Origin of the sequence: Vibrio comitans, from assembly GCA_024346835.1 — a bacterium.
Classification (GTDB): domain Bacteria; phylum Pseudomonadota; class Gammaproteobacteria; order Enterobacterales; family Vibrionaceae; genus Vibrio; species Vibrio comitans.
In genome coordinates this window covers 1-115,343 of the sequence record AP024866.1, presented here as the reverse complement: position 1 = coordinate 115,343, position 115,343 = coordinate 1, and the positions used below count along the sequence as shown (strand labels likewise).

Genomic DNA, 115,343 nt, shown 5'->3' with positions numbered 1-115,343 from the left:
TACGATGATGTAAGGGATACCAACCTGACGGCCAAGTAGGATGTGCTCACGAGTTTGTGGCATAGGACCATCAGTTGCAGCAACAACTAGGATACCACCGTCCATTTGCGCAGCACCAGTGATCATGTTTTTAACATAATCGGCGTGTCCTGGGCAGTCTACGTGTGCGTAGTGACGAGCTGGAGTATCGTACTCAACGTGAGAAGTTGCGATTGTGATACCGCGCTCACGCTCTTCTGGAGCGTTATCGATAGATGCGAAGTCTTTAGCTTCACCACCGTACACTTTTGAAAGAGTAGTACAGATAGCTGCAGTTAGAGTTGTTTTACCGTGGTCAACGTGGCCGATAGTACCAACGTTTACGTGCGGTTTCGTACGTTCAAATTTTTCTTTAGACACGAGCGTGTTCCTCTAGGTACGGTTTATAAAGTGGCTTTGTAGACCACGCAACCAAATAAATTGGATGTAAAGTATATATCAAAAGGAAATAATTGCTTGAGAGCTGGTGCTGATAGGCGGATTTGAACCGCCGACCTCACCCTTACCAAGGGTGCGCTCTACCAACTGAGCTATATCAGCACACGATAGGTTGGAGCGGGCAGCGGGAATCGAACCCGCATCATCAGCTTGGAAGGCTGAGGTAATAGCCATTATACGATGCCCGCAACACGTAACTCTTCGAGCTATTTCCTTAAGAAATTGGTGGTGGGAGATGGATTCGAACCATCGAAGGCAGTGCCGTCAGATTTACAGTCTGATCCCTTTGGCCACTCGGGAACCCCACCAAATTTTGCTTTCATAAAGAAAGTGGTGCCGACTACCGGAATCGAACTGGTGACCTACTGATTACAAGTCAGTTGCTCTACCTACTGAGCTAAGTCGGCACATAAGTGGAGCGCATTCTATGGGATGATTTCGAACCTTGCAATAAGAAAATGCAAAAAATCATCAGTTTTTGCGTTTACATTGAGCTACGGCTAATTTTTCAGCAGATCCAAGGGAAATCACCACAGCTTTGCCGTCGTACAATTGAAATATTTATCTCTTCATGTATGTTGAGTCGACGCAGAAAAGGAAGGCTCAAATCAATGAATCCACACATAAATTTCAACCGACACCAATGGGCAGAGCTGAGAGCCTCTGTACCTATGGTTTTATCTGATTCGGACATTGTAGAGCTGCGCGGTATCAATGAAAAATTAGATACTCGGGAAGTAGAAGAAATATACCTTCCCCTTTCTCGTCTTCTTAACCTGCATGCTGGCTCCCAGCAGCGTCGTCAGCGAGTTTTAGACACCTTCTTGAACAAAGAGGACGGCCATAGTCCGTTCATTGTAGGAATCGCCGGTAGCGTCGCTGTAGGTAAAAGTACAACAGCTCGTGTAATGCAAGCACTGCTCTCTCGCTGGGGAGATCACCCTAAAGTGGCGCTGATTACTACCGATGGCTTTCTATACCCCAACGAAGTACTGGAAGAAAAAGGGATAATGCACCGCAAGGGTTTCCCTGAGTCTTACGACATTCAAAAACTCGTTGATTTCGTATCAGATGTTAAAGCTGGTAAAGAAAGAGTAGAAGCTCCTATCTATTCTCACCTCACCTACAACATCACCGATGAAGTTGAGGTTGTTGATAGACCGGATATTTTAATCTTAGAAGGGCTAAACGTACTTCAATCAGGTATGGATTATCCAGAACAACCGCATCGCGTATTTGTTTCTGATTTCCTTGATTTTTCCATTTATGTGGATGCCGATAGCGCCTTGATTCAGCAGTGGTATGTAGAGCGATTTTTGAAGTTTCGTTCTGGGGCATTCAAAAAACCCAACTCATATTTTGGGCATTACACCAAACTGAGCGAAGAACAGGCCATCAATAAGGCCTGCTCTATTTGGGCAGATATTAATGGTAAAAACCTAGTCTCCAACATACTGCCAACTAGAGTTAGAGCGAACCTTATCCTAAGAAAAGGGGTTGACCATAAAGTTGATCAGATTCTACTAAGAAGCTGATCTAACAGATATTTCTCCACCAATAAATGATTCTACCTGATTGCCAGTATCGAGCAGCAAAGCGCCCTGTTGATCGATACCTTTGCATATACCGGTAACCTCTCGATTTCCCATAATCAGTTTAATCGGCTGTTCTAAGAAATTATCGTATTGGTTCCATTGTGTTAAGAATGGCTTCAATCCTTGTTGTTCATAGATATCAATCGCATCATGCAATTTCTTTGTCATTGCAATCACAATCTCATTTCGAGAGATACCTTGATCACCTGCAATCTCTTTTAGGCTAGTCCAAGGCTGACCAATGCCTTGTACATGCTCAGGCATTGATACATTAAGTCCGATACCTATCACTAGGTTAGCGGCATCACCCGCTTGCCCTGATAACTCAACCAATATGCCTGCGAGTTTCTTATTATCGAAGTACACATCGTTTGGCCACTTAAGCTTGAGTCCTTGTATACCGAGCTCTTCAAGCGCATCGACCAGCGCTAGACCGATAACTAAGCTAATCCCCATGGCAGCAGGAAGACCTGCCTCAAGTCGCCAGTACATTGAGTAATAAATATTAGAACCAAAAGGAGATACCCACTCACGCCCACGGCGCCCGCGCCCTTGAGTTTGATACTCCGCCACGCAGACACTGCCAGATTGAAGCTCTTTTTGTCCCAACATATGCTGGTTTGTCGAATCAATAACAGGAATGACTTCTATCGGTAGTCCCAGTTTTTCAACCAATAACTGCTTATCCAATAGATCTAGAGGTTGTTCGAGTCTATATCCCTTACCCTTGACACTATAGATATCAATACCAAGCTCTTGAATAGTTTTAATATGCCTAGCGATTGCCGCTCTAGAGACACCAAAGTGCTCACCAAGTTGCTCTCCTGAGCAAAACTCACCTTTGCTAAGGTACTGAATAATATTAAGTTTAAAGCTAAAGTCTTTCATTGGCTTTACCTTCAAAAATAGCATCTAGATTAGTTTCATGAGTGCGCCCCATAAAGCGAACTTCATGCTCTAGGGCAATTTGATATTTCTGCCATACCGTTTGTTTCACATGCCAAGCCACAGACAATACATCTAAAGCCGTTGCATCATTGAAATTGACGATAACCAAAGCCTGCCGATCGTGAACCCGTGCACCACCATGGGAGTACCCCTTAAGGTTTGCATTATCAATAAGCCAACCTGCAGCAACCTTAATATCATCGCCCGCTGGATAACCAACTATGCTGGGATAGTGTAGTTTTAGTTCATCAAATTGAGAACTAGAGATAACTGGGTTTTTGAAGAAGCTTCCTGCGTTGCCCATGACCCTTGGATCAGGCAATTTTGATTGGCGGACCTGACAAACAGCATCAAAGATTTTTTTCGCGGTTGGTTCACCTTCAATTAACTGCTGCAGCGCACCATAGCCCGTTTTTGGGCTCCAGTTTTTTGGTAGCTTAAAGCCAACCCTTGTAATCAGTGCCTTACCAGATAGTTGTTGTTTAAATATCGAGTCTCGATAGCCAAACTGGCACTGCTCCGCAGTCAGTCGTTTTACAGTGAATGACTGCAAATCTAGGTACTCTACAAAGTCACATACGTCTTTCAGTTCTATGCCATAAGCCCCTATATTTTGAATAGGTGCCGTCCCCGCACAGCCAGGAATCAAAGCAAGGTTTTCCAAACCTGGCATATCATTTTCGACGGTCCACTGAACTAGCGCTGGCCAATCTTCACCAGCCGCAACCTCAAGAAAATAGAAGCTCTCATCTTCAGTGACTTGCTTACCCTTCAGTCTATTTAAAACTGCTACCCCAGCAAAGTGATCGGTAAACAGCATGTTACTTCCCGTGCCTAAAGGAAGCTTAGGCAGGTCTTCCCACTCCGGATTACTATAGATCTCAATTAGATCTTCTACTGAACTCGCCTCTACAAGAAAGTCACAGTCTGTTTTAATCGAAAATGTATGGTGGCGAGAGAGTTCTGCTTGAGGGGTAATATGCATCATAGAATTAATTGTTCCATTCCCTTGTCGGGATTCCAAAGGGTAGTATTTGCAACTTTCCCTTATAATACTGGAACAAGCTCAATTCCGCAGTTAATAAATGAACAGTCTGATTATCAAAGATCTGGAGCCGTTGCGTTTGCCGCTCCTCAAGAAGTTATACAAATCCCACTACCCTTCTACAAAGATAAAGGCAGGTGAGAAGATCATAGTGGCCGAGGAAAACTCTAAGATTGTGGGGGTTGTACGATATCGAGAAGTGGACAAGTGGCAGTTGCTTACAGGTATGCTCGTTATTCCTGAAATGCGTAATCAAGGTATTGCCTCACAGCTTCTGCGCTTCAGCCAGCGCGATATTCTGCATGACAAGGTTTTCTGCTTTGCCTATGAACATCTAGAACAACTGTACAGCGCTCACGGATTTACAACTATTCCAGTTGAAGACCTCCCTTCTACATTGGCCAAGCTATATTTGCGCTACACTCAGACGGGAAAGCCACTAATTATCATGCAATATCACAGATAACTAATTTCAAGATAATTGTTTACCAATTCATCTAGGCACTAAAGCTGCAAATTTGGTAAAATAACAGGCTAAATCAGCCCTTTACAGGACTTAATATTCATAATGGTTTTAGCTAAGAATGTCATCGATGGACTAAAAGCAGTTCCCGTTGATCCAAAAGACTTTAGAACACTTTATTCGGCTAAAGAGTTCAAAGCACAGCTATTAGAGCTTATCAAAACAGCCAAGAAGCGTATCTACATTGCCGCCCTGTATCTTGAGGACGACGAAGCAGGACGAGAGGTCTTTGGTGAGATCTACAAGGCAAAACAAGCTAATCCAGGATTAGATGTTCAGATTTGTGTAGATTGGCATAGAGCTCAACGTGGCTTGATAGGTGCAGAGTCATCTGATGGCAATGCAGCTATGTACACAAAGATGGCTGAGTCTCACAAGCATACCGTCCCAGTTTACGGTGTGCCTGTTCGTGGTAAAGAAGTGTTTGGTGTATTACACCTTAAAGGCTTTATCTTTGATGATACGGTTCTTTATAGTGGTGCAAGCATTAACAATATCTATCTACACCACCAAGAAAAATATCGTTTTGATCGATACCATCTGATCAATAGCCCAGCAATTGCCGATGCTATGGCTACCTACATTATGGACGCACTGATTAAGAATCCTGCAGTTAACACACTGACAGAGCAGAATCGTCCAACAACCAAATCTTTAAAAAGTGCAATTCGCCAATTGCGTGCAAGCCTAGCGGTAACCAACTACCGTTTCGAAAGCTCAGATGTCACAGAAGACAAGATAGCAATTACGCCTATTGTTGGTGTTGGTAAACGTAGAAACCTTCTCAACATGGCTATCGTACAATTACTGCGAGATGCCAAAGAAGAAATTACCATTTGTACCCCTTACTTTAACTTCCCTAAAAGTGTTGCAAAGGAGCTTAAGAAAGCTTTGCGACGTGGCGTGAAAGTAACGGTTGTTGTAGGTGACAAAACCGCCAACGACTTTTTCATCGATCCCGAAGAAGAGTTCAAAACAGTGGGTGGATTACCGTATCTGTATGAGATGAATCTGCGCCGTTTCTTGAAGGCAAATGAAGCGAATATCGCTTGCCGCAAGTTAGACATCCTTCTTTGGAAGCATGACGCCAATAGTTATCACTTAAAGGGACTATGGGTAGATAAGCAGAACATGCTGTTAACTGGTAACAACCTAAATCCTAGAGCTTGGAAGTTAGACTTGGAAAACGCCTTGCTTGTTAGAGATCCGCAAGGCTATCTAAAGTCTCAATTTGAACAAGAGTTTGAGAATATTTTCGAGAATACCCAGCGTATCGGAAGTTACAAACATATTGAAAAGATTGAACATTACCCAGAAGCAGTGCAGAAACTATTGCGAAAAATTACGCGCGTACAGGCTGATAGAGTCCTCAAGCAGTTGCTCTAATACTTGGATGGCACATTCGATATATAAAAGGCTCCTATGGAAACATAGGGGCCTTTTTGTTGGCTCTCTACTTCCCACACAGCTTTGCAGAAATAACAGATACCAAAAATACCTCAGTCTTTCGTCGGGGATGCCTAGTCTAAGACCTTTAATATGACAGGGGTGGATTGGGGCTGCATTCCAGGGATTCTATGAGATTTGCCTACAAGCGGGCTAGCGATCTAACTCTCAACCTCTCCTTTGCAGAAACTGAAGATACAAAAAAAGGCCCTAGTCTTTCGACTAAGGCCTTTAATATGGCAGGGGTGGAGAGATTCGAACTCCCAACACGCGGATTTGGAATCCGCTGCTCTGCCAATTGGAGCTACACCCCTAAAATTTTTCAGTTTCTTAAATCTGAAAAAACCTCGCATAAAGCGAGGTCATCAGAATAAGTGGCGGAGTGGACGGGACTCGAACCCGCGACCCCCGGCGTGACAGGCCGGTATTCTAACCAACTGAACTACCACTCCGCACCAATTTGTTATCTAGCTAAAGTCTTACTCGCGTTGCTTTAGTTAGATGTAATTTAAAGCCTGGCGATGTCCTACTCTCACATGGGGAAGCCCCACACTACCATCGGCGCTATTGTGTTTCACTTCTGAGTTCGGCATGGAATCAGGTGGGTCCACAATGCTATGGTCGCCAAGCAAATTTTAAAATTCGGAAAACTGTTATTTAAAAGTCATATACACATTCAAAGTTCTTACTTCGAGTCCACAAAACCCCTTGGGTGTTGTATGGTTAAGCCTCACGGGCAATTAGTACAGGTTAGCTCAATGCCTCGCAGCACTTACACACCCTGCCTATCAACGTTCTAGTCTCGAACAACCCTTTAGGACACTTAAAGTGCCAGGGAAGACTCATCTCAGGGCTCGCTTCCCGCTTAGATGCTTTCAGCGGTTATCGATTCCGAACTTAGCTACCGGGCAATGCCATTGGCATGACAACCCGAACACCAGAGGTTCGTCCACTCCGGTCCTCTCGTACTAGGAGCAGCCCCCTTCAATCTTCCAACGCCCACGGCAGATAGGGACCGAACTGTCTCACGACGTTCTAAACCCAGCTCGCGTACCACTTTAAATGGCGAACAGCCATACCCTTGGGACCGACTTCAGCCCCAGGATGTGATGAGCCGACATCGAGGTGCCAAACACCGCCGTCGATATGAACTCTTGGGCGGTATCAGCCTGTTATCCCCGGAGTACCTTTTATCCGTTGAGCGATGGCCCTTCCATTCAGAACCACCGGATCACTATGACCTGCTTTCGCACCTGCTCGAATTGTCATTCTCGCAGTCAAGCGGGCTTATGCCATTGCACTAACCACACGATGTCCAACCGTGTTTAGCCCACCTTCGTGCTCCTCCGTTACTCTTTGGGAGGAGACCGCCCCAGTCAAACTACCCACCAGGCACTGTCCTCACCCCCGATAAGGGGGCTAAGTTAGAACATCAAACATACAAGGGTGGTATTTCAAGGATGGCTCCAACGATACTGGCGTACCGTCTTCAAAGCCTCCCACCTATCCTACACATGTAGGCTCAATGTTCAGTGCCAAGCTGTAGTAAAGGTTCACGGGGTCTTTCCGTCTAGCCGCGGGTACACTGCATCTTCACAGCGATTTCAATTTCACTGAGTCTCGGGTGGAGACAGCGTGGCCATCATTACGCCATTCGTGCAGGTCGGAACTTACCCGACAAGGAATTTCGCTACCTTAGGACCGTTATAGTTACGGCCGCCGTTTACCGGGGCTTCGATCAAGAGCTTCGACCGAAGTCTAACCCCATCAATTAACCTTCCGGCACCGGGCAGGCGTCACACCGTATACGTCATCTTACGATTTTGCACAGTGCTGTGTTTTTAATAAACAGTTGCAGCCACCTGGTATCTGCGACTCCTAGTAGCTCCATCCGCAAGGGACTTCACCGCCAAGAGCGTACCTTCTCCCGAAGTTACGGTACCATTTTGCCTAGTTCCTTCACCCGAGTTCTCTCAAGCGCCTTGGTATTCTCTACCCGACCACCTGTGTCGGTTTGGGGTACGATTTCTTATAATCTGAAGCTTAGAGGCTTTTCCTGGAAGCATGGCATCAATGACTTCACTGCACGTAGCAGCTCGACATCGTATCTCAGCGTTAAGAAAGTCCGGATTTACCTAAACCTTCCGCCTACATACTTGAACCTGGACAACCATCGCCAGGCCCACCTAGCCTTCTCCGTCCCCCCATCGCAATTATAAGAAGTACGGGAATATTAACCCGTTTCCCATCGACTACGCCTTTCGGCCTCGCCTTAGGGGTCGACTTACCCTGCCCCGATTAACGTTGGACAGGAACCCTTGGTCTTCCGGCGAGGGGGTTTTTCACCCCCTTTATCGTTACTCATGTCAGCATTCGCACTTCTGATACGTCCAGCAGCCCTTACAGACCACCTTCAACCGCTTACAGAACGCTCCCCTACCCCGCATACAAAGTATGCAGCCGCAGCTTCGGTGTATAGCTTAGCCCCGTTACATCTTCCGCGCAGGCCGACTCGACCAGTGAGCTATTACGCTTTCTTTAAATGATGGCTGCTTCTAAGCCAACATCCTGGCTGTCTGAGCCTTCCCACATCGTTTCCCACTTAGCTATACTTTGGGACCTTAGCTGGCGGTCTGGGTTGTTTCCCTCTCCACGACGGACGTTAGCACCCGCCGTGTGTCTCCCGGATAGTACTCAATGGTATTCGGAGTTTGCAAAGGGTTGGTAAGTCGGGATGACCCCCTAGCCTTAACAGTGCTCTACCCCCATTGGTATTCGTCCGAGGCGCTACCTAAATAGCTTTCGGGGAGAACCAGCTATCTCCAGGTTTGATTGGCCTTTCACCCCTAGCCACAAGTCATCCGCTAATTTTTCAACATTAGTCGGTTCGGTCCTCCAGTTGATGTTACTCAACCTTCAACCTGCCCATGGCTAGATCACCTGGTTTCGGGTCTATATCCAGAGACTGAACGCCCAGTTAAGACTCGGTTTCCCTACGGCTCCCCTAAACGGTTAACCTTGCCACTGAATATAAGTCGCTGACCCATTATACAAAAGGTACGCAGTCACGCTTCGAGGCGCTCCTACTGCTTGTACGTACACGGTTTCAGGTTCTATTTCACTCCCCTCACAGGGGTTCTTTTCGCCTTTCCCTCACGGTACTGGTTCACTATCGGTCAGTCAGTAGTATTTAGCCTTGGAGGATGGTCCCCCCATGTTCAAACAGGATATCACGTGTCCCGCCTTACTCGTTTTCACTTAAAATGCGTTGTCGGTTACGGGGCTATCACCCTATACTGCGAGACTTTCCAGACTCTTCACCTGACGCATTAAAAGCTTAAGGGCTAATCCAATTTCGCTCGCCGCTACTTTCGGAATCTCGGTTGATTTCTCTTCCTCCGGGTACTTAGATGTTTCAGTTCCCCGGGTTTGCCTCGTTATGCTATGTATTCACATAACGATACGTGCTTATGCACGTGGGTTTCCCCATTCAGAAATCCCAGACTCAAATGGTTATTACTACCTAATCTGGGCTTATCGCAAGTTATTACGTCTTTCATCGCCTCTGACTGCCAAGGCATCCACCGTGTACGCTTAGTCACTTAACCATACAACCCCAAAGGGTCTTGCTTACGCAATGCAGTTGCTACGCTGCAGTATGACGTTTCCAAGGTGCGTTATCTCTTTATTATGAGCGAGATAACATTCGATTTTGCCGGACTCAAATTTGAATGCATTCTGGCAAGAATACATTCCCAAGAACACTTGAATGTGTGTTGGTACCTAATGATTAAATCATTAGGATTTGAGAACTTTTAAATTTGATAAATAATGAAATCACATTATTTATCGTCAGCTTTCCAAATTGTTAAAGAGCATGATTCTTTGCTAATAAATAGCTTTCGAAACCATTTTTAAGAGTACTTAAGCAAATACGCTTAAAGATGGTGGAGCTATGCGGGATCGAACCGCAGACCTCCTGCGTGCAAGGCAGGCGCTCTCCCAGCTGAGCTATAGCCCCAAAACTTAATGTTTCATCCAATATCTTTTGGGAAAGAAATTGGTGGGTCTGAGTGGACTTGAACCACCGACCTCCCGCTTATCAGGCGAGCGCTCTAACCAGCTGAGCTACAGACCCAACATTAAACTCTTAACTTTTTCAAACCATATCAATCTGTGTGGACACTCATCGTGAGTAATCATCGTATAAGGAGGTGATCCAGCCCCAGGTTCCCCTAGGGCTACCTTGTTACGACTTCACCCCAGTCATGAACCACAAAGTGGTGAGCGTCCTCCCGAAGGTTAAACTACCCACTTCTTTTGCAGCCCACTCCCATGGTGTGACGGGCGGTGTGTACAAGGCCCGGGAACGTATTCACCGTGACATTCTGATTCACGATTACTAGCGATTCCGACTTCATGGAGTCGAGTTGCAGACTCCAATCCGGACTACGACGCACTTTTTGGGATTCGCTCACCATCGCTGGTTGGCTGCCCTCTGTATGCGCCATTGTAGCACGTGTGTAGCCCTACTCGTAAGGGCCATGATGACTTGACGTCGTCCCCACCTTCCTCCGGTTTATCACCGGCAGTCTCCCTGGAGTTCCCACCATTACGTGCTGGCAAACAAGGATAAGGGTTGCGCTCGTTGCGGGACTTAACCCAACATTTCACAACACGAGCTGACGACAGCCATGCAGCACCTGTCTCAGAGTTCCCGAAGGCACCAAGCTATCTCTAGCGAGTTCTCTGGATGTCAAGAGTAGGTAAGGTTCTTCGCGTTGCATCGAATTAAACCACATGCTCCACCGCTTGTGCGGGCCCCCGTCAATTCATTTGAGTTTTAATCTTGCGACCGTACTCCCCAGGCGGTCTACTTAACGCGTTAGCTCCGAAAGCCACGGCTCAAGGCCACAACCTCCAAGTAGACATCGTTTACGGCGTGGACTACCAGGGTATCTAATCCTGTTTGCTCCCCACGCTTTCGCATCTGAGTGTCAGTATCTGTCCAGGGGGCCGCCTTCGCCACTGGTATTCCTTCAGATCTCTACGCATTTCACCGCTACACCTGAAATTCTACCCCCCTCTACAGTACTCTAGCCTGCCAGTTTCAAATGCGGTTCCGAGGTTGAGCCCCGGGCTTTCACATCTGACTTAACAAACCACCTGCATGCGCTTTACGCCCAGTAATTCCGATTAACGCTCGCACCCTCCGTATTACCGCGGCTGCTGGCACGGAGTTAGCCGGTGCTTCTTCTGTCGCTAACGTCAAACGATGAAGCTATTAACTTCAACGCCTTCCTCACGACTGAAAGTACTTTACAACCCGAAGGCCTTCTTCATACACGCGGCATGGCTGCATCAGGCTTGCGCCCATTGTGCAATATTCCCCACTGCTGCCTCCCGTAGGAGTCTGGACCGTGTCTCAGTTCCAGTGTGGCTGATCATCCTCTCAGACCAGCTAGGGATCGTCGCCTTGGTGAGCCATTACCTCACCAACTAGCTAATCCCACCTGGGCATATCCTGAAGCGAGAGGCCCGAAGGTCCCCCTCTTTGGTCCGTAGACGTTATGCGGTATTAGCCATCGTTTCCAATGGTTATCCCCCACATCAGGGCAATTTCCCAGGCATTACTCACCCGTCCGCCGCTCGACGCCCAACAAATCACCCGAAGGGTCAATGTTGTCGTTTCCGCTCGACTTGCATGTGTTAGGCCTGCCGCCAGCGTTCAATCTGAGCCATGATCAAACTCTTCAATTAAAGTTTTTTTGGTCTTGCGACCGGCTCAATGAATACTGACTTCAAAACTGTTCCTTACTCGAAAGTAAGAAGTAATTTTAAAGCTATTATCGTTCCAACAGAACGATAATGAATTGACTGTGCCAATGATTAAAAATCATTGTATTGGTCACTCAGTTCATTGATAAATCTTTTCGATTATCATCAACGAGTGCCCACACAGATTGATAGGTTTAAATTGTTAAAGAGCTTTGCTTTCAGTGCCTTAGCACTTAAGCGAGGTGCGTATAATACGCTCTCTACTTTGAAAGTCAACATAAAACTCTAAGAAATTTCTTAAAATCTTATGGTGACTGAACTCAATTTGAGTTCAATCAAAATTAAAGCCTGGCGATGTCCTACTCTCACATGGGGAAGCCCCACACTACCATCGGCGCTATTATGTTTCACTTCTGAGTTCGGCATGGAATCAGGTGGGTCCACAATGCTATGGTCGCCAAGCAAATTTTAAAATTCGGAAAACTGTTATTTAAAAGTCATATACACATTCAAAGTTCTTACTTCGAGTCCACAAAACCCCTTGGGTGTTGTATGGTTAAGCCTCACGGGCAATTAGTACAGGTTAGCTCAATGCCTCGCAGCACTTACACACCCTGCCTATCAACGTTCTAGTCTCGAACAACCCTTTAGGACACTTAAAGTGCCAGGGAAGACTCATCTCAGGGCTCGCTTCCCGCTTAGATGCTTTCAGCGGTTATCGATTCCGAACTTAGCTACCGGGCAATGCCATTGGCATGACAACCCGAACACCAGAGGTTCGTCCACTCCGGTCCTCTCGTACTAGGAGCAGCCCCCTTCAATCTTCCAACGCCCACGGCAGATAGGGACCGAACTGTCTCACGACGTTCTAAACCCAGCTCGCGTACCACTTTAAATGGCGAACAGCCATACCCTTGGGACCGACTTCAGCCCCAGGATGTGATGAGCCGACATCGAGGTGCCAAACACCGCCGTCGATATGAACTCTTGGGCGGTATCAGCCTGTTATCCCCGGAGTACCTTTTATCCGTTGAGCGATGGCCCTTCCATTCAGAACCACCGGATCACTATGACCTGCTTTCGCACCTGCTCGAATTGTCATTCTCGCAGTCAAGCGGGCTTATGCCATTGCACTAACCACACGATGTCCAACCGTGTTTAGCCCACCTTCGTGCTCCTCCGTTACTCTTTGGGAGGAGACCGCCCCAGTCAAACTACCCACCAGGCACTGTCCTCACCCCCGATAAGGGGGCTAAGTTAGAACATCAAACATACAAGGGTGGTATTTCAAGGATGGCTCCAACGATACTGGCGTACCGTCTTCAAAGCCTCCCACCTATCCTACACATGTAGGCTCAATGTTCAGTGCCAAGCTGTAGTAAAGGTTCACGGGGTCTTTCCGTCTAGCCGCGGGTACACTGCATCTTCACAGCGATTTCAATTTCACTGAGTCTCGGGTGGAGACAGCGTGGCCATCATTACGCCATTCGTGCAGGTCGGAACTTACCCGACAAGGAATTTCGCTACCTTAGGACCGTTATAGTTACGGCCGCCGTTTACCGGGGCTTCGATCAAGAGCTTCGACCGAAGTCTAACCCCATCAATTAACCTTCCGGCACCGGGCAGGCGTCACACCGTATACGTCATCTTACGATTTTGCACAGTGCTGTGTTTTTAATAAACAGTTGCAGCCACCTGGTATCTGCGACTCCTAGTAGCTCCATCCGCAAGGGACTTCACCGCCAAGAGCGTACCTTCTCCCGAAGTTACGGTACCATTTTGCCTAGTTCCTTCACCCGAGTTCTCTCAAGCGCCTTGGTATTCTCTACCCGACCACCTGTGTCGGTTTGGGGTACGATTTCTTATAATCTGAAGCTTAGAGGCTTTTCCTGGAAGCATGGCATCAATGACTTCACTGCACGTAGCAGCTCGACATCGTATCTCAGCGTTAAGAAAGTCCGGATTTACCTAAACCTTCCGCCTACATACTTGAACCTGGACAACCATCGCCAGGCCCACCTAGCCTTCTCCGTCCCCCCATCGCAATTATAAGAAGTACGGGAATATTAACCCGTTTCCCATCGACTACGCCTTTCGGCCTCGCCTTAGGGGTCGACTTACCCTGCCCCGATTAACGTTGGACAGGAACCCTTGGTCTTCCGGCGAGGGGGTTTTTCACCCCCTTTATCGTTACTCATGTCAGCATTCGCACTTCTGATACGTCCAGCAGCCCTTACAGACCACCTTCAACCGCTTACAGAACGCTCCCCTACCCCGCATACAAAGTATGCAGCCGCAGCTTCGGTGTATAGCTTAGCCCCGTTACATCTTCCGCGCAGGCCGACTCGACCAGTGAGCTATTACGCTTTCTTTAAATGATGGCTGCTTCTAAGCCAACATCCTGGCTGTCTGAGCCTTCCCACATCGTTTCCCACTTAGCTATACTTTGGGACCTTAGCTGGCGGTCTGGGTTGTTTCCCTCTCCACGACGGACGTTAGCACCCGCCGTGTGTCTCCCGGATAGTACTCAATGGTATTCGGAGTTTGCAAAGGGTTGGTAAGTCGGGATGACCCCCTAGCCTTAACAGTGCTCTACCCCCATTGGTATTCGTCCGAGGCGCTACCTAAATAGCTTTCGGGGAGAACCAGCTATCTCCAGGTTTGATTGGCCTTTCACCCCTAGCCACAAGTCATCCGCTAATTTTTCAACATTAGTCGGTTCGGTCCTCCAGTTGATGTTACTCAACCTTCAACCTGCCCATGGCTAGATCACCTGGTTTCGGGTCTATATCCAGAGACTGAACGCCCAGTTAAGACTCGGTTTCCCTACGGCTCCCCTAAACGGTTAACCTTGCCACTGAATATAAGTCGCTGACCCATTATACAAAAGGTACGCAGTCACGCTTCGAGGCGCTCCTACTGCTTGTACGTACACGGTTTCAGGTTCTATTTCACTCCCCTCACAGGGGTTCTTTTCGCCTTTCCCTCACGGTACTGGTTCACTATCGGTCAGTCAGTAGTATTTAGCCTTGGAGGATGGTCCCCCCATGTTCAAACAGGATATCACGTGTCCCGCCTTACTCGTTTTCACTTAAAATGCGTTGTCGGTTACGGGGCTATCACCCTATACTGCGAGACTTTCCAGACTCTTCACCTGACGCATTAAAAGCTTAAGGGCTAATCCAATTTCGCTCGCCGCTACTTTCGGAATCTCGGTTGATTTCTCTTCCTCCGGGTACTTAGATGTTTCAGTTCCCCGGGTTTGCCTCGTTATGCTATGTATTCACATAACGATACGTGCTTATGCACGTGGGTTTCCCCATTCAGAAATCCCAGACTCAAATGGTTATTACTACCTAATCTGGGCTTATCGCAAGTTATTACGTCTTTCATCGCCTCTGACTGCCAAGGCATCCACCGTGTACGCTTAGTCACTTAACCATACAACCCCAAAGGGTCTTGCTTACGCAATGCAGTTGCTACGCTGCAGTATGACGTTTCCAAGGTGCGTTATCTCTTTATTATGAGCGAGATAACATTCGATTTTGCCGGACTCAAATTTGAATGCATCCTGGCAAGGATACATTCCCAAGAACACTTGAATGTGTGTTGGTACCTAATCACTCTTTACTTAAAAAGAATCACTAGGATTTGAGAACTTTTAAATTTGATAAATAATGAAATCACATTATTTATCGTCAGCTTTCCAAATTGTTAAAGAGCAAGTTTGTTTCCTATAAAGGAAAAAACCATTTTTAAAGACACTTAATTTTCTTAATAAGAAAATGCGTTTAAAGATGGTATCCCGTAGGGGAGTCGAACCCCTGTTACCGCCGTGAAAGGGCGGTGTCCTAGGCCTCTAGACGAACGGGACATAGGCATCTCTTAACTTTCTAAACCATATCAATCTGTGTGGACACTCATCGTGAGTAATCATCGTATAAGGAGGTGATCCAGCCCCAGGTTCCCCTAGGGCTACCTTGTTACGACTTCACCCCAGTCATGAACCACAAAGTGGTGAGCGTCCTCCCGAAGGTTAAACTACCCACTTCTTTTGCAGCCCACTCCCATGGTGTGACGGGCGGTGTGTACAAGGCCCGGGAACGTATTCACCGTGACATTCTGATTCACGATTACTAGCGATTCCGACTTCATGGAGTCGAGTTGCAGACTCCAATCCGGACTACGACGCACTTTTTGGGATTCGCTCACCATCGCTGGTTGGCTGCCCTCTGTATGCGCCATTGTAGCACGTGTGTAGCCCTACTCGTAAGGGCCATGATGACTTGACGTCGTCCCCACCTTCCTCCGGTTTATCACCGGCAGTCTCCCTGGAGTTCCCACCATTACGTGCTGGCAAACAAGGATAAGGGTTGCGCTCGTTGCGGGACTTAACCCAACATTTCACAACACGAGCTGACGACAGCCATGCAGCACCTGTCTCAGAGTTCCCGAAGGCACCAAGCTATCTCTAGCGAGTTCTCTGGATGTCAAGAGTAGGTAAGGTTCTTCGCGTTGCATCGAATTAAACCACATGCTCCACCGCTTGTGCGGGCCCCCGTCAATTCATTTGAGTTTTAATCTTGCGACCGTACTCCCCAGGCGGTCTACTTAACGCGTTAGCTCCGAAAGCCACGGCTCAAGGCCACAACCTCCAAGTAGACATCGTTTACGGCGTGGACTACCAGGGTATCTAATCCTGTTTGCTCCCCACGCTTTCGCATCTGAGTGTCAGTATCTGTCCAGGGGGCCGCCTTCGCCACTGGTATTCCTTCAGATCTCTACGCATTTCACCGCTACACCTGAAATTCTACCCCCCTCTACAGTACTCTAGCCTGCCAGTTTCAAATGCGGTTCCGAGGTTGAGCCCCGGGCTTTCACATCTGACTTAACAAACCACCTGCATGCGCTTTACGCCCAGTAATTCCGATTAACGCTCGCACCCTCCGTATTACCGCGGCTGCTGGCACGGAGTTAGCCGGTGCTTCTTCTGTCGCTAACGTCAAACGATGAAGCTATTAACTTCAACGCCTTCCTCACGACTGAAAGTACTTTACAACCCGAAGGCCTTCTTCATACACGCGGCATGGCTGCATCAGGCTTGCGCCCATTGTGCAATATTCCCCACTGCTGCCTCCCGTAGGAGTCTGGACCGTGTCTCAGTTCCAGTGTGGCTGATCATCCTCTCAGACCAGCTAGGGATCGTCGCCTTGGTGAGCCATTACCTCACCAACTAGCTAATCCCACCTGGGCATATCCTGAAGCGAGAGGCCCGAAGGTCCCCCTCTTTGGTCCGTAGACGTTATGCGGTATTAGCCATCGTTTCCAATGGTTATCCCCCACATCAGGGCAATTTCCCAGGCATTACTCACCCGTCCGCCGCTCGACGCCCAACAAATCACCCGAAGGGTCAATGTTGTCGTTTCCGCTCGACTTGCATGTGTTAGGCCTGCCGCCAGCGTTCAATCTGAGCCATGATCAAACTCTTCAATTAAAGTTTTTTTGGTCTTGCGACCGGCTCAATGAATACTGACTTCAAAACTACTATGTAATTTTAAAGCTATTATCGTTCCAACAGAACGACAATGAATTGACTGTGCCAATGATTAAAAATCATTGTATTGGTCACTCAGTTCATTGATAAATCTTTTCGATTATCATCAACGAGTGCCCACACAGATTGATAGGTTTAAATTGTTAAAGAGCTTTGCTTTTCGATGATTCCTTTTGTGAGGAGCCTCTCAAAGCGGACGGCCATTCTAGCGATTTGAACCTCAGTGTCAAACACTTTTTGAATTTAATTTTCTAAGAGAAGTTAAACTCAATTTGGTTCGGCTAGTTAGCCTACTGAAACACTGCGAAGCGTTTCCGCTGTTGCCGTGTCAGTGAGGGCGCATTATAGAGAGCTGAGTCACATTGGCAAGGGCTTTTTTAAAGTTTTATTTCAAGCGTTCATAAAACAGACAAAAACGGTTTTTGCGACATATTAGACGTGATCAGAGGATAAAATTGGAAAAATTATTGTGGCGTGCGTAATATCTATGTGTCTGTTTTGTTAATGAATTTCACATCCATCAATTCACCAATATAGTGATAAGCGAATTATGAACTCAAACAAGTCTCTATTGATTGTCATCATCCTTGCAGTAGCTGGTTCAGCACTTGTATCTCTCATGCCTTTACATCCTGCTATTGCTTTCTGTTTAGGCGTAGCCGCAACTGCCCTAATCTTATGGCAGAAACCTGCTCGTACTACTTCAAACTCTAATCCCTCTTATTCTTCTTATTCTTCTTCCTCCGAATCAGCTTCGAGTGATGAGAACACCACCTTATATGTGGGCAACCTTTCCTACAAAGCGAGCGAATCTCATGTAAAGGAGCTATTTGAAGAATACGGCACTGTTTATAGCGTGCGTCTAATGAAAGACAAGCGAACGGGTAAACGTCGTGGTTTTGGTTTTGTTGAAGTAGAGAATGACGATGCTGATGCAATGATTGCATCTCTTAATGAGCATGAGTATATGCAAAGAACGATTAAGGTCCGTGTCGCCAATGAACCTAAGCACCCTACAGCGGCTGAATCTTAATCAGGGAAAAACCTAACTCAGTAAAAGAGGATTGTAGCGCTGATCTGGAATACGGCTCCGCGCTACAAAACACATCGTAGCTCAAATCACCGTTAGAATGAGTTATTGAACTCTCGTTAAGTAAAAACTCTACCCTTCTTGATATCGCATCACCTGAATCCACTAACGTCACATCATTACCTAACACCTGGCAAATTTCGTTTCTTAATAGCGGGAAGTGGGTACATCCTAATACAGCAACATCAATATTGCCTTTCAAAGGCTGTAACACTTGGTCCAATACTGCTAGGTCAACATCGACCCCTCTGAGTTTCTGCTCTGCCATATCCACCAGCTCAGTAGTACCGACCATTTTGACGTCTTTATCCTTAGCAAAGTCTTTTATTAAGTCATGGGTGTACTCTCTCGTCACCGTAGCCGGAGTAGCAATAAGACCAACACCAAGGTTTGCGCGTTGTGAAGCTGGCTTAATAGCGGGAACAACACCCACGATAGGAATAGAGAATTTCTCTCTTAGTCTAGGAAGGACGACTGTACTTGCGGTATTGCACGCGATCACGACTAAAGAAATGCTCTGAGTCTCAATAAAGTGCTGAACATACTGTTCCACTCGATCAACTAACTCATCTTGCGCTAGCTCCCCATAAGGGTATGCCTGATTATCGAATGCATAGGTAACACTCACCCAAGGAAGCCTTGCCTTTATATCTTTAAATACAGAAATGCCACCCACTCCGGAGTCAAACATTAAGATTCTTGTTTCAGGCATTGGCGCTCTTAGTCAGGTTTGGATTATTAATGGGAGGCTACTCTATCAAAATACACGACATAGTTAAGTCATCTAATATTATAACGAAGTAAAAATTACAGCACGGTTTTATGCGCAGACAACTATTATTGAATCAAATATCTAGTGCACACAATCTATACTCCGGAGGCTGATGAGTATAGAATCTGCGCCTCTTGTTTCAAGTCAGGAAAAGTGAATGGCCAACCCAAATGTAAACTCTGAGTCTTATCAGGTGCAGTTAGACGATAAAACCGCACGTCTGCAAGAGATGTTTAGCGAATATACGATGCCATCATTAGAAGTTTTCACTTCTGATGAGCAGCATTACCGAATGCGAGCAGAGTTCCGCGTTTGGCACGAAGGTGAAGACCTGTACTACGTGATGTTTAACCAACAGACACGCGAAAAATACCGTGTTGACCAATTCCCTGTTGCTAGCCGTTTGATCAATGACTTGATGCCACTATTAGTTGAAGCGGTAAAAGAACACGACGTGCTACGTCATAAACTTTTCCAAGTAGACTTCCTTTCTACACTTAGTGGTGAAATTCTAATTTCACTTCTATATCACAAGCAACTTGATGATGAGTGGCAAGAAAGAGCCAAGGCTCTTAAGCAGCGTCTCAATGATGAAGGGTTTAATTTAAATCTGATCGGTAGAGCTAGGAAGATGAAGGTCGTCCTAGATAGAGACTACGTAATTGAAAAGCTAAATGTGTTTGGTAAGACTTACACATATCAGCAAGTTGAGAATAGCTTTACTCAACCTAATGGCCGTGTTGCTGAGAAAATGCTGGAGTGGGCAGTAGACTGCACCAAGGAATCTAAGGGTGACTTGTTAGAGCTTTATTGTGGTAACGGTAATTTCTCACTAGCGTTAGCGCAAAACTTTAATCGTGTATTGGCTACTGAGTTGGCTAAGCCATCTGTAGACTCAGCCCAATACAATATTAAAGCCAACGAAATAGACAATGTTCAGATCATACGCATGTCTGCTGAAGATTTTACTGATGCGATGGAAGGTAAGCGTGAGTTCCGTCGTCTTAAACAGGCTAATGTTGATTTAAGCAGTTACGACTGCAATACCATCTTTGTTGATCCACCTCGTTCAGGTATGGATGAAGGTACCTGTCGCATGGTTCAAGGTTACGAACGTATTTTATACATTTCCTGCAACCCAGACACATTGAAAGATAATTTAGAGATTCTATCCGAAACTCACAACATTACTCGTTATGCCCTGTTTGACCAATTCCCCTATACCCATCATATGGAAATGGGAATAATGCTTGAGCGCAAAGCCTAACCAATAAAAAAGAGCGGATATCCGCTCTTTTTTTTATCTTCCTAGGTAACCTAGCTTTCTTCCTACCCAGAGTAGCAACAGCAAGGTAAAGACGATTGAAAAGAAATTTGAGCCTGCTTCTGGATATTGCGCTTTTAGAAATGCGCCATGTCCAAAGAAACCAATAAAGAAACTACCTAACCCTAGCAACGGGAAGTCCTCATCGACAGGCTTACTTAAATAGTTTTGATAAATCACTTGGACGGCTAGCACCAAGCAGATTAATGGGAAAATTGAAAAGGAATAACCTGGTACTGATAGAGAAGACAGTAAAGCACTGCCACTCATTCCACAAACCAGCGCTAACAAAAGTGACTTTTTATCTGAAGCCAACGCCTCTTTCTTATCTGTCATAGAATCCTCTTAATCATTCTTGTTTTGAAATTGATTCATAGCGTGGGCACCCAAAGAGATCATTCGTACTTGATCAACCAGTCTTTGTCTGTGTGCCGCACGTTGGTTGGGCTCAATATCTAGAAACTCCGCACCAGAGCTAAATACTAAAGTAACAATAGCTTCAGCCTGTAGCGATGCAATCTCTCTAGGCAATTGTTGCGCATTTAAATAGTCCGCTAGTTCAGCACAAAAGAACTGAATTTCTCGGGCTACTGCAGCACGGAACTCTTCCGATGTCCCCGAGCGCTCACGCAATAAGAGTCTAAAGATATCTGGGTTCGTCTCGATAAATTCAACAAACGTTTCTATTGAAGTTTGAATCACACTCCGGTCAGGCTGAATTCTTTCGCGAGCTCTGCGCATCAACTGTCGTAACAACAAACCCGCTTCATCTACCATGACGATACCCAACTGGTCCATATCATCAAAATGTCGATAAAAAGACGTTGGTGCAATACCTGCCTCTCTAGCCACTTCCCGAAGGCTCATACTAGAAAAGCTTCTGCCAGCAGATAACTGTCCAAACGCTGAGTCGATAATCGCTCTTCTGGTTTTTTGTTTTTGCTCTGCCCTAACGCCCATATTCCATTCATACTCTTTTTGACCTGCCCCAATAAAACATAACTGCTTCTCTATTTGCAAACTCTCACTACCCACAAAGTGATCTTTATTGTGAGACTGACCACTTAGCCACCACTAAATGATTTACCAATGTCAACAAAGGTTTAAAATGCCATTAACAAAACAAGGAGGTTTCAGTGAGTTCTTCATCGCATTTTGATGTAATCGTAATTGGTAGTGGCCCCGGAGGCGAAGGGGCAGCTATGGGATTGACCAAGGCTGGCTTCAATGTTGCTATTATTGAGAAAGAAAAAAGTGTCGGAGGCGGGTGTACTCATTGGGGTACTATTCCATCCAAAGCACTAAGGCACGCCGTTAGCCGCTTCATTGAATTCAATAACAACCCTCTCTTTTGTAAAAACAATCGTAGCCTAGATGCCAGTTTTGATGACATCTTAGATCATGCTAAAACCGTTATCGACAAACAAACCACACTAAGGCAAGGGTTCTACGATAGAAATCAATGCACACTGATCTTTGGCGAAGCCAAGTTTTCCGACGCTCATAGTGTGCAAGTCACTGGAGAGGATGGACGAGTTAAGCAATATACTGCTGACCGATTTGTAATTGCGACAGGTTCACGTCCTTATCATCCAACTAATGTAGACTTCAACCACCAGCGTATCTATGACAGTGACTCCATCTTGTCTCTGCATCATCAGCCAAGACACATTATTATTTATGGTGCAGGGGTTATCGGATGTGAATACGCCTCTATATTCCGTGGTCTAGGCGTCAAGACCGACCTTATCAATACTCGCGATCAACTACTCTCCTTCCTAGATAAAGAGATCTCTGATGCTCTTTCTTATCACTTTGGTAGTAATGGTGTAGTCATACGCAACGGTGAGTCATTCGCAGAGATTGAAGGCACGGATGACGGGGTTATCGTCCATCTAGAGTCTGGTAAGAAAATGCGAGCCGATTGCTTGTTGTACGCGAATGGTCGAACAGGTAATACGGATACTCTCAACTTAGATGTTACGGGCTTATCAGCCGATTCACGCGGTCAGTTGAAGATCAATAGTAACTATCAAACCGACGTTGAGCATATCTACGCGGTTGGTGATGTCATTGGGTACCCAAGCCTAGCAAGTGCCGCCTATGACCAAGGCCGCTTTGTGGCGAAGGCGATTGCCGAGGGTGAGGCAACGCAGCGACTGATTGAAGATATTCCTACCGGTATCTATACCATTCCAGAGATCAGTTCTGTCGGTAAAACAGAGCAAGAACTCACCGCCGCAAAAGTGCCGTATGAAGTGGGACGCGCTTCCTTTAAGCATTTGGCACGCGCTCAGATTTCAGGTAAAGACATTGGCAGTTTGAAGATTCTCTTCCACAGAGAAACCAAAGAAATACTGGGTATCCATTGCTTTGGTGAAAGAGCCGCTGAGATTATTCACATCGGCCAAGCCATCATGGAGCAGCCTGGGCCTGCAAATAGCATCGACTATTTTGTGAATACTACCTTCAACTACCCAACTATGGCGGAAGCCTACCGAGTTGCGGCTCTGAATGGTTTAAACCGTTTATTCTAATTGCGATTAAGCATGGGCAGTTTCTAGAAACTGCCCTTTGTTCCACAAGCGAACAAACACCCAAGCCAATGTGGCTCCACGCATAGCCATAAAGCCCAACATAGCAATCCAAAGACTGTGGTTCTCAAGATAAGCAAAGCCAAAATAAAGTGCGAAGAACACTAGCGCTGCAACAAACATGCTATTTCTCATTTCCTTACCGCGTGTTGCGCCAATGAATATGCCATCAAAGAGATAACACCACATCGATACGATAGGCATGATGGCTAGCCATGGTAAGTATTCACGGGCCGTCGCCCTGACACTATCAATATCACTAATCAAGCCAACAATAATATTGCCACCAGCACCAAACAATAAGGCAAACCCACTACAGATGATAAGCCCCCAAAAGAAGGTACCTAGAATTGAAAGGGATAGCTCCTTCTTACTTTTCGCCCCTATGGCTTTTCCTACCATCGCCTCTATGGCATAAGCGAAGCCATCCATTGCATAGGACACCATGAGTACCAAGCTCATCAATACCGCATTCGCTGCCACGATATCGTCGCCAAAATTAGCACCTTGGAAGGTCATAAATGCCAACACAGCTTGCAAGCAAAGGGAGCGCAAAAATATATCTCGGTTCAAACGAACAAAGCGCGACAAGCCAGTGAACAGTTTGTCTATACCCAGGGATAGTATCTGCTTGGAGCTCAAGGATACGGCACTACTCCAAGACTTATGGCAAAAGTAAATGCCCACTAACGCGCCAGTATAGTCAGCAATTACAGATGCGGAAGCCGCACCCGCAACACCATAATCAAGAATCACCACAAATAAGATATCCAATGCAATGTTAGTGACATTGGTGATAATGACCATCCACATTGGGGCTCTTGCGTTTTGGTTTCCTAGTAGCCAACCAAGTAGCACGAAATTGACCATCGCAGCCGGAGCGCTCCAAGCTCTAATTATGAAATATTCATTGGCGTAGAATTGAACTTGCTCACTGGCATCACTGAATCCTAAAGCTAGGTTGATAATCCCTCGGTGTAATACCAAGAAGATCAGCGCAAAGGCCAGCGCCATAAAAATGCCTTGCAGTAGTACAAGGGCTAGCTTTCGAGAATCATCTGCTCCTTTTGCCTGTGCCGATAAACCAGTTGTCGACATACGTAGAAAGCCAAACAGCCAAAACACCATGCTGATCATCGTGCTTCCTAAAGCAACACCACCCAGATACCAAGAATGCTCTAAGTGACCCACTACAGCGGCATCAACTAACCCCAAAAGAGGAACGGTGATATTAGACAAAACCATAGGTATCGCTAAAGCGAGTATTCTCTTATGCAGACTGAGATCCATCAGAGAGCGAATAACGGGGTTTTGCATGACAATCCTTGAGGTATTTTAGGCAAAAAAAAGCAGCGCTCCGATAAAGGGCGCTGCATACAGTGAATCATAATTTTTAGGGTATTGGTATTACATCCAAGTACTATTACGGATGATCCCTACCGCTATCCCTTCGATTGCAAGATGTTGCTGTGTTAGGTCAACCTTGATTGGAGAAAGCTCTTCATTCTCAGGGTGCAGTAAAACTGTAGACCCTTTGCGCTCCAACCTTTTAACGGTTACATCTTCATCGACACGAGCTACGACTACTTGTCCGTCTCTGACATCTTGAGTTTTATGTACAGCCAGAAGGTCGCCATCCATAATGCCTATGTCTTTCATACTTTCGCCATGCACACGAAGCAGAAAGTCAGCTTTAGGCTTAAACATTTGGGGATCGACCTGATAGTGCGATTCTATATGCTCTTGAGCCAAGATCGGCTCACCAGCCGCTACATTACCAATTAATGGCAAGCCATCATCGTTAGCACTGTCTTGCAGAAGTATTCGAATACCGCGCGATGCGCCAGGGATGATCTCTATGACCTGCTTTTTAGCTAGAGCTTTTAGGTGCTCTTCGGCAGCGTTCGCTGAACGAAACCCCAGTTCGCGCGCAATTTCGGCTCTTGTCGGTGGCATGCCAGTATCTTCGATTTTCGCCTTGATAAGATCGAATACCTGCTGCTGTCTTTGGGTTAAGGGTCTCATACATCACCTGTTCTTTTATACAGTTCACTGTGAGTATATACAGCATGGTTAAATAATCAACCAGTTAGCCCTAATAAGCTGAAATTTAAGTTAAAAGAACAAAGCTTCAACCCAAATGTATAGAACTAGGCCCAAAGCAACAAACACAGCAGCTGAACCGATGTCTTTTGCTCTACCGGCCAATTCATGGATCTCAGAACCAATACGATCGACTACAGCTTCAACAGCTGAGTTCATTAGCTCGGCGATCAACACGATGAATAGTGACAATATCATCAACATTCTCTGCGTTTGGCTGACATCAAGAATGCATGCAATAGGAATGAGAAAGAGAGCTAAGAAAACTTCCTGACGAAACGCGGCTTCATGTTTAAAAGCAGCTTTAAGCCCCTGAATAGAATAACCCGTTGCTTTAATAACGCGTTTGAATCCTGTATTACCTTTCATTGATCACCTATTCTTTTTATCTTGCTGTGCTTTTTCATTTATTAACCTAACATTAAAACAATTCTGGTTAAAAGGTTCGACCAGTTCTGCTATTCTTGCGACGCTTATTTTACAACCTAGTCTTGAAGAGTCTTGGACGCCAAATATAAATTGGGACAATCATAAATATGTCTTCTGGTCATACACTGACGCAAACAGCTTTACGCTTTCCTTTGAAAGTATTGGTTAAGGGTAATGTCGTACCCCCTTCCCCTATTAGCGATCTCAACATAGATATAGAGAAACCTATTGTCTATGTGTTGCCGTTCGAATCTAATGTCGACCTTCTTTCTGTTCGTCGTCGAGCTATTCAACTTGGTTTACCTGATCCACTCCAACCTCTTGAAGTTGGAGGCAAAAGCTTTAGGCGCTATGTATTTATCTCTACAGGCAAACGCGACCGAGACAACGATACTCTTGACTCACTAGGATCTCAAAGCCTGTTTACGCAACTTCTCAAATTGCATCGTGAACAGTCAGATCTTGATGTGCAACTTATCCCAACCACCGTGATGTGGGGACGCAAACCAGGAAAAGAGGGGCAAGATAAGCCTTATCTAGAAAACCTCTCTCCTTGGAATAAAATGCAAGCAGTACTCTTTTCTGGACGCGATTGTATGATTCGTTTCAGCCCGCTAGTGTCTATGCGTTACATGGCAGACTCTCGAGGCTCTGATGAAACCATAGCTCAGAAACTGGCGCGCGTAGCTCGCATTCACTTCTCTAGACAAAAATTAGCGGCATCAGGGCCGAGCTTACCAAGTAGAGATGTTCTATTTGAAAGGCTGATTAAATCTGAGGCAATCAACAAGGCCATCGCTGATGAAGCTGCGGCTAAAAATATTAGTGTAGAAAAAGCTGAGCAACACGCCCTGAAGATAATGGACGAAATTGCCGCTAAATTCTCTTACTCACTGATCAAGCAAGGTAACTTTGTCCTGACATGGCTGTGGAACAGGCTCTATCAGGGCATCAATGTCAGCAATGCTTCGACAGTGCGTAAACTGGCGCAAGATGGACACGAGATTGTTTATGTTCCGTGCCACAGAAGCCACATGGATTACTTGCTACTTTCATACATTCTTTATCATGAAGGGATGGTACCTCCGCATATCGCAGCAGGTGTAAACCTGAACTTCTTCCCAGCAGGTCCTATCTTTAGACGTGGCGGCGCTTTCTTCATTCGCCGTAGCTTTAAAGGTAACAAGCTGTACTCCACCATTTTCCGAGAGTACCTAGCTGAGCTGTTTGCCAAGGGATATTCCGTTGAGTACTTCAGTGAGGGCGGTCGCTCTCGCACAGGCCGATTACTGCAAGCCAAAACCGGCATGTTAGCGATGACAGTACAGGCAATGCTCAGAGGGTTAAACCGCCCGGTAACCTTAGTCCCAGTATATATAGGCTATGAGCATGTAATGGAGGTTTCCACCTACGCTAAGGAGCTTCGCGGTAAACGCAAAGAGAAGGAAAATGCAGGACAAGTACTGCGCACGATTAGAAAGCTACGTAACTTTGGCCAAGGCTACGTAAACTTTGGCGAGCCTATCCCATTGAATCAGTATCTTAATGAGAATGTACCTGAATGGCGTGAAAGCATCGGTGCCGCAGAAGGTACTAAGCCAACGTGGATGACTCCAACGGTCAATGCCATCGCTGAAAAGATGATGACTCATATCAATGATGCTGCCGCGGCAAACGCATTGACCTTAACGGCAACGGCTCTATTAGCCTCAAGACAAAGGGCACTAACTAAAGAGAGCTTAATCAATCAGATTAATTGCTACCTGAGTATTCTACGCAATGTGCCATACACCAGCTTCGCCACCATGCCTGATAGCAGTGCCGAAGAGCTAGTGGCACACGCTACCTCACTGGACAAATTTGTAGTCGACTCGGACAGCATGGGAGAGATCATCTCCCTAGATCGCCATCAATCGGTATTGATGACTTACTACCGTAACAACATTATTCATATGCTTGCGCTACCTTCACTACTCGCACAGCTAATCATCCAGTTACCTGACTGCACGATTACGAGATTGAAACGTAATATCGCTGTTTTGTATCCGTTCTTACAAAAAGAACTGTTCCTCTCTTACGACAGTGAGCAATTGGAAGACAAAGTTGAACAAATAGTGCAGGAGTTTCTATCTCAGCAACTGATTGAGGTAGAGGGCGACATGGTTAATCTGAATCAGACCAACATCCATACCCTGCAATTACTGTCACGCACTATCTCCGAGACACTACAGCGCTACAGTATTGCGCTTAATCTATTGGCTGCTCAACCTGAGCTCGCTCAAGCAGAATTGGAGATGAGATGTCAGGATATCGCACAGCGCCTTGGTCGCTTGCACGGTATCAATGCGCCAGAGTTCTTTGATAAGGGCGTATTCGCAGCGTTATTCAGTACCCTAAAAGAGCAAGGTTACTTGAATGCAGAGGGTGAGTGCGATATCGAGCGTACTGAGAAGTTGGCTCAAGGCCTATTAGAAATACTTTCTCCGGAAGTGAAACTCACAATCAAAGAAGGTATCGCTCAAGCGGTATAAAGACTAAAAAAATCCCGGACTATTGAACAGTCCGGGATTTTTTATAAGTAAGTAACGAACAGTCCAATCGTAATGACCATTCCAACATAGTTATTGTTGAGAAACGCTTGAAAACAAAGAGCGCGATCTCTGGATTTTATCAACCACTGTTGGTAAACAAACAGCCCACCAGCCACCAGCACTCCCCAATAGAAAGCCGCACCAAGAGCCGCATTCTCACCAACAATCAAAAGCAAAATGATGGTGATAGCTTGCAAGATCCCTACGATCAATTTATCAAAACGCCCAAATAGTATCGCCGTAGATTTAATGCCTATCTTCAGATCGTCATCTCTATCTACCATGGCGTATTGGGTATCGTAGGCGATAGTCCAAAGCATATTGATAACAAATAGCAACCAAGCCAAAGGCGCTATGTGGCCAGATTCGGCGGCCCATGCCATTGGAATCGCCCAACTAAAGGCCATTCCCAATACCAGTTGAGGTAAGTGAGTAAAGCGCTTCATGAATGGATAAAGTGCTGCTAAAGCGACCCCCACAAACGAAAGCTGAATAGTCAGCGTGTTCATGGTCAGTACCAACGCAAAAGAGATAATACTTAGAACGCCAAATAGGGCCAATGCTTCTTTTGCTGAAACTAGGCCACTAGGGATAGGACGAAACTGGGTACGCTCAACATGCCCATCCAAATCTCTATCCGCAAAATCGTTGATCACACATCCCGCTGAGCGCATCAAAAAAACGCCTAAGCAAAATACAATCAATACGGTCCACTGTGGCCTTCCCTCCGATGCCATTACCAAGGCCCACAATGTTGGCCATAAAAGCAATAGACTACCTATAGGTCGATCCATTCTCATCAACTGGTAGTAGGCTCTCATTTTAGAGACCATTAATCGAATTCCTTGTCTGAATATACTGGGGACTTGGGCAAGAACAACTCTGCAACTAGCATAGGTGCCCCGTTCATCCACAGCCTAGAGCGTCTTGCTAGTAGAGGCTTACCTTCTACCTCAATAACACCAACCTGCAAGCCATCGCGATAGGCGCCTTCGGAACTAAATACCGTTACCCCTAATGGCAACTCTCCTTGATTCTCAAAATCATGAGAATGGGATTGCAGTGAGCTCTGAGGTATTAGCGTGCGGCCATATACCCAATCTTGACGATCTCCTCTAAGAATCACTTCACGTAGCAGGCAAACTTCTTTGTTTAACACTTGGGATTCTTGATCTGAGAGCTTCTCAGGTTGTACTTTGTTGCTCGTAAATAGCTCCACACTCAAATCAGAGCAAGAGAGAGACAATCTGTGAGATAGAGAGTCTTCTTCTAACAACCAGTGCTTTGCATTGTTATCCGGGAACTGAAAGTCGCTAGGGCTTTGCCAATTGATGTTTAGCAAGGCCTGCTGAAATGTCCTTATAGGGCTAGTCATACTTACTTCGTAACTCTTTACCAACCAATGGCAGCTGTATAAATAAAATATTGGAGCAATTGTACCAATCACGGTGCCAATAAGGTAACGCGGATCGTCAATTAAGTGTTGTGAGTTCGGTTTACGCTATCAAGCCAACCCAATAAATACCCAGCAACCAATCCCGCAAGATGCGCAGCATTTGCAATCGCCATGAACGGTTGTACAAAGCCAAGCACTAACCAAATCAACATGAAGGCGAGTATAGGCTTAGGGATATCTAAACCAAACTGCGGAGCTCTTACCGAGAGTACCCATATATATCCAACCAAGGCATACACAACACCGCTTAGGCCGCCAAAGTTTGCACCCTCAATCCAGTACTGCGCACAGCCCGACAAAAGAGCAGAAACCAAGAAGATCTTAGTCAGACGACCTCGTCCCAATCTTTGCTCAATATCTCCACCTAATTGCCACCACCATAGTAAATTAAAGGTGATATGCAAAACGGAGAAGTGCAATACAGCATGGGAAACATAGCGCCAGATCTGCCACTGTTGATCGGCCATTGCCGGAAAGTGCAACAAGGAGAATACCTGCTGCTGCATTCCTAATAAACGCAAACCATAAATCACAACACAGATAAGCATGACCAACAGCGTCATCGGCCCTGCTTTGGCCTTTATCATCTGCAAGAAACTCGGCGTTGAGTAACTAAACTTTTGAGTGCGCGTCTCAGCCATATCCCAAGAAGCCGCTTGGTACTTCTTATCGTTAGGGTTCTTGAGAAACAACTCAAGCTCTTGCTGCACCCGAGGCAACTCAGCGTCATCATGTAGCCAGAGTACAAACTGGCCATCACCTTCTGGCATCTGTGAAACAGTGATCCGTTGTGATGCCATGTAATCAATAAATGCTTGTGCTATTCGTGGATTATTAAGTTGTATAAGGCGAATCATTCATGCGCCTCTATTGGCAGTTGCTGTCGCTGCCAAGCCTCAAATCCCCCATCAACACTAAATACTTGTTCAAAGCCTTGGTTTAACAAATATTGAGCAGCCCCAACACTGCTAATACCGTGGTAGCACAAAACCAGAATAGGGTCTTCAAACTCCACTGAGTTCATGAACTCTGCGATAGTCTGATTGGTCAAGTGGTACGCTCCTACAGGATGAGCCACTGTAAAGGCTTGGATGTCACGAATGTCTACCAATCTCGCTTGTTGGGTGGTCTGCATTTGGTGTGCTTCATTCACACTAATTCGTTGTACTTCTTCCATTATTTATTTGTCCTCAAAAAATCCTATCCAAAGCCTCTGAAAAATTTCATACCCAGCATTGGGATAACAGTGATCAAATAGCCACCAGCTGTGGGTAAATCTGTGGATTACGTTGATAAAGTGTTTTGATTAAAAATGATCCACTATATCTAGTATTGATCCTTAATAATGTGTTGATTCTAAATTATCTATCCCCACTCGATTTATCGATGATAACCCTTGCTTTAACTGAGTTAAAGACATGCTATCGAAATTTATCCCACAGAGTTATCCACAGATTAAGCTTGTCATGAAACACAGAAACCGATCCCAATAAAAAAGGCCAAGATCTCGCGATCTTGGCCTTTAAAATTCTTTGTTTAACTTAGAGATCGCCGACCGCTAATTTAAGCTTTTTCATCGCATTCTTTTCTAGCTGACGAATACGCTCAGCAGAAACACTGTAGGTATCAGCTAGGTCTTGCAACGTTTGCTTCTGATCATCTAACCAACGTGCGCGCACAATGTGCTGGCTACGCTCATCCAAAGTTGCTAGAGCATTTGCTAAGCGAGCATTGGTATGGCTTTCCCAGTTGTCCGCTTCAACATTGTCTGCGATATCAGATTCTTTATCCTCAAGATAAAGAGCAGGCGCTACTGGGTTGAAGTTCGCACTGTCATCGTCATCTGCTGAAAACTCAAAGGTTGCATCTTGGGCAGCTAAGCGAGATTCCATTTCACGAACCTCAGATGGTGACACACCTAGCTCTTTTGCTACCGTTTCAACTTCACCGTTGTTAAACCAACCTAAACGCTTTTTGTTTTTGCGCAGATTGAAAAACAGCTTACGTTGAGCCTTTGTGGTCGCAATCTTAACGATACGCCAGTTACGCAATACGTACTCATGAATTTCAGCTTTGATCCAATGAACAGCAAATGAAACAAGACGAACACCCACTTCAGGGTTAAATCGTTTCACCGCTTTCATTAATCCGATATTACCTTCCTGAACTAAGTCAGCTAGAGGAAGACCATAACCAGAATAACCACGAGCAACATGAACAACAAAACGCAAATGAGACAAAATCAGCTCTTTCGCAGCCTCAATCTCACCTTTGTAATGTAAACGCTCGGCAAGATCTCGCTCTTTCTCTGCGGTCAACATTGGGTAACCGTTTGCAGATCTGATGTAGCTATCTAAGCTATCTTGAGATACTAGTGCCATTGAAAACGTTTTATTAGCCATTCAATCCCTCATTCATCGAACTTTACAACCTATTCGCTATTAAATTAGCTACTGCTAAAAAAACAGCGGACTGGACATTATGCACAGAAATTCATCGAGGGCAACCCCTCGACTGTGAGCTGAGACATACACTCAGCCTCTTCCCACCTACTGAGACAAGTAAATTCTACACAGGTTCAATTTCAGAAAGATGACGGCGTGCTGAGGCTTGAGCTGCAAATAAACCGAGAAAGCTACCAATTAACAATAAGATAATTGATTCATCAAAACTCAAAGGACTCAAAACGAAACTGCTGTCATATAACGATGCGACTGATTGAACCGTACTTCCCAAGAAAAGTGACAACGCTAAAGTAATTAACCACGCAAACAACGAACCCAATAAACCAAACCACATCCCGGTATAAAGGTAAGGGCGAAGAATGAAGCTATTGGTCGCACCAAGAAACTTCATTACTTGAATCTCTTCTTTTCTCGCTAACACATTAAAGCGCATGGTATTGCCAATAATAAGCACCACAGCGACCAACATCATGCAGGCAAGTGCTAGAGCAAGCGCACTACTAAGCGCCTTAATCGCATCAAAGCGTTGTAACCAGTCTTGATCCACTCGCACATCCGTGAAGACCTCAACTGCATTAGCAAGGTCGAGGATATGTTGTTGCGTGGTATCAGAAGCTTGTGCAGGATGGATCACCAATAGTGCCGGTAATGCATAATCATCTAGCAAGCTGATAGCATCATTAAACCCAGAGTGCGAACTAAGGTCCTGCAACCCTTGCTGTGAAGAAATGTATTCGACACTCGCTATCGCATCATCGCCTTCAAGCTGATCCTTAATCAGCATAATGCGCGCTTCTGGTGTACCCTCTTGTAAGTAAGCACTTACCGCAGCAGGCTGACTCACTTGTTCTGCGGCATCTAGAATATTCTTTGCTACAACATAAAGGCTAGATGGCAACGCGAGTACTATCGCGATAACCGCTAAAGTGAACAGGTTCCCCAAAGGCCTTTGAGCGATATCACTTAGTGAACCTTTGGCGACTAGATAGTGAGAGCGAAAGTACCCAATTTTTTGTACTGAACTCTTATTGGCCATAACCTTCTGCCTCGCTCAAAAATCCTTGGTTCAATTCAAAACGGCGATATTGCTTTCGAGTTTCCATCATACCGACATCGTGAGTCGCGATAAGAATAGAAACGCCCGCACGATTAAACTCTTCAAATAACCTAAAGATACGATTGGAGAGCTCTGGATCTAGATTTCCGGTTGGCTCATCAGCAAGCAATAATGTCGGTCTGTTGACTACAGCGCGAGCAATACCTACTCGCTGCTGCTCTCCACCCGACAATTGGGTAGGTAGACAACGTGCCTTATCTAGCAAGCCAGTTTTATCCAAGGCCGCATTTACTCGACGTTTAATCTCGTTCTCTGCGATGGATTCGATGCGCATAGGCAAAGCCACATTATCATAGACACTTCTGTCCATCAGAAGGCGGTGATCTTGAAAGACTATGCCGATATTACGTCTAAGTAGAGGGATCTCTTTATCACCAATACGCGTAATGTCATGGCCATTGAACGCTATCTTACCGTCGGTAGGACGCTCCATAGCGCAAATCAGTTTGAGCAAAGTACTTTTGCCCGCCCCAGAGTGACCACCTAAAAAGGCCAACTCGCCCTTTCTTAGATGAAAGTCCACTTTCTGCAAAGCTTGATGGCCGCCGCGATAAGCCTTGCTAACCTGTTGAAAGTTAATCACTAAATCGTCCTTGCTGTGAGGTACTAATCTTCTCTACTAAACAATGCGTCGATGAACTCCTGAGTCTCAAATGGACGCAAATCATCAATACCCTCACCCACACCGATATAACGAATTGGGATCTTAAACTTGTCGGCAATAGCGAAGATAACACCACCTTTTGCTGTACCATCCAGTTTAGTCAACGTAATCCCAGTTACCGGAGCTACATCGCTGAATAGTTTCGCTTGGCTCATTGCGTTTTGACCAGTACCAGCGTCTAACGTCAACATGATCTCATGTGGAGCGCTGTCATCAATTTTCTTCATTACGCGAACAATCTTACGAAGCTCTTCCATAAGGTTGCTCTTGTTCTGTAGGCGCCCGGCCGTATCTGCAATAACAACATCGTAGCCTCGAGCTTTAGCTGCTTCGATTGCATCATAGATAACAGAAGCACTATCTGCTCCCGTGTGTTGAGCAACAACAGGAACATCATTGCGTTGTCCCCATACTTGAAGTTGCTCTACTGCCGCAGCACGGAAGGTATCACCCGCAGCTAGCATCACTTTTTGTCCTTGAGACTGGAATTGCTTGGCTAGCTTACCAATAGTTGTCGTTTTACCGACACCATTCACACCCACCATTAAAATAACGTATGGTGTTTTTTGCTCATCGATCTGCAACGGCTGCTCTACTTGCGCTAATATCTCGGCAAGTTCCAACTTCAGTAAGTCATATAGCGCTTCACCGTCTTTTAACTGCTGGCGAGAGGCTTTCTCTGTGAGGCTATCGATGATTTTCATGGTTGTTTCCATGCCTACATCAGCAATCAGAAGTTGCTCTTCCAGCTCTTCAAACAAATCATCATCAATCTCTTTGCCCTTAAACAGGCCAAAGAAACCCGCACCAATATTTGCTTTAGTACGAGCAAGACTGCGTTTTAGTCGAGCAAAGAAGCTTTCTGTTGGCTTTTCCTGAACCTCAGGTTGAATAACTTCAGGTGCTTTTTCTTCTGCTTCTAGCTGTTCCGGCTCTTGCTCGCTTTCTTGTTCAACGGGTTGTTCTTCAACAGGCTCTAACTCTACGACTTCGTTCTCAAGCGTTTCGGTCGGCGTAGCTTCCTGCTCAGCAACTTCAGCTTCAGGCTGCTGCTGTTCATTAATGTCCGCTTCTTTTTGTTCTGGTTGTGTTTGTTCCTCTTCACCAAAACCAAGCCAAGACAATAAGCCGCGTTTTTTCTTATCCGTCATCGGAGACTATCCCAGTTACTTTATGATTCGTGCATATATACCGTGCCAATCGGCACGGTACGTTCAATTAGCGATGATTAATCTCGTGTTTACGAGTACAATTTTAAAATAATCAATAGGGTATGATACCACTTATTCGATGGCCAAAAACAGCATGAGAAAACATCAACGCACCTCTTCTTCACAAAATAGCAAGGGTTCAGGCTCAATCCGCATCATCAGTGGCTTGTGGCGCGGACGAAAATTACCTGTTCATGATGCAGAAGGATTACGTCCAACGACAGATCGAGTGAAGGAAACCTTGTTCAATTGGATTGCCAATGACATTCCACATGCACGTTGCCTAGACCTGTTCGCAGGCTCTGGAGGGCTAGGATTTGAAGCGGCTTCAAGACAGGCGGAAGAAGTCACCTTGATAGAGTTAAATAGCCAAGCTTTTCAACAGCTTCAACAAAACGCACAGACCGTTAAAGCGACAAACATCAACGTATTGAATCAAAATTCACTAAACTTCTTGAAACAAGAAGGGCAGCCATACGATATTGTGTTTATCGACCCTCCATTTAGACAAGGTTTACTAGCAGAAAGCATAGAACTGTTGGAAAACAATCACTGGCTCAACGATCAAGCATTGATTTACATTGAGACTGAAAAAGAATTGGAGATGCCTGCCCTGCCAGAAAACTGGCAATTACATCGTGAAAAAGTGGCGGGACAAGTTAGATTTCAACTATTTATAAGAGAGCAGTAATGAAATATCTTTTAATGCTAGCAAAGGCCGCAATCGCCTTTGTGTGGTTTGTATTGATTTTTAATATTTTTCATCCGTTTCCGGGTAAAGCCGCTATCGCACTTTACATCATGACCGCATTCCTACTCATGATGCATGGTCTTCAATCGGCAATATTCCTTGGTGCTTTTGGAGACAAAGTGAAACTTACGTCTTGGGAAAAATGGTCTATCTTAATCTTCGGTATCTTTGCCCTACTCGATATTCGACGTAAATACATGATGGATTAGTCAGAGTTAGACAAACCGAAAAACGCACTTGAAAGTGCGTTTTTTTGTGCTTAAAACCATACACTTCAGATCCAAAAAAGCCCCATTCTTTCGAGTAGAGCTTCGTATGATTGTCGGTGAAGAGGGATTCGATGCGACTGGGCTTTCAGCTCCAGACGCAAAAAAGCCCTACTCTTTCGAGTAGGGCTTCGTATGATGGTCGGTGAAGAGGGATTCGAACCCCCGACCCTCTGGTCCCAAACCAGATGCGCTACCAAGCTGCGCTATTCACCGACTTATGTTTCGTTCTGATTAAATCAAAACAGGGAACCGAGGTTACCTTAATCAATGGGGTGGCTAACGAGATTCGAACTCGCGACCACCGGAATCACAATCCAGGGCTCTACCAACTGAGCTATAGCCACCACTGATCTTTTATTGCCATCGCATATTTGCCATGACCAATTGTAGTGGTCGGTGAAGAGGGATTCGAACCCCCGACCCTCTGGTCCCAAACCAGATGCGCTACCAAGCTGCGCTATTCACCGACAAATTTCATCCCGATTTAAAATCGAAATAGGAAACCGAAGTTACCGAAATAATGGGGTGGCTAACGAGATTCGAACTCGCGACCACCGGAATCACAATCCAGGGCTCTACCAACTGAGCTATAGCCACCACTATTTTTTGCCAATATGCTGTTTCTCAAAACAAGCTTCCGGATGGTACGCCCGAAAGGATTCGAACCTTCGACCTTTGGCTCCGGAGGCCAACGCTCTATCCAGCTGAGCTACGGGCGCATGCCCTATCGGCGGAGTGGAATAATACGGATATCACACTTTGCCGTCTAGTACTTTTTCAGATTTTTTTTGTGTTTGCGCTTTTTTTCTACGAAAACGATCACTTATAGTAGGTTTCGAGATGTGATTTAACCCTCGCCCCAGTAAAGATATGGTTTAATGCAACAATCATAAGATATATAATCACTCAACATTTACAACACCTTAACAGTTAGTTGTTCCATTTTGTGCGAACTGCGTACAAATGTTCATCTGGTTGGCGCTTACTCAGGAATTAAAAGAGAGTTAATGGATATGTCTCGTAAACTTATAACCCTATTTACAGCCGCGCTTGTATTCTCCGGAGCTAGCTTCGCCTCTTCGAGCCAAGAAGATTATGATGCGATTGCTGAGCGAATTAAGCCAGTGGGCGATGTTTATCTTGCTGGAGCAGAACCAGAGCAAGAAGTTGCCTCAGGCCCTCGAGACGGCGCAACTATCTATGGAACATTCTGCGTAGCTTGTCATGGTACAGGTGTGAGCGGTGCTCCTAAAATCAACGATGCGGCAGATTGGAGCGCACGTATTGCTCAAGGTAAAGAAACGATGGCAGATCACGCTATCAACGGCTTCAACGCAATGCCTGCACGTGGTGCTTGTATGGATTGTAGCGATGACGAAATCATTGCCGCTATCGACCATATGATTGCCGACCTTTAAAAGAAAGGCCTGCTGATACAAGCAAAAAAGATGGCCAAGGCCATCTTTTTTAATTTTAAATCAATTACTTTTTGAACATTGCTCTTAGATTTGCAATATGGGCCTGTCCTTTTTCCATACGCTCTTCTTTGGTTTGTTCTTTCTTCTTGGCTTCCCACTCTAAGTCATCGAATGGAAGCTCATCTAAAAATCGGCTTTGGGTTGGCTTGATAAGCTCACCGTATTGACGACGTTCTTTACACACAGTAAAACTCAATTCTTTCTGGGCACGAGTAATGCCGACATACATTAAGCGACGCTCTTCTTCGACGTTATCTTCATCAATGCTGGTTTGGTGTGGCAAGATCCCCTCTTCAGCCCCCATCAGATAGACATAAGGGAACTCGAGTCCTTTTGATGCATGCAAGGTCATCAATTGAACCTGATCGGCCTCAGCATCATCTTCTCCACGCTCCATCATGTCACGCAGGGTTAAGCGTTGAACAACTTCCTTAAGAGTCTTCTCTTCTTTGTCGTAGTTGTCCCCTTCAAGATCGGCCACTATCCAAGAATAAAGATCTGACACATTCTTCATGCGCATTTCGGCTGCTTTAGGGCTAGAAGACGTTTCATACAGCCAGTCTTCGTACTTGATATCACGCACTAGACTGCGAACGGCCTCAACGGTATTGCCACGCTCAGCGTTGTCTCCCACCCTGACGAGCCATTCCGTAAAGCGGCGCAGGCTTTCTAAACCCTTACCAGTGAGGGTCTGCTCTAATCCAAGCTCAAACGATGCCTCGAACAAACTCTTCCCGCGCATGTTGGCATAACTGCCTAATTTCTCGAGGGTGACAGGGCCTATCTCTCTGCGTGGCGTATTCACGATACGCAAAAACGCATTATCGTCATCCGGGTTCACAAGCACTCTTAGGTAGGCCATGACATCTTTGATCTCAGCTCGAGCAAAAAACGAAGTCCCGCCAGAAATACGATAAGGTACTCGGTTCTGCATTAACGACTTTTCAATCAGACGCGATTGATGATTGCCGCGATAGAGAATGGCGTAATCTTTGTAGTGGGTGCGGTTCACAAACTTATGAGCAATTATCTCACCTGTAATTCTCTCGGCTTCATGGTCTTCATTTTTGGCCAAGAGTACTTTGAGCTTTTCTCCATCAGGTATCTCTGAGAAGAGTTTCTTCTCATACACGTGTGGATTGTTTGCAATTAAGATGTTTGCCGAGCGCAGGATGCGACTGGTAGAGCGGTAGTTCTGCTCCAGTTTAATCAGTTTCAAGCTTGGGTAATCTTCACCAAGCAAAACCAAGTTTTGAGGCTTAGCACCACGCCAAGAATAGATAGACTGATCATCATCGCCTACCACAGTCAATCGCCCACGCTCACCAACCAACAGCTTAACAAGCTCATACTGACTGGTGTTGGTATCTTGGTACTCATCTACTAGAAGGTAACGAATACGAGCTCTCCAACGCTCTCGCACTTCCTCGTTTTGCTTTAAAAGCAATACAGGCATCAGAATCAAGTCATCAAAGTCTAAGGCGTTGTAGGCAACCATTTGGCGCTGGTACATCTCGAAACAGTCGGCAAATAACGTATGTTGTTCACCCTGCGCCGAGGCTCTTGCTTGAGCTGGCGTCAGCATGTCGTTCTTCCAGTTTGAAATGGTACTGACTAGCTGACGGAGCAAATCTTTATCACCATCTAACAAGTCTTCCGTAAGCTCTTTGAGCATCGAAAGCTGGTCTTGGTCATCAAAAAGAGAAAAGCCGGCCTTTAGGCCTAGTGCTTTGTATTCTCGGCGAATGATATTTAGACCTAAGGTATGGAAAGTAGAAACCATTAAGCCTTTTGACTCATTCTTGCCCAAAGTCTGCCCAACACGCTCTTTCATCTCTCGTGCTGCTTTGTTGGTAAAAGTCACCGCTGCGATATTGCGAGCCTTATAGCCACATTGCTGAACTAAATAGGCAATCTTGTTAGTAATGACTCGAGTTTTACCTGAGCCTGCACCGGCCAATACCAGGCAAGGCCCTGACACAAATTTTACCGCTTGGTCTTGCTGTGGATTCAGTCTCATAACGCCACCGAGATACAAAAAAGGGCTCTAATCATACTGGTCACCTTGCTCATTTCCAATCGAATTTTCCTTTTCCAGATGCTTACCTATGCTTACAAATGGTTGCATTTCGTTAATCGATCATTAGAATGAATGAACGTTCATTCATTTGGGTGGGGAATGTTATATCTATGGCATCAAAAACCAAGCGCAAAGACATCTTAGAAGCTGCTGTGACTATTTTGGGTCGTGATGGCTTCAACGGCCTTTCGATTCAAAAACTTGCGAAAGAAGCCAAGATGGCGGCAGGCACTGTTTATCTCTACTTCAAAGACAAGGATAGCGTAATCGCAGAGGTTAGACTCTGGCTAACAAAGCAGGTCGCCGACATTATTCAGAAGGATGTGCTCCCTAATCAGTCTCTCTATAAAAGGTACGAAACTATGTGCCACAACGTATGGAGTATTGGGGGATCGCAACTCGGGTTATTACAAACTCGAATGCAATATGAGTCGTTACCTTCGCCTTTAAGCAATGAAATTCGAAACCTAGAGAAAAAACTGTTTGATCGGCTGCTCAATGTCTTTGAAGAGGGCAGACAGTCCGAAGAACTTAAAAATTTACCCGATTCGGTTTTATATAGCCTAAGTCTGGAAAGCTGTGTTGCATTAACTCGCAAACATTTCCAAGGAATAGAACCCATCGACAGCAAAACTTATCAACTGGCCATCCAAGCAAGCTGGGACGCCATTACAACTAAATAACTGGAGAACCGTTCCATGAAAAAGTGGACACTAATCATGCTTATTATTGCTATCGCCCTGTTCGGTAGCGTGATTGGCTTCAATATCTTCAAACAGCAGAAGATAGCGGAATACATGGCGAATCGCCCAGAGCCAGAGTATCCAGTTACCGTAATGACGGCCTCTGCTGAAGAGTGGACGCCAAGCATCGACGCGATTGGATTCATTGAACCACTGCAGGGGGTAACACTGACTGCAGAGGCAAGTGGCATCGTAACCAAGATCAACTTTGTCTCAGGTCAGCAGGTTTCTAAAGGTGCCTCTTTGGTGCAACTGGACTCTGATGTTGAAAAAGCGAATCTACAAAGTGCTCAAGCGCGATTCCCTGCTTCAGAAGCAAAATACAAACGTTACAAAGGCCTGATTAAGAAAGGCGCTATCTCTCAAGCAGACTTCGATGATGCTGAAGCCTCCTACTTGTCGTTGAAAGCCGATATTGCTGGCCTAAAAGCAACGATCGATCGCAGAGACGTGAATGCACCGTTTTCAGGCGTGATTGGTATTCGCGGTGTTAACCTTGGTGAGTACATGCAAGCCGGCAGCCGAATCGCTCGCTTAGAAGACATTAGTGTCATGCGTATGCGTTTTACTGTTTCGCAAAATGATATCTCTCGTATCAACATTGGTCAGGCGATTCGCATCGAAGTTGACTCTTACCCAGGTAGCATTTTTGATGGCACTATTTCTGCGATAGAGCCAGCAATTAACTATCAGAGTGGTTTGCTACAAGTGCAGGCTGAGATCCCAAATACTCAAGGTGAATTGAGATCGGGCATGTTCGCTCGCGCACAAATTGTATTACCAAAACTTCAAGATCAGGTTGTACTGCCTCAAGTAGCCATCACCTATACCCTATACGGCGATAGCGTATTCGTTCTCGATGAAGAAACTCATCGTGTTGCACAGCGTGTCATTAAGACAGGTGAGCGCGACCAAGATAAAGTGCGAATTCTAGATGGTGTTAAGCCTGGTGAAGTGGTTGTGACTTCTGGTCAAGTACGCCTAAGTAATGAGTCTAAAGTGAAGATTGTGGAAAGTGACGCTACTACTCCACCTGCTGAACTTCCGATGCTGTAAGGGATAAATAATGCGATTTACAGACATTTTCATAAAGCGCCCAATACTCGCGGTCTCTATCAGCTTTTTGATAGCCCTGCTAGGTATGCAAGCCATCTTCAAGATGCAGGTGCGTGAATACCCTGAAATGACCAACACTGTGGTTACGGTATCAACCAGTTACTACGGTGCTAGTGCTGATCTGATTCAGGGCTTTATTACTCAGCCACTTGAGCAAGCTATCGCTCAGGCTGACAATATCGACTTTATGACTTCTCAATCAGTGCTTGGTAGCTCTACCATTACTGTCACCATGAAGCTAAACACTGACCCGAATGCCGCGTTAGCGGACATACTCGCTAAAACCAACTCGGTTCGTTCTCAGCTTCCTAAGGAGTCGGAAGATCCTACTGTAACCATGTCGACAGGTTCGACAACCGCGGTTATGTATATAGGTTTCACTAGTGATGAGCTGGCTTCAAGCCAAATCACTGACTACCTTGAACGCGTTATTAACCCTCAGTTATTTACCGTGAATGGCGTATCCAAAATCGACCTTTACGGTGGTATGAAGTACGCACTACGTGTATGGCTAGATCCTGAAAAAATGGCCGGCTTGCAACTCACCGCAACTGACGTAATGGGTGTACTAGATGCTAACAACTTCCAGTCTGCAACGGGTCAGGCAACAGGTGCTTTAGTTCTCTACAATGGTAGTGCCAACACTCAGGTTTCCAACGTCGAAGAGCTAAAAAACCTCGTTGTTAAACAAGACGGTGGTCAAGTGGTTCGCCTTAGCGATATAGCAAAGGTAACCCGTGAGAAGAGTCACGATATCTATCGCGCAAGTGCCAATGGTCAAGAGGCGGTTGTAGCTGCAATCAACGGTGCACCAAGTGCTAACCCAATTAACATCGCTGCTGATGTTCTAGAGCTTTTGCCACAACTCGAAAAAAACCTGCCTACCAATATCAAGATGCAGGTAATGTATGACTCAACAGTTGCGATCAACGAATCAATTCAAGAGGTAGCAAAAACCATTCTTGAAGCGGCTCTAATTGTATTGGTCGTAATCACCTTGTTCTTGGGCTCTTACCGTGCAGTACTGATCCCTATCGTGACCATTCCGCTATCACTTATTGGTGTAGCTATGTTCATGCAAGCTTTAGGGTTCTCTTGGAACTTGATGACCTTGTTGGCAATGGTATTGGCAATCGGCTTGGTAGTGGATGACGCCATCGTGGTACTGGAGAACGTCGACCGGCATATTAAGCTGGGCGAAACCCCGTTTAGGGCCGCGATTATCGGTACTCGAGAGATCGCAGTTCCAGTTATTGCAATGACTCTGACTCTCGGTGCAGTTTACGCTCCAATTGCCTTAATGGGTGGTATAACAGGTTCTTTATTTAAGGAATTTGCTCTCACCTTGGCAGGAGCGGTATTTGTCTCTGGGATTATCGCGTTGACGCTAAGTCCTATGATGTGCGCAACCATCCTTAAGCAGAATGAACAACCGAACCGCTTTGAGCAATTTGTTCATAAGAAACTGGATGCCCTAAGTGAGTCTTATGCTGCTGCACTTGCTTCAGTTATGCAGCACCGAAGCGTAGTCATTGTCTTTGCATTGATTGTATTCGGTAGCTTACCCTTGCTGTTCAAGTTTATTCCAAGTGAATTGGCACCGTCAGAAGATAAGGGTGTGGTTATGATGATGGGTACAGGCCCATCGAATGCGAACCTGGATTACCTGCAGAACACCATGAATGATGTCAATGATATCCTCAACGAGCAGCCAGAAGTCGCCTATGCACAGATCTTTACCGGTGTACCTAACTCAAATCAGGCATTTGGTATCGCGTCTTTGAAACCGTGGAGTCAGCGTGAAGCGAGCCAATCTGAGATCACTAACCGCGTTTCTGGCTTAATCTCAGATGTACCTGGTATGGCAATCACTGCATTCCAGATGCCAGAGCTTCCTGGTGCAGGTTCAGGCCTTCCGATTCAGTTTGTTATCACTACACCAAACAGCTTCGAGAGTTTGTTCCAGATTGCGACCAACACACTTGCTGAAGTAAATGCAAACCCACAGTTTGTCTATTCAGATCTCGACCTGAACTATGATTCAGCGACGATGAAGATCACCATAGATAAAGACAAAGCAGGTGCTTATGGCGTTACCATGCAAGATATTGGTATCACTCTAAGTACTATGATGGCTGATGGTTATGTTAACCGTATCGACTTGTATGGTCGTTCATACGAGGTTATCCCACAGGTAGAGCGTAAGTTCCGAATGAACCCTGAATCAATGAACAACTATTACGTACGTTCATCTACAGGCGACTCTGTACCATTGGGCAGTTTGATATCCATCGATGTTATTCCTCAGCCTAGGTCTTTACCTCACTTTAACCAGTTGAATTCAGCAACTGTGGGTGTGGTTCCAGCTCCTGGTGTTGCTATGGGTGATGCAATCGCATGGTTTGAAGCTACAGCAGCGGAAAAACTACCAAGTGGATACAACCATGACTATATGGGTGAATCTCGTCAATTTGTGACTGAAGGAAGCGCGTTATACACTACCTTCTTGTTAGCAATCGCGATCATCTTCTTGGTACTGGCGATACAATTTGAGTCTCTACGTGATCCACTAGTCATCATGGTATCCGTACCACTGGCGATTAGTGGAGCGTTGATAGCGTTGGCTTGGGGACTATCAACTATGAACATCTACTCACAGGTAGGATTGATTACGCTGGTTGGTCTTATTACCAAACACGGCATCTTGATCTGTGAGGTAGCAAAAGAAGAGCAGTTACATCATCAACGTAATCGTATTGATGCAGTGATGGCGGCAGCTAAGGTACGTCTGAGACCTATCCTAATGACCACTGCAGCAATGATTGCAGGTTTGATACCTCTAATGTACGCAACAGGTGCAGGTGCAGCACAGCGCTTTAGTATAGGTATCGTAATTGTTGCCGGTCTTGCCATTGGTACTGTGTTTACTTTGTTCGTACTGCCAGTTATCTACAGCTTCCTTGCTTCCGAGCACAAGCCATTGCCAGAGTTTGATGAAAACGAAATCGTTGAATCAAACTAATCCAAGGTAATTAACGTAAGAAGGCTCAGAAATGAGCCTTTTTTTATATCAAAAACAAATATCTGTCTCGATATTGTTTGCGACAAGAGACGATGAATTGCTTAGAATATAACAAACGATTTTGGAGAAACGCCCCTATGTTCGACCCTAAAAAACTAGAGCAGATTGCAAAGCAAATTCATGAATCTATGCCTCAGCCAGTGAAAGACCTAGGCACTGACGTTGATCAAAAAGTCCGTCAAGTCATTCAAGCTCAACTAAACAAGCTAGACGTGATCAGTCGTGAAGAGTTTGAGGTTCAAACCCAAGTATTACTTCGCACTCGTCAAAAGCTGAACGAGATGGAAAAGAAGATGGCCGATCTAGAAGAGAAGCTTTCGACTAAAGGCGAATAACCACCTCACGCACAAACAAAAAGGCTTGGTATTTTCATACCAAGCCTTTTTTACGTTAACAGTACCGCCGAACTCATCGGCGGACTTTTAATTAACGATTAACCACCAACAGCAATACGCTTCATGTCAGTCATGTAGCCACGTAGTTCTTCACCTACGTACTCAACTGGGTGGTTACGAATTGCTTCGTTCACTTCGATTAGACGTTGGTTGTCAGCGTAGTTAGATGCTTCGCCTAAGCCTTTACCGATAACGTCTGTTGCTACTGAAGGCATGAACTTCTCACGTAGAAGCGGAGTTGCTACGTTTGCGAATAGGTAGTTACCGTACTCAGCTGTATCAGAGATAACAACGTTCATTTCGTATAGACGCTTACGTGCAACTGTGTTCGCGATTAGCGGAAGCTCGTGCAGTGATTCATAGTAAGCAGATTCATCGATAATGCCTGAAGCTGTCATTGCTTCAAACGCAAGCTCAACACCAGCGCGAACCATAGCGATCATTAGGATACCGTTATCGAAGTACTCTTGCTCAGAGATCTCTACATCAGACTCTGGGTAGTTTTCGAAGTCAGTTTCACCTGTCTCTTCACGCCACTTGAATAGGTTAACATCGTCATTTGACCAGTCAGCCATCATAGTGCGAGAGAATTCGCCTTGGATGATGTCATCCATGTGCTTGTTGTAAAGCGGACGCATAAGATCTTTAAGCTCTTCAGAAAGGTCAAAAGCGCGGATCTTAGCAGGGTTTGATAGACGGTCCATCATGTGAGTGATACCACCGAACTTCAGTGCTTCAGTGATTGTTTCCCAGCCGTACTGAAGAAGCTTACCTGCGTAACCAGCATCGATGCCGTCAGCAATCATCTTCTCGTAACATACGATAGAACCCGCTTGTAGCATGCCACAAAGGATAGTTTGCTCACCCATTAGGTCAGACTTAACCTCAGCAACAAAAGAAGACTCTAGACAACCTGCGCGGTGACCACCTGTACCTGCAGCCCAAGCTTTAGCGATATCCCAACCTTCGCCTTTAGGGTCATTTTCTGGGTGAACAGCGATCAATGTTGGTACGCCGAAACCACGCTTATACTCTTCACGAACTTCAGTACCTGGGCACTTAGGTGCAACCATCACTACTGTAAGGTCTTCACGAATCTGCATGCCTTCTTCAACAACGTTAAAGCCGTGAGAGTAGCCTAGTGCAGCGCCTTCTTTCATTAGAGGCATTACTGTTTCAACAACATTGCTGTGTTGCTTGTCTGGAGTTAGGTTAACAACTAGGTCTGCTTGAGGAATTAGAGTCTCGTAACTACCTACTTCAAAGCCATTCTCTTTTGCGTTTTTGAAAGATTGGCGTTGCTCATCAATAGCAGCTTGGCGTAGTGCATAAGATACATCTAGGCCAGAATCGCGCATGTTCAAGCCTTGGTTTAGGCCTTGAGCACCACAACCTACGATAACCACTTTCTTACCTTTTAGGTAATCAGCTTCTGTAGCAAATTCAGAACGGTCCATAAAACGGCAACGACCCAATTGGTCCAATTGCTCACGTAGGTTTAGCGTGTTGAAATAGTTAGCCATGACGGGCTCTCCTTAAAATTCTTTCCATAGTTCGGCTTTATTTGCCAATTGAGTTCATACTAATTCAGGTTGAAAGTTGCTTAAAGTGATATATTTACAACTAATCATTGCAAATTATGCAACAAGAAGATTACTCAAATGAACATCAAAAGCCTACAGATTTTTCTACATCTTTCTGAAAGTAAGAACTTCAGCAAGACTGCGTCCGCCATGCACATGAGCCCGTCGGCATTGAGCCGTCAAATAAAGCGCTTAGAACAAGAGGCAGAGCAGATTCTATTCATTCGAGACAATAGAAGTGTTGAGCTAACCACCGCAGGCAAAGAGCTACTCCCTGTTGCGCACAATATCGTGAATCAATGGCAAACCTTTACTCTTAACTTTTCTGATCATAAGGATGTATTAAAGGGGGAGATACGACTGTTTTGCTCGGTAACAGCAAGCTATAGCCACCTACCTCGCTTGCTTTCAGAGTTTCGATTACTGCATCCATTGATCGAATATAAACTCAGTACAGGGGACCCTGCACAAGCGATAGAGAAGGTGCTAAATGACGAAGCCGATATCGCTATTTCTGCAGAAAGTGACCAATTGCCCTCTAGGATTGCATTTGAGAACATCAGCGAAATCTCCTTGTCTGTTATAGCTCCTAAGGGAGTTGCCAATATAGAAAGCATGCTCACAGAGCCAGTCAACTGGAACGAAATCCCCTTTATTATTCCATCAGAAGGCACCGCACGTGATCGCTGCAATACCTGGTTTAAACGAAGTAAAATCAAACCCAACATTTATGCGCAAGTTGCGGGGCATGAAGCCATCGTTAGTATGGTGGCGTTAGGTTGTGGTATAGGAATCGCACCGGATGTGGTTATTAATAACAGCCCGGTAAAAGATCACATCCAGAAGCTGGATGTAGAACCTGTAAAACCTTTTAAGCTAGGTGTTTGTTGCAAGCGTTCTCAGCTTAACAATCCCCTAATAAAGGCTCTATGGAGCGTGGCCGAAGCAAATTATATTGCTAGTTAATGCTCCTGTTTAAAAGGCCATTTTGTATTCTAAATAGCCTTCACCATCAAAATCAGTATTGCTGTTTAGTACCTTACTTTTGCTTTCAGAGCCGTTGTAACCAAGACGAATTTGATGGTTCTTATATTGATAACTAATGAAAGTATCAACATAGATGCTTTCATAATCCGATTCACCTAAAGTGTAAAATGGGTCAACACCCAGTGAAAAACCTGACCCGAGCTTAAATCGGTTATAAAACCCAACGGTTCCAGTAGCGATCCACTCGTCATCAATGACCTCTATGGAACCTAAAGTGGCAATGGGGTAAATGGTCCAAACCTCTCCAACCTTTAGAGTTGATACAGCGCCAATGCTTGCAGAAGTGCCAAAATCATTATCCAGCTGTAACGTTGATTCGGCGTAAACGCCGATACCTTGCCATAAGTCCATATGGGCGTAACGTACATTAACCGCATCCATACCTTGCTTAGACTCTACAGCTAGCATGTTCTTACCCCATGCAAACCCTGCAGAGAGGTCAAAGTCACCATTAGTATATAAATGCGCTCCAACACTAGAGTAGACGGCAGTTGGATCCGCCATGTCGACCGGTTTGGATTGATTAGCGTCAGACTGAGCAAAGGTAATAGCAGGGACAAGATATAAGCAAGCTAGCAAAAAACGATTCATAGAGTCTCTCTTAACCAGAAGAGAGGCAAATCTACCCTAACCCTCTCTCTACTCCCAATGAAAGCGGAACATAACTGATATGCAATAGAAGGATTTTTATGTTTATAAACCCCGTCTAATGACGAGGCTTTTGAATTCAAACCTAGCGATGTCCTACTCTGACATGGGCGGTGCGGCGATCCGCAAACATACGCTACTTTTCTAAATCCTAGATACGACAAAGCCCCGTCTAGTGACGAGGCTTTTGAATACTAACCTGGCGATGTCCTACTCTGACATGGGCGGTGCGGCGATCCGCAAACACACACTACTTTTCTAAATCCTAGATACGACAAAGCCCCGTCTAATGACGAGGCTTTTGAATGCCAACCTGGCGATGTCCTACTCAGACATGGGCGGTGCGGCGATCCGCAAACACACGCTACTTTTTTCAGACCTATAAACGAAAACACCCCAGCCGATTGGCTAGGGTGTAAATTAGAACCTGGCGATGTCCTACTCTCACATGGGGAAGCCCCACACTACCATCGGCGCTATTGTGTTTCACTTCTGAGTTCGGCATGGAATCAGGTGGGTCCACAATGCTATGGTCGCCAAGCAAATTTTGTGTGCAATCAGACTGAATATCTAATAGCAAAATATGGTGCTAGTACCCAGAGTCGAACTGGGGACCTCACCCTTACCAAGGGTGCGCTCTACCAACTGAGCCATACCAGCAATTTGTCGTCTAGAAAGACGAAAAAACCCGCTTCAAAAGCGGGTTATTCAAAATTAAAGCCTGGCGATGTCCTACTCTCACATGGGGAAGCCCCACACTACCATCGGCGCTATTGTGTTTCACTTCTGAGTTCGGCATGGAATCAGGTGGGTCCACAATGCTATGGTCGCCAAGCAAATTTTAAAATTCGGAAAACTGTTATTTAAAAGTTCATATACACATTCAAAGTTCTTACTTTGAGTCCACAAAACCCCTTGGGTGTTGTATGGTTAAGCCTCACGGGCAATTAGTACAGGTTAGCTCAATGCCTCGCAGCACTTACACACCCTGCCTATCAACGTTCTAGTCTCGAACAACCCTTTAGGACACTTAAAGTGCCAGGGAAGACTCATCTCAGGGCTCGCTTCCCGCTTAGATGCTTTCAGCGGTTATCGATTCCGAACTTAGCTACCGGGCAATGCCATTGGCATGACAACCCGAACACCAGAGGTTCGTCCACTCCGGTCCTCTCGTACTAGGAGCAGCCCCCTTCAATCTTCCAACGCCCACGGCAGATAGGGACCGAACTGTCTCACGACGTTCTAAACCCAGCTCGCGTACCACTTTAAATGGCGAACAGCCATACCCTTGGGACCGACTTCAGCCCCAGGATGTGATGAGCCGACATCGAGGTGCCAAACACCGCCGTCGATATGAACTCTTGGGCGGTATCAGCCTGTTATCCCCGGAGTACCTTTTATCCGTTGAGCGATGGCCCTTCCATTCAGAACCACCGGATCACTATGACCTGCTTTCGCACCTGCTCGAATTGTCATTCTCGCAGTCAAGCGGGCTTATGCCATTGCACTAACCACACGATGTCCAACCGTGTTTAGCCCACCTTCGTGCTCCTCCGTTACTCTTTGGGAGGAGACCGCCCCAGTCAAACTACCCACCAGGCACTGTCCTCACCCCCGATAAGGGGGCTAAGTTAGAACATCAAACATACAAGGGTGGTATTTCAAGGATGGCTCCAACGATACTGGCGTACCGTCTTCAAAGCCTCCCACCTATCCTACACATGTAGGCTCAATGTTCAGTGCCAAGCTGTAGTAAAGGTTCACGGGGTCTTTCCGTCTAGCCGCGGGTACACTGCATCTTCACAGCGATTTCAATTTCACTGAGTCTCGGGTGGAGACAGCGTGGCCATCATTACGCCATTCGTGCAGGTCGGAACTTACCCGACAAGGAATTTCGCTACCTTAGGACCGTTATAGTTACGGCCGCCGTTTACCGGGGCTTCGATCAAGAGCTTCGACCGAAGTCTAACCCCATCAATTAACCTTCCGGCACCGGGCAGGCGTCACACCGTATACGTCATCTTACGATTTTGCACAGTGCTGTGTTTTTAATAAACAGTTGCAGCCACCTGGTATCTGCGACTCCTAGTAGCTCCATCCGCAAGGGACTTCACCGCCAAGAGCGTACCTTCTCCCGAAGTTACGGTACCATTTTGCCTAGTTCCTTCACCCGAGTTCTCTCAAGCGCCTTGGTATTCTCTACCCGACCACCTGTGTCGGTTTGGGGTACGATTTCTTATAATCTGAAGCTTAGAGGCTTTTCCTGGAAGCATGGCATCAATGACTTCACTGCACGTAGCAGCTCGACATCGTATCTCAGCGTTAAGAAAGTCCGGATTTACCTAAACCTTCCGCCTACATACTTGAACCTGGACAACCATCGCCAGGCCCACCTAGCCTTCTCCGTCCCCCCATCGCAATTATAAGAAGTACGGGAATATTAACCCGTTTCCCATCGACTACGCCTTTCGGCCTCGCCTTAGGGGTCGACTTACCCTGCCCCGATTAACGTTGGACAGGAACCCTTGGTCTTCCGGCGAGGGGGTTTTTCACCCCCTTTATCGTTACTCATGTCAGCATTCGCACTTCTGATACGTCCAGCAGCCCTTACAGACCACCTTCAACCGCTTACAGAACGCTCCCCTACCCCGCATACAAAGTATGCAGCCGCAGCTTCGGTGTATAGCTTAGCCCCGTTACATCTTCCGCGCAGGCCGACTCGACCAGTGAGCTATTACGCTTTCTTTAAATGATGGCTGCTTCTAAGCCAACATCCTGGCTGTCTGAGCCTTCCCACATCGTTTCCCACTTAGCTATACTTTGGGACCTTAGCTGGCGGTCTGGGTTGTTTCCCTCTCCACGACGGACGTTAGCACCCGCCGTGTGTCTCCCGGATAGTACTCAATGGTATTCGGAGTTTGCAAAGGGTTGGTAAGTCGGGATGACCCCCTAGCCTTAACAGTGCTCTACCCCCATTGGTATTCGTCCGAGGCGCTACCTAAATAGCTTTCGGGGAGAACCAGCTATCTCCAGGTTTGATTGGCCTTTCACCCCTAGCCACAAGTCATCCGCTAATTTTTCAACATTAGTCGGTTCGGTCCTCCAGTTGATGTTACTCAACCTTCAACCTGCCCATGGCTAGATCACCTGGTTTCGGGTCTATATCCAGAGACTGAACGCCCAGTTAAGACTCGGTTTCCCTACGGCTCCCCTAAACGGTTAACCTTGCCACTGAATATAAGTCGCTGACCCATTATACAAAAGGTACGCAGTCACGCTTCGAGGCGCTCCTACTGCTTGTACGTACACGGTTTCAGGTTCTATTTCACTCCCCTCACAGGGGTTCTTTTCGCCTTTCCCTCACGGTACTGGTTCACTATCGGTCAGTCAGTAGTATTTAGCCTTGGAGGATGGTCCCCCCATGTTCAAACAGGATATCACGTGTCCCGCCTTACTCGTTTTCACTTAAAATGCGTTGTCGGTTACGGGGCTATCACCCTATACTGCGAGACTTTCCAGACTCTTCACCTGACGCATTAAAAGCTTAAGGGCTAATCCAATTTCGCTCGCCGCTACTTTCGGAATCTCGGTTGATTTCTCTTCCTCCGGGTACTTAGATGTTTCAGTTCCCCGGGTTTGCCTCGTTATGCTATGTATTCACATAACGATACGTGCTTATGCACGTGGGTTTCCCCATTCAGAAATCCCAGACTCAAATGGTTATTACTACCTAATCTGGGCTTATCGCAAGTTATTACGTCTTTCATCGCCTCTGACTGCCAAGGCATCCACCGTGTACGCTTAGTCACTTAACCATACAACCCCAAAGGGTCTTGCTTACGCAATGCAGTTGCTACGCTGCAGTATGACGTTTCCAAGGTGCGTTATCTCTTTATTATGAGCGAGATAACATTCGATTTTGCCGGACTCAAATTTGAATGCATTCTGGCAAGAATACATTCCCAAGAACACTTGAATGTGTGTTGGTACCTAATGATAAATCATTAGGATTTGAGAACTTTTAAATTTGATAAATAATGAAATCACATTATTTATCGTCAGCTTTCCAAATTGTTAAAGAGCAAGTTTCTTACGAAACCATTTTTAAATATTCTCTATTCTTTCTAGAGAAAAGAACAAAAACACTTAAAGATGGTGGAGCTATGCGGGATCGAACCGCAGACCTCCTCGCTGCCAGCGAGGCGCTCTCCCAGCTGAGCTATAGCCCCATCTGGAAGTTTTTCCTGCTCTAACTTTCTAAACCATATCAATCTGTGTGGACACTCATCGTGAGTAATCATCGTATAAGGAGGTGATCCAGCCCCAGGTTCCCCTAGGGCTACCTTGTTACGACTTCACCCCAGTCATGAACCACAAAGTGGTGAGCGTCCTCCCGAAGGTTAAACTACCCACTTCTTTTGCAGCCCACTCCCATGGTGTGACGGGCGGTGTGTACAAGGCCCGGGAACGTATTCACCGTGACATTCTGATTCACGATTACTAGCGATTCCGACTTCATGGAGTCGAGTTGCAGACTCCAATCCGGACTACGACGCACTTTTTGGGATTCGCTCACCATCGCTGGTTGGCTGCCCTCTGTATGCGCCATTGTAGCACGTGTGTAGCCCTACTCGTAAGGGCCATGATGACTTGACGTCGTCCCCACCTTCCTCCGGTTTATCACCGGCAGTCTCCCTGGAGTTCCCACCATTACGTGCTGGCAAACAAGGATAAGGGTTGCGCTCGTTGCGGGACTTAACCCAACATTTCACAACACGAGCTGACGACAGCCATGCAGCACCTGTCTCAGAGTTCCCGAAGGCACCAAGCTATCTCTAGCGAGTTCTCTGGATGTCAAGAGTAGGTAAGGTTCTTCGCGTTGCATCGAATTAAACCACATGCTCCACCGCTTGTGCGGGCCCCCGTCAATTCATTTGAGTTTTAATCTTGCGACCGTACTCCCCAGGCGGTCTACTTAACGCGTTAGCTCCGAAAGCCACGGCTCAAGGCCACAACCTCCAAGTAGACATCGTTTACGGCGTGGACTACCAGGGTATCTAATCCTGTTTGCTCCCCACGCTTTCGCATCTGAGTGTCAGTATCTGTCCAGGGGGCCGCCTTCGCCACTGGTATTCCTTCAGATCTCTACGCATTTCACCGCTACACCTGAAATTCTACCCCCCTCTACAGTACTCTAGCCTGCCAGTTTCAAATGCGGTTCCGAGGTTGAGCCCCGGGCTTTCACATCTGACTTAACAAACCACCTGCATGCGCTTTACGCCCAGTAATTCCGATTAACGCTCGCACCCTCCGTATTACCGCGGCTGCTGGCACGGAGTTAGCCGGTGCTTCTTCTGTCGCTAACGTCAAACGATGAAGCTATTAACTTCAACGCCTTCCTCACGACTGAAAGTACTTTACAACCCGAAGGCCTTCTTCATACACGCGGCATGGCTGCATCAGGCTTGCGCCCATTGTGCAATATTCCCCACTGCTGCCTCCCGTAGGAGTCTGGACCGTGTCTCAGTTCCAGTGTGGCTGATCATCCTCTCAGACCAGCTAGGGATCGTCGCCTTGGTGAGCCATTACCTCACCAACTAGCTAATCCCACCTGGGCATATCCTGAAGCGAGAGGCCCGAAGGTCCCCCTCTTTGGTCCGTAGACGTTATGCGGTATTAGCCATCGTTTCCAATGGTTATCCCCCACATCAGGGCAATTTCCCAGGCATTACTCACCCGTCCGCCGCTCGACGCCCAACAAATCACCCGAAGGGTCAATGTTGTCGTTTCCGCTCGACTTGCATGTGTTAGGCCTGCCGCCAGCGTTCAATCTGAGCCATGATCAAACTCTTCAATTAAAGTTTTTTTGGTCTTGCGACCGGCTCAATGAATACTGACTTCAAAACTACTATGTAATTTTAAAGCTATTATCGTTCCAACAGAACGATAATGAATTGACTGTGCCAATGATTAAAAATCATTGTATTGGTCACTCAGTTCATTGATAAATCTTTTCGATTATCATCAACGAGTGCCCACACAGATTGATAGGTTTAAATTGTTAAAGAGCGTTGCTTTTCGATGATTCCTTTTGTGAGGAGTCTCTCAAAGCGGACGGCCATTCTAGCGATTTGAACCTCAGTGTCAAACACTTTTTGAATTTAATTTTCTAAGAGAAGTTAAACTCAATTTGGTTCGGCTAGTTAGCCTACTGAAACACTGCGAAGCGTTTCCGCTGTTGCCGTGTCAGTGAGGGCGCATTATAGAGATACGCGTCACATTGGCAAGCGTTTTTTATAAGTTTTTTGCACTTTCTTTTTTTGCGTTCAACAAACAAACAACCCGCTTAAAAAGCGGGCTGTTTTATTAGGTTTGGAACGATTTTGCTAGCTTTAGATGAAAGCAAACGCATCAGAATAGATTTGTTCGACCTTAGCTTTCTTATTAAAGATAAATTGTTCTCTTGCACTACCTGCCATCTCAAATCGACCCGCTATATAAACGTCGTATTCAGATAGGTCCGAAAAATCCTGCATCACGGCTTGAAGAACATTACCGGTTTTTCCAGTCCAAACACCTTCATCATCTTCTACTACAGGAATAAAGTGGATATTTGAGTGCTGCTGTTCAATGGCCGTCAATTCATCAAAAGCATATAGCTGAGATTTACTTCTTGCTCCCCAATACAAATATATTGGGTTATTGATATTTTGGCTGATGCAGTGATCAAGAATAGAGCGCACGTAACTGAAGCCAGTTCCACCAGCAATAAGAAGCATAGAACGGTCACTGACTTTAAGCGCTGCATCGCCATGAGGAGCATCGATAACAATGTCACTACCATTGCTTAGCGCTTCATGCATACGATTAACCACTTCAAGAGCATAAGCATTTTCTTCTGCAGCACCAATATGAAGCTCTAGCTCTCCCTCATGTCGACAAGGGCTACTTGCAATTGAAAAAGGACGCTTGTCTTTCTCACCCATTACGACCATCAAGTACTGCCCCGCTTCAAACTCAACTGGAGTTTCAGGGTGCAGCAATACTCGGAATGTATTGCTGGCTAGGGGCTTGATTGATTTTACTTTGCAACGAATGGTCATATCTTCCTCTATATCCTTACTCATCAAAAGTAAGTACTAAATCTGTGTTAGCAAACGCTTGGCAAGCAAAGACCCAGCCTTGGGCTTGCTCTTTCTCTGTTAGCATAGGTTCTAACTGATACGCTACTGTACCAGTCTTTAATCGGCATAAACACATTCCACACGCTCCAACTTGGCACCGATTAGGGAATGCGATGTTCTGAGATAGAGCAGCGTCTAATATGGTTTGCTGTTCCTCTATCTCAAATATTACACCACTGGGTAAAAGTTCTACCTTGTACGTCATAAGATGTTGAGTTGTTCCCAGATCTTATCAATACGAGCAACGAGTTCTTTATCCTTATGGATAGGCCTACCCCATTCCCTCGTCGCCTCGCCTTGCAACTTGTTAGTCGCATCTATACCGAGTTGAGATTGTGGCCCATCGATAAATTTACTATCACGAGCGGGATCCATACGGGTGGTAATAGCCCAAATTACATCATTCCAGTCTCTAACATTGACGTCTTGATCGCAGACAATGACAAACTTCATCTCAGTATAATGAGAAAACTCCGCTAACACGGCATCGATCACTTCTATTCCTTGATGAGCTTGTTGCTTATCTATAGATAGGATAGCCATTCCGCCAAAGCCTGCTTCAGTTGGTAAATAACAATCCTTTATGCATGGAAGTTGCTGTTTTAGTCCGTCAAATAGTTGCTCGGCTTTTTCCTGCTGCAGAGCGGAGAAAGTGCTAGAGACGTCGCCATTAGACATTGCTAACTCTGCTGGCCACTTTATGGTTGCATCTAGTCCCATTTTCGAGCCTAGCCCAGCGACTGGTGAAGCAAAATCAAGAGAGTCTATCGGGGTGTTCTCAATCATCACAATGTCGCGTTTCGGCTGCATGTGCTCTGTCATTGTCGCGATAACTTGGTTCCAATCTCGAGCGTCGACGCTTTCATCACATACCAAAACGTATTTGGTGTACATAAACTGACGTAAGAAAGACCACACTCCCATCATCACGCGCTTAGCATGACCCGGGTACTGCTTTTTCATGGTCACAACCGCCATGCGATAAGAGCACCCCTCTGGAGGCAAATAAAAATCTTCTATCTCTGGAAATTGCTTTTGCAGAATAGGGACAAAGACTTCATTAAGAGCGACACCCAATACCGCAGGTTCATCTGGCGGGCGCCCTGTGTAGGTACTGTGATAGATAGGGTCTTTACGCATTGTAATATGCGTAATGGTAAATACGTTGTGGCTTTCTACTTCATTGTAATAGCCGGTGTGATCACCGTAAGGGCCTTCATCTGCAAATTCAGTAGGGTCGATATAACCTTCTAGCACAATCTCAGCACTGGCTGGAACATCTAGGTCGTTACTGATTGACTTAACCACTTCAGTTTTGCTACCTCTTAACAAACCAGCAAAGGCATATTCAGAGAGCGAATCGGGTACAGGTGTTACCGCACCAAGAATGGTTGCTGGGTCAGCACCAAAAGCCACCGAAACAGGAAATGGCTTTCCTGGATTGGCTTCTGACCAATCACGAAGATCTAGAGCACCGCCTCTATGCGCTAACCAACGCATAATGACTTTATTTTTACTGAGTTTTTGCTGGCGATAGATCCCAAGATTTTGTCGCTTCTGATTGGGTCCACGAGTCACCGTTAATCCCCACGTTAGTAGTGGAGCAACATCCTCAGGCCAACAACTCATTACGGGGATCTTATCTAAATCAACGTCCTCCCCTTGCCAGACGATATCTTGGCAAGGCGCTTTGCGAAGGCGTTTTGCCGGCATATTTAGGACTTGTTTGAATACAGGAAGTTTATCTAAGGCGTCTTTAAAGCCCTTAGGTGGCTCCGGCTCTTTAAGATAAGCCAGCAGTTTGCCTACCTCTCGTAGATCGCTGACTTGTTGACGCCCCATACCAAGAGCGACTCGTTTGGAAGTACCAAATAGATTGGTTAAGACTGGCACATCATAGCCAACTGGGTTCTCAAACAATAATGCAGGGCCACCAGCACGCAATGTTCGGTCGCTGATTTCTGTCATTTCGTAGTCGGGATCGACCGGATGGGAGATGCGCTTTAGTTGTCCTTCTTTTTCCAGAAGGGCAAGGAAGTCTCGCAAGTCTTTGCAGCTCATAACAATCCATTTAGCCTAAAAAGATGGGCGCAGTATAGCAAAAAGCCCATCACCTTCCGCTAACAAATTTAACGATTAAATATTTCTGGGTACTTACTTGCCCACTGGTTAAACCAACTATTGTACCCATAGCCTTGGAGGCTTTCAGTGATCACCTGAGCATCACCCTGATTCCTCATCCTAGAGACCAAAAAATCTTCTGCTGGTTGCGAGGTAGGCGCGTATTTGGCTAGCAGTTGCAAACTACGCTCGCTTAAGGAAGGATTCTGACTTGCCACGATCATTTGCTGTATTGAAAAGTCACTACCCTCTTGCCCTAGCCTTTCTAGCTCTCGGCTTAATGCGCTATCCGCTTTCATCTTCCACATAATATTGTAGAGATCAGGGTTATTGGATGTCGTGGCCATTGCGACCATCAGATCTGAACTTGGGAGCCAAGATAACACGCTATTATCTGTAATCTGACCAACAAGGTATGTTAAGCCTTCATCAGAGATCTTATCTATGTTGTTAATAAGTAGTTTTTCTCTTTGTGAAGTCTGCTCTGGGCTCTCCGTTAGCCACGAGCGTAAATCAAGTTGCTCATTCTCCACACCCACATACAAAGCTATCAATTGGTCATTTAGCTTCCAATCGTCAATAAGACGTTGTGCCATTAACTGATAAGAAAATGCTGGCGAAACAAATCGAAAACCATCCCCTTCTTCCACTATTTTTAGTGAAGGGGTTACCTTGCGTTGGGCATCAACAAAGACGGCTAAATCAGAGGTGTATTGAGGTGCGCTTTCAGAGATAGCCTTAATAGCGAGAAATCTAACAACTTCTTGTTGTGGCTGCTTAATTCGAAGCAGATTGAAATTTGCCTGATCGGATTGTTCGGATAGGGCGAGCGACACTATACGTTGCGCACTCTTCTGGGACTGAGCATCAGATAGCATTTGCTGCTTATCTTCAACACTAAGTTCAATGGCCTGTACTGCAAACGAGCAGCCAAGCATGGCAGTTAACAACGTAGCCAATAGCCTTTTGTGCATACTCTTACTCCCTGTAATCCTGTGTACCAGCTTAGTGGTACCATGCCGTCCTGGCATATAATTATCGTCGTGATTAAAAAAACGCCACCTAATTAGGTGGCGTATCATACGATAAGTTCAGTTAATTACAAATTTCTAAAGAAATCTGTTACTGGCGTCGCATTGCGTCGAAGAACTCATTGTTAGTCTTGGTCATTGCCAATTTATCAATCAGGAACTCCATCGCATCAGTCTCACCCATTGGGTGTACGATCTTACGAAGAATCCACATCTTCTGAAGCTCGTCTGGCTTAGTAAGCAGCTCTTCACGACGAGTACCTGAACGGTTGAAGTCAATCGCAGGGAAGACACGCTTTTCAGCAATCTTACGATTTAGGTGCAGTTCCATGTTACCTGTACCCTTAAACTCTTCGTAGATAACTTCATCCATCTTAGAGCCGGTATCTACCAACGCTGTTGCGATAATAGTTAAGCTACCACCCTCTTCTACGTTACGAGCCGCACCGAAGAAGCGCTTAGGTCTATGCAGTGCATTCGCATCCACACCACCTGTTAGAACCTTGCCTGAAGAAGGGATTACTGTGTTGTAAGCACGCGCTAGACGAGTGATTGAATCGAGAAGGATAACCACGTCTTTCTTGTGTTCAACTAGACGTTTCGCTTTCTCAATTACCATCTCAGCAACTTGTACGTGACGAGACGCAGGCTCATCAAACGTAGAAGCGACAACTTCACCCTGAACTAGGCGTTGCATCTCGGTTACTTCTTCCGGACGCTCATCGATAAGCAATACCATCAACTCACACTCTGGGTGGTTGCGGGCAATACTTTGCGCGATGTTTTGTAGCAACATTGTCTTACCCGCTTTTGGCGGTGCAACGATCAAGCCACGCTGACCTTTACCAATAGGTGAAGCCAAATCTAGGATACGAGCTGTAATATCTTCAGTCGCACCGTTACCCACTTCCATTACCATACGCTCGTTAGCGTGCAGTGGAGTCAGGTTTTCGAACAAAATCTTATTACGTGCGTTGTCAGGCTTATCGTGGTTAACAGTATTAACCTTCAGCAATGCAAAGTAACGCTCACCATCTTTAGGTGGACGAATCTTACCGGCAATGCTGTCACCTGTACGCAGGTTAAAGCGACGAATCTGACTTGGAGATACATAGATGTCATCTGGGCCAGCTAGATATGAACTGTCTGAGCTGCGCAGAAAACCAAATCCGTCTTGTAGAATCTCTAGGACGCCGTCACCAAAGATATCCTCTCCGCTTTTCGCGTGCGCTTTTAGCGTAGAAAATATGATGTCCTGCTTTCTCAATCTAGCAAGATTCTCAAGACCAAGGCTCTCACCAAGTTTCACTAAGTCTGAGACAGGTCTGTTCTTCAACTCTGTTAGATTCATAGTGGTCGATTTTGTGGTGGTCTTTGTATTAGATTTAGTAGTCAAAATAGGATCTGTATGTGTTAGTTAGAGAGATTTGGTCTCAGGATCGACCAAGAAAAGGAAAATTGTATGATTTACGTGCAATAAACTAGCACTAAAAACAAGCCTAGTCTAGCTTCTAGAAAAAACAAAACCGTGCATTAAAAAATACACGGTTAATTTGTTTTTCTCATTTTTAGATATTTGCGTCTAGGAACTCTTTAAGTTGAGTCTTTGAAAGCGCACCTACCTTGGTTGCCGCTACATTGCCGTCTTTAAACAACAGTAATGTTGGGATACCACGAATGCCATATTTTGGTGGCGTTGCTGGGTTGTGATCGATATTCAGCTTACCAATGGTAAGTTTACCAGCGTACTCTTCTGAGATTTCACTCAAAATAGGGGCAATCATTTTACAAGGACCACACCATTCTGCCCAGAAATCTACCAGCACAGGGCCTGCAGCTTTAATTACATCACTTTCAAAACCATCGTCAGAAAGCTGCAAAATCTTATCGCTCATCTTTAGCTCCAAATCAATTTTCTGCTGCCGATTTGATGATTATCAGCAATTAGATTGCCTATTGGAATGGATTTCCTTTCTTAATGCAAGCGTAAGCTGATATTCTATGCTCATGAAAAAGACACACATCACAGAGCAAAAATTCGCCGACTTCGATTTGCACCCTCAGATTATCTCTGGGTTGCAAGCAAAAGGATTTGAGTATTGTACTCCGATTCAAGCGTTAGCGCTGCCAGTACTGCTCACTGGCCAAGACATTGCGGGGCAAGCTCAGACGGGTACTGGTAAAACTTTAGCCTTTCTAACCGCTACTTTTGATTACCTACTAAAAAACCCTGCCGATGAGTCTCGAGCAGTGAACCAGCCGCGCGCCATTATTATGGCACCTACGCGTGAGTTGGCGATTCAGATCCATCGTGATGCTGAAGCTTTGATTGCAAGCACTGGCCTTAAAGCGGCGCTTGCATATGGTGGTGAAAGCTACGACAAGCAGCTAAATGAACTGCAACAAGGTGTTGATATTTTGATCGGCACTACTGGTCGTATCATCGATTTCTTCAAGCAAAAAGCCTTTAACCTTAATCATATCCAAGCCGTTGTTCTCGACGAAGCTGACCGTATGTTTGATCTTGGTTTTATTAAAGACATTCGCTTCTTGTTCCGCCGCATGCCAGAGCCGAAAGATCGTCTTAACATGCTTTTCTCTGCAACCCTTTCTTACCGCGTGCAAGAATTGGCGTTTGAGCACATGAACAATCCTGAGCATGTGGAAGTAGAACCAGAGCGTCGCACCAACGTTCGTATCGAAGAAGAGCTGTTCCACCCTTCAAATGAAGATAAGATCGCTCTACTGATGACGTTGATTGAGCAAGATTGGCCTGAGAAAGCGATCATTTTTGCCAATACAAAATACAAATGTGAGCAAGTCTGGGGCTATCTAGCAGCCGATGAACATCGTGTGGGTCTTTTAACCGGTGACATTCCGCAGAAAAAACGCGAGCGAATTCTAGAGCAGTTTACTACGGGTGAGTTGGACTTCTTAGTTGCGACTGATGTAGCAGCACGTGGTCTACACATTCCACTGGTAACACACGTATTTAACTACGACCTTCCGGATGATGCTGAAGATTATGTTCACCGTATTGGCCGTACAGGGCGTGCTGGTGAAAGCGGCCATTCAATCAGTTTCGCTTGTGAAGAGTATGCAGTTAACCTACCTGCAATCGAAGAATACATCGATCACTCTATTCCAGCATCAGATTATGACCCTGAAGCTTTGATTCAAGAGTTGCCGAAGCCGATTCGCCTTCAGCGCTCACCAAACAATCGTCGTCAAGGTTCTGGCAAACCTCAAGGTCGCAATAACAATCAGCGACGTAACAGCAGACCATCACGACCTCATAACAGAACATCAGGAAACAGCTAATTTAGGTTATGACAGACTCATCTCCTCTTTATGCCGCCATTGACCTTGGCTCGAATAGCTTCCATATGCTTGTTGTTAAGCACGTACATGGAAGCGTCCGTACTATGGCCAAGATTAAGCGCAAGGTTCGCCTAGCTGCCGGGTTAGACAGCAGCAACGCGTTAAGTCAGGAAGCAATGCAAAGAGGATGGGACTGTTTGTCTCTATTTGCTGAGCGCTTGCAAGACATCCCAGAACAAAACATTCGTATTGTGGGCACCGCCACACTTCGTGTCGCAACCAATATTGATGAGTTCTTGAGTAAAGCTAACCAGATTCTAGGTAAAGATATTCAGGTCATATCTGGGGACGAAGAAGCTGCCACTATCTATAAAGGTGTTGCTCACACCTCTGGTGGTAAAGGCAAGCGTCTTGTTGTTGATATTGGTGGCGCCAGTACTGAGCTAATTATTGGTGAAGGTTTTGATGCCAAGGTACTCAACAGCCTACAAATGGGCTGTGTAACTTGGTTAGAGCAACACTTCAACGACAGACAACTCACCGCTGACAATTTCCAACGTGCTATAGAGGCAGCTAAGCAAACCTTGTCTCCTGTTCTGAGTGAATACACAGAGCTTGGCTGGGATTTGTGTGTTGGTGCAAGCGGGACCGTTCAAGCACTGCAAGAGATAATGCTAGCGCAAGGCATGGACGAAGTGATTACTCACTCCAAATTGAAGCGCTTACAGAAGCAAGCCATGCGAGCGGATGCCTTAGAGGAGCTTGAGATTGAAGGTCTCACCCTTGAGCGAGCCCTTGTATTCCCAAGTGGTCTTTCTATCTTATTAGCGATTTTTGAGCTTTTAGATATTGATGAAATGACCCTTGCAGGCGGTGCTCTTCGCGAAGGTATGGTCTATGAAATGATCACCGAGTTGCATCAAGAAGACATTCGTCAGCGAACCTTGGGCAGTGTTCAACAGCGCTTTCAACTCGATCAAGGCTATGCGAAGCAAGTTGCCGCGACAGCGAGCAAACTGGTCAAGCAATGTGGCAATGAATTCCTTCCTGAGTCCGTAGCAACTGAGTTACTACAAGCCGCTGCTCAGTTACATGAGATTGGACTGACTATCGATTTTAAGAAGGCAGGACAGCATAACGCCTACCTATTGCAGCATCTTGATTTACCTGGCTATACACGAGCACAAAAGAATCTGCTCGCTGATGTTACGCTACGCTACAAAGATGCTTTGTCTTCTTTACCTGAACAACAGGCCGTCAGTAAGCAGAGCGCGGAGAACATCTTAAGAATTCTACGCTTGTCAGTAATACTGACTCATAGGCGTAATGTGAATCTGCAGCCCTCAGTCGAGCTGCAAGCGACAGGTAAACAGCTTTGTTTATCCATTGATGCCAACTGGTGTAATGCCAATCCATTGACCGTCGCGGAACTTGAAATTGAAGCCAATCGGCAGTCAGACCAAAACTGGCCTTTGCAAGTCAAGCAGATATAATTTAAGTAGCCCAGTTTATTAAGCTGGGCTTTTTTACATACAAATATTTTGAGAACAAAATCGAAGCAAGGAGAGCTTGAGAGATGAGCATAATATTGGAGTGCATCCGCTGTGTTGGCCGAGGAGAGCGTGGTCGTAAGCCCCTCTCGTTTGATCAAGCCTTTACCGTGATGGATCAATATCTTGATGGCCAGATCGACGATGATCAAATGGCGATGTTGATGATGCTCATCCGAGTTAACAACGAGACAGCAGCAGAGATTGCCGGTTTTACTAAAGCCTTCCACCAGCGACTGCCTAAAATCGAAGTCGATATCGACTGGCCTTGTTATGCAGGAAAGAAAAGCAAAGAAGATATCAATGGCAATCAGCAATCCCTGCCATGGAACCTGATTGCCGCCGCTATCCTTGCTGATGAGGGTTATAAAGTGCTGATCCATGGTCATCTTGACGCTGGTTCAGACCGCGTGCATAGCCAACACTATTTGCAATCACTCGATATCAAAACAGCCAACGATATTGAGCATGCTACCTCGTTGCTACAATCTTCAAACATCGCTTACTTACCACTATCTCACTTCGCCCCTATCGCAGAAAAGATGCTTGATTGGAAGAAACGCTATGGCTTGAGAACACCAATTAATACTGTGGTAAGAGGATTAAACCCGGGTAGTGCAAAGTATGGAGTCAGGGGCAGTTTCCACCCAGGGTTTCAGGAGTTACATGCAGAGATAGAAACCAATATTGGCCATTCAAACTGCTCAATTGCCTCGTTTAAGGGAGTGTCTGGTGAGTCTGAGTACAATCCAAAAGTAAGCCAAACTATTTGGACAAGCGATAGTAAGGGCTTACATTCGCACTACTGGAAGGAGATGTACAATGAACAAATCGTCACGCCAAAGCAGTGCCCTCTTGGCACTATAGAGACCGATAAAGTTCAGATGGCTAATCACGTAGTCGCTTCCATTGCAGTGTTACTCTTTACCAAACTAAAAGATAAGCAATTAGCCGATCAAGAAGCCTATCGCCTATGGACGCAGTTCTGCTCTAAACACTAATACTGAAACGAAAAAGAGCTCCCATTGGGAGCTCTTTTTTTTATGCCTCTGCAGCAATTCTTTGGTCTGATTCGGTAGTCAACTTTCGAATCAAGTAATTCAGCAAGACACCATACATAGGAACAAACAAGCCCAAGCTAATTACAAGTTTAAACACATAGTCGACTAATGCTATCTCTTGCCAGTGCTGTGCCATAAACGCATCAGGGCTGTTATAGAAAGCAATACTAAAGAAAGCCAATGTATCTAATGCATTACCAAATAAAGTGGAGCACGTTGGGGCTATCCACCATTGCTTCATTTGACGCAGACGGTTAAACACATGCACGTCCAAGATCTGTCCTAACAGGTAAGCCATGAACGATGCAATAGCAATTCTAGCCACGAACAGGTTGAACTCTCCAAGAGGTGTAAAGCCTTGAAATTGCCCTTCGAAGAACACGACTGAGAGTAGATAAGACACTACTAGCGAAGGCAGCATTACCAAAAAGATAATTCTACGCGCAAGTGGCGCACCAAAGATACGAACGGTCAGGTCAGTTGCCAAAAAGATAAAGGGAAACGTAAATGCGCCCCATGTGGTGTGAAAACCAAAAACAGTAAACGGCAGTTGAACGAGATAGTTGCTCGAGGCAATGATGATCAGGTGGAATGACGCTAAAAAGAAAAGCGCTTTACGCAGTTGCGATGGATTAAAACGGTTCATATTGTACCTTTTTAGTAGATGGGGGCGAGGGAACCCATTCGAAGCAAGTCGCTTCATCTCAAAATTTAAAGCCCACCAAAATGGCGGGCTCGGAATTATACATAACGATTCAGATTGTGCAATAGATGAACAGCACTATGGTTTCATGTGAAACCTTTCTAACTAAATACCCCTAGCAACTAACCCTGCAAGGTATTTTAGTTCTTCTTCAGACTGACCAGCAGATAGCGCCTCTAACCACATGGACTCACTATAGTGTTCCGCGCGCAACATTAGCTGACAACCTTCAAAATCAATCAACCAAGAGTGAAGATCAGCATCTTGCTGTTTTTCTAATACTGTTGCATCGATAAGGTCGATAAATTGCTGCCCAACGGAGGGAAAATCATCATGGTCAAATGAGGGAGTCACCAAAGACAGGCGGCCTTTTTGTGAATCAAAATGACGAAGAGTAAAGCTAGACACCAGTAATATGCTCCTGAATTAGGTCAAGAAAAGCATCAGCATACTTGTCGAGCTTACGTTGCCCTACTCCGTTTACTGCAAGCATTTCACCATACGAGGTTGGCAGAATATCGGCCATATCAATTAAGGTAGCATCATTAAACACCACATAAGGAGGCAGTCCTTCCTCATCAGCAACGCGCTTACGAAGGTTTCGCAGTTTCGCAAACAACTTCTTATCGTAATGTTTTGTTGGAGTCTTGTCGGATTTGGCCGAAACGGTGAGATCCAGTCTTGGCACAGCAAGCTCCAGTTCCATATCACCACGTAATAGCGGTCTCGCCTCTTCTGTCAGTTGCAAGGTTGAGTTTCGAGCAATGTTTTGTGTCAGCATGCCTTTATGCACCAATTGACGCATAACACTCACCCAGTAGTCATGACTATTATCGCGGCCAATACCATAGGTTGTTAACTTGTCATGACCATTCTCACGAATACGTATGTTCTGCATGCCACGAAGCACCTCTGTCACATACCCCATACCAAAGGATTGATTAACGCGATACACACAAGAAAGCGCCTTTCTCGCCGCCTCAGTGCCATCAAAGGTTTTCGGCGGGTCGATACAGATATCGCAGTTGCCACAGGCTTTTTCTCGATACTCTCCAAAATAATGCAGTAGCACTTGTCGGCGACAGGTTTGGGCTTCAGCAAAGGCGCTCATTGCATTTAGCTTGTGCATCTCTACTTTTTTCTGCTGCTCATCCTCTTTTTCATCAAGCATGCGTCGTAGCCAGTTGATGTCGGATGGGTCATACAGTGTCATCGCCTCAGCGGGCAAACCATCTCGCCCTGCTCGACCGGTTTCCTGATAGTAGGACTCAATGTTCCTAGGAATATCAAAGTGCACAACAAAGCGCACATTCGGCTTATTGATCCCCATACCAAAGGCAACGGTTGCTACAACAATCTGAATATCATCTTTTTGAAATGCTTCTTGTACGTAGCCGCGCTCGTCAGGATCCATTCCAGCATGGTAGCCCATGGCACGAATACCGTTATTACAGAGTTTTTCGGTGACCATTTCGACTTTCTTGCGGCTACCGCAATAAATGATGCCGCATTGGCCTTTCTGAGTCGCGAGGTAGCGAATAACTTGAGCAACCGGCTTTGCCTTTTCCACCAAGGTATAACGAATATTGGGTCTATCAAAGCTACCGAGATAACAAAGAGGGTCATCAAGTTGCAGTCTGCCGTTAATATCAAGTCGTGTCGTATCGTCTGCCGTAGCGGTCAGTGCCATAAACGGTACATGGCTAAATTGCTGCTTCAAATGACCCAAAGACGCATACTCAGGTCTAAAGTCATGCCCCCATTGAGAGATACAGTGCGCTTCATCAATGGCGATTAGGTTTATCTCTAGATGTTGCAAGCGCTCCATGAACTCATGCATTAGCACGCGTTCAGGGGATACATAGACAAGCTTTATCTTGCCTTGATGCATCCTGTTGTATACCGACAACAACTCCTCACGGGTCATGCTTGAGTTAATGCACTCCGCGGCTACACCATTGGCTTTCAATTGATCGACTTGATCTTTCATCAATGAAATCAGTGGCGAGATCACTAAGCCCATTCCTGAAGCCACCAGCATTGGGACTTGGTAACACATGGACTTACCACCACCAGTAGGCATGATAACCAAAGTGTCCTTTCCAGCGAGTGCGGCATCTACCACCTGTTGTTGGCCGTCTCGAAACTCCTGATAGCCAAACACATCCTCCAGCACGCTCTGAGGTGTTACTTGAGTATCGGATTCCTCAATCATAGACAAATGGGTGGGCATGTAAGATGTATTACCTGTGAGTAGTGGTTGATGAATCAGCGCTACATTGTAAAGGGGATGATCTAGGATGGAAACCGCATTTTACTGGCTCTTAGAGTGAGTGCTCTCTATACTCTGCTGTTTTCCGATCAGTATCTCGAGAATCTATGGATAACCTAGCTCAACAGCGCACTCGTCAAGGTGTCATCTTTGCCGTAATGGCATACACCATGTGGGGAATTGCACCTATATATTTCAAGGCGTTATCTGCGGTTCCAGCCAGTGAGATACTGATGCATAGGATCATTTGGTCGTTCTTCTTGCTTGCTGGTTTAATCCATTTTGGGCAAGGGTGGCATTCTTTTAAAGAAATACTAAAAAGTAAAACCAAACTGATATATTTACTCACTTCTTCTCTTCTGATCGGGGTGAACTGGTTAATCTTCATATGGGCAGTTAATAGCAACCATATGTTAGAAGCCAGCCTTGGGTATTACATCAACCCTATCATCAACGTTATGCTTGGGATGATTTTCCTTAGCGAGCGCTTGCGTGCAGTGCAGTGGATTGCTGTGGCATTGGCATTTTGTGGTGTGGCAATTGAATTAATTGCCTTCGGCTCAATTCCTTACATCTCATTTGCCCTCGCTTGCAGCTTTGGCGCCTATGGATTGCTAAGAAAGAAAGTGAACCTTGACGCGCAAACTGGGCTGTTTGTTGAAACCTTATTTCTATTGCCTCTTGCCACCATCTACTGGGCATTCTTCACAAACAGCGATACATCTAACATGTTTACTAACAGCTGGGACCTAAATACGCTACTCATGCTTGCTGGAGCCGTCACTACCGCCCCACTACTCTGTTTTACAGGTGCAGCAACTCGCATCAAGCTATCTACATTAGGTTTTTTCCAATACATAGGTCCAAGCCTGATGTTTATCCTGGCTATCACGGTCTACGGTGAGCACTTTAGTATCAATAAAGCAGTGACATTTTTGTTCATTTGGGCAGCATTGGTTGTATTTAGTTTCGACGGCATCAAAAACGCTAGGAACAATAGAAAGTGAACGAAGTTAACGTGTTGCTGACGCTAGCTAGCGTGCATTTTATTGCTCTAATGAGCCCTGGTCCTGATTTTGCTCTAGTGGTGCAAAATTCAACACGCTACGGCAGACAAACTGGCATCGCCATTGCATTTGGTCTTTCCATTGGCATTTTGATTCATTCAATCCTCAGCCTAACAGGAATCAGCTACCTAGTTCATTCACACCCAACACTGTTTCTTTTGCTTCAGCTGATGGGTGGTAGCTATCTAGCTTATCTAGGATTAACCGGTATTAAATCGATAATCCAAAGCATTCGAAAGTCTTCTCAAGACAAAAAGCCAGGTAAAGACTTTACCCTCAATAGCAAGAAGCAAGCCTTCACACGAGGGCTAACTACTAACCTATTGAACCCAAAAGCCTTAGTATTCTTCGTCAGTTTGATGTCGACATTAGTACCGGCAAGCATGTCTGTAGAAGGCAAAGTCGCAGCGTTAGTTATTCTTTGGAGCTTGTCACTGTTTTGGTTCGCGTTATTGGCTTGGGCCTTGTCGACAAAAAGACTGCAGCTAGTACTGGCTCGCGTTGCCATCTATATAGATGTCATATGCTGTCTGCTGTTTTCTATCTTAGGTACAGCCATTCTTTGGCAAGCGGTCACCCAGCTCCTAACGAACTGATCTCTCAAAACGTTCGTTTTCATTTGAAAAATTATAATTAAATGCCACGCTTTCAGTACTTTACTGCAATAGCGTGGCAACCTAATGACTCTTCGAACACTATCCCTACTCACTTTAGCCTGCATGGTTCCTTCTGTAGTCATCGCCAATCAAGCCAGCGATGCTGTCGCTCCCGAAACACCTACCGGTTGGGAAGCGAAGAAAGCGCAGCAAAGCAAAGAATGGATGGTTACAGCCGCAAACCCTATCGCTAGCCAATATGCTGCCCAAGTACTAAAGGATGGTGGCAATGCAATTGATGCCATGGTGGTGACACAATTGGTGCTAGGACTCGTTGAGCCCCAATCATCGGGAATAGGCGGCGGTGCTTTTCTCGTTTACTGGGATGGGCAGAAAAAAAATCTCACCACTTTCGATGCTCGCGAGACTGCCCCCTTAGCCGTAAAACCAGAACATTTTATTGGCAAAGATGGTCAACCGTTAAAATTCTATGACGCAGTTGTAAGTGGACTTTCGGTAGGGACACCTGGTGCGATAAAGCTATTGTGGGAAATGCACCAAAAGCATGGCAGCGTCAAATGGCCAAGGCTGATTGAACCCGTAATAGCGTTGGCAGAGCAAGGGTTTACCATTAGCCCTCGATTAGCCAGTTTGATTGAAAGGGATAAAGAGCACCTGTCAATTGACGCTAACGCCAAGGCTTACTTCCTCAATCAAGATGGTAGCGCTAAACAAGCAGGCGAAGTACTCATTAATCAGGAATATGCCGACACTCTAAAGCTTTTGGCCACCTATGGTGAAAATGCTTTTTACCAGGGTGATATCGCTAATGATATTGTTGCAGCAGTCGCCAATCATCCCAAGAATACCGGGGTATTGGCAAAGCAAGACCTTGCCAGATATGAAGTCATAGAACGTACCCCTATTTGTGTAGACTACCTACAGTACGACGTTTGCGGAATGGGCCCACCGAGTTCAGGAGGGATCGCCGTCGGTCAAATACTCAAACTTTCTGAGCAGTTCCCGCTGCATGAATGGGGAGCAACCAGCGCTAAAAGCTATAAGGTCATTGGTGACGCCACCCAACTGGCTTTTGCAGATAGAGCGAAATTTTTGGCCGATAGCGACTTTGTGTCTGTCCCTTCTCAAGGGCTCATTAATGAAGACTACCTTAAACAGCGCGCAAAAATGATAAACCTCAAAGCTCCTCTCAAATCAGTCAGTGCTGGGTCTCCTCCATGGGAAGTAGCCCTAAGCTACGCCGATGACCAATCTATAGAACTTCCCTCGACAACCCACTTTAATATTGTTGATGCACAAGGAAACGTGGTCAGCTTAACCAGTAGTGTCGAAAACGTGTTTGGCTCTCGAATCATGGTCAGAGGGTTCTTACTTAACAACCAAATGACGGACTTTTCTTTTAAACATCATCAAGATGGCCAGATCATAGCTAACCACATTGCTCCAGGGAAAAGGCCACGTTCTTCAATGTCACCAACGATTGTACTGAAGAATGGTTCTCCTTATTTATCCGTTGGTTCTCCTGGTGGCAGCTACATCATTGGGTATGTAGCGCAAGCTCTGATCGCTCACTTAACTTGGCAGTTACCATTAGAAGAAGTGGTTCAATTGCCCCATATTTCCAACCGTTTTGGTACGGTTGAATTTGAACAAGACACTAGCGCACAGCAGTATGAGCAAGAATTTAAGCAATGGGGTTATAAAACCAAATTAAAGCCTTTGAATTCAGGCCTGCACATCATCAAGATTGAGCAAGATTTAACCGGCGCAGCGGATCCGAGACGAGAAGGTGTCGCTATTGGAGAAAATCAAACGGTAAGACAATAACGACATTCGCCCGAAATTTGTAAGAGATCTCTCACAAAGATGTGCGCGATCAAAGCTAAAATCTGCCGAAAACAGACCAAAACAAACATAAGTCATTGTTTTTATTGGTATAGGCTTGTGAGTTGTTGTTACGATTAAAATATTTTTGCTGACACCCCATTGAGCAAAAGAGAGAAAAGCATAATATAACAAGGGTCGGAAGGAAGCTGACACGGAAAAGGAAATCACCAAGGATTAGGTGTTCTTCAGGATGAAGATTCGGGTATTCAGGATGAATAGTCGGCATGGAAAGCAAATTGGACATTGAATGGACACAATAGTAACTAGGATGGTTACTACTAAGGAAAGACAATGGACACCTCTGGATGAGGCAAGGACTAAACATCAGGATGATGTAAGGGACACCGCTCAGGGATTAAGTGAAGTGCGCTAACGAGGATTGTTAGCAGACCAGGATAAGGTCATATGGACACCGCTAGGATGGCGAGAAAAGGAATACGCTGAAGGATAACAGCACACTATCATGGATTTGATGCATGGAGCACACTTAGTAGCCGGATTGCTGCGAGTAAGACTATAACCCCGAAGAGCGCAAGCTCTCGGGGTTTTTCTTTATGCGACATATTTTAAAATAACTACCCACCCTAGCTTGTTAAAGCACTGGATAACGACTTTTTCCTGCGCTGTTTCTGATCACTTACTGTGATTGGTATTATTCATATCACCAGCCCCCAACTACAACTAATATACTAAGAAAAGCGCCCTTCCTTCATCCTACTTTAGGAGATAACTTTCTTGCTCAGCATCCTAGTTACTCAATTTGTCGTCCTGTGGGCGGTCATCGATCCTGTTGGCTCTGTGCCTGTCTATCTCTCACAGACTCAACATTTAGCCAAGAAACAGCGCCGATTAGTCGCAATTAAAGCCGTTGCAATTGCAACAGGTGTACTACTGTTCTTTTTACTTGCTGGACAAGTGTTGCTAGAGGCTATGCAGATCCCTCTCCCTGCATTCCAGGCAGCAGGAGGTTTGGTTCTGCTCTTGTTTGCATTAACCATGATCTTTGGGGAAAGTAAGCCTGAACAAGAAAGTAAAATGTCGAAAGAAATCGATCGTTCGCAGCTTGCTGATTTGGCCGTATATCCCTTGGCTATTCCTTCAATTGCCTCTCCTGGCGCTATGATGGCTATCGTGATGCTTACTGATAATCACAGGCATGCCTTTATCGATCAGGCTATGACCGCAGGTGTCATGCTAATAGTGCTGCTCATCACCCTCTTCTTGCTACTTGGGGCGACTCACATTCAGAAGTGGATTGGTAATGTGGGCGCCGCAATCATCAGTCGTGTAATGGGATTAATTTTAGCTGCTGTTGCAGTGAGTAATCTGTTGCAAGGCATAAAAGATTATTACATCGTCTAGAAAGTAAAAAGCCCCAGTTCATAATACTGGGGCTTTATAAAATTACAGTCTCTCGAGTTTAGCGTATTGAGTAATCAGCCACTTTATTCCTTCACCATTAAAGGCAACCTGAACACGACTTTGCGCGCCACTACCTTCAAAGTTAATAATGGTGCCCTCTCCAAACTTTGGATGACTAACTCGCTGTCCTAAACTAAAGCCTGTCTCATTAAAGCTTTCTTTCTTAACCGTTTGGCTGAATCTACCACTGTTGGTTGGTCGGCTCACCTGCGCCTTCATACGTACTTCTTGAACGCACGCTTCCGGCAATTCTTTAATGAAGCGAGATGGCTTGTGGTATTTATCTTGCCCATACAAACGACGCATCTCAGCATAGGTGAGATACAATTTCTGCATCGCTCGAGTCATGCCCACATAAGCGAGTCTACGCTCTTCTTCGAGTCGACCCGCTTCCTCCGATGACATTTGGCTTGGGAACATGCCCTCTTCTACACCCACCATGAATACTAAAGGAAACTCCAGACCCTTAGCACTGTGTAGGGTCATCAGTTGCACCGCATCATCAAATTCATCAGCTTGACCCTCACCTGCCTCAAGAGCTGCATGAGTAAGGAAAGCCGTTAGGTCACTCATCTCGTCAGCCTCTTCAGGCTTTTCAAATTGACGCGTAGCCGTGACGAGTTCTTCAAGGTTTTCTATGCGAGCCTGAGCCTTTTCGCCCTTCTCTTGCTGATACATAGTAAACAAACCGGAGGCCTTGATGACATGGTCAGTTTGCTTATGCATGTCCATTGCAGCGGTATCATCTTCTAGAGCATTAATTAACTCGACAAAGCGCCCTAGAGCACCAGCAGCTCGACCTGCAAAGACCTTTTCTTCTAAAAGCTGATTACTGGTTTGCCATAATGTAGCGCCACGATCTCGGGCAGCAAAGCGAATGGTTTCAAGGGTTTTTTCCCCTAGACCACGAGTCGGTGTGTTAACCACTCTTTCAAATGCTGCGTCATCGTTTCTGTTCGACATTAGGCGTAGATAGCCCAAAGCATCTTTGATTTCCTGACGTTCGAAGAATCGCATTCCACCGTAAATGCGATAAGGCATTCCCGCTTGGATCAGGGCTTCCTCGATCACACGTGACTGGGCGTTATTTCGATACAAGATTGCCGAATCTTTTAGTACACCACCCGTATCTTGCCACTCTTTGATCTTATTGACTGCAAAGCGAGCTTCATCTAACTCATTGTAAGCTGAATACACCGAGATAAGCTCACCATCGCTACCATCGGTCCACAGCTCTTTACCCATGCGCTCAACGTTGTTGGCAATCAGATGGTTAGCAGCCGTAAGTATGTTTTTAGTAGAACGGTAGTTTTGTTCAAGGCGTACGGTTGACGCTTGCTTAAACTCATTAAGAAAGCGCTGAATATTTTCTATCTTAGCGCCACGCCAGCCATAAATAGATTGGTCATCATCGCCTACAATCATGACATTACAATCTGGACTCGCCATCATACGTAACCAAGCATACTGAATGTTGTTGGTATCCTGAAATTCATCCACCAAGATGTGCTTGAAACGAGCCTGATAGTGCTCACGTATATGTTGTTTATCGCGCAGAAGCTCATGGCAACGCAGCAAAATTTCAGCAAAATCGACTAAGCCAGCTCGGTCACACGCTTCTTGGTATACCGAATAGATGCGTAGCCACGTCTTAGTAACTGGATCGTGATAGCTATCGATATGTTGAGGCCTTAACCCCTCATCTTTCTTACCATTAATCCACCAAGCCGCCTGTTTTGCTGGCCATTGCTTTTCATCTAGGTTTTGAGCTTTTATCAAACGTCGAAGCAAGCGCTGCTGATCATCAGAATCAATGATCTGAAAATCCTCTGGCAACTTAGCATCAAGGTAATGAGCGCGAAGGATTCGATGGCAAATTCCGTGGAAAGTACCATTCCACATTCCAGAAGCGGTACCTTGCATCAACTCTTCTATACGACTGCGCATCTCTGCGGCCGCTTTATTGGTAAAGGTTACCGACATAACCGAAAATGGAGATGCTTGCTCTACAGACATCAGCCAAGCGATACGATGAACCAACACTCGGGTTTTGCCACTGCCCGCGCCTGCTAGGATCAATAGGTTGCCTAATGGGGCTGCAACGGCTTCTCGTTGTTTATCATTGAGCCCGTCGAGTAATAATGATGCGTCCATCGTACCTTTCCAATCTATTACTGTTTATTTATACATTAAAGCTCAGTATACAGGGTTACAGGTACAATCTCTAACCTGTGTTTTTGGCGTTTCTTCCAAGAAAAACACAAATTAAAACCTGTTTATTTTCAATGCCATAGCTAACAACTCATAATTCATTGTATTTTTTTGAAAGATTTTCGTGATCCAACCCGTCCTATCTAACAGGCACTCGCAACAAACCGTTAACATTAACCGGCGATTGCTCAGACAACTTAGAATCATATCGAGGATGAAATTATGAAAAAGTCTAATCTTGCAGTTACAGCGGCAGTTACTGGTTTATTAGCTCTAGGTGGCACTATGCTGACCGCAACGCATGCGGTCGCTGCTGAAAAAGAGAAATGCTACGGCGTATCAAAAGCAGGCAAAAATGACTGCGCAACGAAAACCAGTTCATGTGCTGGCACATCAAAAGAAGATCACCAGAAAGACGCCTTTGTCGTGGTACCTAAAGGCCTTTGTGACAAGCTAGCCGGTGGTAGCACATCATCTTCGTAATCTAGCTCGAATTAGATATAAGGTCTGGGGCACACCTATCAATCGTGCCCCTCTTTTTTCACTAATCTTCGGAGACAATGACTATGCACAATATGGGGATTCATAACAGTATTGGAGTGGGTTTACGTCACCCTCATCTTAACTTTTTTGAACATAACCCTGGCCACGTTTCTTGGTTGGAAGTGCATAGTGAGAATTACTTTGAAATCAACTCACCAGCACGACAGCAACTTAGAAGCATTCGCCAGCAACATCAAGTATCTTGTCACGGCGTTGGACTATCTCTAGGTTCAGTGAATGAAATAGACACATCCCACCTACAGTCGTTGGTTCAGTTAGTTGATGAAATCGAGCCATCGCTCGTCTCCGATCACTTAAGTTGGAGTGAGAATGGTGGTGTGCATTTTAACGACTTGCTCCCTCTCCCTTATACAGAAGAAGCACTAGAGGTTTTTGTTCGAAATGTTCTTCAGGTTCAAGATGCTATCAAGCGCCCATTACTCATTGAGAACCCAAGCAGTTATTTGCGCTTCAAGCACTCCACCATTTCAGAGTGGGAGTTTCTAAATGAAGTACAACAGCGTTCTGAATGCCAACTGCTACTCGATCTGAATAACATCTATGTTTCTTCATTAAATCATGGCTTCGATGCCCTTCATTACCTGAATGCCATTAACCAACAAGCGGTTCAAGAGATTCATCTTGCTGGATTCACCGTCAAAGAAATTAAGGGCTCGAAGATATGGATTGATACACACAGTACTAAGGTGTGTGATGAAGTATGGGAACTCTATCGAGTATGGAGTCAATCCAACCCAAACACAGCCACCCTTATAGAGTGGGATATGGATATACCGACCCCAGAAGTATTGTTATCCGAGGCAGAAAAAGCGTCGGTAATTGCCAGGAGATCGATACAGGTTAGGGAGGCCTCATGATCAGCCTGTCTGAATTGCAAAGCAACTTTGCCCGCTCTTTGAACTATCAAGGGGAAGTCTCTGATTGCCACATTCATAGTGACCACTTCACTGATGAGCAGCGCATTCAGATCTATAGAAACAATGTAATACATAGCTTTACCGATGTCCTGAAGGCGATGTATCCCTACACATTGGCTCTAGTGGGGGAAGAATGTTTCGAGCAGATAGCAAGATCTCACGTTCTAAATAACCCATCATCAAGTGGCAACGTGTCCAGTTATGGCCAAGGGTTTGATAAAACGATATCTACATTTCCAAAAGTCATTGAAGCCGCCCCTTATATCAATGAGGTCGCAAGGTTTGAAGCCTTAGGCGATGAACTAAAACTTAACCTACACAACGCAATTGAGAATGCACACCGCCCTCTTTCTGCCTTGAATCAGTTGGACGACCAACAGCAGCAAAAACTACGCTTGGTTTCTAAAACAAGCGCCCGTAGCTTTGAATCAAGTTACTCGATATTTGATCTGATCGAGGCCATCGATAGAAACTCGTTCAGTGATTTACAGCTCAACCAATCTCAATATGGTTATGTTCAAGCAACGCGAAATGGAACACTTCATTTTTATCAACTTGAACACAACGAATATCTGCTACTAAGAGCAATCGAAAACAAACAACCATTATCAGAAATCAACGAGCAGCTACTTCCTTCTATACCGTCATTGGTAGATCGAATGCTGATCGCCGGCTTTGTATAGCTAAGGAGTTGATATGAACAGTACAATCCAATCCAAATACCAAGTTTATGCAGGGCTGGTCGAAAATCTTCAAGGCTTGGCGGTACCTGCCCTTCTTCTTTTCTGTCGACTTTGGGTCGCTTGGGTGTTCTTTAATTCTGGACTGGTGAAGATAGGAACGTGGGACAGTACGCTGTTTTTATTCGAATACGAATATCAGGTACCCATTCTCCCCTGGGAACTAGCAGCTTATGTAGGAACAGCCACTGAGCTTATTATTCCTGTTTTTATAGCGCTAGGCTTATTTACACGACCATTTGCAGCGATATTATTCCTATTTAATATCATGGCCGTAGTGTCTTATCCTGTACTTTGGGAAAAAGGATTTTATGATCATCAACTTTGGGGGTTAATGATTTTAATTAACCTAGTTTGGGGGGCGGGAATACTGTCTGCCGATCATATTTTGGCTAAGCGACTCACACAATAATCACAAACAATAAGCTCCTTAATAGGAGCTTATTTATTCATATATGCTTTTAAGTCTTCGACAGAGATACCGTCTTTTACGAGTTCTTGAGCGAGTAAATCAACCTGCTCGCCTTTTCGAGATTCAATAACTCTTTGAAACTGATAAACGATATCTTTTAGAGTGTGCAATGGTAATTGCTTTGCTGCACTTCTAATTCTTTCTTCACTTTGATTACCAAGCTCGCTCAGTAATTTACCGTACATTACTTTCTCTGGAGATTCTTCCATCTGCTCCATTATACGAGCTAATTCATAAGTCGTTAATGCCATATTATTTCACTTCAATAAGAACTTGTTGTGTTTTGAAGAAATCAAAACTCGCGGTGGGACGAAAATAGTGTCTGTATATAGAATATACTCTTTTTACCGTAACTAGAACAGTTTTCATTTGCGATATGTAACGTCATTTTCCACACTCTGAAATTGCACACAGTACTTAAAAAGAGTAGCTTAATCGCCATGCGCATAAAGGTAGTAACGAAAAGGAGAGATTATGCCAGCTCAGATCAAAAGCCGTGTTGCAGATTTTCGCAACTGGTTAAGTACAAACGGATTAGACGCCTTCATTGTTCCTCACGAAGATGAATTTCTTGGTGAATACATCCCAGAGCACAATGAACGCTTGCATTGGCTGACAGGCTTTACAGGTTCAGCAGGAGCTGCAGTAATCTCTACTAATGATGCGGCTATTTTTGTTGATGGTCGTTATACCGTTCAAGTAACGAAGCAGACTCCTTCTGATGTGTATTCTTACCAACATCTAGTGGAAAACCCACCTATAGCTTGGGTGACTCAAAACTTAGAAAAAGGCAGTAAGGTTGGTATTGACCCTAGAATGCATTCTGGTCGTTGGTTAGCCTCAGCTAAGCAATCTCTTTCTGAAGATTATGAGATCGTGTACATCGATAGCAACCCAATCGATACATTGTGGAGTGATAGACCACAGGCCACACTTTCTACACTACGTTTGATGGAAAAAGATTGGGTTGGTGTTGGTAGTCAAGAAAAGCGTGCTTTGATTGCGGATGAGCTAAAAGCACAAAAAGCAGATAGCGCAGTTCTTACAGCGCTTGATTCAATTTGTTGGTTATTGAATATTCGCGGTAGCGATATCTCTCGTTTACCTGTCGCCCTCTCTCATGCCATTGTTCATAGCAATAGTGAAGTTGAGTTCTTTATCGATTCTGACCGTGTGCCTTCGCAGTTTAGTGAGCATGTTGGGGCTGGTGTTGTGGTCTACTCTCCATCAGAAATTGAAGCTCGCCTCACGGCCCTTAAAGGCCGCAAGGTAATACTTGACCCTGCAACCAGTAACGCTTGGTTTGAGCTAGTGCTTAATCAAGTTGGTGCGGAAGTATTACCAATTGCCGACCCTTGCCTAATTCCAAAAGCGGTTAAGAACAGTGTTGAAGCACAAGGAATGAAGAACAGCCACGTTCGCGATGGTGTCGCGATGATTAAGTTTTTGTCCTGGTTCGATAAGCAAAATGACAAAGGCGAGTACCTCAACGAAGCTCAACTATCAGATAAGCTAGAGAGCTTCAGAAAAGAAGATTCATCATTAGCCGACCTGAGCTTTGATACTATTTCTGCAGCCGCTCACAATGCAGCTATGTGTCATTACAACCACAACAACGAGCCTACCCCAGGTGTTGTGTCTAACAACTCAATGTACTTGGTTGACTCAGGTGGCCAATATCCAGATGGTACGACTGACATTACTCGAACCATCGCAATTGGTAATCCGACACAAGAAATGAAAAAACAGTTCACTCTTGTACTAAAGGGGCATATTGGCTTAGCTCAAGCTCGATTCCCTAAAGGAACAAAAGGACACCAATTAGATATTCTCGCACGCCAACATTTATGGGCGAATGGATTTGATTACGACCATGGCACCGGTCATGGCGTTGGGCATTTCCTTAGTGTGCATGAAGGGCCTCAGCGTATCGCTAAGGTATACAATGATACTGCTTTAGAGGCTGGTATGGTTCTGTCCAATGAACCTGGTTACTATCGCACAGATGAGTTTGGCATTCGTATTGAAAACTTAGAGATTGTTGTTGAGGTTGAAACCAAAGGCGATTTCTCTGTATTAGGTTTCGAGTCTCTGACTCGCTGCCCTATCGATAAGCGCAATATTGACCTGACTCTTCTTTCTTCACACGAAGTTGATTGGCTAAATACATATCATCAGAAAGTATGGAACGACCTTTCCCCGCTGGTAGATGGTGAAGTTAAGCAGTGGCTTCAACAAGCGACTACTGCCCTGTAATATTCTTTAAGGGTAACAAACAAAAAACCAGTGGCATCGTCACTGGTTTTTTAATTTGGTTTCACGTGAAACACCTATCTAGGAATCTATTTAGGAACCTATCTAGAAATCTTTACCCCGAGTAAATCGAAGTCCAGTCTCTCCACACCGGTTCTAGTCCTCTATTTCGAATTGCCAACTCTACTTCTGAAGCTGAGCGTTCATCCGAGATTTCAAACTGCTCTAATTCTTCAGTATCAACAGCATATCCTCCCGGTTGAGTTTTAGATGCGGCTGAAACTGTCGTCACACCGAGTGGAAGAATATTATCTCTAAAGCTTGCTGACTCTCGCGTAGAAAGAGAAATATCAACGTGCTGATTGAAGATACGGTACGCGCAAATAAGCTGTACCATCTGCTTATCATTCAAGATTGATTTGGGTTGCACCCCACCTTCACAAGGTCTTAGTCTAGGCAAAGAAATACTGTAGCGAGACTTCCAGTAGGTTCTTTCTAGATAATCCAAATGAGTGGCAACAAACAGACTATCAACCCGCCAATTATCTAAGCCAATAAGGGCACCGATACCAATCTTATCTATGCCCGCTTTTGCTAATCGATCTGGTGTTTCTAGACGATAGTAAAAATCTGTTTTCGAGCCTTTAAGATGATGTTCAGCATAAGTCGATGGGTTATAGGTTTCTTGATAAACCATGACCGCATCCAAACCCAAGGTCTTCAGCTCAGCATATTGATCTTGCTCCAGAGGCTGTACTTCCATCGCAAGATAATTGAAGTCTTTTTTAATTTCAGGAAGCACCTGTCGGAAATAATCCATTCCAACTTTATTCTGATGCTCGCCCGTCACCAGCAATACACTATCAAACTTCATTTGCTTAAGTGCATCGATTTCCAAACCAATCTCATCGACATTAAGTGTTTTACGCTTGATCTTATTCTTCATGGAAAAACCACAATAAGTGCAATCGTTTGAACAGAGATTCGATAGATATAAAGGAACATACAGCCCTACGGTAGAGCCAAATCGTTGCCTTGTTTTCTGGTAAGAAAGCTGTGCCATAGACTCTAAATACGGCTCTGCTGCAGGCGAGATTAACGCCTTAAAATCCTCAATATCTAGCCTAGGCTTGGTTAGCGCCTTTTCAACATCCATTGCCGTCTTAGACATAATGGATAGGTAGCTCTCACTCCAGTCTGTAGATTTAAATACATCTACAAAACTCATAACTTAGCCTCGTACTGAGAATCTAAGAATGCCGTCATAGGGCTAGAAGCTACCGCATTTAACTGCTGTGTACCTAAGCCCGCTTCGTAAGCCATTCTGCCAGCTTCAACCGCTAACTTAAATGCTCGACTTATCGCAACTGGGTCACCGGCTGTCGCCATTGCAGTGTTAACCAATACCGCATCTGCACCCAGTTCCATGGCTTGTGCTGCATGAGATGGTGCGCCGATACCTGCATCGACAATAACAGGAACGTTAGCTTGCTCAATAATAATCTTAAGGAAATCGATAGAAGCCAATCCTTTATTGGTGCCGATTGGCGCCCCTAGAGGCATAACGGCAGCACAACCTACTTCCTCTAATCGCTTACACAGAACAGGGTCAGCATGACAATAAGGCAACACTATAAAACCATCTTTAACCAATTGCTCTGCAGCCTTTAATGTCTCAATTGGATCTGGCATTAAATACTTTGGATCCGGATGAATTTCCAATTTAAGCCAATTTGTTTGTAGGGCCTCTCTAGCAAGATGAGCTGCAAATATTGCATCCTCTGCATTCTTTGCACCCGAAGTATTTGGTAGTAGATTCACGCCAAGATCCTTCAGAGGCTTCAAGATGTCATCCTGCTGATCAAATACATCGACACGTTTCAATGCCATAGTCACTAACTCGGACTCAGAGGCTTCAATGGATGATGCCATTAATGTGTTATTCGCGTACTTTCCGGTACCCGTAAACAGTCTTGATTTAAATGTCTTATCTGCAATCTTAAGCATTGTTATCCTCCAGCTATCGCGCGGAACACAGAAAGTGTGTCACCCTTTTGTATATGAATAGTGTTCCATTTTGATTTAGGAACCACCTTGTTGTTTACCGCAATAGCACAGCCCTCTGAAGGGATACCTTGCTTATTTAAAACGTCGATAAGTTTAGACTCCATACCAATATTGGTCGGCTTGTCGTTTATGGTTACCATTACTTCATTCATTGTTGTTTCCCTCACTACATACCGCGCAACTTTCATCTTTCTCAATGACAAACTTTTGATGACTCATGTCTCTCCCGCTGAACACAATCAATTCACCGGTGTTTAGTGTTGTTGGCTCTGCAATTGCTCTTATTGCGAGCATAGATTGAAGGCTTCCAATCATATTGACACTCGGCCCCATTACTCCGGCTTCGCTACATTTAGTCGCTTGATTGGATTCGCTAAACGGATATAGACAGTGATAACACGCGCTATTTTGCTGACCATCAAAGTAAGCAACTTGACCATCCCATCCTATTGCCGCACCCGACACTAACGGGGTGTGGCTCGTCGTACAGGCTCGATTAATATCTTGTCTTGTAGGGAAGTTGTCACTACAGTCGATGACGAGATCGGCTAAGCTGATTTCGATCTTCAGCAAATCTAAAGACATACGTCTGTTTACGCTACGTGTACTAATCGATGGATTGAGTTGTTTAATCTGCCCCGCTAGGGCTGCCGCCTTTGCTTGACCAAGGTCCGATTCTCTGTAACTTAGTTGACGATGTAAGTTGCTTAACTCAACACTATCATCATCACAAAGCACTAGTTTACCAATACCTGCGCCGGCAAGTTGCAGCGCTACAGCACTGCCTAAACCACCACACCCAACAATAAGCACCTTAGCGTCGAGCAATAATCGCTGCCCATTCTCACCCAGTTCAGGCAGCATAATCTGACGTTGATAGCGCAAAAACTCCTGATCAGACAGCATGAGTTGCCTCATCGAATTGATGCTTTTTTTTAAATAGCTGTTGGAAATGTGCAACCGCTTCATGCTTATCGTGCGCTTGCGTTACCGCTCTAACCACGGCCACACTCGTTACACCTGACTCGATCACTAATGGTGCGCGCTCTAGATTAATACCGCCAATCGCTACAGAAGGCAGTGTTTCTCCCCTTTGCTCACCGATTGAAGTAATTAGAGCTTGGTATAGGTTGAGCTTTATTAAGCCTTGGGGGGAAGATGGCATATCTTTGGTTGTAGTGGGAAAGATGTGCCCTAATGCTAAATAGGACGGCTTGTACTGCAACGCGTTGATAATTTCATAGTAACCATGTGTTGATATCCCTAAACCCACTTTACTACTTAGTAGGCGGCTATCAGCTAATTCTGCTAGATCCTCCTGACCTAAATGGATGCAAGTAGCATCGTGCTCTAATGCAAGTTCCCAGTAATCGTTAATGACAACATCCACGCCTCTTTCTCTACCAATCTGAATGGCGCGTCTGACATCTTCAGATACTGCATCATTAGACTTATCTTTAATTCTCAGCTGTAGAATGTTTACATCGCTTTGGGAAACTTCATCGACTAGTTCAAGGCTATCTAGTACAGGATACAGCCCAAAGCATCGGGTCGAGTTTCGCGTAGCAACTTGTTGGTGAGTCGCTGTTAGCTGAGGAAAGAATTTAATGTGGCTAGGCCATGTTTCACATGAAACATGCTGGGCGCTTCTGGCAATAAGAGCGGCATCTTCAATAGTGAATTCTAAAGACAAAGCGATAAGAAGCCATGCTACATAGCTATCACTACAGGTTGGATAGTCTTCAGGTTTATATGTCCACTTAAAGGAACTAGCATCACTAAGAGTGATTGAGTCCTGGCCTTTAGTATGAAGAACTACAAGGGAGGCAAGTTGGTGGTTGTCTGAATCGACGATAGTCGCAGAAAACTGTTGTTCATCATTGTTATCAACAACAAGCTTAAATGTTTGATTTGGAGTGGCGACAACGTAGCTATCCCCACCAGAGATCGCAGTAATCACATTGTTAAAGCCCGCCGTAATAGCCTTGCTTACAACAAGTGAAAACGCTTTTTCAAAAGCAGGTGTTATCGTTGGGGATTTTATAAAACTATTTAGCGGGGAATTCATCGCCCTATCCTTCTGTAAAAAACACAGCTTGTCGGATAGTTTGATGGTGCAAGTATCAGGTAAAAACCCAATAGCTTTTCGAAATGACCACCTTGTTTCCTTCGCAGGTATTATCCTGTATCAGGTTCAACGAATTCCGTATTCACGGTCTCAGCATCTTGTGATTAACACTTCAGCACTCCGACAAGCAGTTCTATTATATATAAACTACGAGAAGAACAAAGCAGACATGTTAATTTTTGAACACTAAATGGAATCCAATCATTGCAGCAGAGATACTGAATACAACATTAAGTACAATGTTCAACCCAGCCTTCCAGTAGTCCCCCTGTTGGAACATAAGGACATTATCCATTGAGAAGGTAGAGAAAGTAGTTAAAGCTCCCAAGAAGCCAAGACCGATGATTTGACGCCAAGGATCAACAGCAATCACTTCATTCTCAAAGAGGGCAATAAGCGTCCCCATGATAAATGAACCGACAATATTGACAGTCAAGGTACCATACGGAAAACCACGTCCTAGCAATACGACACACAGTTCAGAAATCAAATATCGCGAACAAGCACCAAAAGCGCCACCAATTGCGATAAATCCAAGGGTTGCAAACTGTCCCATCCCCTACTTCTCCTCAGTAAAATAGATTACATTTCAAAAGTTACACCTGTCACTTATAGGTGCTTTTATGTGATATAGATCGATAGCATAGCAAACATATGCATCAGATATCGTGTAAAAGGTTAGATTGCAGAAAATAGCAGCAAATGACTTGGGTATTTGTATCGGAGGAATTGAAATACAGCAGATACAAAAAAACCGCTGACGAATCAGCGGTTTTTTGTAATGTGGCGGAGAGATAGGGATTTGAACCCTAGAACCGCTATTAACGGTTGCCGGTTTTCAAGACCGGTGCTTTCGACCACTCAGCCATCTCTCCACAAATTGTTACTAGTTAAGGTCTTATAGATTGCCTTATCCAGTTTTTGCTTTCAGATTATTAAATCTGAAAACTTAATTAAAGCCTGGCGATGTCCTACTCTCACATGGGGAAGCCCCACACTACCATCGGCGCTATTATGTTTCACTTCTGAGTTCGGCATGGAATCAGGTGGGTCCACAATGCTATGGTCGCCAAGCAAATTTTAAAATTCGGAAAACTGTTATTTAAAAGTCATATACACATTCAAAGTTCTTTCTTTGAGTCCACAAAACCCCTTGGGTGTTGTATGGTTAAGCCTCACGGGCAATTAGTACAGGTTAGCTCAATGCCTCGCAGCACTTACACACCCTGCCTATCAACGTTCTAGTCTCGAACAACCCTTTAGGACACTTAAAGTGCCAGGGAAGACTCATCTCAGGGCTCGCTTCCCGCTTAGATGCTTTCAGCGGTTATCGATTCCGAACTTAGCTACCGGGCAATGCCATTGGCATGACAACCCGAACACCAGAGGTTCGTCCACTCCGGTCCTCTCGTACTAGGAGCAGCCCCCTTCAATCTTCCAACGCCCACGGCAGATAGGGACCGAACTGTCTCACGACGTTCTAAACCCAGCTCGCGTACCACTTTAAATGGCGAACAGCCATACCCTTGGGACCGACTTCAGCCCCAGGATGTGATGAGCCGACATCGAGGTGCCAAACACCGCCGTCGATATGAACTCTTGGGCGGTATCAGCCTGTTATCCCCGGAGTACCTTTTATCCGTTGAGCGATGGCCCTTCCATTCAGAACCACCGGATCACTATGACCTGCTTTCGCACCTGCTCGAATTGTCATTCTCGCAGTCAAGCGGGCTTATGCCATTGCACTAACCACACGATGTCCAACCGTGTTTAGCCCACCTTCGTGCTCCTCCGTTACTCTTTGGGAGGAGACCGCCCCAGTCAAACTACCCACCAGGCACTGTCCTCACCCCCGATAAGGGGGCTAAGTTAGAACATCAAACATACAAGGGTGGTATTTCAAGGATGGCTCCAACGATACTGGCGTACCGTCTTCAAAGCCTCCCACCTATCCTACACATGTAGGCTCAATGTTCAGTGCCAAGCTGTAGTAAAGGTTCACGGGGTCTTTCCGTCTAGCCGCGGGTACACTGCATCTTCACAGCGATTTCAATTTCACTGAGTCTCGGGTGGAGACAGCGTGGCCATCATTACGCCATTCGTGCAGGTCGGAACTTACCCGACAAGGAATTTCGCTACCTTAGGACCGTTATAGTTACGGCCGCCGTTTACCGGGGCTTCGATCAAGAGCTTCGACCGAAGTCTAACCCCATCAATTAACCTTCCGGCACCGGGCAGGCGTCACACCGTATACGTCATCTTACGATTTTGCACAGTGCTGTGTTTTTAATAAACAGTTGCAGCCACCTGGTATCTGCGACTCCTAGTAGCTCCATCCGCAAGGGACTTCACCGCCAAGAGCGTACCTTCTCCCGAAGTTACGGTACCATTTTGCCTAGTTCCTTCACCCGAGTTCTCTCAAGCGCCTTGGTATTCTCTACCCGACCACCTGTGTCGGTTTGGGGTACGATTTCTTATAATCTGAAGCTTAGAGGCTTTTCCTGGAAGCATGGCATCAATGACTTCACTGCACGTAGCAGCTCGACATCGTATCTCAGCGTTAAGAAAGTCCGGATTTACCTAAACCTTCCGCCTACATACTTGAACCTGGACAACCATCGCCAGGCCCACCTAGCCTTCTCCGTCCCCCCATCGCAATTATAAGAAGTACGGGAATATTAACCCGTTTCCCATCGACTACGCCTTTCGGCCTCGCCTTAGGGGTCGACTTACCCTGCCCCGATTAACGTTGGACAGGAACCCTTGGTCTTCCGGCGAGGGGGTTTTTCACCCCCTTTATCGTTACTCATGTCAGCATTCGCACTTCTGATACGTCCAGCAGCCCTTACAGACCACCTTCAACCGCTTACAGAACGCTCCCCTACCCCGCATACAAAGTATGCAGCCGCAGCTTCGGTGTATAGCTTAGCCCCGTTACATCTTCCGCGCAGGCCGACTCGACCAGTGAGCTATTACGCTTTCTTTAAATGATGGCTGCTTCTAAGCCAACATCCTGGCTGTCTGAGCCTTCCCACATCGTTTCCCACTTAGCTATACTTTGGGACCTTAGCTGGCGGTCTGGGTTGTTTCCCTCTCCACGACGGACGTTAGCACCCGCCGTGTGTCTCCCGGATAGTACTCAATGGTATTCGGAGTTTGCAAAGGGTTGGTAAGTCGGGATGACCCCCTAGCCTTAACAGTGCTCTACCCCCATTGGTATTCGTCCGAGGCGCTACCTAAATAGCTTTCGGGGAGAACCAGCTATCTCCAGGTTTGATTGGCCTTTCACCCCTAGCCACAAGTCATCCGCTAATTTTTCAACATTAGTCGGTTCGGTCCTCCAGTTGATGTTACTCAACCTTCAACCTGCCCATGGCTAGATCACCTGGTTTCGGGTCTATATCCAGAGACTGAACGCCCAGTTAAGACTCGGTTTCCCTACGGCTCCCCTAAACGGTTAACCTTGCCACTGAATATAAGTCGCTGACCCATTATACAAAAGGTACGCAGTCACGCTTCGAGGCGCTCCTACTGCTTGTACGTACACGGTTTCAGGTTCTATTTCACTCCCCTCACAGGGGTTCTTTTCGCCTTTCCCTCACGGTACTGGTTCACTATCGGTCAGTCAGTAGTATTTAGCCTTGGAGGATGGTCCCCCCATGTTCAAACAGGATATCACGTGTCCCGCCTTACTCGTTTTCACTTAAAATGCGTTGTCGGTTACGGGGCTATCACCCTATACTGCGAGACTTTCCAGACTCTTCACCTGACGCATTAAAAGCTTAAGGGCTAATCCAATTTCGCTCGCCGCTACTTTCGGAATCTCGGTTGATTTCTCTTCCTCCGGGTACTTAGATGTTTCAGTTCCCCGGGTTTGCCTCGTTATGCTATGTATTCACATAACGATACGTGCTTATGCACGTGGGTTTCCCCATTCAGAAATCCCAGACTCAAATGGTTATTACTACCTAATCTGGGCTTATCGCAAGTTATTACGTCTTTCATCGCCTCTGACTGCCAAGGCATCCACCGTGTACGCTTAGTCACTTAACCATACAACCCCAAAGGGTCTTGCTTACGCAATGCAGTTGCTACGCTGCAGTATGACGTTTCCAAGGTGCGTTATCTCTTTATTATGAGCGAGATAACATTCGATTTTGCCGGACTCAAATTTGAATGCATTCTGGCAAGGATACATTCCCAAGAACACTTGAATGTGTGTTGGTACCTAATGATAAATCATTAGGATTTGAGAACTTTTAAATTTGATAAATAATGAAATCACATTATTTATCGTCAGCTTTCCAAATTGTTAAAGAGCGAGATTCAAACAAATGAACCATTTTTAAACACACTCGAGAGAGCGCTTAAAGATGGTGGGCGATACCGGGCTCGAACCAGTGACCCCCTCCTTGTAAGGGAGGTGCTCTCCCAACTGAGCTAATCGCCCACATTGTTTGCTGTTTGTGTTCACTTTAAAAGTGAATTCAAACAACTTCCTTTGTGGAAAGGAAATGGTGGGTCGTGCAGGATTCGAACCTGCGACCAATTGATTAAAAGTCAACTGCTCTACCAGCTGAGCTAACGACCCAATGGTATCCCGTAGGGGAGTCGAACCCCTGTTACCGCCGTGAAAGGGCGGTGTCCTAGGCCTCTAGACGAACGGGACACTAAGTTGAAATGTCTTGGGGGACATTTCTAAATCTCTTTACTTTCTAAACCATATCAATCTGTGTGGACACTCATCGTGAGTAATCATCGTATAAGGAGGTGATCCAGCCCCAGGTTCCCCTAGGGCTACCTTGTTACGACTTCACCCCAGTCATGAACCACAAAGTGGTGAGCGTCCTCCCGAAGGTTAAACTACCCACTTCTTTTGCAGCCCACTCCCATGGTGTGACGGGCGGTGTGTACAAGGCCCGGGAACGTATTCACCGTGACATTCTGATTCACGATTACTAGCGATTCCGACTTCATGGAGTCGAGTTGCAGACTCCAATCCGGACTACGACGCACTTTTTGGGATTCGCTCACCATCGCTGGTTGGCTGCCCTCTGTATGCGCCATTGTAGCACGTGTGTAGCCCTACTCGTAAGGGCCATGATGACTTGACGTCGTCCCCACCTTCCTCCGGTTTATCACCGGCAGTCTCCCTGGAGTTCCCACCATTACGTGCTGGCAAACAAGGATAAGGGTTGCGCTCGTTGCGGGACTTAACCCAACATTTCACAACACGAGCTGACGACAGCCATGCAGCACCTGTCTCAGAGTTCCCGAAGGCACCAAGCTATCTCTAGCGAGTTCTCTGGATGTCAAGAGTAGGTAAGGTTCTTCGCGTTGCATCGAATTAAACCACATGCTCCACCGCTTGTGCGGGCCCCCGTCAATTCATTTGAGTTTTAATCTTGCGACCGTACTCCCCAGGCGGTCTACTTAACGCGTTAGCTCCGAAAGCCACGGCTCAAGGCCACAACCTCCAAGTAGACATCGTTTACGGCGTGGACTACCAGGGTATCTAATCCTGTTTGCTCCCCACGCTTTCGCATCTGAGTGTCAGTATCTGTCCAGGGGGCCGCCTTCGCCACTGGTATTCCTTCAGATCTCTACGCATTTCACCGCTACACCTGAAATTCTACCCCCCTCTACAGTACTCTAGCCTGCCAGTTTCAAATGCGGTTCCGAGGTTGAGCCCCGGGCTTTCACATCTGACTTAACAAACCACCTGCATGCGCTTTACGCCCAGTAATTCCGATTAACGCTCGCACCCTCCGTATTACCGCGGCTGCTGGCACGGAGTTAGCCGGTGCTTCTTCTGTCGCTAACGTCAAACGATGAAGCTATTAACTTCAACGCCTTCCTCACGACTGAAAGTACTTTACAACCCGAAGGCCTTCTTCATACACGCGGCATGGCTGCATCAGGCTTGCGCCCATTGTGCAATATTCCCCACTGCTGCCTCCCGTAGGAGTCTGGACCGTGTCTCAGTTCCAGTGTGGCTGATCATCCTCTCAGACCAGCTAGGGATCGTCGCCTTGGTGAGCCATTACCTCACCAACTAGCTAATCCCACCTGGGCATATCCTGAAGCGAGAGGCCCGAAGGTCCCCCTCTTTGGTCCGTAGACGTTATGCGGTATTAGCCATCGTTTCCAATGGTTATCCCCCACATCAGGGCAATTTCCCAGGCATTACTCACCCGTCCGCCGCTCGACGCCCAACAAATCACCCGAAGGGTCAATGTTGTCGTTTCCGCTCGACTTGCATGTGTTAGGCCTGCCGCCAGCGTTCAATCTGAGCCATGATCAAACTCTTCAATTAAAGTTTTTTTGGTCTTGCGACCGGCTCAATGAATACTGACTTCAAAACTGTTCCTTACTCGAAAGTAAGAAGTAATTTTAAAGCTATTATCGTTCCAACAGAACGATAATGAATTGACTGTGCCAATGATTAAAAATCATTGTATTGGTCACTCAGTTCATTGATAAATCTTTTCGATTATCATCAACGAGTGCCCACACAGATTGATAGGTTTAAATTGTTAAAGAGCGTTGCTTTTGAGGCTTACCTCTCAAGCGGACGGCCATTCTAGCGATTTGAATCTCAGTGTCAAACACTTTTTTGAATTTATTTTCGAAGAGAAGTTAAACTCAAATGATTCAGCTACTTAGCCTACTGAAACACTGCGAAGCGTTGTCGCTGTTGCCGTGTCAGTGGGGCGCATTATAGAGAGCTGAGTCACATTGGCAAGCCTTTTTTGACGTTTTTTTTGAATTTATTGTCGTTCGGCTAATTTTGCATCACCAAAGGCCAAAAGTGACTATTTACTGTCCATTTCTGCCACTTTTTTCGTGAATAAAGAGACTTTTTTCCAGTTGGTATATTCAACTTCTTTAGTTGTATCTGTTTCTCCACCCGTCATAGACATAATGAAGCGAATCATAAATTTGTCGAAGAAGTTATAGCGTGGATAACGTAGAGCTCCAGCAAAGACTCCTATTAGCTTGGGCTCCCATGGTGATTTCTTTAGGAAGGTTTTAATGTACGCACTCCCCTCTGGAGTATCTTTACCTTGGTCTTCCTTTCTCGCAGTTAGGTTCACACAGAAGAACGCGGCATTCACCTGTTCTAATTGTACTAAGTGCTTTTGAATGAATTGGTACAGTTTCTTGTTCAAGTGCCCATAACGTATAGAAGCACCAATCACTACACGGTCAAACTTGAGTAAATCCAAGGTATCTATCGAGGCTAGATCAAAAGACTCGCATTCAAACCCTTCTAGTTCACTCTCTATATGAGCGGATATCTTACGAGTCTGTCCATCGCAGGTGGAATACAACAATGCTGCCTTTTTCAATGATTCTTCCTTTAGCTTTTCCAAAATGCAGGAGTAAATAGGATCAATAGTGTGAAGACCTCTAGTCGACCAAACAACATAGAGACAACCAAGACCCATTTCGCAGAGTCACTTATATCACCATAATGCAGTGACACTTCGCCCAGACCAGGGCCTAAGTTATTTAATGTAGATGCGACTGCAGAGAATGCTGTCAGTTCGTCCATGCCTGTTGCAATCAACGCTAACATACAAATGACGAACACCAACGCATATGCAGAGAAGAAGCCCCAGACGGCATCAATGACTCTCGATGAGAGCGCTTTATTACCCAGTTTGATCGTAAATACGGCTCTAGGGTGAACAAGACGCTTTAGTTCACGAAATCCTTGCAACGTTAATAGCAATACTCGTATTACCTTCATACCACCACCCGTTGAACCTGCACACCCGCCTATAAAAGAAGAGAAGAGTAAAAGCACAGGTAAGAACAGTGGCCACTCGGCAAAACCCGTAGTAGTAAATCCGGCTGTCGTAGAGATGGACACACTCTGGAACAAGGCTTGGTCAAACGCTTCATAATAAGTGTCATAACTATGATGGTTGAGTAGCACCAAGAAGCAAATAGCAAACAGAATGACCTGAACACCTATAAAGGCTCTAAATTCAGGATCTCTTAAATAGTATTTAGGATGGACGCCACCGGAGGCAAATGCTGCGAAGTGCAAAGAGTAGTTACATGCAGAGATAAGCAAGAAGACTACGGTGATCATATTCACCGCGTAGCTATCGAAGTAAGCCATACTCGCATCGTGAGTAGAGAACCCCCCAATCGCGATGGTAGAAAAACTATGCCCAACCGCATCAAAGAAAGTCATACCGGCCATCCAAAATGCAATAGCACATGCTACGGTTAAGCTCAGATAGATATACCAAAGCGCCTTAGCCGTTTCCGCAATCCTTGGCGTCATTTTGCTATCTTTTACCGGGCCAGGTATTTCTGCACGGTAAAGCTGCATGCCACCGATGCCCAAAACCGGCAATATAGCCACCGCTAATACAATGATCCCCATACCACCAAACCACTGTAAAAACTGCCGATAAAAAAGCATTGCCTTAGGTAGTTCATCTAACCCAACAATTACGGTGGCACCGGTCGTGGTTAATGCAGAGAAGGATTCAAAGAAAGCATCGGCAACACTTACTGCCGCATTGTCGATAACGAGGAAAGGAAGCGAACCAGCACTGCCGATAACCGTCCAAAACAAAACAACGATAAGGAAGCCATCGCGTGCCTTTAAATCTCGCTTATGATGCCGATTGGGGAACCAGCAGGCAAAGCCACATATCAACAAAATGATAAAGGTCACCACGAAGGGCACACCCGCACCATCTCGGTAAATTAGAGCAACCCCTGCAGGTGCCAACATAGATACGCTAAACAGCGCAAGTAGCAGACCTACTATTCGAATAATGGAACGAAACTGCATACTTGGGTTAGCTCATCCTTGAAACTAAGGCTTTCGCCCCTGTTTTGTTAGTCATGGTTTGGATAAAGTCACTTTCATTAAGGACTTCAATCTCCACAATCAGTTTAGCCTTGATATCGTAAGAGGCTGATATTTCCACTGCCTCGTACTGCGCCATAATAGACTGAGTTAATGATATGAGAGAGTAATCAACCTCTACTATTAACTGCGTTGTGATTTTCTTTTCGATTGTCTCTAGTAGTTTAAGGGCTTGTTGAACCCCTCCACCGTAGGCTTTAACAAGCCCACCAGTCCCTAAGCGAATACCACCATAGTAACGAGTCACTACTGCAGTGAGTTCACCCACTCCTGAACCTGTCAGCTGAGCCAGTATAGGCTTCCCTGCTGTACCAGAAGGCTCACCATCATCACTAAACCCCCACTTCATTGAGTCTTCAGGGCGCCCAGCAACGAATGCCCAGCAATTGTGCCTCGCGTCATTATGTTTCGCCTTTATTTCATCTACAAATGCTTTGGCTTGCTCAATAGACGGAGTGTGAGCCAAGTAGGTAATAAACTGACTCTTCTTGATCTCTTCTTCAAAAATCGTCGATTTTGCGGGTATTAGATAAGGAGAGGCGTTCATTAGATCTATGTTTTATTTAGGTAATCCTGTGAGTTTATCACGAGAACGCATTTCGATTAATAGTGACCGGAACAACACTTGTTAACAACTTGTTGAACAAATGTATTGAATTTTGCTTGTTATATCGTCAAACTTAACTGGTCTTACCACGATCTTTAGCTCGCCTTTAAGGCTGACCCGACTCATGGAGAACACGGATGATCTATCAAGCAGAGACCCTCACGGTCAAACAACATCAAGATGGCATAGCTGAAATATGCTTTAGTGGGGCGAACTCCGTCAACAAACTAGACCTCAAAACACTAGAATCTCTAGATATTGGCATTAAATCACTACAACAACTTCAAGGCCTCAAGGGTGTGATTGTTACGAGTGATAAAGATGCCTTTATCGTTGGTGCTGACATTACAGAGTTTCTTGGACTATTTGCTAAGCCAAAAGAAGAGTTAAGTCAGTGGTTGCAGTTCGCTAATTCCATCTTTAATAACCTTGAAGACTTGCCTGTTCCCACCATTTCAGTCATTAGAGGGCATGCTCTTGGTGGCGGTTGTGAAGCCATTTTAGCTACAGATTTTCGCTTAGCGGATAAGACAGCCAACATTGGGCTACCGGAAACCAAACTAGGCATCATGCCAGGGTTTGGTGGAACGGTTCGACTGCCGCGTCTCATTGGTGCTGACAGCGCAATGGAAATTATTACTGCTGGAAGCTCAAAGCGAGCGGAACAATTACTAAAAATAGGTTTAATAGATGCCATCGTAGACACAGATAAGCTGTTTGATTCTGCTGTTTCACTTATACATGATGCCAACCGTGGTGCCATCGATTGGCAAGATCGTCGCAAACAAAAAACCTCACCATTAAGCCTAGGGAAACTAGAAGCAATGATGAGCTTTACAACAGCTAAAGGACTTGTTGCTCAAAAGGCAGGCCCTCACTATCCCGCACCAATGATGGCCGTTAAAACCATTGAAAGTGCCGCTAGATTTGCTCGTGATGAAGCACTCGATATAGAAAGAGAAAACTTCATTACTCTGACTCAAACAGAGGTCGCGACCTCGCTCGTCGGGTTATTCCTCAATGATCAATATATAAAGGGACTCGCTAAAAAAGCCGCTAAAGCTTCAGATAAACCCACACAGCGAGCAGGAGTGCTTGGCGCCGGCATTATGGGTGGTGGTATTGCCTACCAATCCGCACTCAAAGGCGTTCCTGTATTAATGAAGGACATTGCACAGCCCTCTTTAGATCTAGGCTTGGATGAAGCCTCAAAGTTACTGAATAGCCGTCTACAAAGAGGACGTATTAAACCTGATAAAGTGGCTAAAGTTCTCACCTCTATTACACCAAGCCTTCACTACGCAGGTATTGAGCAATCCGATGTCATCATTGAAGCCGTTGTTGAAAACCCAAAAGTCAAAGCAAGTGTATTGGCTGAGGTCGAACAACACGCAGACAAAGATGCGGTAATTACCTCTAACACCAGCACCATTCCTATTAAACTTCTAGCGAAATCATTGGAACGCCCAGAAAACTTCTGCGGCATGCACTTCTTTAACCCCGTGCATCGAATGCCTCTGGTGGAAATTATTCGTGGTGAGAAAACCTCTGACGAGACCATTAATCGCGTTGTGGCTTATGCCGCCAAAATGGGTAAATCACCCATAGTGGTCAATGATTGCCCTGGATTCTTTGTTAACCGTGTTCTATTCCCATATTTCAATGGATTTAGTCAGTTAGTTAACGATGGTGCTGACTTTCAGCATGTCGATAAAGTGATGGAGCGTCAATTTGGATGGCCAATGGGACCTGCCTATTTGCTAGACGTTGTTGGACTAGATACGGCGCATCATGCCCAGCAAGTTATGGCCAGTGGTTTCCCAGAACGAATGGCTAAGCAAGGTACTGATGCCATTGATGTACTGTTTGAACAAAAACGCTACGGGCAAAAAAATGGGGCAGGCTTCTACGAGTATCAACCGGATAGAAAAGGTAAACCTAAGAAGTACTTCAACCCTGAGGTTAGTGAGTACTTAGCAACTCTAAATGCACCTAATCAGCAATTCAGTGATGAAGAGGTGCTCCATCGTATGATGATTCCAATGATCAACGAGGTTGTACTGTGTCTTGAGGAAAACATTATTGCCTCGCCACAAGAAGCCGATATGGCTCTGGTATATGGCCTAGGATTCCCACCATTCAGGGGAGGCGTATTCCGTTACCTAGACAGCTTAGGAATCAAAAACTATCTAGCGCTATGTGAACAATATCAATCGTTAGGCCCACTGTATAAAGCACCAACTCTGCTTTACTCAATGGCCGACTCTGGCGATAGCTTTTACGCAAACCAACAAGCCACCAGCGTGTAATCAATAAGAGGGATTAGAAAATGAAAAACGTCGTAATTGTTGATTGCATTCGTACACCGATGGGACGCTCTAAGGGCGGTGCCTTTCGCCATGTTCGAGCAGAAGAACTTTCGGCTCACCTGATGAAGGGACTACTAAAAAGAAACCCAGCGGTTAACCCTAGTGAAATAGAAGATATTTATTGGGGCTGTGTGCAACAAACCCTTGAACAAGGCTTCAATATTGCCAGAAACGCCTCTCTACTTGCTGGCCTCCCTATTGAAATTGGAGCGGTGACAGTAAATAGACTATGCGGTTCTTCGATGCAGGCGCTGCATGATGCCAGTCGCTCTATCATGGTGGGCGATGCTGATATTTGCATCATTGGCGGTGTTGAGCACATGGGCCACGTCCCTATGAATCATGGCGTCGACTTCCATGATGGTTTGGGTAAGAGTGTCGCTAAAGCTTCCGGTATGATGGGGCTTACTGCCGAAATGCTGGGTAAGCTGCACGGTATACCAAGACAGCAGCAGGACGAATTTGCGGCTCGCTCGCATGCGAGAGCTCACCAAGCTACCCTCAGCGGTGCATTTAAGTCAGAGATCTATGCCACTGAAGCACACGCTGCAGATGGTTCTCTCATTTCACTCGACTACGATGAGGTAATTCGTCCCGAAACCACCGTAGAGGGACTATCGCAACTGAGGCCTGTTTTTGATCCCGCTAATGGTACGGTAACCGCGGGCTCATCATCAGCTCTGTCGGATGGGGCTTCAGCAATGCTGGTAATGAGTGAAGAAAAAGCTAACGAGCTTGGCCTGACTATTCGAGCCAAGGTTAAATCAATGGCGATTGCTGGCTGCGATCCAGCCACAATGGGATACGGCCCTGTTCCGGCAACTAAGAAAGCTCTAAAGCGTGCAGGGCTAACCATTGCCGATATGGACGTAGTAGAGCTTAACGAAGCCTTTGCGGCACAGGCACTTCCGGTAGCCAAGGACCTTGGACTGCTTGAGGTAATGGACGAAAAGGTTAACCTCAATGGTGGTGCTATTGCCCTTGGACATCCATTAGGCTGTTCTGGTGCTCGAATCTCTACAACATTGATTAATTTAATGGAGAGTAAAGATGCGAAATATGGCTTAGCGACTATGTGTATTGGTTTAGGCCAAGGCATCGCAACCGTATTTGAACGACCATAGCCCCCTTCTAAAGGCGACTCTAGTATTGTCTGGAGTCGCACTACCACTCAGATCATAAATCAACCATAATTAATGCACAAAACGCATATTTATAATGATAACAAATCATTTTTTTTATCCGCCAATCTTCTCTACACTTATCAGCAATTAAGAACGTTAACCCTTTGGAGTTACTAATGTTTAAAGCACTTGTTCTGAACCAAGAAGACAAAAAAACCCTTGCTGCTATCGAGCAAGTTGATGAATCACTATTACCAGAAGGTGATGTGGAAATCGCGGTAGATTACTCATCTCTAAACTACAAAGATGGTCTAGCGATTACAGGTAAGGGCAAAATCATTCGTAACTTCCCTATGGTTCCGGGCATCGATCTAGTCGGTACAGTGACAACTTCTGAAGACGCTCGCTACCAAGCTGGTGACAAAGTAGTACTAACTGGCTGGGGCGTAGGTGAAAACCATTGGGGCGGCATGTCAGAGAAAGCACGCCTTAAAGGTGATTGGCTAGTACCACTGGTAGAGGGTTTATCTGGTCAGCAAGCCATGAGTATTGGTACTGCGGGTTTCACGGCAATGCTTTGTGTACAAGCCATCGTTGATGGTGGCGTAAAACCTGAAGACGGTGAGGTTCTAGTAACAGGTGCTAGTGGTGGTGTAGGTAGCGTAGCTGTAACCCTACTAAACCAACTTGGGTATTCTGTTGCTGCGGTAACAGGCCGTGCTTCTCAAAACGGTGATTTACTCACAAGTCTAGGTGCGTCTCGCATCGTTGAACGCTCTGAATTTGCAGAACCTGCAAAACCACTAGAGCGCCAAGTATGGGCTGCTGCAGTAGATACTGTAGGTAGCAATATGCTGGCAAAAGTATTGGCACAGACTAACTACAACGGTGTAGTGGCAGCATGTGGTTTGGCTGGCGGTTTCGACCTTCCAACATCGGTTATGCCGTTTATCTTACGTAATGTACGCTTGCAAGGCGTTGATTCAGTAATGTGCCCAAGAGAAAAACGCATTCAAGCTTGGGAACGTTTAGTGGAACTGCTTCCTGCATCATACTTCGAGCAAGCAACTAAGCTCATCAACCTTGAAGATGCAATTCAAGCAGCCAATGACATCACCAATGGCCAAATTACGGGTCGCGTTGTGATTAAAGTAAGTTAGATTGCTGGGGGCAGCACTCTATAAGCCAGTGAAGAGATTCGCTGGCTTACTCCAACCCTAAGTCCATAACCCTCTTTTCTATTAACCTTCCACATTCCTTTTTCAGTATTCCTCTTAGCCACTTTTGCGCTGGTGAGGTGTCGCATCTCGAGTGCCAGATAAGAGAATAATCAAAGGGGATAAATTCAAATGGCAACGGCTTGATCACTAAGTCATGTCTTTCTGATACTAGATAAGCTAAATCGGCAGGAACAGTAATCACCAAAGGTAGCCGATCCACAATCGCTAGTGCTGCCTCTAGGTGATAAGCACGCATTATCAAATTCATTGAGCCATGAGGCTTCAAGCTCTCATCAATCAAGGATTTAACACCATCGCTTATTGCTATCATGGCATGCGGCAGGGTCAAAAAATCATTAATCGTCAGAGGCTTATCCACTAAAGGATGGTGCTTTGATAGCAGGCAGGTAACGCCCACTTTACCTAGCACCTCTCTGCGTAATGGTTCTATTTCGGAAACAGGTCGGCAGATCGCCATATCCGCTCTTTCTGCGGTCAATTGATGGTAGATGTTGTCGTGCTGCAGTGGTTGAAAGTCCAAGGATATATTCGGCGCTTCTTCATAGATCTTAGGCAAAGCAAACGGCAGTATGGTTTGCATTGCATAGTCCGTCGTCGCCACTACAAAGCGTTGCGTGCACATTGAGGGGTCAAAGTCCGTAGGAGTAAGCAGATCCCTTATCGCTTCTAGCGGGAACTGAATCTGCTCATTGATTAATAACGCTTTTTCTGTGGCTATGAGGTTTTGTCCATTGCGAGTAAACAATGGATCATTTAACAGCTCTCTTAGTCGCCCTAAAACGCGACTCATCGCCGATTGACTGAGATTGAGCCTAAGGGCTGCTCGACTCACACTTCCCTCTTCTACCAAAACCCGTAAGGCTATAAGTAGATTAAGATCTCTGCGATAAATATCTTCTAGTTCCATGTAACCTCAAACACCAACAAAGCTTATTGTTTATAGTATCAGCTAAGTCAATTCGTGTTTACAAATAACCGGTTTGGGTAGGATACTGAATTTTAGACAAAAAAATCCCGCATCGGAGTGCGGGGAAGCCCAAGAAAAAGGGATAGTGTCGGAATATCTGCTCAACCTGACTGTTATCAAGTTGTTAAATCTAAGTTAAATTAACAATACACCCTGAACTTAAGATTGCCAAGTTGATATTGAATATTTTTTATACTCGAGTATGATCGCGGTCTCATTTTTTGGGAGAGGAAGCTATGTCGTTTAATCCAGAAGTTGCAAATCACATCCTAGAGGCAGAAGGTTTACGCTGCCCAGAGCCCGTTATGATGGTCAGAAAAACCATTCGTAACATGCAAGATGGCGAAGTATTGCTAGTTAAAGCAGATGACCCTTCTACTGTGCGTGATATTCCAAGCTTCTGTCGCTTCATGGATCATCAACTCATAGCGGAAAAAACCGACACAGCCCCATTTCAATACCTGATTAAAAAAGGGCTGGCTTAATCTCGTCTCTCTAGGGCCTGTTGACCTTTTGCGATTAAATTTTGCTCGACCAGAAGCCATTTAATCAAGGCGAGTGTTTTGCCGCCTAGTCATCTAAGCAAAAGACGCTCAACGACGAGTAAATGGCTTCTGGCCGAGCCCTTCGGGTAGCGCTTTGTTGGGTATTTAAACAAATCGTTACAAAAATCAACTCAAAAGGTCAACAGGCCCTAATAAATGGCTGCGCTTACTGCAAGTATTGCAAACAGTGCAGCAGTTACCTTTCTAATCATTGCCAATGGCAAACGCTCTGCCGATAACTTACCAATAATCACAACCGGTACATTCGCAAGTAACATTCCAATCGTCGTACCAAGCACAACCATCATCAACGCATCTGCATATTGCGCCCCTAAAATTGAGGTTGCTATCTGAGTCTTATCTCCAATCTCTGCAACGAAAAAAGCAATAAAGGTGGCAACAAATGGTCCTTTGTTGGATATCGACTCATCCTCATCCAACTTATCTGGGATTAGCACCCATAACGCCATTGCGATGAAGCTTGCAACAACAACCCACTTTAGAATCGACGGACTCAACAAATCAGAGACAAGTACGCCAAGCCAAGCGGCTACCGCATGGTTAGCTATGGTTGCTAGAAAAATGGCAGCAATAATAGGCAAAGGCTTGCGATAACGGCTGGCCAAAAGCAGAGATAAAAGTTGGGTTTTATCACCAATTTCCGCTAAGGCAACGGTGGTGATAGAAATGGCTAATACGCTCAAAGGGTTCTCTCTAGAGGTGGGGGATAACAAACAATAGACAAGTCTCACTCCCCCACCTAGGTTCATGATACTTATCTAAGGTCTTGCTAAACAAGTGTCTCGAACGCCATGATGATTTTGCATCAATTATGTTGACGGACGAACCGGACAATTGATTGCCACGGTAAGCTACTCCCCAAAGATGCGAGGATTTTAGTCATCCACTAGGTGAGAATCAAGCACCAATTACCCCATAAAAAGCAAGATAAGCCACCTTCTTGCTGTTAAAGCCCCTCTCAACGCGGTATTGATGCTTTTTTCGCTACTCCCCATCGCAATTCATGGGTATAATTTGAAGTTATTTCATTTTCAGACAAAAGAATCGCGCGAAACGACTATGCAAAAATACGATATCAAAACCTTCCAGGGAATGATCCTCGCGCTGCAGGATTATTGGGCTCAAAACGGTTGTACTATTGTTCAACCGTTAGATATGGAAGTAGGTGCTGGCACCTCTCACCCAATGACATGTCTGCGTGCACTTGGCCCAGAGCCAATGTCTACGGCATACGTTCAGCCATCTCGTCGTCCAACTGATGGACGCTATGGTGAGAACCCAAACCGCCTGCAGCACTACTATCAATTCCAAGTAGCTTTAAAGCCTTCTCCAGATAATATTCAGGAGTTGTACCTTGGCTCACTTGAAGTACTTGGTATCGATCCATTAGTTCACGATATTCGTTTCGTAGAAGACAACTGGGAAAACCCAACACTGGGTGCTTGGGGTCTTGGCTGGGAAGTTTGGCTAAACGGCATGGAAGTGACTCAGTTTACCTACTTCCAGCAAGTAGGTGGTCTTGAATGTAAGCCTGTTACCGGTGAAATCACTTACGGTATCGAACGTCTAGCGATGTACATTCAAGAAGTAGACTCTGTTTATGACCTAGTATGGAACGTTGCTCCTGATGGCTCTAACGTGACCTACGGTGATATTTTCCACCAAAACGAAGTAGAGCAATCCACTTACAACTTCGAACACGCTGACGTTGATTTCCTATTCACATTCTTCGACCAATGTGAAAAAGAGTGTAAAGAACTCCTAGAGCTAGAGAAGCCATTACCGCTTCCTGCTTATGAGCGTATTCTAAAAGCTGGCCACGCATTCAACATTCTTGATGCGCGTAAAGCTATCTCTGTAACAGAGCGCCAACGCTACATCCTCCGCATCCGCAATCTGACGAAAGCAGTTGCAGAAGCATACTATGCATCGCGTGAAGCACTTGGCTTCCCTATGTGTAAAAAACAAGGTGAGGAGAAGTAATCATGGCAAAAGAATTTCTAATTGAACTGGGTACTGAAGAGCTACCACCAACACAGCTTCGTACTCTTGCTGAAGCATTTTCTGCAAACTTCGAAGCTGAGCTTAAAGACGCAAGTCTGACTCATGAAGGTATTAAATGGTATGCCGCTCCTCGTCGTCTAGCACTTAAGGTTTCAGCTCTAGCTGAAGGCCAAGCTGACAAAGTAGTAGAGAAACGCGGTCCTGCAATCTCTGTTGCATTCGACGCTGAAGGCAATGCAACAAAAGCAGCACAAGGCTGGGCACGCGGCAACGGTATTACCGTTGACCAAGCTGAGCGCCTTAAAACAGACAAAGGTGAATGGCTACTGTTTAAGCAGGAAGTAAAAGGTCAAGCAACAACTGATATCGTTGTTGATCTAGCCGCTAAAGCACTGTCTAACTTACCTATCGCTAAGCCAATGCGTTGGGGCGACAAAACCACTCAGTTTATTCGTCCAGTAAAAACACTGACTATGTTAATGGGTAGCGAGCTTATTCAAGGTGAGATCCTTGGCGTAGCTTCTGACCGCACTATTCGTGGTCACCGCTTTATGGGTGAGCAAGAGTTCACTATCGACTCGGCAGAGCAATACCCTGCGATTCTAGAAGAGCGCGGTAAAGTAATGGCGGATTACGATGCGCGTAAAGCGATCATCCTAGCTGACTCTCAAAAAGCTGCGGCAGCTGTTGGCGGTATTGCTGACCTGGAAGATGACCTGGTAGAAGAAGTGACGTCTCTGGTTGAGTGGCCGGTTGTACTGACTGCGAAATTTGAAGAAGAATTCCTAAAGGTGCCTTCTGAAGCTTTGGTTTACACCATGAAGGGCGACCAAAAGTACTTCCCTGTTTACGATGAAAACAAGAAGCTTCTACCAAACTTCATCTTTGTTTCTAACATCGAGTCAAAAGAACCTCGCCACGTTATCGAAGGCAACGAAAAGGTTGTTCGCCCTCGTCTCGCTGACGCAGAGTTTTTCTTCAACACTGACCGTAAGCGTCCGTTGATCGACCGTCTTCCTGAGCTAGAACAAGCGGTATTCCAAAAGCAACTGGGTACGATCAAAGATAAAACAGACCGTATCACAGCACTAGCAGGATACATTGCTAAGCAAATTGATGCCGATGTTGAGAAAGCAACGCGTGCTGGCCTACTGGCTAAATGTGACCTTATGACCTCTATGGTATTCGAATTTACCGATACCCAAGGCGTAATGGGCATGCACTATGCAACTCATGACGGTGAAGATGAGCAAGTAGCACTGGCTCTTTACGAGCAGTACATGCCTCGCTTTGCGGGTGACGATCTACCTAGCACTGGTATTTCTTCAGCCGTCGCTATGGCTGACAAGCTAGATACTATTGTAGGTATCTTTGGTATTGGTCAAGCACCTAAGGGCTCTGACCCATTTGCACTGCGTCGCGCATCTCTAGGTGTGTTGCGTATCATCGTAGAAAATGGCTACAACCTAGACCTTGTTGACCTTATTCGTGAAGCTAAGATCCAGTTTGGTACCAAGCTAACTAACGACAACGTTGAGCAAGATGTCATCGACTTCATGCTAGGTCGTTTCCGTGCTTGGTATCAAGATGCTGGCTTCAGTATTGATATCATCCAAGCAGTACTGGCTCGTCGCCCAACTAAACCTGCTGATTTCGATCAACGTGTTAAAGCAGTATCTCACTTCCGTGACCTTGAAGCGGCAGAGGCACTAGCGGCAGCGAACAAGCGCGTAGGTAATATCCTAGCGAAATTCGATGGTGAGCTAGCTGAAGAGATCGACCTTGCGCTTCTACAAGAAGATGCAGAGAAAGCTCTAGCAGAAAATGTTGAAGTTATGGCTGAAGCACTAGAGCCTGCGTTTGCAACGGGTAACTACCAACAAGCCCTAAGCAAGCTTGCCGATCTTCGTGAGCCTGTTGATGCTTTCTTCGATAACGTTATGGTTATGGCCGATGACGAAGCATTGAAAAAGAACCGCTTAACGCTACTGAATAAACTGCGTAACCTGTTCTTGCAGATTGCTGATATTTCTCTTCTGCAGAAATAATCCTTTTAAAGCCCAGCTCTCGCTGGGCTTTTTCTTTGCAAATAGTTATTCCAGCTATTGAGTAACCCCCTATCTCTAGGCTAAGGTTTGTCTCTTCCTATACTTTTTAGAAATAGTCAGGGCCTAGCATGTCTTCTTCGAAAACCTATTCAAAATTCGGTGAGAAATTTAACCGTAACTCAGGCATCACTCAATTAATGGGTGATCTCAATGATGGCCTGCGTACGCCTGGCGCCTTGATGCTTGGTGGTGGTAACCCTGCGGCTATTCCTGAAGTATTGGACTATTTCTCAGAAGTAACGGCTCAAATGCTCGCAAATGGAGAACTGGTTTCTGCCATGGCCAACTATGACGGTCCACAAGGCAAAGACACCTTTGTAAAAGGTTTGGCAAAGCTACTCAGAGAGACCTATGGCTGGGAGATTAGTGAAAAAAATATCTCTCTGACCAACGGCAGTCAAAGTGCATTCTTTTATCTCTTTAACCTGCTCGCAGGTAAGCAGCCAGATGGCAGCCATAAGAAAATACTACTGCCACTAGCACCCGAGTATATTGGATATTGTGACTCTGGTATTGAAGACGACATCTTTATCTCTTATAAGCCTGAGATTGAGTTGCTAGACGATAGACAATTTAAGTATCACGTAGATTTCTCACAGCTGAAAATTGATGAATCTGTCGCGGCCATTTGCGCATCTAGACCAACTAACCCAACTGGAAACCTACTGACCGATGAAGAGGTTTACAAGCTCGATGAATTGGCACGTAAGCATAATATTCCTCTGATATTAGACAATGCCTATGGCACCCCATTCCCTAATATCGTATTTGAAGAGGCGACACCATTTTGGAACGACAACACCATATTATGTATGAGTCTCTCCAAGCTAGGTTTACCGGGTCTACGATGCGGTATCGTAATCGCGAATGAGGAAACTACACAAGCCTTAACCAATATCAATGGCATCATTGGATTAGCCCCTGGCAGTATTGGTCCAGCTGTGGCTCAACATATGATTGAGTCAAATGATCTATTGCGATTGAGCGACGACGTCATCAAGCCTTTCTATCAACAAAAATCAATACGAGCGGTATCCCTGCTGCAATCTGCCATTACCGATCCTAGATTTAGGATCCATAAACCCGAAGGAGCAATGTTCCTTTGGCTATGGTTTGATGAATTACCGATTACCACAATGGAACTGTACAAGCGCCTGAAAGCTAGAGGGGTTTTAATTGTTCCAGGTGAGTACTTCTTCTTTGGTCAAGAAGACCTGTGGGATCACTCTCACCAATGCTTGAGAATGAACTACGTACAAAATGATGAGGATATGCAAAAGGGAATCCAAATCATCGCTGAAGAAGTCGAAAAGGCTTATCGCAACTGATAATGAGTTATCGATAATAGATAAACGACGATCACCAAAGAGGGTCATCGTCGTTTATTATAATTAAACCAATATGACATCTGAACGCATACTATAGAGAACAAATAGCACTTCTTCTTGCTCTCTCTGCCCGACACCATTCTTATTCATCGCAGCTAGCGCATCATCCAAAACCGCAACAAACTCAACAGCAGAGATATTCATTCCTTTATGCACGGCAAGCATATCTTTTCCCTTATACAGATTTGGGCCTCCTGTGCCCGTTATAAAGAACTCTGCTACCGATTGCTTTAGGCGCGATAATTCAGAATTGGCAAACCGAGTGCTGATCGCTTTATTGGCAAGATGAAGGTCTACAATATCACTCGATATTTGAGTAATAGAGTCTGAACCGCCCAGTCTCTCATATAATGTCGACATAACTCTGTTCCTTAATTATTTGTTCTTGATTGGCACCATAATGTGAGCGTAAGGGGTATCCTTCCACATAACATAGGGACCGCCATTAAAAGGGTCATCACTGATGCCCTTGAGAAGCTCTTTGGGCACAACAATCATCAAGTGAGGCCCCTCTTTTACCCATACGTCACCATTATCAGGATCGGTTGCAGCTGGGTTGGAATTACTCACATAAGCATCGCCCTGCATCATGTATGAAATACCAATACGATCGGTTTCAAACGGCTGTCCTAGAGCTGCAGCCTTAAGCAACTCTGACCATACCGCATCATTACACATTGGATGCATGTCACCAGGTATAACCGGTACACCAGGAACACAATGCCAGTGTGGGCTTCCCTCTCTCAGGACTTTACCGTCTGTATCAAGGATAGTTGCTTTTGAGCTTAAATCGCTATGCGCAGCACTCTCAGCTTGCTGTATCTTTTTATCCGTAGCGCTGACATTAAAGCTAATCAAATAGCCCCCTAGCAGTAGGCTAACCAGTAATTTACTCATAGGAACTCCTCACATTTCACCGCTCAAAGACATCTATAAAGATAAAGTTTGATAGCAACTATAATTATGAGGATTTAATGAGATTTACATGAAGTAACGTGAATAGGTACACTTATCACCCTCACCTAGGCAAGGACTATGGATATAGCAGTCATCAATGAGACCCGATCCAGAGAACTCAGTTTCTTAGCTCAAAGTATGCAGTGCAACGGCCCTGATGTTATTGGTGTATACGGGATCGCTGGTGTGGGGAAAAGTACCTTACTCAACCAATTCGCGACTCTCTATCCAGATCGCTGCTTTAAGCTCAATTGCCAACAGATAGAACCAACGCCAAGAGCGTTTCTTCAATATCTTCAACAGATAACCAATAGCCATGATGAAAGTCTAAGCGCTATCTCTGCCGCTCTAGATTTAGCGCCCAATCAAAGTTTACCGGTTTTGTTGCTTGACCAATTTGAGTCAATAAATTTGATTGAATCATGGCTTAGACAAGAGTGTATGCCTGCGCTTTTAGACAAAATTAAGATCATTTTTTGTGGTCGACTCGTTCCCGCAAGCCAATGGATAATCAACCCTACGGGCGAGCTTCACTACCTCAGCCTAAAACTAGAGTGTTTATCCTTTAATGAATCAATGCAATTCTTACAGAGTCAGGGGCATTCGACGGGTGTCGCATTGGGAATCAACCAATTTGCTAATGGCCACCCTCTTGCATTGCGATTAGCCAGTAATGCAGTATTAGAGCGCCCACAGCGCCAACTCAGTGAACAGCCTCCTAACAATATCATTCATTCCTTAGTCCGGTTTTTTATTGAAGACGTTAGCGATAAAGAGCTACAGCAAGCCTTACTCGCTTGCTCGATCATCAGACGCATGACGGAGCCATTACTTAAAGCTATGCTGCTTTGTACTGACACCCAAGCCAGAAAGCTGTACGAGGATTTAACCCTCATCGATTTCGTAGAGGTTAATGAAGATGGTTTAAGCTTACATGAGGTGCTCAAAAAGACGTTGAGCTCAGACCTAAAATCTCGCTCACCACAGCAGTTTAGCCTCTTTCGTCATAGGGCAAGCCAACAGATCCGCTCAGAGCTTAAGGTCGCAAGTTTGGGTCAAATGTGGAGATACACTGCCGATATCATCTATCTGGTAGAAAATAACGTTATTCGTAACGCTTTCTTTCCTCCCAACGACCGACGTGAATACAGTATTGAAGCTGCATGCGAGGCGGATAAGTCAAAGGTGATGGATATTGTGACAAAGCACGAGCCCATGCAGGCTTTATCTCTCTATGAACACTGGTGGTGTAAACATATTAATGCTTTCCATTGTGTGAAAAATACACAAGGGCAGATTGTCGGATTCTATTGCTTATTAAAAACCACAGAAATACTTGCCCACCAGCTCAATGATGATCCTATCACCAAGGCTTGGGTTACCCATTTAAATCAGACTGTGACGCAAGACTGCAGTGCAGAACACATCTTTATCCGCCGATGGTTATCTCTAGACAAAGGTGAGTCATTAAGTGGTGTGCAAGCTGCATGTTGGCTTGATATAAAACGAATCTATTTAGAAATGAGGCCACAGCTAAAACGAGTATATCTCACACTCCAAGACCTCCAGCCCTATGCTCCAGCGGCTCTAGAGTTGGGATTTCAAGTCCTTGATATGAAAGTTGAAATTGGTGACAAAACTTATTACTCAGCAATGCTCGATATGGGAGAAGAATCCGTCAACGGTTGGGTCTCTAAACGATTACTGCATGAGCTCAGTAGTCAAGAATCCATCCAGGCATCTCCAGCATGGTTTGACGTTAATGCAAGACAGATCCGCATTAATGACTCTCAAATCAACCTAACACCTTTGGAGTTTGAGACTCTAGCTTTATTAATCTCACACCAGGAAGAAGTCGTCTCACGAAAACTTTTACTTAAAGAAGTATGGGGAATTAAACACGATGGTTCGAGTAATGTCGTGGATACGATAATACGCTCATTAAGAAGAAAGCTGGGCAACCACTCAAAACTCATTCAATCTGTCAGAGGCACCGGCTATCGATTCATTTCTGACACCTAAGCAATAAAAAAGAGCGCCTTAGGCGCTCTTTCACTGCTTTGTTCTGTCGCTAACTTACTCTGCTGAGTCAGCATTGCTCTCAATAAGTTTGCTACCATTGATAGCGATCTTACGAGGCTTCATTGCTTCTGGAATCTCTCTTTGCAGATCGATATGAAGCAAACCATTTTCCATTGTCGCACCAACCACTTTTACGTAGTCAGCCAATTGGAATTTACGCTCAAAATCACGCTCAGCAATACCTTGGTAAATGTACTTTTTACCTTCTTCAGCTTGACGCTCACCACGCACGATTAGCACGTTTTCTTTTTGAGTAATATCCAACTGATCGTCAGCAAAGCCAGCTACTGCCATAGTGATACGGTAGTTGTTTTCATCTTGCTGTTCGATGTTGTATGGAGGGTATCCCGCGGAAGTGTTCTTAGCTGATGATGCTTCCATCATGTTAAACAGACGATCAAAGCCAATAGCGTTGCGGTACAAAGGAGTGAAATCTACAGTTCTCATAATACTATCCTATTCATTAGCAATAGCCTTAACTCAGAGTGGCGAGTTAAGGGTGTTGTTTCCATTCCATCTCGGACATGGGTTCAACAGATTTAAGTTGTGTGCTTTTCTCTGTCCTTCCTCTCTTGAGCGAAGCGAGTTAAGCGGTTCAGAAGACCCATCAGGCATCCTCTTCACAACTAGATATAAGGATGAGCAAAATCTGTTTCAAGGGATTAATTTGAAAAAATTTTAAATTTATCTATTTTTCATAATGTTAGATAAGAAAAAAGCACTACCAAAATGGCAGTGCTTTCTAAATAATTATCCGCGAGCTAATCGTGATTAAACGTCTAGGTTCGCTACTTTCAGGGCATTATCTTCGATGAAGCGACGGCGCGGTTCTACGTGGTCACCCATTAGAGTGGTGAACAACTGGTCTGCACCCACAGCGTCTTCAATAGTCACCTGCATCATACGACGAGTGTCTGGGTCCATGGTTGTTTCCCAAAGCTGATCTGGGTTCATTTCACCTAGACCTTTGTAACGCTGTAGTGAAAGACCACGACGAGACTCTTTAGTTAGCCACTCAAGAACTTCTTGGAAAGTGGTGACTTGTGCAGTACGCTCACCACGCTTCACATAAGCACCTTCCTCAAGAAGACCATCAAGTGCATCGGAAAGTGATGCCAACTTGTCGTACTCTTTTGTCGCAAGTAGTTCTAGGCTAACCACATATTCGTAATGAACACCGTGAGTACGTACTACAACCTTAGGTAGGCATACGTTCAGCTCTGCGTGTTTTTCAACCTCAAGACTGTACTGGCTAGCACCCACTTCTTTAGCATTAAGTTGAGAGACTAAACGCTCACCCCAAGCGGTTACTAGAGCTTCGTCTTGGCACTCTTCGGCTGTCAAACGAGGTACATAAATGAACTCTTCCACCAGCGATTTTGGTAGTTGGCGAGCCATACGCTCAACTAGCTTAGTTGCTTGGTTAAACTGAGTCACAAGAGCCTCTAGAGGCTCACCAGAAAGAGCCGGAGCTTCTGGGTTTACATACAATGCAGCGTTATCCAAAGCCAGTGCCGTTTGGTACTGAGTCATCGCGTCTTCATCTTTAATGTATTGCTCTTGCTTACCCTTCTTCACTTTGTAAAGTGGTGGCTGAGCGATGTAGATGTAGCCACGCTCAATAAGCTCAGGCATTTGACGGTAGAAGAAGGTCAGCAGTAGGGTACGGATGTGTGAACCATCCACATCGGCATCGGTCATGATGATGATGTTGTGGTAGCGCAACTTATCTGGGTTGTACTCGTCACGACCGATACCACAGCCAAGTGCAGTAATCAGTGTCGCCACTTCTTGAGAAGAAAGCATCTTGTCGAAACGTGCCTTCTCAACGTTTAGAATCTTACCTTTAAGTGGAAGAATCGCTTGGTTCTTACGGTTACGACCCTGCTTAGCACTACCGCCCGCAGAGTCACCCTCCACTATGTATAGTTCAGAAAGCGCTGGGTCTTTCTCTTGGCAATCTGCTAGTTTACCTGGCAGACCTGCTAAATCTAATGCGCCTTTACGACGAGTCATCTCACGTGCTTTACGCGCTGCTTCACGAGCTCGCGCTGCATCAATGATCTTGCCACACACTATTTTCGCTTCACCTGGGTTCTCAACTAGAAACTCAGATAGCTTCTCACCCATTGCAGATTCAACGGCAGACTTCACCTCAGACGAAACAAGCTTGTCTTTAGTTTGGCTTGAGAATTTCGGATCTGGAACCTTAACTGAGATAACCGCAGTCAAACCTTCACGCGCATCATCACCAGATGTTGCTGCTTTGGCTTTCTTAGAAAAACCTTCTTTATCCATGAAAGTGTTAAGAGTACGCGTCAACGCTGAACGGAAACCCGCTAAGTGAGTACCACCATCACGCTGAGGAATGTTGTTAGTGAAGCAGAAGATATTCTCTTGGAAGCCATCGTTCCACTGCATAGCCACTTCAACACTGATGCCATCTTCACGCTCACTATCAAAGTGGAAGATTTTTTGGATGATAGGTGTTTTGTTGGTATTTAGGTGGTCAACAAACGCTTGAATACCACCTTCAAACATGAAGTGATCAGATTTATCTTCTTCACGCTCATCAACTAATTTGATCGATACGCCGGAGTTAAGGAAAGATAACTCACGTAGTCGCTTAGCTAGGATATCGTAGTGGAACTCAATATTAGAGAAGGTATCTTCGCTTGGCCAAAAACGGATTTCTGTACCCGTTTTATCAGTTTCACCTACTGCCGCCAATGGTGCTTGAGGCTCACCATGGTGATAAGTTTGAGTATGAATTTGACCGCCACGCTGAATCGTCAGAGTAACTTGCTTAGACAATGCGTTTACAACTGAAACACCTACGCCGTGAAGACCGCCCGATACCTTGTACGAGTTATCGTCAAACTTACCACCGGCGTGCAGAACGGTCATGATAACCTCTGCAGCAGACACTTGTTCTTCTTCGTGCATTTCAGTCGGGATACCACGACCATCGTCTCGAACAGAAACAGAATCGTCGTCATGGATGGTAACTATGATGTCGTTACAGTGACCTGCTAGCGCTTCATCAATAGAGTTATCCACTACCTCGAATACCATATGGTGAAGACCTGTTCCGTCGTCTGTGTCACCTATGTACATACCTGGACGCTTACGAACCGCATCTAGGCCTTTTAGTACTTTAATACTCGATGAATCGTAATTTTCTGCCATGAGTTACTCTCTATTTGGGTCTATGTATCATCCATGTTACGGCCAAACCAAAGTGACGCTTTGGTGAGCTCGTAAATACCGATAATAGCCATCTATATTGAATATGTTCTACTACGCTAGGAATCTAAAATACCTAGCCGTTAAAGTAGCATTGTAAGACCTAAACCTATTATTTGAGGGGCTTTCATCCCTCATTGGCTTAAATCTCGATTTTTCGTCAAATTTGTATAATTTGCTCAGCTACAACAAAGGGGTCGACGCATAATAAACCCCCTATTCTACTAGCTCTATTTTGCCACGTTCCACATGAAACATCTTGCTATTTTCGCTGTTCATTTCATCAATTTGGCTTTTTGTAATAGAGCTTACAAATACTTGTGCTCCAGTTTCCTTTAAGCAGTCTGCTAAGCGTGCTCTTCGTTGACTATCAAGCTCTGATGCAAAGTCATCGATGAGGTATATGCACTGTTTTTCGGTTAACTTTGTTAGGTGTTGGCCTTGGGCAACTCGCAGTGCACATACCAATAATTTTAGTTGTCCACGAGACAGGATATCTTCAACTGGCGTACCCTTGACCCTAATTTTTAAGTCAGCCTTATTTGGTCCACTAAAAGTATAGCCAAGGTGCTGATCTCTCTCGAAATTTCTTTCCAATAATTCGGCATAATCTGCTCCTTTCTCCCACCCTTGGTAAAAAGAGATAGAAACATCAAACTCTGAGAGGAAATCCTTACACAGTGGTTCTGCCACTTCTTTTAGCTGCGCCACATACTGGGCGCGCCAAGTGGAAATCATTTCAGCCAGTTTAGCTAGTTCCTGATCCCAGTAACGCAACTCTCGATAACTACTGGCTGTTTTTAGTAAGGCATTGCGCTGCTTGTTAAGGCGCTTTATTCGCCCCCACACTTCATAAAACTGAGGTTCGCAATGAAACACTCCCCAATCAATAAATGCGCGGCGGTGTTTCGGTCCATCGGTAAGTAAATCAAAGCCTTCTGGGTGAATCAGCTGTAAAGGCAACACCTTGGCAAGCTCAGCGAGCTTTTGCCCTGACTCACCAGAGATCTTAACCTCTGTACTGCCATCACGACGCTTGTTAATACCAATAGGGAGTTCAAACTGCTGTGGGTTCTGCAATCTGCCATGGACAAACAATTCACCGCAATCATGCTGAATAATGCGACCGGTAATCGAGCTTTTAAATGAGCGACCGTGCCCAAGTAGGTAGATGGCCTCTAGCAAGCTGGTTTTACCGCTGCCGTTAGCCCCTATAAGAAAATTAAAGCCTGGCGATGGGCTAACATCGCAGGCTTCAATATTTCGAAACTGTTTAATAACAAGACGAGTAAGAGGCATACCGTTATAGACGGATCGGCATTACCACGTATTGAGCGCTTGAGTCTTCAGCATTCTCAATCAAGGCACTCGCATTCGCATCAGACATAGAAAGGGATACCTTCTCACAACGCACTGCGTTTAATACATCCAACACATAGCTAACGTTGAAGCCAATCTCTAGGTCATCGCCTTGATAATCAACATCAACCACTTCTTGTGCTTCTTCTTGCTCAGGGTTGTTAGCTGTGATCTGCATAGTGCCACTCGACAGATTCACTCGCACACCACGGAATTTTTCGTTTGAAAGAATAGCGGCACGTGAAAATGCTTGGCGTAAGTCTTCACAATCTGCAATCACTGTCTTAGTGGTATTTTGTGGCATTACACGACGATAGTCAGGAAAACGCCCATCGACCAATTTAGAGGTGAACACAAAGTTTGCGACACTTGCTCGAATGTTTGAAGAACCAATCAACAAGGTAACTGACTCATCTGGCTGATCAAGAATCTTCATCAGTTCAAGGACACCCTTGCGTGGGATAATCACTTGCTGTTGAGGATGGCTGTCAGAGAGTGTTGTTTCAGAAACCGCCATGCGGTGACCATCGGTTGCCACAGAGCGCAAGGTATCGCCATCGATGTCAAACAACATACCATTGAGGTAGTAACGAACATCTTGGTTCGCCATAGAGAATTGCGTCTTCTCTATTAACGCTCTTAGGTTACCCTGAGTCAGGGTCAGTTCTGTATCAGACTGCCAATCTTCAATATTTGGAAAATCGATCGCAGGTAGCGTCGCTAAAGAAAAACGGCTTCGACCAGAACGAACAACTACGCGTTCCGCATCAAGTGAAAGGGTAATATCCGCATTATCTGGCAGTCCACGACAGATATCGAAGAACTTACGAGAAGGTACGGTAATGCTTCCTGGCTCAAAGTCATTCTCTAACTGAACCTGACTGATCAACTCTACTTCAAGGTCAGTTGCCGTCATAGATAAGAAGCCATTTTCAACCTTGAGCAAGACATTGCCCAAAATAGGTAAAGCAGGACGACCTGCTAGCGCACCAGAAACCTGTTGCAGGGGCTTGATCAGAAGCTGACGATTAATAGTGAATTTCATTCTATTAATTACCTATTACGATGAAAGTGTACGGATTAAGTTAGAGTAGTCTTCTTTGATGTCATGACTCTCTTCGCGAAGCTGTTCAATCTTACGGCATGCGTGCAGTACCGTAGTATGGTCACGACCACCAAACGCATCACCAATTTCAGGCAAGCTGTGGTTGGTAAGCTCTTTTGCTAGTGCCATCGCCAATTGACGTGGACGAGCAACAGAACGAGAACGACGCTTAGACAAGAGGTCAGCAACCTTAATCTTGTAGTATTCCGCGACGGTCTTTTGAATGTTGTCTATGGTGACGAGCTTCTCTTGAAGTGCCAATAAATCACGCAGCGCTTCACGAACAAAATCGATAGTGATAGGACGACCAGTGAAATTCGCATTCGCGATAACACGGTTCAACGCCCCTTCAAGCTCACGAACATTTGAACGCAGGCGCTTAGCAATAAAGAATGCCACTTCATCAGCTAAATGAATCTGATGGTCTTCAGCCTTCTTCATCAAGATAGCAACACGAGTCTCAAGCTCTGGTGGCTCAATTGCCACCGTCAAGCCCCAGCCGAAGCGAGACTTTAGACGATCTTCAACCCCGGTAATCTCTTTAGGATAACGGTCCGAGGTAAGGATAATTTGTTGGTTGCCTTCTAATAGCGCATTAAAGGTATGGAAAAACTCTTCTTGGGAACGTTCTTTGTTCGCAAAGAATTGAATGTCATCGATTAGCAAGGCATCGACGCTTCGGTAATAACGCTTAAATTCTTCTATCGCATTGTTTTGCAGAGCTTTAACCATATCTTGCACAAAACGCTCAGAGTGCATGTACACCACTTTGGCATTTGGCTTGTTATCTACAATGGCATTACCTACGGCATGCAAAAGGTGAGTCTTACCCAAACCCGTTCCACCATATAGGAACAATGGGTTATAGGCAGCGCCAGGGTTGTCAGACACTTGTCGTGCAGCAGCTAAACCCAACTGGTTCGATTTACCCTCAACGAAATTATTGAAGCGGTGCTTCACATTCACGTTAGAGCGGTAGGTAATGTCAGACACATCACTATCGTTATCCCAGGTTTTATGCACAGGTCTACGTCGTGCTAATTGCGCAGGCGCAGAAAACTCAGCAGCAACATCAGCGGCCGACTTTTTAGCCGCTGGTGGCGGTGCAGAAACAGGCTTACTGCCCACCTCAAATCTGAGGCTAGGGATATCGTTATCGCAGAATTCTTGCAGGTGACGATTGATGCTGTTGATGTACTTATCGCGAACCCAATCCAATACGAATCGATTTGGGGCAAATAAGGTCAGTGTGTTACCACTTAACTCAGCTTGGAGCGGACGCACCCACATGCTGAATTCGGTTGCAGGAAGTTCTTCCTGAAGTTGCTGCAAACATTGAGTCCAAAGCGAAGATGACAC

The 115,343-nt window shown here is 45.4% G+C and carries 84 protein-coding genes, 20 tRNA genes, 13 rRNA genes and 2 riboswitches (1 of these 119 running past the window's edge); of the genes, 35 read left to right on the top strand and 82 right to left on the bottom strand.

Features of this window, described 5'->3' with window-relative positions; genetic code table 11:
- From tuf to OCU46_RS00565, 5 genes are all read right to left on the bottom strand, one after another.
- Positions 1-399: the beginning of an elongation factor Tu gene (gene tuf / locus OCU46_RS00585; RefSeq protein ID WP_337972447.1), read on the bottom strand. Its footprint begins 786 nt before the window's first position; only the first 399 of its 1,185 coding nucleotides appear in the window; its start codon is at positions 397-399; the stop codon falls past the left edge of the window.
- A gap of 104 nt (positions 400-503) precedes the next feature.
- A tRNA-Thr gene (locus OCU46_RS00580) sits at positions 504-579 on the bottom strand.
- An 11-nt stretch (positions 580-590) separates the two neighbouring features.
- Positions 591-665, bottom strand: a tRNA-Gly gene (locus OCU46_RS00575).
- A 35-nt stretch (positions 666-700) separates the two neighbouring features.
- Positions 701-785, bottom strand: a tRNA-Tyr gene (locus OCU46_RS00570).
- A gap of 23 nt (positions 786-808) precedes the next feature.
- A tRNA-Thr gene (locus OCU46_RS00565) sits at positions 809-884 on the bottom strand.
- Between the two features lie 204 nt (positions 885-1,088).
- Between OCU46_RS00565 and coaA the strand changes: the two genes are divergently transcribed.
- Complete coding sequence (gene coaA, locus OCU46_RS00560) at positions 1,089-2,012, top strand: type I pantothenate kinase (RefSeq protein ID WP_141273710.1); 924 nt, start codon at positions 1,089-1,091, stop codon at positions 2,010-2,012.
- Here coaA and birA read toward each other — a convergent pair.
- A complete protein-coding gene (gene birA / locus OCU46_RS00555) occupies positions 2,001-2,960 on the bottom strand; it encodes a bifunctional biotin--[acetyl-CoA-carboxylase] ligase/biotin operon repressor BirA (protein WP_141273712.1) in 960 nt (319 codons plus the stop codon). The two genes, coaA and birA, sit on opposite strands and share 12 nt — an antisense overlap.
- Positions 2,947-4,008, bottom strand: a complete 1,062-nt coding sequence (gene murB, locus OCU46_RS00550) for a UDP-N-acetylmuramate dehydrogenase (RefSeq protein ID WP_141273714.1) — start codon at positions 4,006-4,008, stop codon at positions 2,947-2,949. Before murB ends, birA begins: the two co-directional genes overlap by 14 nt.
- A gap of 97 nt (positions 4,009-4,105) precedes the next feature.
- Between murB and OCU46_RS00545 the strand changes: the two genes are divergently transcribed.
- Together OCU46_RS00545 and pssA are read left to right on the top strand one after the other, a co-directional pair.
- Entirely contained in the window at positions 4,106-4,531 is a 426-nt protein-coding gene (locus OCU46_RS00545; protein ID WP_141273716.1) for a GNAT family N-acetyltransferase, read from the top strand.
- Between the two features lie 102 nt (positions 4,532-4,633).
- Positions 4,634-5,974, top strand: coding sequence for a CDP-diacylglycerol--serine O-phosphatidyltransferase (gene pssA, locus OCU46_RS00540; RefSeq protein ID WP_141273718.1), 1,341 nt, complete (start codon positions 4,634-4,636; stop codon positions 5,972-5,974).
- Positions 5,975-6,271: 297 nt separating this feature from the next.
- Here pssA and OCU46_RS00535 read toward each other — a convergent pair.
- From OCU46_RS00535 to OCU46_RS00485, 11 genes are all read right to left on the bottom strand, one after another.
- Positions 6,272-6,348 (bottom strand) — tRNA-Trp (locus OCU46_RS00535).
- Between the two features lie 61 nt (positions 6,349-6,409).
- Positions 6,410-6,486: transfer RNA gene (locus OCU46_RS00530), tRNA-Asp, on the bottom strand.
- Between the two features lie 61 nt (positions 6,487-6,547).
- Positions 6,548-6,663, bottom strand: a 5S ribosomal RNA gene (gene rrf, locus OCU46_RS00525).
- Between the two features lie 90 nt (positions 6,664-6,753).
- Positions 6,754-9,642, bottom strand: a 23S ribosomal RNA gene (locus OCU46_RS00520).
- Between the two features lie 337 nt (positions 9,643-9,979).
- Positions 9,980-10,055, bottom strand: a tRNA-Ala gene (locus OCU46_RS00515).
- A 40-nt stretch (positions 10,056-10,095) separates the two neighbouring features.
- Positions 10,096-10,172, bottom strand: a tRNA-Ile gene (locus OCU46_RS00510).
- 69 nt (positions 10,173-10,241) lie between these two features.
- Positions 10,242-11,794 (bottom strand): 16S ribosomal RNA (locus OCU46_RS00505).
- A 364-nt stretch (positions 11,795-12,158) separates the two neighbouring features.
- Positions 12,159-12,274: ribosomal RNA gene (gene rrf / locus OCU46_RS00500) — 5S ribosomal RNA — on the bottom strand.
- A gap of 90 nt (positions 12,275-12,364) precedes the next feature.
- Positions 12,365-15,253, bottom strand: a 23S ribosomal RNA gene (locus OCU46_RS00495).
- A 357-nt stretch (positions 15,254-15,610) separates the two neighbouring features.
- Positions 15,611-15,686 (bottom strand) — tRNA-Glu (locus OCU46_RS00490).
- Positions 15,687-15,753: 67 nt separating this feature from the next.
- Positions 15,754-17,306: ribosomal RNA gene (locus OCU46_RS00485) — 16S ribosomal RNA — on the bottom strand.
- The 16S, 23S and 5S rRNA genes sit together here with 5 tRNA genes alongside, the layout of an rRNA operon.
- 610 nt (positions 17,307-17,916) lie before the next feature.
- On the opposite strand from OCU46_RS00485, the gene OCU46_RS00480 reads away from it, so the two are divergent.
- A complete protein-coding gene (locus OCU46_RS00480) occupies positions 17,917-18,399 on the top strand; it encodes an RNA recognition motif domain-containing protein (protein ID WP_141273636.1) in 483 nt (160 codons plus the stop codon).
- On the opposite strand, the gene murI is transcribed toward OCU46_RS00480, so the two are convergent.
- Positions 18,380-19,168, bottom strand: a complete 789-nt coding sequence (gene murI / locus OCU46_RS00475) for a glutamate racemase (protein ID WP_141273634.1) — start codon at positions 19,166-19,168, stop codon at positions 18,380-18,382. The two genes, OCU46_RS00480 and murI, sit on opposite strands and share 20 nt — an antisense overlap.
- A gap of 217 nt (positions 19,169-19,385) precedes the next feature.
- Between murI and trmA the strand changes: the two genes are divergently transcribed.
- Positions 19,386-20,495 carry a tRNA (uridine(54)-C5)-methyltransferase TrmA gene (gene trmA / locus OCU46_RS00470; RefSeq protein ID WP_141273632.1) on the top strand — a complete coding sequence of 370 codons (1,110 nt, stop codon included), beginning with the start codon at positions 19,386-19,388 and terminating at the stop codon, positions 20,493-20,495.
- A gap of 33 nt (positions 20,496-20,528) precedes the next feature.
- On the opposite strand, the gene OCU46_RS00465 is transcribed toward trmA, so the two are convergent.
- Both OCU46_RS00465 and fabR read right to left on the bottom strand, forming a co-directional pair.
- Positions 20,529-20,888, bottom strand: coding sequence for a YijD family membrane protein (locus OCU46_RS00465; protein WP_141273630.1), 360 nt, complete (start codon positions 20,886-20,888; stop codon positions 20,529-20,531).
- 9 nt (positions 20,889-20,897) lie between these two features.
- Positions 20,898-21,512, bottom strand: coding sequence for an HTH-type transcriptional repressor FabR (gene fabR, locus OCU46_RS00460; protein WP_141273640.1), 615 nt, complete (start codon positions 21,510-21,512; stop codon positions 20,898-20,900).
- Positions 21,513-21,688: 176 nt separating this feature from the next.
- Here fabR and sthA point away from each other — a divergent pair, with 176 nt between their 5' ends.
- Positions 21,689-23,089 carry a Si-specific NAD(P)(+) transhydrogenase gene (gene sthA / locus OCU46_RS00455; RefSeq protein WP_141273628.1) on the top strand — a complete coding sequence of 467 codons (1,401 nt, stop codon included), beginning with the start codon at positions 21,689-21,691 and terminating at the stop codon, positions 23,087-23,089.
- A 6-nt stretch (positions 23,090-23,095) separates the two neighbouring features.
- Here sthA and dinF read toward each other — a convergent pair whose 3' ends face one another.
- The 3 genes from dinF to OCU46_RS00440 all read right to left on the bottom strand — a co-directional run bounded on the left by dinF (position 23,096) and on the right by OCU46_RS00440 (position 25,618).
- Positions 23,096-24,463, bottom strand: a complete 1,368-nt coding sequence (gene dinF, locus OCU46_RS00450) for an MATE family efflux transporter DinF (RefSeq protein ID WP_141273626.1) — start codon at positions 24,461-24,463, stop codon at positions 23,096-23,098.
- Between the two features lie 90 nt (positions 24,464-24,553).
- A complete protein-coding gene (gene lexA, locus OCU46_RS00445) occupies positions 24,554-25,171 on the bottom strand; it encodes a transcriptional repressor LexA (protein ID WP_141273624.1) in 618 nt (205 codons plus the stop codon).
- A gap of 90 nt (positions 25,172-25,261) precedes the next feature.
- Positions 25,262-25,618, bottom strand: coding sequence for a diacylglycerol kinase (locus OCU46_RS00440; protein WP_141273622.1), 357 nt, complete (start codon positions 25,616-25,618; stop codon positions 25,262-25,264).
- 167 nt (positions 25,619-25,785) lie between these two features.
- Between OCU46_RS00440 and plsB the strand changes: the two genes are divergently transcribed.
- Positions 25,786-28,209, top strand: coding sequence for a glycerol-3-phosphate 1-O-acyltransferase PlsB (gene plsB, locus OCU46_RS00435; protein WP_141273620.1), 2,424 nt, complete (start codon positions 25,786-25,788; stop codon positions 28,207-28,209).
- Positions 28,210-28,250: 41 nt separating this feature from the next.
- On the opposite strand, the gene ubiA is transcribed toward plsB, so the two are convergent.
- The 8 genes from ubiA to ftsY all read right to left on the bottom strand — a co-directional run bounded on the left by ubiA (position 28,251) and on the right by ftsY (position 35,122).
- A complete protein-coding gene (gene ubiA, locus OCU46_RS00430) occupies positions 28,251-29,102 on the bottom strand; it encodes a 4-hydroxybenzoate octaprenyltransferase (protein WP_141273618.1) in 852 nt (283 codons plus the stop codon).
- A complete protein-coding gene (locus OCU46_RS00425) occupies positions 29,102-29,644 on the bottom strand; it encodes a chorismate lyase (protein WP_141273616.1) in 543 nt (180 codons plus the stop codon). Before OCU46_RS00425 ends, ubiA begins: the two co-directional genes overlap by 1 nt.
- A 101-nt stretch (positions 29,645-29,745) precedes the next feature.
- On the bottom strand, positions 29,746-30,582 hold the full coding sequence (glpG, locus tag OCU46_RS00420) for a rhomboid family intramembrane serine protease GlpG (protein WP_141273614.1): 837 nt from the start codon (positions 30,580-30,582) through the stop codon (positions 29,746-29,748).
- Positions 30,579-30,902, bottom strand: a complete 324-nt coding sequence (gene glpE / locus OCU46_RS00415; RefSeq protein ID WP_141273612.1) for a thiosulfate sulfurtransferase GlpE — start codon at positions 30,900-30,902, stop codon at positions 30,579-30,581. The genes glpG and glpE overlap by 4 nt, the downstream gene beginning before the upstream one ends.
- Positions 30,903-31,266: 364 nt before the next feature.
- The gene (rpoH, locus tag OCU46_RS00410) at positions 31,267-32,127 is read right to left on the bottom strand and encodes an RNA polymerase sigma factor RpoH (protein ID WP_141273610.1); all 861 of its coding nucleotides are present in this window, start codon (positions 32,125-32,127) and stop codon (positions 31,267-31,269) included.
- A 166-nt stretch (positions 32,128-32,293) separates the two neighbouring features.
- Positions 32,294-33,226 (bottom strand): permease-like cell division protein FtsX, encoded by a 933-nt coding sequence (gene ftsX, locus OCU46_RS00405; protein ID WP_141273608.1) that lies wholly within the window; start codon positions 33,224-33,226, stop codon positions 32,294-32,296.
- Complete coding sequence (gene ftsE, locus OCU46_RS00400) at positions 33,216-33,890, bottom strand: cell division ATP-binding protein FtsE (protein ID WP_141273606.1); 675 nt, start codon at positions 33,888-33,890, stop codon at positions 33,216-33,218. Before ftsE ends, ftsX begins: the two co-directional genes overlap by 11 nt.
- Before the next feature lie 23 nt (positions 33,891-33,913).
- On the bottom strand, positions 33,914-35,122 hold the full coding sequence (ftsY, locus tag OCU46_RS00395) for a signal recognition particle-docking protein FtsY (protein WP_141273604.1): 1,209 nt from the start codon (positions 35,120-35,122) through the stop codon (positions 33,914-33,916).
- Between the two features lie 154 nt (positions 35,123-35,276).
- Here ftsY and rsmD point away from each other — a divergent pair, with 154 nt between their 5' ends.
- On the top strand, positions 35,277-35,873 hold the full coding sequence (rsmD, locus tag OCU46_RS00390; protein ID WP_208733581.1) for a 16S rRNA (guanine(966)-N(2))-methyltransferase RsmD: 597 nt from the start codon (positions 35,277-35,279) through the stop codon (positions 35,871-35,873).
- On the top strand, positions 35,873-36,142 hold the full coding sequence (locus tag OCU46_RS00385; RefSeq protein WP_141273600.1) for a DUF1145 domain-containing protein: 270 nt from the start codon (positions 35,873-35,875) through the stop codon (positions 36,140-36,142). The genes rsmD and OCU46_RS00385 overlap by 1 nt, the downstream gene beginning before the upstream one ends.
- A gap of 196 nt (positions 36,143-36,338) precedes the next feature.
- On the opposite strand, the gene OCU46_RS00380 is transcribed toward OCU46_RS00385, so the two are convergent.
- The 5 genes from OCU46_RS00380 to OCU46_RS00360 form a co-directional block, all read right to left on the bottom strand.
- Positions 36,339-36,415, bottom strand: a tRNA-Pro gene (locus OCU46_RS00380).
- Positions 36,416-36,470: 55 nt separating this feature from the next.
- A tRNA-His gene (locus tag OCU46_RS00375) sits at positions 36,471-36,546 on the bottom strand.
- A gap of 46 nt (positions 36,547-36,592) precedes the next feature.
- Positions 36,593-36,669 (bottom strand) — tRNA-Pro (locus OCU46_RS00370).
- Between the two features lie 54 nt (positions 36,670-36,723).
- A tRNA-His gene (locus OCU46_RS00365) sits at positions 36,724-36,799 on the bottom strand.
- 45 nt (positions 36,800-36,844) lie between these two features.
- Positions 36,845-36,921 (bottom strand) — tRNA-Arg (locus OCU46_RS00360).
- A 288-nt stretch (positions 36,922-37,209) separates the two neighbouring features.
- Between OCU46_RS00360 and OCU46_RS00355 the strand changes: the two genes are divergently transcribed.
- Positions 37,210-37,620 (top strand): c-type cytochrome, encoded by a 411-nt coding sequence (locus OCU46_RS00355; protein WP_102427437.1) that lies wholly within the window; start codon positions 37,210-37,212, stop codon positions 37,618-37,620.
- A 64-nt stretch (positions 37,621-37,684) separates the two neighbouring features.
- Here OCU46_RS00355 and rep read toward each other — a convergent pair whose 3' ends face one another.
- Positions 37,685-39,700, bottom strand: a complete 2,016-nt coding sequence (rep, locus tag OCU46_RS00350) for a DNA helicase Rep (protein WP_141273598.1) — start codon at positions 39,698-39,700, stop codon at positions 37,685-37,687.
- A 170-nt stretch (positions 39,701-39,870) separates the two neighbouring features.
- On the opposite strand from rep, the gene OCU46_RS00345 reads away from it, so the two are divergent.
- The 4 genes from OCU46_RS00345 to ubiK all read left to right on the top strand — a co-directional run bounded on the left by OCU46_RS00345 (position 39,871) and on the right by ubiK (position 45,036).
- Complete coding sequence (locus OCU46_RS00345; protein ID WP_141273596.1) at positions 39,871-40,443, top strand: TetR/AcrR family transcriptional regulator; 573 nt, start codon at positions 39,871-39,873, stop codon at positions 40,441-40,443.
- A gap of 15 nt (positions 40,444-40,458) precedes the next feature.
- Positions 40,459-41,559, top strand: coding sequence for an efflux RND transporter periplasmic adaptor subunit (locus OCU46_RS00340; RefSeq protein ID WP_141273594.1), 1,101 nt, complete (start codon positions 40,459-40,461; stop codon positions 41,557-41,559).
- A 10-nt stretch (positions 41,560-41,569) separates the two neighbouring features.
- Positions 41,570-44,641: a multidrug efflux RND transporter permease subunit gene (locus OCU46_RS00335; RefSeq protein ID WP_141273592.1), complete on the top strand. Its 3,072-nt coding sequence runs from the start codon at positions 41,570-41,572 to the stop codon at positions 44,639-44,641.
- 137 nt (positions 44,642-44,778) lie between these two features.
- Entirely contained in the window at positions 44,779-45,036 is a 258-nt protein-coding gene (ubiK, locus tag OCU46_RS00330) for a ubiquinone biosynthesis accessory factor UbiK (protein WP_141273590.1), read from the top strand.
- A gap of 98 nt (positions 45,037-45,134) precedes the next feature.
- On the opposite strand, the gene ilvC is transcribed toward ubiK, so the two are convergent.
- Entirely contained in the window at positions 45,135-46,619 is a 1,485-nt protein-coding gene (gene ilvC / locus OCU46_RS00325) for a ketol-acid reductoisomerase (protein WP_141273588.1), read from the bottom strand.
- 138 nt (positions 46,620-46,757) lie between these two features.
- On the opposite strand from ilvC, the gene ilvY reads away from it, so the two are divergent.
- Positions 46,758-47,645 (top strand): HTH-type transcriptional activator IlvY, encoded by an 888-nt coding sequence (ilvY, locus tag OCU46_RS00320; RefSeq protein ID WP_141273586.1) that lies wholly within the window; start codon positions 46,758-46,760, stop codon positions 47,643-47,645.
- A gap of 9 nt (positions 47,646-47,654) precedes the next feature.
- Here the strand turns inward: ilvY and OCU46_RS00315 are convergent, their stop codons facing one another.
- From OCU46_RS00315 to trxA, 13 genes are all read right to left on the bottom strand, one after another.
- Positions 47,655-48,317: a hypothetical protein gene (locus OCU46_RS00315; RefSeq protein ID WP_244311473.1), complete on the bottom strand. Its 663-nt coding sequence runs from the start codon at positions 48,315-48,317 to the stop codon at positions 47,655-47,657.
- Between the two features lie 482 nt (positions 48,318-48,799).
- Positions 48,800-48,915, bottom strand: a 5S ribosomal RNA gene (rrf, locus tag OCU46_RS00310).
- Between the two features lie 43 nt (positions 48,916-48,958).
- A tRNA-Thr gene (locus OCU46_RS00305) sits at positions 48,959-49,034 on the bottom strand.
- A 59-nt stretch (positions 49,035-49,093) separates the two neighbouring features.
- Positions 49,094-49,209 (bottom strand): 5S ribosomal RNA (gene rrf / locus OCU46_RS00300).
- A 91-nt stretch (positions 49,210-49,300) separates the two neighbouring features.
- A 23S ribosomal RNA gene (locus OCU46_RS00295) occupies positions 49,301-52,189 on the bottom strand.
- A gap of 338 nt (positions 52,190-52,527) precedes the next feature.
- Positions 52,528-52,603 (bottom strand) — tRNA-Ala (locus OCU46_RS00290).
- 76 nt (positions 52,604-52,679) lie between these two features.
- Positions 52,680-54,232: ribosomal RNA gene (locus OCU46_RS00285) — 16S ribosomal RNA — on the bottom strand.
- A gap of 534 nt (positions 54,233-54,766) precedes the next feature.
- Complete coding sequence (fre, locus tag OCU46_RS00280; RefSeq protein WP_141273641.1) at positions 54,767-55,477, bottom strand: NAD(P)H-flavin reductase; 711 nt, start codon at positions 55,475-55,477, stop codon at positions 54,767-54,769.
- A 16-nt stretch (positions 55,478-55,493) separates the two neighbouring features.
- On the bottom strand, positions 55,494-55,763 hold the full coding sequence (locus tag OCU46_RS00275) for a 2Fe-2S iron-sulfur cluster-binding protein (protein ID WP_017027070.1): 270 nt from the start codon (positions 55,761-55,763) through the stop codon (positions 55,494-55,496).
- Complete coding sequence (ubiD, locus tag OCU46_RS00270; protein WP_141273643.1) at positions 55,760-57,619, bottom strand: 4-hydroxy-3-polyprenylbenzoate decarboxylase; 1,860 nt, start codon at positions 57,617-57,619, stop codon at positions 55,760-55,762. Before ubiD ends, OCU46_RS00275 begins: the two co-directional genes overlap by 4 nt.
- Positions 57,620-57,687: 68 nt before the next feature.
- Positions 57,688-58,653 carry a hypothetical protein gene (locus OCU46_RS00265; RefSeq protein ID WP_141273645.1) on the bottom strand — a complete coding sequence of 322 codons (966 nt, stop codon included), beginning with the start codon at positions 58,651-58,653 and terminating at the stop codon, positions 57,688-57,690.
- A gap of 148 nt (positions 58,654-58,801) precedes the next feature.
- Complete coding sequence (gene rho, locus OCU46_RS00260; RefSeq protein WP_141273685.1) at positions 58,802-60,061, bottom strand: transcription termination factor Rho; 1,260 nt, start codon at positions 60,059-60,061, stop codon at positions 58,802-58,804.
- 217 nt (positions 60,062-60,278) lie between these two features.
- Positions 60,279-60,605, bottom strand: a complete 327-nt coding sequence (trxA, locus tag OCU46_RS00255; RefSeq protein ID WP_141273647.1) for a thioredoxin TrxA — start codon at positions 60,603-60,605, stop codon at positions 60,279-60,281.
- A 112-nt stretch (positions 60,606-60,717) separates the two neighbouring features.
- Here trxA and rhlB point away from each other — a divergent pair, with 112 nt between their 5' ends.
- The 3 genes from rhlB to OCU46_RS00240 all read left to right on the top strand — a co-directional run bounded on the left by rhlB (position 60,718) and on the right by OCU46_RS00240 (position 64,582).
- Positions 60,718-62,031, top strand: a complete 1,314-nt coding sequence (gene rhlB / locus OCU46_RS00250) for an ATP-dependent RNA helicase RhlB (protein WP_141273649.1) — start codon at positions 60,718-60,720, stop codon at positions 62,029-62,031.
- A gap of 8 nt (positions 62,032-62,039) precedes the next feature.
- On the top strand, positions 62,040-63,524 hold the full coding sequence (gene gppA, locus OCU46_RS00245; protein WP_141273651.1) for a guanosine-5'-triphosphate,3'-diphosphate diphosphatase: 1,485 nt from the start codon (positions 62,040-62,042) through the stop codon (positions 63,522-63,524).
- An 83-nt stretch (positions 63,525-63,607) separates the two neighbouring features.
- Entirely contained in the window at positions 63,608-64,582 is a 975-nt protein-coding gene (locus OCU46_RS00240; RefSeq protein ID WP_141273653.1) for a glycosyl transferase family protein, read from the top strand.
- 40 nt (positions 64,583-64,622) lie between these two features.
- Here the strand turns inward: OCU46_RS00240 and OCU46_RS00235 are convergent, their stop codons facing one another.
- The 3 genes from OCU46_RS00235 to recQ form a co-directional block, all read right to left on the bottom strand.
- A complete protein-coding gene (locus OCU46_RS00235) occupies positions 64,623-65,288 on the bottom strand; it encodes a 7-cyano-7-deazaguanine/7-aminomethyl-7-deazaguanine transporter (RefSeq protein ID WP_141273655.1) in 666 nt (221 codons plus the stop codon).
- Between the two features lie 162 nt (positions 65,289-65,450).
- Positions 65,451-65,753 carry a DUF3630 family protein gene (locus OCU46_RS00230; protein WP_141273658.1) on the bottom strand — a complete coding sequence of 101 codons (303 nt, stop codon included), beginning with the start codon at positions 65,751-65,753 and terminating at the stop codon, positions 65,451-65,453.
- Positions 65,746-67,560, bottom strand: coding sequence for an ATP-dependent DNA helicase RecQ (gene recQ, locus OCU46_RS00225; protein WP_141273687.1), 1,815 nt, complete (start codon positions 67,558-67,560; stop codon positions 65,746-65,748). The genes OCU46_RS00230 and recQ overlap by 8 nt, the downstream gene beginning before the upstream one ends.
- 164 nt (positions 67,561-67,724) lie before the next feature.
- Here recQ and rarD point away from each other — a divergent pair, with 164 nt between their 5' ends.
- The 4 genes from rarD to OCU46_RS00205 all read left to right on the top strand — a co-directional run bounded on the left by rarD (position 67,725) and on the right by OCU46_RS00205 (position 72,550).
- Positions 67,725-68,624 (top strand): EamA family transporter RarD, encoded by a 900-nt coding sequence (gene rarD, locus OCU46_RS00220; protein WP_141273660.1) that lies wholly within the window; start codon positions 67,725-67,727, stop codon positions 68,622-68,624.
- Positions 68,621-69,280, top strand: a complete 660-nt coding sequence (locus OCU46_RS00215; protein ID WP_141273662.1) for a LysE family translocator — start codon at positions 68,621-68,623, stop codon at positions 69,278-69,280. Before rarD ends, OCU46_RS00215 begins: the two co-directional genes overlap by 4 nt.
- Positions 69,281-69,364: 84 nt before the next feature.
- Complete coding sequence (ggt, locus tag OCU46_RS00210; RefSeq protein ID WP_371858857.1) at positions 69,365-71,128, top strand: gamma-glutamyltransferase; 1,764 nt, start codon at positions 69,365-69,367, stop codon at positions 71,126-71,128.
- A 795-nt stretch (positions 71,129-71,923) separates the two neighbouring features.
- Positions 71,924-72,550: a MarC family protein gene (locus tag OCU46_RS00205; protein ID WP_141273663.1), complete on the top strand. Its 627-nt coding sequence runs from the start codon at positions 71,924-71,926 to the stop codon at positions 72,548-72,550.
- 42 nt (positions 72,551-72,592) lie between these two features.
- On the opposite strand, the gene uvrD is transcribed toward OCU46_RS00205, so the two are convergent.
- The gene (gene uvrD, locus OCU46_RS00200) at positions 72,593-74,764 is read right to left on the bottom strand and encodes a DNA helicase II (RefSeq protein ID WP_141273665.1); all 2,172 of its coding nucleotides are present in this window, start codon (positions 74,762-74,764) and stop codon (positions 72,593-72,595) included.
- 279 nt (positions 74,765-75,043) lie between these two features.
- Between uvrD and OCU46_RS00195 the strand changes: the two genes are divergently transcribed.
- From OCU46_RS00195 to OCU46_RS00180, 4 genes are all read left to right on the top strand, one after another.
- A complete protein-coding gene (locus OCU46_RS00195) occupies positions 75,044-75,304 on the top strand; it encodes a BufA1 family periplasmic bufferin-type metallophore (protein ID WP_017027087.1) in 261 nt (86 codons plus the stop codon).
- A gap of 83 nt (positions 75,305-75,387) precedes the next feature.
- The gene (bufB, locus tag OCU46_RS00190; RefSeq protein WP_141273690.1) at positions 75,388-76,242 is read left to right on the top strand and encodes an MNIO family bufferin maturase; all 855 of its coding nucleotides are present in this window, start codon (positions 75,388-75,390) and stop codon (positions 76,240-76,242) included.
- Positions 76,239-76,985: an HvfC/BufC N-terminal domain-containing protein gene (locus tag OCU46_RS00185; protein ID WP_141273667.1), complete on the top strand. Its 747-nt coding sequence runs from the start codon at positions 76,239-76,241 to the stop codon at positions 76,983-76,985. The genes bufB and OCU46_RS00185 overlap by 4 nt, the downstream gene beginning before the upstream one ends.
- A 13-nt stretch (positions 76,986-76,998) precedes the next feature.
- On the top strand, positions 76,999-77,454 hold the full coding sequence (locus OCU46_RS00180; protein ID WP_141273669.1) for a DoxX family protein: 456 nt from the start codon (positions 76,999-77,001) through the stop codon (positions 77,452-77,454).
- A 29-nt stretch (positions 77,455-77,483) separates the two neighbouring features.
- Here OCU46_RS00180 and tsrA read toward each other — a convergent pair whose 3' ends face one another.
- Complete coding sequence (tsrA, locus tag OCU46_RS00175) at positions 77,484-77,765, bottom strand: H-NS-like global regulator TsrA (RefSeq protein WP_141273671.1); 282 nt, start codon at positions 77,763-77,765, stop codon at positions 77,484-77,486.
- Positions 77,766-77,988: 223 nt separating this feature from the next.
- Between tsrA and OCU46_RS00170 the strand changes: the two genes are divergently transcribed.
- Positions 77,989-79,770: an aminopeptidase P family protein gene (locus tag OCU46_RS00170; RefSeq protein ID WP_141273673.1), complete on the top strand. Its 1,782-nt coding sequence runs from the start codon at positions 77,989-77,991 to the stop codon at positions 79,768-79,770.
- A gap of 112 nt (positions 79,771-79,882) precedes the next feature.
- On the opposite strand, the gene thiH is transcribed toward OCU46_RS00170, so the two are convergent.
- The 16 genes from thiH to OCU46_RS00090 all read right to left on the bottom strand — a co-directional run bounded on the left by thiH (position 79,883) and on the right by OCU46_RS00090 (position 93,408).
- Entirely contained in the window at positions 79,883-80,995 is a 1,113-nt protein-coding gene (gene thiH, locus OCU46_RS00165; protein WP_141273675.1) for a 2-iminoacetate synthase ThiH, read from the bottom strand.
- On the bottom strand, positions 80,992-81,774 hold the full coding sequence (locus OCU46_RS00160) for a thiazole synthase (protein WP_141273677.1): 783 nt from the start codon (positions 81,772-81,774) through the stop codon (positions 80,992-80,994). The genes thiH and OCU46_RS00160 overlap by 4 nt, the downstream gene beginning before the upstream one ends.
- A 2-nt stretch (positions 81,775-81,776) precedes the next feature.
- Positions 81,777-81,986, bottom strand: coding sequence for a sulfur carrier protein ThiS (gene thiS / locus OCU46_RS00155; protein WP_141273679.1), 210 nt, complete (start codon positions 81,984-81,986; stop codon positions 81,777-81,779).
- A complete protein-coding gene (locus tag OCU46_RS00150) occupies positions 81,979-82,740 on the bottom strand; it encodes a HesA/MoeB/ThiF family protein (RefSeq protein ID WP_141273681.1) in 762 nt (253 codons plus the stop codon). The genes thiS and OCU46_RS00150 overlap by 8 nt, the downstream gene beginning before the upstream one ends.
- A complete protein-coding gene (locus OCU46_RS00145) occupies positions 82,730-83,902 on the bottom strand; it encodes a thiamine phosphate synthase (RefSeq protein ID WP_141273683.1) in 1,173 nt (390 codons plus the stop codon). Before OCU46_RS00145 ends, OCU46_RS00150 begins: the two co-directional genes overlap by 11 nt.
- Positions 83,903-83,981: 79 nt before the next feature.
- Positions 83,982-84,095: riboswitch (TPP riboswitch) on the bottom strand.
- 39 nt (positions 84,096-84,134) lie between these two features.
- Positions 84,135-84,518, bottom strand: a complete 384-nt coding sequence (gene crcB, locus OCU46_RS00140) for a fluoride efflux transporter CrcB (RefSeq protein ID WP_119011480.1) — start codon at positions 84,516-84,518, stop codon at positions 84,135-84,137.
- A 228-nt stretch (positions 84,519-84,746) separates the two neighbouring features.
- A tRNA-Ser gene (locus OCU46_RS00135) sits at positions 84,747-84,837 on the bottom strand.
- An 83-nt stretch (positions 84,838-84,920) separates the two neighbouring features.
- A 5S ribosomal RNA gene (gene rrf / locus OCU46_RS00130) occupies positions 84,921-85,036 on the bottom strand.
- 90 nt (positions 85,037-85,126) lie between these two features.
- Positions 85,127-88,015, bottom strand: a 23S ribosomal RNA gene (locus OCU46_RS00125).
- Positions 88,016-88,336: 321 nt separating this feature from the next.
- A tRNA-Val gene (locus OCU46_RS00120) sits at positions 88,337-88,412 on the bottom strand.
- A gap of 65 nt (positions 88,413-88,477) precedes the next feature.
- Positions 88,478-88,553: transfer RNA gene (locus tag OCU46_RS00115), tRNA-Lys, on the bottom strand.
- 2 nt (positions 88,554-88,555) lie between these two features.
- Positions 88,556-88,631: transfer RNA gene (locus OCU46_RS00110), tRNA-Glu, on the bottom strand.
- Positions 88,632-88,725: 94 nt separating this feature from the next.
- A 16S ribosomal RNA gene (locus OCU46_RS00105) occupies positions 88,726-90,278 on the bottom strand.
- 499 nt (positions 90,279-90,777) lie between these two features.
- Positions 90,778-91,314, bottom strand: a complete 537-nt coding sequence (hemG, locus tag OCU46_RS00100) for a menaquinone-dependent protoporphyrinogen IX dehydrogenase (RefSeq protein ID WP_141273398.1) — start codon at positions 91,312-91,314, stop codon at positions 90,778-90,780.
- Between the two features lie 11 nt (positions 91,315-91,325).
- Positions 91,326-92,783: a TrkH family potassium uptake protein gene (locus tag OCU46_RS00095; RefSeq protein ID WP_141273396.1), complete on the bottom strand. Its 1,458-nt coding sequence runs from the start codon at positions 92,781-92,783 to the stop codon at positions 91,326-91,328.
- Positions 92,784-92,790: 7 nt separating this feature from the next.
- The gene (locus tag OCU46_RS00090; protein WP_017029824.1) at positions 92,791-93,408 is read right to left on the bottom strand and encodes a YigZ family protein; all 618 of its coding nucleotides are present in this window, start codon (positions 93,406-93,408) and stop codon (positions 92,791-92,793) included.
- A gap of 197 nt (positions 93,409-93,605) precedes the next feature.
- Between OCU46_RS00090 and fadB the strand changes: the two genes are divergently transcribed.
- The 3 genes from fadB (at position 93,606) to acuI (ending at position 98,121) form a co-directional block, all read left to right on the top strand.
- A complete protein-coding gene (gene fadB, locus OCU46_RS00085) occupies positions 93,606-95,777 on the top strand; it encodes a fatty acid oxidation complex subunit alpha FadB (RefSeq protein ID WP_141273394.1) in 2,172 nt (723 codons plus the stop codon).
- A gap of 20 nt (positions 95,778-95,797) precedes the next feature.
- Positions 95,798-96,961 carry an acetyl-CoA C-acyltransferase FadA gene (gene fadA, locus OCU46_RS00080; RefSeq protein ID WP_141273392.1) on the top strand — a complete coding sequence of 388 codons (1,164 nt, stop codon included), beginning with the start codon at positions 95,798-95,800 and terminating at the stop codon, positions 96,959-96,961.
- A gap of 176 nt (positions 96,962-97,137) precedes the next feature.
- Complete coding sequence (gene acuI / locus OCU46_RS00075; protein ID WP_141273390.1) at positions 97,138-98,121, top strand: acrylyl-CoA reductase (NADPH); 984 nt, start codon at positions 97,138-97,140, stop codon at positions 98,119-98,121.
- 46 nt (positions 98,122-98,167) lie between these two features.
- Here the strand turns inward: acuI and OCU46_RS00070 are convergent, their stop codons facing one another.
- The gene (locus OCU46_RS00070; RefSeq protein ID WP_141273388.1) at positions 98,168-99,109 is read right to left on the bottom strand and encodes a LysR family transcriptional regulator; all 942 of its coding nucleotides are present in this window, start codon (positions 99,107-99,109) and stop codon (positions 98,168-98,170) included.
- A 296-nt stretch (positions 99,110-99,405) separates the two neighbouring features.
- Here OCU46_RS00070 and tusA point away from each other — a divergent pair, with 296 nt between their 5' ends.
- Positions 99,406-99,654, top strand: coding sequence for a sulfurtransferase TusA (gene tusA / locus OCU46_RS00065; RefSeq protein WP_141273386.1), 249 nt, complete (start codon positions 99,406-99,408; stop codon positions 99,652-99,654).
- Positions 99,655-99,863: 209 nt separating this feature from the next.
- Here the strand turns inward: tusA and OCU46_RS00060 are convergent, their stop codons facing one another.
- Positions 99,864-100,418 (bottom strand): TMEM165/GDT1 family protein, encoded by a 555-nt coding sequence (locus tag OCU46_RS00060; RefSeq protein WP_141273384.1) that lies wholly within the window; start codon positions 100,416-100,418, stop codon positions 99,864-99,866.
- A 14-nt stretch (positions 100,419-100,432) separates the two neighbouring features.
- A riboswitch (yybP-ykoY riboswitch) is annotated at positions 100,433-100,607 on the bottom strand.
- A gap of 187 nt (positions 100,608-100,794) precedes the next feature.
- Here OCU46_RS00060 and glyQ point away from each other — a divergent pair.
- The 3 genes from glyQ to OCU46_RS00045 all read left to right on the top strand — a co-directional run bounded on the left by glyQ (position 100,795) and on the right by OCU46_RS00045 (position 105,175).
- Positions 100,795-101,718 (top strand): glycine--tRNA ligase subunit alpha, encoded by a 924-nt coding sequence (glyQ, locus tag OCU46_RS00055; RefSeq protein WP_017029817.1) that lies wholly within the window; start codon positions 100,795-100,797, stop codon positions 101,716-101,718.
- 2 nt (positions 101,719-101,720) lie between these two features.
- On the top strand, positions 101,721-103,787 hold the full coding sequence (gene glyS, locus OCU46_RS00050) for a glycine--tRNA ligase subunit beta (RefSeq protein WP_141273381.1): 2,067 nt from the start codon (positions 101,721-101,723) through the stop codon (positions 103,785-103,787).
- Positions 103,788-103,915: 128 nt separating this feature from the next.
- Entirely contained in the window at positions 103,916-105,175 is a 1,260-nt protein-coding gene (locus OCU46_RS00045) for a valine--pyruvate transaminase (RefSeq protein ID WP_141273379.1), read from the top strand.
- A 63-nt stretch (positions 105,176-105,238) separates the two neighbouring features.
- Here the strand turns inward: OCU46_RS00045 and OCU46_RS00040 are convergent, their stop codons facing one another.
- The gene (locus tag OCU46_RS00040; protein WP_141273377.1) at positions 105,239-105,595 is read right to left on the bottom strand and encodes a group I truncated hemoglobin; all 357 of its coding nucleotides are present in this window, start codon (positions 105,593-105,595) and stop codon (positions 105,239-105,241) included.
- 15 nt (positions 105,596-105,610) lie between these two features.
- A complete protein-coding gene (locus OCU46_RS00035; RefSeq protein ID WP_141273376.1) occupies positions 105,611-106,132 on the bottom strand; it encodes a hypothetical protein in 522 nt (173 codons plus the stop codon).
- Between the two features lie 138 nt (positions 106,133-106,270).
- Here OCU46_RS00035 and OCU46_RS00030 point away from each other — a divergent pair, with 138 nt between their 5' ends.
- Positions 106,271-108,214, top strand: coding sequence for a winged helix-turn-helix domain-containing protein (locus OCU46_RS00030; RefSeq protein ID WP_141273374.1), 1,944 nt, complete (start codon positions 106,271-106,273; stop codon positions 108,212-108,214).
- 54 nt (positions 108,215-108,268) lie between these two features.
- Here OCU46_RS00030 and OCU46_RS00025 read toward each other — a convergent pair whose 3' ends face one another.
- The 5 genes from OCU46_RS00025 to dnaA form a co-directional block, all read right to left on the bottom strand.
- On the bottom strand, positions 108,269-108,721 hold the full coding sequence (locus OCU46_RS00025) for an Hsp20 family protein (protein ID WP_141273372.1): 453 nt from the start codon (positions 108,719-108,721) through the stop codon (positions 108,269-108,271).
- Between the two features lie 324 nt (positions 108,722-109,045).
- Positions 109,046-111,463: a DNA topoisomerase (ATP-hydrolyzing) subunit B gene (gene gyrB, locus OCU46_RS00020; protein ID WP_141273370.1), complete on the bottom strand. Its 2,418-nt coding sequence runs from the start codon at positions 111,461-111,463 to the stop codon at positions 109,046-109,048.
- Between the two features lie 273 nt (positions 111,464-111,736).
- Entirely contained in the window at positions 111,737-112,819 is a 1,083-nt protein-coding gene (gene recF, locus OCU46_RS00015) for a DNA replication/repair protein RecF (protein ID WP_141273368.1), read from the bottom strand.
- A 4-nt stretch (positions 112,820-112,823) separates the two neighbouring features.
- Positions 112,824-113,924, bottom strand: a complete 1,101-nt coding sequence (dnaN, locus tag OCU46_RS00010; RefSeq protein WP_141273366.1) for a DNA polymerase III subunit beta — start codon at positions 113,922-113,924, stop codon at positions 112,824-112,826.
- A gap of 15 nt (positions 113,925-113,939) precedes the next feature.
- Entirely contained in the window at positions 113,940-115,343 is a 1,404-nt protein-coding gene (gene dnaA, locus OCU46_RS00005; protein ID WP_141273364.1) for a chromosomal replication initiator protein DnaA, read from the bottom strand.

Bases quoted from the DNA above. Each gene is read 5' to 3' on its own strand.
- coaA (WP_141273710.1), top strand. From the start codon at position 1,089: ATGAATCCACACATAAATTTCAACCGACACCAATGGGCAGAGCTGAGA.
- birA (WP_141273712.1), bottom strand. From the start codon at position 2,960: ATGAAAGACTTTAGCTTTAAACTTAATATTATTCAGTACCTTAGCAAA.
- murB (WP_141273714.1), bottom strand. From the start codon at position 4,008: ATGATGCATATTACCCCTCAAGCAGAACTCTCTCGCCACCATACATTT.
- OCU46_RS00545 (WP_141273716.1), top strand. From the start codon at position 4,106: ATGAACAGTCTGATTATCAAAGATCTGGAGCCGTTGCGTTTGCCGCTC.
- pssA (WP_141273718.1), top strand. From the start codon at position 4,634: ATGGTTTTAGCTAAGAATGTCATCGATGGACTAAAAGCAGTTCCCGTT.
- OCU46_RS00480 (WP_141273636.1), top strand. From the start codon at position 17,917: ATGAACTCAAACAAGTCTCTATTGATTGTCATCATCCTTGCAGTAGCT.
- murI (WP_141273634.1), bottom strand. From the start codon at position 19,168: ATGCCTGAAACAAGAATCTTAATGTTTGACTCCGGAGTGGGTGGCATT.
- trmA (WP_141273632.1), top strand. From the start codon at position 19,386: ATGGCCAACCCAAATGTAAACTCTGAGTCTTATCAGGTGCAGTTAGAC.
- OCU46_RS00465 (WP_141273630.1), bottom strand. From the start codon at position 20,888: ATGACAGATAAGAAAGAGGCGTTGGCTTCAGATAAAAAGTCACTTTTG.
- fabR (WP_141273640.1), bottom strand. From the start codon at position 21,512: ATGGGCGTTAGGGCAGAGCAAAAACAAAAAACCAGAAGAGCGATTATC.
- dinF (WP_141273626.1), bottom strand. From the start codon at position 24,463: ATGCAAAACCCCGTTATTCGCTCTCTGATGGATCTCAGTCTGCATAAG.
- lexA (WP_141273624.1), bottom strand. From the start codon at position 25,171: ATGAGACCCTTAACCCAAAGACAGCAGCAGGTATTCGATCTTATCAAG.
- OCU46_RS00440 (WP_141273622.1), bottom strand. From the start codon at position 25,618: ATGAAAGGTAATACAGGATTCAAACGCGTTATTAAAGCAACGGGTTAT.
- plsB (WP_141273620.1), top strand. From the start codon at position 25,786: ATGTCTTCTGGTCATACACTGACGCAAACAGCTTTACGCTTTCCTTTG.
- ubiA (WP_141273618.1), bottom strand. From the start codon at position 29,102: ATGGTCTCTAAAATGAGAGCCTACTACCAGTTGATGAGAATGGATCGA.
- OCU46_RS00425 (WP_141273616.1), bottom strand. From the start codon at position 29,644: ATGACTAGCCCTATAAGGACATTTCAGCAGGCCTTGCTAAACATCAAT.
- glpG (WP_141273614.1), bottom strand. From the start codon at position 30,582: ATGATTCGCCTTATACAACTTAATAATCCACGAATAGCACAAGCATTT.
- glpE (WP_141273612.1), bottom strand. From the start codon at position 30,902: ATGGAAGAAGTACAACGAATTAGTGTGAATGAAGCACACCAAATGCAG.
- rpoH (WP_141273610.1), bottom strand. From the start codon at position 32,127: ATGGCTAATAAAACGTTTTCAATGGCACTAGTATCTCAAGATAGCTTA.
- ftsX (WP_141273608.1), bottom strand. From the start codon at position 33,226: ATGGCCAATAAGAGTTCAGTACAAAAAATTGGGTACTTTCGCTCTCAC.
- ftsY (WP_141273604.1), bottom strand. From the start codon at position 35,122: ATGACGGATAAGAAAAAACGCGGCTTATTGTCTTGGCTTGGTTTTGGT.
- rsmD (WP_208733581.1), top strand. From the start codon at position 35,277: ATGAGAAAACATCAACGCACCTCTTCTTCACAAAATAGCAAGGGTTCA.
- OCU46_RS00385 (WP_141273600.1), top strand. From the start codon at position 35,873: ATGAAATATCTTTTAATGCTAGCAAAGGCCGCAATCGCCTTTGTGTGG.
- OCU46_RS00355 (WP_102427437.1), top strand. From the start codon at position 37,210: ATGGATATGTCTCGTAAACTTATAACCCTATTTACAGCCGCGCTTGTA.
- rep (WP_141273598.1), bottom strand. From the start codon at position 39,700: ATGAGACTGAATCCACAGCAAGACCAAGCGGTAAAATTTGTGTCAGGG.
- OCU46_RS00345 (WP_141273596.1), top strand. From the start codon at position 39,871: ATGGCATCAAAAACCAAGCGCAAAGACATCTTAGAAGCTGCTGTGACT.
- OCU46_RS00340 (WP_141273594.1), top strand. From the start codon at position 40,459: ATGAAAAAGTGGACACTAATCATGCTTATTATTGCTATCGCCCTGTTC.
- OCU46_RS00335 (WP_141273592.1), top strand. From the start codon at position 41,570: ATGCGATTTACAGACATTTTCATAAAGCGCCCAATACTCGCGGTCTCT.
- ubiK (WP_141273590.1), top strand. From the start codon at position 44,779: ATGTTCGACCCTAAAAAACTAGAGCAGATTGCAAAGCAAATTCATGAA.
- ilvC (WP_141273588.1), bottom strand. From the start codon at position 46,619: ATGGCTAACTATTTCAACACGCTAAACCTACGTGAGCAATTGGACCAA.
- ilvY (WP_141273586.1), top strand. From the start codon at position 46,758: ATGAACATCAAAAGCCTACAGATTTTTCTACATCTTTCTGAAAGTAAG.
- OCU46_RS00315 (WP_244311473.1), bottom strand. From the start codon at position 48,317: ATGAATCGTTTTTTGCTAGCTTGCTTATATCTTGTCCCTGCTATTACC.
- fre (WP_141273641.1), bottom strand. From the start codon at position 55,477: ATGACCATTCGTTGCAAAGTAAAATCAATCAAGCCCCTAGCCAGCAAT.
- OCU46_RS00275 (WP_017027070.1), bottom strand. From the start codon at position 55,763: ATGACGTACAAGGTAGAACTTTTACCCAGTGGTGTAATATTTGAGATA.
- ubiD (WP_141273643.1), bottom strand. From the start codon at position 57,619: ATGAGCTGCAAAGACTTGCGAGACTTCCTTGCCCTTCTGGAAAAAGAA.
- OCU46_RS00265 (WP_141273645.1), bottom strand. From the start codon at position 58,653: ATGCACAAAAGGCTATTGGCTACGTTGTTAACTGCCATGCTTGGCTGC.
- rho (WP_141273685.1), bottom strand. From the start codon at position 60,061: ATGAATCTAACAGAGTTGAAGAACAGACCTGTCTCAGACTTAGTGAAA.
- trxA (WP_141273647.1), bottom strand. From the start codon at position 60,605: ATGAGCGATAAGATTTTGCAGCTTTCTGACGATGGTTTTGAAAGTGAT.
- rhlB (WP_141273649.1), top strand. From the start codon at position 60,718: ATGAAAAAGACACACATCACAGAGCAAAAATTCGCCGACTTCGATTTG.
- gppA (WP_141273651.1), top strand. From the start codon at position 62,040: ATGACAGACTCATCTCCTCTTTATGCCGCCATTGACCTTGGCTCGAAT.
- OCU46_RS00240 (WP_141273653.1), top strand. From the start codon at position 63,608: ATGAGCATAATATTGGAGTGCATCCGCTGTGTTGGCCGAGGAGAGCGT.
- OCU46_RS00235 (WP_141273655.1), bottom strand. From the start codon at position 65,288: ATGAACCGTTTTAATCCATCGCAACTGCGTAAAGCGCTTTTCTTTTTA.
- recQ (WP_141273687.1), bottom strand. From the start codon at position 67,560: ATGATTGAGGAATCCGATACTCAAGTAACACCTCAGAGCGTGCTGGAG.
- rarD (WP_141273660.1), top strand. From the start codon at position 67,725: ATGGATAACCTAGCTCAACAGCGCACTCGTCAAGGTGTCATCTTTGCC.
- ggt (WP_371858857.1), top strand. From the start codon at position 69,365: ATGACTCTTCGAACACTATCCCTACTCACTTTAGCCTGCATGGTTCCT.
- uvrD (WP_141273665.1), bottom strand. From the start codon at position 74,764: ATGGACGCATCATTATTACTCGACGGGCTCAATGATAAACAACGAGAA.
- OCU46_RS00195 (WP_017027087.1), top strand. From the start codon at position 75,044: ATGAAAAAGTCTAATCTTGCAGTTACAGCGGCAGTTACTGGTTTATTA.
- bufB (WP_141273690.1), top strand. From the start codon at position 75,388: ATGCACAATATGGGGATTCATAACAGTATTGGAGTGGGTTTACGTCAC.
- OCU46_RS00185 (WP_141273667.1), top strand. From the start codon at position 76,239: ATGATCAGCCTGTCTGAATTGCAAAGCAACTTTGCCCGCTCTTTGAAC.
- OCU46_RS00180 (WP_141273669.1), top strand. From the start codon at position 76,999: ATGAACAGTACAATCCAATCCAAATACCAAGTTTATGCAGGGCTGGTC.
- tsrA (WP_141273671.1), bottom strand. From the start codon at position 77,765: ATGGCATTAACGACTTATGAATTAGCTCGTATAATGGAGCAGATGGAA.
- OCU46_RS00170 (WP_141273673.1), top strand. From the start codon at position 77,989: ATGCCAGCTCAGATCAAAAGCCGTGTTGCAGATTTTCGCAACTGGTTA.
- thiH (WP_141273675.1), bottom strand. From the start codon at position 80,995: ATGAGTTTTGTAGATGTATTTAAATCTACAGACTGGAGTGAGAGCTAC.
- OCU46_RS00160 (WP_141273677.1), bottom strand. From the start codon at position 81,774: ATGCTTAAGATTGCAGATAAGACATTTAAATCAAGACTGTTTACGGGT.
- thiS (WP_141273679.1), bottom strand. From the start codon at position 81,986: ATGAATGAAGTAATGGTAACCATAAACGACAAGCCGACCAATATTGGT.
- OCU46_RS00150 (WP_141273681.1), bottom strand. From the start codon at position 82,740: ATGCTGTCTGATCAGGAGTTTTTGCGCTATCAACGTCAGATTATGCTG.
- OCU46_RS00145 (WP_141273683.1), bottom strand. From the start codon at position 83,902: ATGAATTCCCCGCTAAATAGTTTTATAAAATCCCCAACGATAACACCT.
- crcB (WP_119011480.1), bottom strand. From the start codon at position 84,518: ATGGGACAGTTTGCAACCCTTGGATTTATCGCAATTGGTGGCGCTTTT.
- OCU46_RS00095 (WP_141273396.1), bottom strand. From the start codon at position 92,783: ATGCAGTTTCGTTCCATTATTCGAATAGTAGGTCTGCTACTTGCGCTG.
- OCU46_RS00090 (WP_017029824.1), bottom strand. From the start codon at position 93,408: ATGAACGCCTCTCCTTATCTAATACCCGCAAAATCGACGATTTTTGAA.
- fadB (WP_141273394.1), top strand. From the start codon at position 93,606: ATGATCTATCAAGCAGAGACCCTCACGGTCAAACAACATCAAGATGGC.
- fadA (WP_141273392.1), top strand. From the start codon at position 95,798: ATGAAAAACGTCGTAATTGTTGATTGCATTCGTACACCGATGGGACGC.
- acuI (WP_141273390.1), top strand. From the start codon at position 97,138: ATGTTTAAAGCACTTGTTCTGAACCAAGAAGACAAAAAAACCCTTGCT.
- OCU46_RS00070 (WP_141273388.1), bottom strand. From the start codon at position 99,109: ATGGAACTAGAAGATATTTATCGCAGAGATCTTAATCTACTTATAGCC.
- tusA (WP_141273386.1), top strand. From the start codon at position 99,406: ATGTCGTTTAATCCAGAAGTTGCAAATCACATCCTAGAGGCAGAAGGT.
- glyQ (WP_017029817.1), top strand. From the start codon at position 100,795: ATGCAAAAATACGATATCAAAACCTTCCAGGGAATGATCCTCGCGCTG.
- glyS (WP_141273381.1), top strand. From the start codon at position 101,721: ATGGCAAAAGAATTTCTAATTGAACTGGGTACTGAAGAGCTACCACCA.
- OCU46_RS00045 (WP_141273379.1), top strand. From the start codon at position 103,916: ATGTCTTCTTCGAAAACCTATTCAAAATTCGGTGAGAAATTTAACCGT.
- OCU46_RS00040 (WP_141273377.1), bottom strand. From the start codon at position 105,595: ATGTCGACATTATATGAGAGACTGGGCGGTTCAGACTCTATTACTCAA.
- OCU46_RS00035 (WP_141273376.1), bottom strand. From the start codon at position 106,132: ATGAGTAAATTACTGGTTAGCCTACTGCTAGGGGGCTATTTGATTAGC.
- OCU46_RS00030 (WP_141273374.1), top strand. From the start codon at position 106,271: ATGGATATAGCAGTCATCAATGAGACCCGATCCAGAGAACTCAGTTTC.
- OCU46_RS00025 (WP_141273372.1), bottom strand. From the start codon at position 108,721: ATGAGAACTGTAGATTTCACTCCTTTGTACCGCAACGCTATTGGCTTT.
- gyrB (WP_141273370.1), bottom strand. From the start codon at position 111,463: ATGGCAGAAAATTACGATTCATCGAGTATTAAAGTACTAAAAGGCCTA.
- recF (WP_141273368.1), bottom strand. From the start codon at position 112,819: ATGCCTCTTACTCGTCTTGTTATTAAACAGTTTCGAAATATTGAAGCC.
- dnaN (WP_141273366.1), bottom strand. From the start codon at position 113,924: ATGAAATTCACTATTAATCGTCAGCTTCTGATCAAGCCCCTGCAACAG.